At 57.5% G+C, this 114,357-nt stretch carries 107 protein-coding genes (1 of these 107 only partly in view); 78 read left to right on the top strand and 29 right to left on the bottom strand.

Going from position 1 to position 114,357, the window contains the following annotated elements; all coding sequences use genetic code 11:
- The 3 genes from metZ to J7382_RS18545 form a co-directional block, all read left to right on the top strand.
- On the top strand, window positions 1-156 hold the 3' portion of the coding sequence (gene metZ, locus J7382_RS18555) for an O-succinylhomoserine sulfhydrylase (protein ID WP_209070469.1). 1,032 nt of this gene lie to the left of the window's left edge; 156 of the gene's 1,188 nt are visible here — the last part of the coding sequence; the start codon falls outside the window, past its left edge; it ends in the stop codon at window positions 154-156.
- Between the two features lie 168 nt (window positions 157-324).
- Window positions 325-1,425 (top strand): GTP cyclohydrolase FolE2, encoded by a 1,101-nt coding sequence (gene folE2 / locus J7382_RS18550; protein ID WP_058239754.1) that lies wholly within the window; start codon window positions 325-327, stop codon window positions 1,423-1,425.
- Window positions 1,426-1,525: 100 nt separating this feature from the next.
- Entirely contained in the window at window positions 1,526-2,974 is a 1,449-nt protein-coding gene (locus J7382_RS18545; RefSeq protein WP_209070468.1) for a TrkH family potassium uptake protein, read from the top strand.
- A gap of 207 nt (window positions 2,975-3,181) precedes the next feature.
- Here the strand turns inward: J7382_RS18545 and J7382_RS18540 are convergent, their stop codons facing one another.
- On the bottom strand, window positions 3,182-4,993 hold the full coding sequence (locus J7382_RS18540; protein WP_209070467.1) for a serine protease: 1,812 nt from the start codon (window positions 4,991-4,993) through the stop codon (window positions 3,182-3,184).
- A gap of 154 nt (window positions 4,994-5,147) precedes the next feature.
- Here J7382_RS18540 and J7382_RS18535 point away from each other — a divergent pair, with 154 nt between their 5' ends.
- The 9 genes from J7382_RS18535 (at window position 5,148) to glmM (ending at window position 17,114) form a co-directional block, all read left to right on the top strand.
- Complete coding sequence (locus J7382_RS18535; RefSeq protein ID WP_209070466.1) at window positions 5,148-6,077, top strand: glycine--tRNA ligase subunit alpha; 930 nt, start codon at window positions 5,148-5,150, stop codon at window positions 6,075-6,077.
- 231 nt (window positions 6,078-6,308) lie between these two features.
- Window positions 6,309-6,836, top strand: a complete 528-nt coding sequence (locus tag J7382_RS18530) for a DUF6446 family protein (RefSeq protein ID WP_209070465.1) — start codon at window positions 6,309-6,311, stop codon at window positions 6,834-6,836.
- 6 nt (window positions 6,837-6,842) lie between these two features.
- Complete coding sequence (gltS, locus tag J7382_RS18525) at window positions 6,843-8,054, top strand: sodium/glutamate symporter (protein ID WP_209070464.1); 1,212 nt, start codon at window positions 6,843-6,845, stop codon at window positions 8,052-8,054.
- A 9-nt stretch (window positions 8,055-8,063) separates the two neighbouring features.
- Window positions 8,064-10,226: a glycine--tRNA ligase subunit beta gene (gene glyS, locus J7382_RS18520; protein ID WP_209070463.1), complete on the top strand. Its 2,163-nt coding sequence runs from the start codon at window positions 8,064-8,066 to the stop codon at window positions 10,224-10,226.
- Between the two features lie 144 nt (window positions 10,227-10,370).
- On the top strand, window positions 10,371-12,863 hold the full coding sequence (locus tag J7382_RS18515) for a putative PEP-binding protein (protein ID WP_209070489.1): 2,493 nt from the start codon (window positions 10,371-10,373) through the stop codon (window positions 12,861-12,863).
- Window positions 12,864-13,010: 147 nt separating this feature from the next.
- Window positions 13,011-13,655, top strand: a complete 645-nt coding sequence (locus J7382_RS18510; RefSeq protein ID WP_209070462.1) for a cell wall hydrolase — start codon at window positions 13,011-13,013, stop codon at window positions 13,653-13,655.
- Window positions 13,656-13,780: 125 nt separating this feature from the next.
- Entirely contained in the window at window positions 13,781-14,719 is a 939-nt protein-coding gene (locus J7382_RS18505) for a dihydroneopterin aldolase (RefSeq protein WP_209070461.1), read from the top strand.
- Window positions 14,720-14,758: 39 nt separating this feature from the next.
- A complete protein-coding gene (gene folP, locus J7382_RS18500; protein WP_209070460.1) occupies window positions 14,759-15,778 on the top strand; it encodes a dihydropteroate synthase in 1,020 nt (339 codons plus the stop codon).
- Window positions 15,768-17,114 carry a phosphoglucosamine mutase gene (glmM, locus tag J7382_RS18495; RefSeq protein ID WP_209070459.1) on the top strand — a complete coding sequence of 449 codons (1,347 nt, stop codon included), beginning with the start codon at window positions 15,768-15,770 and terminating at the stop codon, window positions 17,112-17,114. Before folP ends, glmM begins: the two co-directional genes overlap by 11 nt.
- A 39-nt stretch (window positions 17,115-17,153) precedes the next feature.
- Here the strand turns inward: glmM and J7382_RS18490 are convergent, their stop codons facing one another.
- From J7382_RS18490 to ilvC, 3 genes are all read right to left on the bottom strand, one after another.
- Window positions 17,154-18,071 carry a DMT family transporter gene (locus tag J7382_RS18490; RefSeq protein WP_209070458.1) on the bottom strand — a complete coding sequence of 306 codons (918 nt, stop codon included), beginning with the start codon at window positions 18,069-18,071 and terminating at the stop codon, window positions 17,154-17,156.
- Window positions 18,072-18,079: 8 nt separating this feature from the next.
- Complete coding sequence (locus tag J7382_RS18485) at window positions 18,080-18,415, bottom strand: hypothetical protein (RefSeq protein WP_209070457.1); 336 nt, start codon at window positions 18,413-18,415, stop codon at window positions 18,080-18,082.
- A 130-nt stretch (window positions 18,416-18,545) separates the two neighbouring features.
- On the bottom strand, window positions 18,546-19,568 hold the full coding sequence (ilvC, locus tag J7382_RS18480) for a ketol-acid reductoisomerase (RefSeq protein ID WP_209070456.1): 1,023 nt from the start codon (window positions 19,566-19,568) through the stop codon (window positions 18,546-18,548).
- 131 nt (window positions 19,569-19,699) lie between these two features.
- Between ilvC and J7382_RS18475 the strand changes: the two genes are divergently transcribed.
- From J7382_RS18475 to J7382_RS18465, 3 genes are all read left to right on the top strand, one after another.
- Window positions 19,700-20,155, top strand: coding sequence for an Lrp/AsnC family transcriptional regulator (locus J7382_RS18475; protein WP_209070488.1), 456 nt, complete (start codon window positions 19,700-19,702; stop codon window positions 20,153-20,155).
- Window positions 20,152-20,607 carry an Lrp/AsnC family transcriptional regulator gene (locus J7382_RS18470; RefSeq protein WP_209070455.1) on the top strand — a complete coding sequence of 152 codons (456 nt, stop codon included), beginning with the start codon at window positions 20,152-20,154 and terminating at the stop codon, window positions 20,605-20,607. Before J7382_RS18475 ends, J7382_RS18470 begins: the two co-directional genes overlap by 4 nt.
- 89 nt (window positions 20,608-20,696) lie before the next feature.
- Window positions 20,697-21,818 (top strand): aminotransferase class V-fold PLP-dependent enzyme, encoded by a 1,122-nt coding sequence (locus J7382_RS18465; protein WP_209070454.1) that lies wholly within the window; start codon window positions 20,697-20,699, stop codon window positions 21,816-21,818.
- A gap of 353 nt (window positions 21,819-22,171) precedes the next feature.
- On the opposite strand, the gene J7382_RS18460 is transcribed toward J7382_RS18465, so the two are convergent.
- The 3 genes from J7382_RS18460 to J7382_RS18450 form a co-directional block, all read right to left on the bottom strand.
- Complete coding sequence (locus tag J7382_RS18460) at window positions 22,172-23,374, bottom strand: UbiH/UbiF family hydroxylase (RefSeq protein ID WP_209070453.1); 1,203 nt, start codon at window positions 23,372-23,374, stop codon at window positions 22,172-22,174.
- A 62-nt stretch (window positions 23,375-23,436) separates the two neighbouring features.
- Window positions 23,437-23,667 (bottom strand): hypothetical protein, encoded by a 231-nt coding sequence (locus tag J7382_RS18455; RefSeq protein WP_058239770.1) that lies wholly within the window; start codon window positions 23,665-23,667, stop codon window positions 23,437-23,439.
- 228 nt (window positions 23,668-23,895) lie between these two features.
- Window positions 23,896-24,543: a pyrimidine 5'-nucleotidase gene (locus J7382_RS18450; RefSeq protein WP_209070452.1), complete on the bottom strand. Its 648-nt coding sequence runs from the start codon at window positions 24,541-24,543 to the stop codon at window positions 23,896-23,898.
- A 115-nt stretch (window positions 24,544-24,658) separates the two neighbouring features.
- On the opposite strand from J7382_RS18450, the gene J7382_RS18445 reads away from it, so the two are divergent.
- Entirely contained in the window at window positions 24,659-25,297 is a 639-nt protein-coding gene (locus tag J7382_RS18445; protein WP_058239772.1) for a GntR family transcriptional regulator, read from the top strand.
- Here J7382_RS18445 and J7382_RS18440 read toward each other — a convergent pair whose 3' ends face one another.
- Window positions 25,298-27,280 carry a glycosyltransferase gene (locus J7382_RS18440; protein WP_209070451.1) on the bottom strand — a complete coding sequence of 661 codons (1,983 nt, stop codon included), beginning with the start codon at window positions 27,278-27,280 and terminating at the stop codon, window positions 25,298-25,300.
- 140 nt (window positions 27,281-27,420) lie between these two features.
- The gene (gene carA, locus J7382_RS18435) at window positions 27,421-28,575 is read right to left on the bottom strand and encodes a glutamine-hydrolyzing carbamoyl-phosphate synthase small subunit (protein WP_209070450.1); all 1,155 of its coding nucleotides are present in this window, start codon (window positions 28,573-28,575) and stop codon (window positions 27,421-27,423) included.
- A 182-nt stretch (window positions 28,576-28,757) separates the two neighbouring features.
- On the opposite strand from carA, the gene J7382_RS18430 reads away from it, so the two are divergent.
- Both J7382_RS18430 and J7382_RS18425 read left to right on the top strand, forming a co-directional pair.
- Window positions 28,758-29,225, top strand: coding sequence for a GatB/YqeY domain-containing protein (locus J7382_RS18430; protein ID WP_058239775.1), 468 nt, complete (start codon window positions 28,758-28,760; stop codon window positions 29,223-29,225).
- Window positions 29,226-29,344: 119 nt separating this feature from the next.
- A complete protein-coding gene (locus tag J7382_RS18425) occupies window positions 29,345-30,247 on the top strand; it encodes a heparin lyase I family protein (RefSeq protein WP_209070449.1) in 903 nt (300 codons plus the stop codon).
- 41 nt (window positions 30,248-30,288) lie between these two features.
- Here J7382_RS18425 and J7382_RS18420 read toward each other — a convergent pair whose 3' ends face one another.
- The 5 genes from J7382_RS18420 to J7382_RS18400 form a co-directional block, all read right to left on the bottom strand.
- Window positions 30,289-30,828: a hypothetical protein gene (locus tag J7382_RS18420; RefSeq protein WP_209070448.1), complete on the bottom strand. Its 540-nt coding sequence runs from the start codon at window positions 30,826-30,828 to the stop codon at window positions 30,289-30,291.
- A 44-nt stretch (window positions 30,829-30,872) separates the two neighbouring features.
- The gene (locus tag J7382_RS18415; RefSeq protein WP_209070447.1) at window positions 30,873-31,427 is read right to left on the bottom strand and encodes a hypothetical protein; all 555 of its coding nucleotides are present in this window, start codon (window positions 31,425-31,427) and stop codon (window positions 30,873-30,875) included.
- A gap of 84 nt (window positions 31,428-31,511) precedes the next feature.
- Window positions 31,512-32,312, bottom strand: a complete 801-nt coding sequence (locus tag J7382_RS18410) for a phytanoyl-CoA dioxygenase family protein (RefSeq protein WP_209070446.1) — start codon at window positions 32,310-32,312, stop codon at window positions 31,512-31,514.
- Between the two features lie 65 nt (window positions 32,313-32,377).
- Entirely contained in the window at window positions 32,378-33,202 is an 825-nt protein-coding gene (locus J7382_RS18405) for an IclR family transcriptional regulator (RefSeq protein WP_209070445.1), read from the bottom strand.
- A gap of 40 nt (window positions 33,203-33,242) precedes the next feature.
- Window positions 33,243-34,895 carry a long-chain-fatty-acid--CoA ligase gene (locus tag J7382_RS18400; RefSeq protein WP_209070444.1) on the bottom strand — a complete coding sequence of 551 codons (1,653 nt, stop codon included), beginning with the start codon at window positions 34,893-34,895 and terminating at the stop codon, window positions 33,243-33,245.
- Window positions 34,896-35,093: 198 nt separating this feature from the next.
- Here J7382_RS18400 and J7382_RS18395 point away from each other — a divergent pair, with 198 nt between their 5' ends.
- Genes J7382_RS18395 through J7382_RS18385 form a run of 3 tightly spaced genes read left to right on the top strand, consistent with a single transcriptional unit; the run spans window position 35,094 to window position 39,444 of the window.
- A complete protein-coding gene (locus J7382_RS18395; RefSeq protein ID WP_209070443.1) occupies window positions 35,094-37,178 on the top strand; it encodes a 3-hydroxyacyl-CoA dehydrogenase NAD-binding domain-containing protein in 2,085 nt (694 codons plus the stop codon).
- A 4-nt stretch (window positions 37,179-37,182) separates the two neighbouring features.
- Window positions 37,183-38,370: an acyl-CoA dehydrogenase family protein gene (locus J7382_RS18390; RefSeq protein WP_209070442.1), complete on the top strand. Its 1,188-nt coding sequence runs from the start codon at window positions 37,183-37,185 to the stop codon at window positions 38,368-38,370.
- Between the two features lie 3 nt (window positions 38,371-38,373).
- Window positions 38,374-39,444, top strand: coding sequence for an acyl-CoA dehydrogenase family protein (locus J7382_RS18385; RefSeq protein ID WP_209070441.1), 1,071 nt, complete (start codon window positions 38,374-38,376; stop codon window positions 39,442-39,444).
- An 82-nt stretch (window positions 39,445-39,526) separates the two neighbouring features.
- Here J7382_RS18385 and J7382_RS18380 read toward each other — a convergent pair whose 3' ends face one another.
- A complete protein-coding gene (locus J7382_RS18380) occupies window positions 39,527-39,982 on the bottom strand; it encodes a YHS domain-containing (seleno)protein (RefSeq protein ID WP_209070440.1) in 456 nt (151 codons plus the stop codon).
- 329 nt (window positions 39,983-40,311) lie between these two features.
- Here J7382_RS18380 and J7382_RS18375 point away from each other — a divergent pair, with 329 nt between their 5' ends.
- Complete coding sequence (locus tag J7382_RS18375; protein WP_209070439.1) at window positions 40,312-41,076, top strand: transporter substrate-binding domain-containing protein; 765 nt, start codon at window positions 40,312-40,314, stop codon at window positions 41,074-41,076.
- Window positions 41,077-41,153: 77 nt separating this feature from the next.
- Here the strand turns inward: J7382_RS18375 and J7382_RS18370 are convergent, their stop codons facing one another.
- Entirely contained in the window at window positions 41,154-42,356 is a 1,203-nt protein-coding gene (locus J7382_RS18370) for an acetyl-CoA C-acyltransferase (protein ID WP_209070438.1), read from the bottom strand.
- A gap of 78 nt (window positions 42,357-42,434) precedes the next feature.
- Window positions 42,435-42,884 carry a MaoC/PaaZ C-terminal domain-containing protein gene (locus tag J7382_RS18365; protein ID WP_209070437.1) on the bottom strand — a complete coding sequence of 150 codons (450 nt, stop codon included), beginning with the start codon at window positions 42,882-42,884 and terminating at the stop codon, window positions 42,435-42,437.
- Between the two features lie 262 nt (window positions 42,885-43,146).
- Between J7382_RS18365 and J7382_RS18360 the strand changes: the two genes are divergently transcribed.
- The 10 genes from J7382_RS18360 to J7382_RS18315 all read left to right on the top strand — a co-directional run bounded on the left by J7382_RS18360 (window position 43,147) and on the right by J7382_RS18315 (window position 52,039).
- Window positions 43,147-43,674 carry a carbon monoxide dehydrogenase subunit G gene (locus J7382_RS18360; RefSeq protein ID WP_209070436.1) on the top strand — a complete coding sequence of 176 codons (528 nt, stop codon included), beginning with the start codon at window positions 43,147-43,149 and terminating at the stop codon, window positions 43,672-43,674.
- Between the two features lie 161 nt (window positions 43,675-43,835).
- Window positions 43,836-44,759, top strand: a complete 924-nt coding sequence (locus J7382_RS18355; protein WP_209070435.1) for an ABC transporter ATP-binding protein — start codon at window positions 43,836-43,838, stop codon at window positions 44,757-44,759.
- Entirely contained in the window at window positions 44,756-45,517 is a 762-nt protein-coding gene (locus tag J7382_RS18350; RefSeq protein WP_209070434.1) for an ABC transporter permease, read from the top strand. Before J7382_RS18355 ends, J7382_RS18350 begins: the two co-directional genes overlap by 4 nt.
- 100 nt (window positions 45,518-45,617) lie before the next feature.
- Entirely contained in the window at window positions 45,618-46,415 is a 798-nt protein-coding gene (locus J7382_RS18345; protein WP_209070433.1) for a S49 family peptidase, read from the top strand.
- Window positions 46,416-46,593: 178 nt separating this feature from the next.
- On the top strand, window positions 46,594-47,565 hold the full coding sequence (locus tag J7382_RS18340; RefSeq protein ID WP_209070432.1) for a calcium/sodium antiporter: 972 nt from the start codon (window positions 46,594-46,596) through the stop codon (window positions 47,563-47,565).
- Between the two features lie 17 nt (window positions 47,566-47,582).
- Window positions 47,583-48,362, top strand: coding sequence for an SDR family oxidoreductase (locus J7382_RS18335; protein WP_209070431.1), 780 nt, complete (start codon window positions 47,583-47,585; stop codon window positions 48,360-48,362).
- Window positions 48,363-48,705: 343 nt separating this feature from the next.
- Window positions 48,706-50,580, top strand: coding sequence for an excinuclease ABC subunit UvrC (uvrC, locus tag J7382_RS18330; protein WP_209070430.1), 1,875 nt, complete (start codon window positions 48,706-48,708; stop codon window positions 50,578-50,580).
- 94 nt (window positions 50,581-50,674) lie between these two features.
- Window positions 50,675-51,334 carry a CDP-diacylglycerol--glycerol-3-phosphate 3-phosphatidyltransferase gene (pgsA, locus tag J7382_RS18325; protein ID WP_209070429.1) on the top strand — a complete coding sequence of 220 codons (660 nt, stop codon included), beginning with the start codon at window positions 50,675-50,677 and terminating at the stop codon, window positions 51,332-51,334.
- Between the two features lie 5 nt (window positions 51,335-51,339).
- A complete protein-coding gene (gene moaD / locus J7382_RS18320; protein WP_209070428.1) occupies window positions 51,340-51,585 on the top strand; it encodes a molybdopterin converting factor subunit 1 in 246 nt (81 codons plus the stop codon).
- 10 nt (window positions 51,586-51,595) lie between these two features.
- On the top strand, window positions 51,596-52,039 hold the full coding sequence (locus J7382_RS18315; RefSeq protein ID WP_209070427.1) for a molybdenum cofactor biosynthesis protein MoaE: 444 nt from the start codon (window positions 51,596-51,598) through the stop codon (window positions 52,037-52,039).
- 109 nt (window positions 52,040-52,148) lie between these two features.
- Here the strand turns inward: J7382_RS18315 and J7382_RS18310 are convergent, their stop codons facing one another.
- The 5 genes from J7382_RS18310 to ubiA all read right to left on the bottom strand — a co-directional run bounded on the left by J7382_RS18310 (window position 52,149) and on the right by ubiA (window position 57,597).
- Window positions 52,149-53,192 carry a glycosyltransferase family 2 protein gene (locus tag J7382_RS18310; protein WP_209070426.1) on the bottom strand — a complete coding sequence of 348 codons (1,044 nt, stop codon included), beginning with the start codon at window positions 53,190-53,192 and terminating at the stop codon, window positions 52,149-52,151.
- Between the two features lie 33 nt (window positions 53,193-53,225).
- Window positions 53,226-54,227, bottom strand: coding sequence for a hypothetical protein (locus tag J7382_RS18305; protein ID WP_209070425.1), 1,002 nt, complete (start codon window positions 54,225-54,227; stop codon window positions 53,226-53,228).
- 86 nt (window positions 54,228-54,313) lie between these two features.
- The gene (locus J7382_RS18300) at window positions 54,314-54,628 is read right to left on the bottom strand and encodes a hypothetical protein (protein WP_209070424.1); all 315 of its coding nucleotides are present in this window, start codon (window positions 54,626-54,628) and stop codon (window positions 54,314-54,316) included.
- Window positions 54,625-56,571 (bottom strand): OmpA family protein, encoded by a 1,947-nt coding sequence (locus tag J7382_RS18295; protein ID WP_209070423.1) that lies wholly within the window; start codon window positions 56,569-56,571, stop codon window positions 54,625-54,627. Before J7382_RS18295 ends, J7382_RS18300 begins: the two co-directional genes overlap by 4 nt.
- A gap of 60 nt (window positions 56,572-56,631) precedes the next feature.
- Window positions 56,632-57,597, bottom strand: coding sequence for a 4-hydroxybenzoate octaprenyltransferase (gene ubiA / locus J7382_RS18290; protein WP_247745111.1), 966 nt, complete (start codon window positions 57,595-57,597; stop codon window positions 56,632-56,634).
- Between the two features lie 12 nt (window positions 57,598-57,609).
- Here ubiA and J7382_RS18285 point away from each other — a divergent pair, with 12 nt between their 5' ends.
- From J7382_RS18285 to J7382_RS18265, 5 genes are all read left to right on the top strand, one after another.
- Window positions 57,610-58,335 carry a 16S rRNA (uracil(1498)-N(3))-methyltransferase gene (locus J7382_RS18285; protein WP_209070421.1) on the top strand — a complete coding sequence of 242 codons (726 nt, stop codon included), beginning with the start codon at window positions 57,610-57,612 and terminating at the stop codon, window positions 58,333-58,335.
- Window positions 58,336-58,378: 43 nt separating this feature from the next.
- Window positions 58,379-59,320, top strand: a complete 942-nt coding sequence (locus J7382_RS18280; protein ID WP_209070420.1) for a phosphotransferase — start codon at window positions 58,379-58,381, stop codon at window positions 59,318-59,320.
- Window positions 59,321-59,335: 15 nt separating this feature from the next.
- On the top strand, window positions 59,336-60,184 hold the full coding sequence (locus J7382_RS18275; RefSeq protein WP_247745110.1) for a GNAT family N-acetyltransferase: 849 nt from the start codon (window positions 59,336-59,338) through the stop codon (window positions 60,182-60,184).
- Window positions 60,181-60,705 carry a hypothetical protein gene (locus J7382_RS18270; protein ID WP_209070419.1) on the top strand — a complete coding sequence of 175 codons (525 nt, stop codon included), beginning with the start codon at window positions 60,181-60,183 and terminating at the stop codon, window positions 60,703-60,705. Before J7382_RS18275 ends, J7382_RS18270 begins: the two co-directional genes overlap by 4 nt.
- Before the next feature lie 63 nt (window positions 60,706-60,768).
- On the top strand, window positions 60,769-62,139 hold the full coding sequence (locus J7382_RS18265; protein WP_209070418.1) for a glutamate--cysteine ligase: 1,371 nt from the start codon (window positions 60,769-60,771) through the stop codon (window positions 62,137-62,139).
- A gap of 34 nt (window positions 62,140-62,173) precedes the next feature.
- Here J7382_RS18265 and J7382_RS18260 read toward each other — a convergent pair whose 3' ends face one another.
- Window positions 62,174-62,614, bottom strand: a complete 441-nt coding sequence (locus J7382_RS18260; RefSeq protein WP_209070417.1) for a hypothetical protein — start codon at window positions 62,612-62,614, stop codon at window positions 62,174-62,176.
- Between the two features lie 130 nt (window positions 62,615-62,744).
- Entirely contained in the window at window positions 62,745-63,209 is a 465-nt protein-coding gene (locus tag J7382_RS18255) for a hypothetical protein (RefSeq protein WP_058239807.1), read from the bottom strand.
- A 587-nt stretch (window positions 63,210-63,796) separates the two neighbouring features.
- Between J7382_RS18255 and uxaC the strand changes: the two genes are divergently transcribed.
- From uxaC to dctP, 6 genes are all read left to right on the top strand, one after another.
- Window positions 63,797-65,212: a glucuronate isomerase gene (uxaC, locus tag J7382_RS18250; RefSeq protein ID WP_209070416.1), complete on the top strand. Its 1,416-nt coding sequence runs from the start codon at window positions 63,797-63,799 to the stop codon at window positions 65,210-65,212.
- A gap of 63 nt (window positions 65,213-65,275) precedes the next feature.
- Window positions 65,276-65,866 (top strand): hypothetical protein, encoded by a 591-nt coding sequence (locus J7382_RS18245; RefSeq protein WP_209070415.1) that lies wholly within the window; start codon window positions 65,276-65,278, stop codon window positions 65,864-65,866.
- Window positions 65,867-66,043: 177 nt separating this feature from the next.
- Window positions 66,044-66,817, top strand: coding sequence for a DeoR/GlpR family DNA-binding transcription regulator (locus J7382_RS18240; RefSeq protein WP_209070414.1), 774 nt, complete (start codon window positions 66,044-66,046; stop codon window positions 66,815-66,817).
- Between the two features lie 110 nt (window positions 66,818-66,927).
- A complete protein-coding gene (locus tag J7382_RS18235; RefSeq protein ID WP_209070413.1) occupies window positions 66,928-67,515 on the top strand; it encodes a TRAP transporter small permease subunit in 588 nt (195 codons plus the stop codon).
- On the top strand, window positions 67,515-69,011 hold the full coding sequence (locus tag J7382_RS18230; protein ID WP_209070412.1) for a TRAP transporter large permease: 1,497 nt from the start codon (window positions 67,515-67,517) through the stop codon (window positions 69,009-69,011). Before J7382_RS18235 ends, J7382_RS18230 begins: the two co-directional genes overlap by 1 nt.
- Window positions 69,012-69,046: 35 nt before the next feature.
- Window positions 69,047-70,105, top strand: coding sequence for a TRAP transporter substrate-binding protein DctP (dctP, locus tag J7382_RS18225; protein ID WP_209070411.1), 1,059 nt, complete (start codon window positions 69,047-69,049; stop codon window positions 70,103-70,105).
- Window positions 70,106-70,160: 55 nt separating this feature from the next.
- Here the strand turns inward: dctP and J7382_RS18220 are convergent, their stop codons facing one another.
- Window positions 70,161-70,634, bottom strand: coding sequence for a tetratricopeptide repeat protein (locus tag J7382_RS18220; RefSeq protein WP_209070410.1), 474 nt, complete (start codon window positions 70,632-70,634; stop codon window positions 70,161-70,163).
- Window positions 70,635-70,706: 72 nt separating this feature from the next.
- Between J7382_RS18220 and J7382_RS18215 the strand changes: the two genes are divergently transcribed.
- From J7382_RS18215 to nusG, 15 genes are all read left to right on the top strand, one after another.
- Complete coding sequence (locus J7382_RS18215) at window positions 70,707-71,954, top strand: cytochrome c peroxidase (protein ID WP_247745109.1); 1,248 nt, start codon at window positions 70,707-70,709, stop codon at window positions 71,952-71,954.
- Window positions 71,951-72,838, top strand: a complete 888-nt coding sequence (locus J7382_RS18210; protein ID WP_209070409.1) for a PfkB family carbohydrate kinase — start codon at window positions 71,951-71,953, stop codon at window positions 72,836-72,838. Before J7382_RS18215 ends, J7382_RS18210 begins: the two co-directional genes overlap by 4 nt.
- A complete protein-coding gene (locus tag J7382_RS18205) occupies window positions 72,835-73,863 on the top strand; it encodes a tagatose 1,6-diphosphate aldolase (RefSeq protein ID WP_209070408.1) in 1,029 nt (342 codons plus the stop codon). The genes J7382_RS18210 and J7382_RS18205 overlap by 4 nt, the downstream gene beginning before the upstream one ends.
- A 12-nt stretch (window positions 73,864-73,875) precedes the next feature.
- Window positions 73,876-75,258, top strand: coding sequence for a hypothetical protein (locus J7382_RS18200; protein WP_209070407.1), 1,383 nt, complete (start codon window positions 73,876-73,878; stop codon window positions 75,256-75,258).
- A gap of 1 nt (window position 75,259) precedes the next feature.
- A complete protein-coding gene (locus J7382_RS18195) occupies window positions 75,260-76,345 on the top strand; it encodes a Gfo/Idh/MocA family oxidoreductase (protein ID WP_209070406.1) in 1,086 nt (361 codons plus the stop codon).
- Window positions 76,342-77,340, top strand: coding sequence for an aldose epimerase family protein (locus tag J7382_RS18190; RefSeq protein ID WP_348540051.1), 999 nt, complete (start codon window positions 76,342-76,344; stop codon window positions 77,338-77,340). Before J7382_RS18195 ends, J7382_RS18190 begins: the two co-directional genes overlap by 4 nt.
- A complete protein-coding gene (locus tag J7382_RS18185) occupies window positions 77,337-78,785 on the top strand; it encodes an NAD-dependent succinate-semialdehyde dehydrogenase (RefSeq protein WP_209070405.1) in 1,449 nt (482 codons plus the stop codon). The genes J7382_RS18190 and J7382_RS18185 overlap by 4 nt, the downstream gene beginning before the upstream one ends.
- A gap of 35 nt (window positions 78,786-78,820) precedes the next feature.
- A complete protein-coding gene (locus tag J7382_RS18180; protein WP_209070404.1) occupies window positions 78,821-79,738 on the top strand; it encodes a hydroxyacid dehydrogenase in 918 nt (305 codons plus the stop codon).
- Window positions 79,739-79,758: 20 nt separating this feature from the next.
- Window positions 79,759-80,265: a sulfopyruvate decarboxylase subunit alpha gene (gene comD, locus J7382_RS18175; protein WP_247745108.1), complete on the top strand. Its 507-nt coding sequence runs from the start codon at window positions 79,759-79,761 to the stop codon at window positions 80,263-80,265.
- Complete coding sequence (gene comE, locus J7382_RS18170; RefSeq protein ID WP_209070403.1) at window positions 80,262-80,816, top strand: sulfopyruvate decarboxylase subunit beta; 555 nt, start codon at window positions 80,262-80,264, stop codon at window positions 80,814-80,816. The genes comD and comE overlap by 4 nt, the downstream gene beginning before the upstream one ends.
- A 170-nt stretch (window positions 80,817-80,986) precedes the next feature.
- The gene (locus tag J7382_RS18165; RefSeq protein WP_209070402.1) at window positions 80,987-82,567 is read left to right on the top strand and encodes an ABC transporter substrate-binding protein; all 1,581 of its coding nucleotides are present in this window, start codon (window positions 80,987-80,989) and stop codon (window positions 82,565-82,567) included.
- Window positions 82,568-82,779: 212 nt separating this feature from the next.
- Window positions 82,780-83,262, top strand: coding sequence for a hypothetical protein (locus tag J7382_RS18160; RefSeq protein WP_209070401.1), 483 nt, complete (start codon window positions 82,780-82,782; stop codon window positions 83,260-83,262).
- A 133-nt stretch (window positions 83,263-83,395) separates the two neighbouring features.
- Window positions 83,396-84,094 (top strand): hypothetical protein, encoded by a 699-nt coding sequence (locus J7382_RS18155; RefSeq protein WP_209070400.1) that lies wholly within the window; start codon window positions 83,396-83,398, stop codon window positions 84,092-84,094.
- A 63-nt stretch (window positions 84,095-84,157) separates the two neighbouring features.
- Window positions 84,158-84,355, top strand: a complete 198-nt coding sequence (secE, locus tag J7382_RS18150) for a preprotein translocase subunit SecE (protein WP_209070399.1) — start codon at window positions 84,158-84,160, stop codon at window positions 84,353-84,355.
- 182 nt (window positions 84,356-84,537) lie between these two features.
- The gene (gene nusG / locus J7382_RS18145; protein ID WP_058239818.1) at window positions 84,538-85,074 is read left to right on the top strand and encodes a transcription termination/antitermination protein NusG; all 537 of its coding nucleotides are present in this window, start codon (window positions 84,538-84,540) and stop codon (window positions 85,072-85,074) included.
- Between the two features lie 105 nt (window positions 85,075-85,179).
- Here nusG and J7382_RS18140 read toward each other — a convergent pair whose 3' ends face one another.
- A complete protein-coding gene (locus J7382_RS18140) occupies window positions 85,180-85,758 on the bottom strand; it encodes a TetR/AcrR family transcriptional regulator (protein WP_209070398.1) in 579 nt (192 codons plus the stop codon).
- A gap of 132 nt (window positions 85,759-85,890) precedes the next feature.
- Here J7382_RS18140 and J7382_RS18135 point away from each other — a divergent pair, with 132 nt between their 5' ends.
- The 8 genes from J7382_RS18135 (at window position 85,891) to J7382_RS18105 (ending at window position 94,620) form a co-directional block, all read left to right on the top strand.
- Complete coding sequence (locus tag J7382_RS18135) at window positions 85,891-86,454, top strand: carboxymuconolactone decarboxylase family protein (RefSeq protein WP_209070397.1); 564 nt, start codon at window positions 85,891-85,893, stop codon at window positions 86,452-86,454.
- 290 nt (window positions 86,455-86,744) lie between these two features.
- The gene (locus J7382_RS18130; RefSeq protein WP_058239822.1) at window positions 86,745-87,893 is read left to right on the top strand and encodes an alpha-hydroxy acid oxidase; all 1,149 of its coding nucleotides are present in this window, start codon (window positions 86,745-86,747) and stop codon (window positions 87,891-87,893) included.
- A gap of 116 nt (window positions 87,894-88,009) precedes the next feature.
- Complete coding sequence (locus tag J7382_RS20015; RefSeq protein ID WP_247745107.1) at window positions 88,010-88,297, top strand: hypothetical protein; 288 nt, start codon at window positions 88,010-88,012, stop codon at window positions 88,295-88,297.
- Window positions 88,294-89,184 (top strand): MFS transporter, encoded by an 891-nt coding sequence (locus J7382_RS18125; RefSeq protein WP_348540052.1) that lies wholly within the window; start codon window positions 88,294-88,296, stop codon window positions 89,182-89,184. The genes J7382_RS20015 and J7382_RS18125 overlap by 4 nt, the downstream gene beginning before the upstream one ends.
- Before the next feature lie 190 nt (window positions 89,185-89,374).
- A complete protein-coding gene (rplK, locus tag J7382_RS18120; protein WP_058239823.1) occupies window positions 89,375-89,800 on the top strand; it encodes a 50S ribosomal protein L11 in 426 nt (141 codons plus the stop codon).
- Window positions 89,800-90,495, top strand: a complete 696-nt coding sequence (gene rplA / locus J7382_RS18115; RefSeq protein WP_209070396.1) for a 50S ribosomal protein L1 — start codon at window positions 89,800-89,802, stop codon at window positions 90,493-90,495. Before rplK ends, rplA begins: the two co-directional genes overlap by 1 nt.
- Window positions 90,496-90,801: 306 nt before the next feature.
- A complete protein-coding gene (locus J7382_RS18110) occupies window positions 90,802-93,174 on the top strand; it encodes a methyl-accepting chemotaxis protein (RefSeq protein ID WP_209070395.1) in 2,373 nt (790 codons plus the stop codon).
- A 243-nt stretch (window positions 93,175-93,417) separates the two neighbouring features.
- On the top strand, window positions 93,418-94,620 hold the full coding sequence (locus J7382_RS18105; RefSeq protein ID WP_209070394.1) for a tetratricopeptide repeat protein: 1,203 nt from the start codon (window positions 93,418-93,420) through the stop codon (window positions 94,618-94,620).
- A gap of 14 nt (window positions 94,621-94,634) precedes the next feature.
- On the opposite strand, the gene J7382_RS18100 is transcribed toward J7382_RS18105, so the two are convergent.
- A complete protein-coding gene (locus tag J7382_RS18100; RefSeq protein WP_209070393.1) occupies window positions 94,635-95,282 on the bottom strand; it encodes a hypothetical protein in 648 nt (215 codons plus the stop codon).
- A gap of 175 nt (window positions 95,283-95,457) precedes the next feature.
- On the opposite strand from J7382_RS18100, the gene J7382_RS18095 reads away from it, so the two are divergent.
- Window positions 95,458-95,691 carry a hypothetical protein gene (locus J7382_RS18095; RefSeq protein WP_209070392.1) on the top strand — a complete coding sequence of 78 codons (234 nt, stop codon included), beginning with the start codon at window positions 95,458-95,460 and terminating at the stop codon, window positions 95,689-95,691.
- A 35-nt stretch (window positions 95,692-95,726) separates the two neighbouring features.
- On the opposite strand, the gene J7382_RS18090 is transcribed toward J7382_RS18095, so the two are convergent.
- Window positions 95,727-96,599, bottom strand: coding sequence for an aldose 1-epimerase family protein (locus tag J7382_RS18090; protein ID WP_209070391.1), 873 nt, complete (start codon window positions 96,597-96,599; stop codon window positions 95,727-95,729).
- A gap of 387 nt (window positions 96,600-96,986) precedes the next feature.
- Here J7382_RS18090 and rplJ point away from each other — a divergent pair, with 387 nt between their 5' ends.
- From rplJ to J7382_RS18060, 6 genes are all read left to right on the top strand, one after another.
- A complete protein-coding gene (gene rplJ / locus J7382_RS18085) occupies window positions 96,987-97,505 on the top strand; it encodes a 50S ribosomal protein L10 (protein ID WP_058239829.1) in 519 nt (172 codons plus the stop codon).
- Window positions 97,506-97,576: 71 nt separating this feature from the next.
- The gene (rplL, locus tag J7382_RS18080; protein WP_058239830.1) at window positions 97,577-97,957 is read left to right on the top strand and encodes a 50S ribosomal protein L7/L12; all 381 of its coding nucleotides are present in this window, start codon (window positions 97,577-97,579) and stop codon (window positions 97,955-97,957) included.
- A 232-nt stretch (window positions 97,958-98,189) separates the two neighbouring features.
- Window positions 98,190-99,506: a hypothetical protein gene (locus J7382_RS18075; protein ID WP_209070390.1), complete on the top strand. Its 1,317-nt coding sequence runs from the start codon at window positions 98,190-98,192 to the stop codon at window positions 99,504-99,506.
- Window positions 99,507-100,075: 569 nt separating this feature from the next.
- On the top strand, window positions 100,076-104,212 hold the full coding sequence (gene rpoB / locus J7382_RS18070) for a DNA-directed RNA polymerase subunit beta (protein WP_209070389.1): 4,137 nt from the start codon (window positions 100,076-100,078) through the stop codon (window positions 104,210-104,212).
- Window positions 104,213-104,264: 52 nt separating this feature from the next.
- Complete coding sequence (rpoC, locus tag J7382_RS18065) at window positions 104,265-108,512, top strand: DNA-directed RNA polymerase subunit beta' (protein ID WP_209070388.1); 4,248 nt, start codon at window positions 104,265-104,267, stop codon at window positions 108,510-108,512.
- Between the two features lie 165 nt (window positions 108,513-108,677).
- Window positions 108,678-109,568: a DMT family transporter gene (locus tag J7382_RS18060; protein WP_209070387.1), complete on the top strand. Its 891-nt coding sequence runs from the start codon at window positions 108,678-108,680 to the stop codon at window positions 109,566-109,568.
- On the opposite strand, the gene J7382_RS18055 is transcribed toward J7382_RS18060, so the two are convergent.
- The gene (locus J7382_RS18055; protein WP_209070483.1) at window positions 109,544-110,344 is read right to left on the bottom strand and encodes a putative rhamnosyl transferase; all 801 of its coding nucleotides are present in this window, start codon (window positions 110,342-110,344) and stop codon (window positions 109,544-109,546) included. The genes J7382_RS18060 and J7382_RS18055 overlap by 25 nt on opposite strands.
- Before the next feature lie 343 nt (window positions 110,345-110,687).
- Between J7382_RS18055 and rpsL the strand changes: the two genes are divergently transcribed.
- The 5 genes from rpsL to J7382_RS18030 form a co-directional block, all read left to right on the top strand.
- Complete coding sequence (gene rpsL, locus J7382_RS18050; RefSeq protein WP_054000841.1) at window positions 110,688-111,059, top strand: 30S ribosomal protein S12; 372 nt, start codon at window positions 110,688-110,690, stop codon at window positions 111,057-111,059.
- A gap of 15 nt (window positions 111,060-111,074) precedes the next feature.
- Window positions 111,075-111,545: a 30S ribosomal protein S7 gene (gene rpsG, locus J7382_RS18045; protein ID WP_058239837.1), complete on the top strand. Its 471-nt coding sequence runs from the start codon at window positions 111,075-111,077 to the stop codon at window positions 111,543-111,545.
- Between the two features lie 21 nt (window positions 111,546-111,566).
- The gene (gene fusA, locus J7382_RS18040) at window positions 111,567-113,684 is read left to right on the top strand and encodes an elongation factor G (RefSeq protein ID WP_209070386.1); all 2,118 of its coding nucleotides are present in this window, start codon (window positions 111,567-111,569) and stop codon (window positions 113,682-113,684) included.
- Window positions 113,681-114,190, top strand: coding sequence for a hypothetical protein (locus J7382_RS18035; protein ID WP_209070385.1), 510 nt, complete (start codon window positions 113,681-113,683; stop codon window positions 114,188-114,190). The genes fusA and J7382_RS18035 overlap by 4 nt, the downstream gene beginning before the upstream one ends.
- A gap of 40 nt (window positions 114,191-114,230) precedes the next feature.
- On the top strand, window positions 114,231-114,357 hold a 127-nt coding region (locus J7382_RS18030; RefSeq protein WP_229802302.1), incomplete at its 3' end, for a GTP-binding protein.

The following is a 114,357-nucleotide window of genomic DNA, read 5'->3' as shown; positions in this document are numbered from 1 at the left end:
ACCCATCCTGCAACCACCACGCATCAACGCTTGCCTGACGACCAGAAAAAAGATCTGGGCATTACGCCCGGGCTTGTGCGCTTTTCTGTTGGTCTGGAAGACACACAGGATCTTATCGACGATATCACGCGTGCTCTGGCTATTGCTGAGTCGTGAGATGCTTTTCACCGCGGCCTCGTTTCCCTGACGCGTCGCCGCGGTGACCTAAAGTTGGTCATCTGATGAACCAATAGGTCGTTTTCCGCGTATAGTTTATCGAAATTAGCAATTTGACGCCAGACCGACTAAGTTAGGCTGGCGACAGGACGCAAGGGCGCATGGCTTATGAACATTCAGACTTCTGCCTCAAACGGTAATGTTACGCGCGATGACGCTGAAGAGGCGCTCGCGCAGCTGCGCGCCTGGGCAAAAACGGCGTCGGTCACTGAGATTGCAGAGCTTGATCCTGCGATTTCACGCCTGCTTCCGGATCAGCCGTTGGCCAATTACCCGTCTTTGTCGCGGGACTATCCGACTGATTTTGAGGCGACACCGGAGTATCGGGCGACGCTGCCTGATCTACAGAATGGCCCTTCGAGCCTGATTAAAGGTGAGAAGCAGCAAATTCAGCATGTGGGTATTTCCAATTTCCGCCTGCCCATCCGGTTTCACACGCGTGACAATGGCGACATCACGCTGGAAACCAGCGTCACCGGTACGGTGAGCCTTGAGGCCGACAAAAAGGGCATCAACATGTCCCGGATCATGCGCTCTTTCTACAAACATGCCGAAAAGACATTCAGCTTCAGTGTCATGGAAGCCGCGCTGGCGGACTACATTACGGATCTCGAAAGCTTCGATGCACGCCTGCAGATGCGCTTTTCTTATCCTATGAAAATCCAGTCATTGCGCTCTGGACTGGAAGGCTATCAGTATTACGACATCGCGCTTGAAAAGGTTCAGCAGGGCGGTGTGATGCATAAAATCATGCATCTGGACTATGTGTATTCCTCAACCTGCCCATGCTCTTTGGAGCTGAGCGAACATGCGCGGATGGCCCGCGGACAGTTGGCAACGCCACATTCACAGCGCTCTGTGGCGCGGATCTCCGTTCAGGTGGTAGATCGCCCGAAGCTGTGGTTTGAAGATTTGATTGATCTCGCACGGGCTGCGGTGCCTACGGAAACGCAGGTTATGGTCAAGCGCGAGGATGAACAGGCCTTTGCTGAACTCAATGCGGCAAACCCGATCTTTGTAGAAGACGCGGCGCGCTTGTTCTGTGAACAGTTGAAAGCGGATGATCGGATTGGGGATTTCCGTGTGATCGCGAGCCATCAGGAAAGCCTGCACAGCCATGATGCGGTCTCGGTTCTGACAGATGGGACGCTTTTTGCATCCGACAGCCTTGATCCAAAGCTGTTTACGACGCTTTTCCACGTCGGGTGAGACGCGGCGTTCACTGTTGCGTCACCTGTAGGCAGTCGAGGGGCTCGACGTGTTCGGTTAGTCGCTTGACTCCGGCTTCGGCACGCGCCAACGCTGCAGCATGTTTGATTTCAGACCCGTTGGATATGTGATCGGCCTGCTTGTGGCTATGTTGGGAGCAACGATGGTGTTCCCGATGTTTGTGGACATCGTAGAGGGAAACGGCCACTGGGGGGCGTTCTTTATCAGCGCGGTTATCACCAGCCTAACGGGGGGGCTCGTCGCATTGTCTTGCCACAACCGTCGTGGCGAAGGGCTGTCGCTCCAACAGACCTTTCTTTTGACAACGTCTGTCTGGCTCGCCCTGCCGATTTTCGGAGCTTTGCCGTTTGTCTTGGGCGCAACAGAAGCGCGCGCCGTTGATGCGGTATTTGAGGCGATGAGCGGCTTGACGACGACGGGAAGCACAGTTTTTTCAGGGTTGGATGACATGCCGCGGGGCATGCTGTTGTGGCGCGGATTGCTTCAGTGGCTTGGGGGAATTGGTATCATTGTTGTGGCGATGGTTTTCCTGCCGGAACTGCGCGTTGGGGGGATGCAGATCTTCCGCTCTGAAGGATTTGACACTTTCGGTAAAATTCTTCCGCGGGCCACGGAAATCAGTAGCCGTATTTCGGTGATCTATGTGTCACTTACTGTGGCCTGCGCCTTGGCCTATGTCATCACGGGGATGACTGCGTTTGATGCTGTGGTGCATGCAATGACCACGATCGCGACAGGCGGGTTCGCCAACTATGATGCCTCTTTTGGGGCGTTTTCGGTTGGCACAGAGTATGTGGCTGTCATCTTTATGATGTTGGCCGCATTGCCCTTTGTCCGCTTCGTACAGTTGACCGCAGGTACGGCGCGGCCCTTGTTGCAGGATTCTCAAATCCGCGTTTTTCTCATGACGATTGCCGTTATCGTGATCATGCTGACGTTCTGGCAAGTCCTCAGCAGGGGGCTTGGGAGCGAGGCTGGATTTCGGAAGGTGCTGTTTAACACAACATCGATTGTCACCGGGACAGGCTATGCCAGTGCTGATTACATGCAGTGGGGCGGCTTTCCTGTGTCTGTGCTGTTTTTTGCAGGATTGATTGGCGGATGCGCTGGCTCTACGGCCTGCTCGATTAAGATCTTTCGCTATCAGCTGCTCTTTGCTGCCATCAAATCGCAAATTCGCAAGCTTCAGCACCCTAGTGGCGTTTTTGCCCCCACCTACCAAGGGCGCAAAATTGACGACGATGTGCTGAGTTCGGTGATGAGCTTTTTTGTGTTCTTCACGGTTACGCTTGGCGCGCTTTCGGTGTTGTTGGGTCTGACAGGACTTGATTTCACAACTGCTTTGTCCGGTGCAGCGGCTGCGTTGGCGAATATTGGCCCGGGTTTGGGAGATATTATTGGGCCCGCAGGGAATTTTTCGACGCTCAATGACAGTGCTAAATGGATATTGGTGATCGGCATGTTGATTGGGCGCCTTGAGCTTTTGGCTGTTTATGTCCTGTTTACAGTGCAATTCTGGAGAGCTTGATAGCAACGGATCAAGATGCGCTTAGACAGGATGTGTCATGCCGCGTTTGATCTTATGCCTGTCGGAGCTGTCGAGTTTACGACCAAACAAGCGTGCAGTCATGCGCTCTAAGTCTGGGTCAGCAAGGGCGTGTGTTTTGGTGCCACTGCAAAGCCAAGGGGCGATGCCATGGCATCGCCCCTTGGTGTTTCGGAGATGCTGATAGCTCTACCAGCAGCTTACCAGAACGGTCATATTGCCAGCTTGTTTGGTCAGATCCTCAGGAGCAATCGCATCGCCTGTGCTGGCTTGCGCGGCTTGGATGCCTTCTTGCGCCAATAGCGCGCGGAGCGCATCTGCGTTCACTGCAAAGTTGACTTCTGTTGGGAGTTGCTGAGTGGACTGTGCATCGCGTGGCAGCAACATGCCAAAGACTGCACCGCCAGCATCAAAGACGGGTCCCCCCCAATCACCGGGCTCAACACGCATCGCCAGACGTGCCAGTTCCTGTTCGCCGCGTAGGCCTTTGACATCAGAAAGGGTGCCAAAGGTCACTGTGGGCGCCCCCAAAGCGCCTTCAAACGAGTATCCGGCAACGGCGACATCGGATTGAAGACGTGGCGCACCGGAGCGAAGGGCGGCAGTGGCCATGGGGGCCAGAGAGGTTTTGGGAGAAAGAATGGCAACGCCAAGCGCCTCGTCAATGACAGAGACTTGGGCCTCATATTCGCCTTCGATGGTGACTTGTGTGCAGGCGCGGACGGCTTCTGCTGAGGTGACCACATGTCCTTTGGTGTCAATGAAGAAGCCAGACCGTGCCCGCTGTGGTTTGCGCACTTGCAGGCCGGATATCAGGTCGATGTCCTGAGTAACGTCTGCCCCGGCAGCTGGATCAAGTGTGCCGCCAACCGAGGCAAAGCTTGCCTGCATTTCACGCAGCACACGCTTACGGCGTTCCTCATCACCGGCAGGCCAGATCAGCGTAAAGCCTTTGATTTGGCCATCTTTGAGTGTGACTTCCGTATGGCTGCTGATGCGCCCATCTTCCCCTGTGAGAACAAAGCTGTTTTTCTTGCGTTCGCGGGGGCCGTTCAGTGGCACGATCTCCAGTGTCTGCATGATGTCATAAAGACCAAAGAGCGTGTTTTGATCGCCAGCTTGGCTGATGAGCATCACTTGGGCAGGCACATCTCCAGTCGCCTCATAGCGCACAAAGGGATATTCGGTCGCTGATTTTGCAACCACGCCCAAAGGCACAACCATCTCGATGCCAGCCTGCGTGTCGGTCACGCGCTGAAGGTCCAGCCCTTCCAGCACCGCATAATACTGCCCACGCAATGTGGCGCGCTGCAACGTGGTCAGCACACCGGTTGGATCAAACCCATTATCTGCTTGCCAGGCGGACATGGAACCACGGGTGCCGCGACCAAAAGCACCGTCGATGGCGGCATTGTAGTAGCCAGCCCATTTCAGCCACTCTTGCAGCTGCATTTTCTCGGAACGCGTAAGGCGCGCTTCGCTTGCGCGTGCTTCGCGTACTGTCTCATCGGGTTGGGAAATGGGGGGCGTGAGCGTGGCCGGCTGCTCCGGCGTCTCCACGATGACCACTTCTGTGTCGTCTGGGGCGGTTTCAAGAGGTTGTGATGCTGTCGCTCCGGACGGGGAGGTGCCATTTAGGGCTGCCTCCGGATTTGCAAGCTGGTTGGCACCCACTGGCCAAAACTGGCTGCGATACTCCCGCGCCGTGGCGAGGTAGCTATCAATTGGTACCAAACCTTCAGAGCGATAGACGCGCAGCACGTTTTCAGCATCCTCACGGCGATAGGGGCCCAATGCAACGGCATACCATCCGCCGCCCAAAGAGAAGCCGTTCACGTCAGACATGCGCTGTGCATAACCGCGAATGTTCTCGGTAGCTTCCGCAAGACTTGGCCGCGCTTCCAGCTGCACCCAGACAATATCATCTCGTGTGGATTGTGCCGAAGCGAGTGTGGCGCTTAGGAGAATGGTGGCAAAAAGCGACAGAAGTGTGCGCAACATATTGATTGTTGTCCCTGAAACTCGTGACGGGTGAATTTATTGGCTCTGTTTATCAGGTTCGCGCTATCTTGCACGTCTATTTTGCGGCTGCCTGCAATTGACCCCGTGCGGCGTTGCGCTTAAGCAAGACCCGCGTTTCCAGAGGGCAATGAGCATGGCACACAGCGATAGTAAACCGCGTAGCTTCCAAGAGATCATTTTGCGGCTTCAGACTTATTGGGCTGAAAAAGGCTGCGCGATCATGCAGCCTTACGATATGGAAGTCGGAGCCGGTACATTCCACCCCGCCACTACGTTGCGGTCTTTGGGGAGCAAAGCCTGGGCCGCTGCCTATGTACAACCGTCGCGCCGCCCGACGGATGGTCGATATGGTGAAAACCCAAACCGTCTACAGCACTACTATCAATATCAGGTTCTGATCAAACCGAGCCCGCCCAACTTGCAAGAGCTCTATCTGGGCAGCCTTCAGGCCATTGGCATCGATATGGAGATGCACGATATCCGTTTTGTGGAAGACGATTGGGAGAGCCCAACGCTTGGGGCTTGGGGGCTTGGCTGGGAAGTCTGGTGTGATGGCATGGAAGTGAGCCAGTTCACCTATTTTCAGCAAGTGGGTGGCCATGACTGCCATCCGGTTTCTGGCGAACTGACATACGGGCTCGAGCGCCTGGCGATGTATGTGCTTGGTGTTGATCACGTGATGGACATGCCGTTCAATGATCCTGATGCGCCTATCGCGCTTAAGTATGGGGATGTATTTAAGCAAACCGAGCAGGAATACAGCCGTTGGAACTTTGATGTGGCCAACACCGATGTTCTCCTAAAGCAGTTTGAAGAAGCCGAAGCAGAATGTGCGAAGATTCTGGCGCAAGAGCATTTGGATCCCAAAACCGGCAAGCGTATCATCATGGCGCATCCGGCCTATGATCAGTGCATCAAGGCTTCACATTTATTTAACCTGCTCGATGCGCGTGGCGTGATTTCGGTCACCGAGCGCCAAGCCTATATCGGGCGTGTGCGCGCGCTGGCGAAGCAATGTGCCGATGCATTTGTGTTGACCGAAGCCGGGGGCTTTGCTGCGTGAACACCATGAGGCGCAAGGTTTAGTTGCAGCGATGCCGAGCCTTGCGGCCTTGCCGGTAAAATGGCAGTGGGTTCAAGACGGTAAGGTGCTTGCTACAGGCTGAAAATACAAGGCCTGCCGAGCAGGTTGGCCACCGACACGCATCCTATAATTTGCTCTGCGACTGGTCATTTTGAAGGCAGCGCACGTATTGTGTAACAACTGCGACATGGAAAAACGCGAGGCATCCGCATGACTGGGAAATTCTTGGGAGGGCTTATTGTGCTCACTGCTTTGGTTGGCGGAGCCGCCATGTACTGGTTGCAGGTGTATGGCTACTATGAGCCTGTGCCTGCTTCCAGCAATAATGACGACGTCAAATTGACACTTCTCGTTGATGAAGCGTCTGAGCCTATTCTCTATCAAAACTTTCGGGCCATCGACAGTGAGAGCAGCCCGATCCGGTATCGGGCCTGCTTTGAGACTTCTATGAGCGCAGCGCTTTTGACCGAAACCTATGTCATGTTGGAGAAGGCAGAGCCGCGCAATGCGCCAGGTTGGTTTGACTGCTTTGATGCCAAAGAAATTGGCGCAGCCCTCGAAGCCGAGGAAGCCATTGCGTTTTTAGGGCAAAAAGACGTGCATTATGGCATTGATCGTATTGTAGTGATCCTGCCTGATGGTCGAGGCTTTGCATGGAATGAGATCAATGAGTGCGGTGAGATTGCCTTTGATGGAAAGCATCTTCCAGAGCATTGTCCGCCGCGTCCTATAGAGTGATTGGAAATGTCGCAGATCCTTGTCGTTCCTGAAATGTTGACCGCGACTTTGGGATTTGCGGTCTATCTGCTTGGTGCTCAGCTGACGCGTAAAGTGGCTGTGTTGCGGGAGTTCAACATTCCAGAGCCAGTTACGGGCGGGTTGCTGGCCGCAGCGGCCTTCGGAGTTTATTCCGTCGTTTTTGGGACACAGTTCCAATTTGAAATGGGCGCCCGGGACTATTTTTTGGTCCTGTTTTTTGCGGGGATCGGGTTGAATGCGCGCTTGTCTGACTTGCTGTCTGGCGGGCGGCTGCTTGGTCTATTGCTCCTTCTCACGCTGGCCACAATCATTATTCAAAACATCGTTGGGGTTCTGAGCGCTGGTGTTTTCGGCTTGCCGATGAAAACAGGGGTGTTGTTAGGGTCAGCGTCTCTGATTGGCGGGCATGGTACCGCCATTGCCTGGGCGCCAAACGTTGCACAAGCTACGGAATTTGACAGTGCGACGGAGCTCGGCGTGGCGATGGCAACCCTTGGCCTCATTGCGGCATCTCTCGTAGGCGGGCCAATCGCGAAGTATCTGATCGCGCGCAATGCGCTTACTTCGGCACATGGCGATGGCGAAGACGTGGTCGGTGTCTCGTTTTCAGATGAGCATGAGGTGACGGAGATCAGTCATGTCACGCTGATGCGGGTGATGTTGACGCTGCATGTCGCTATTATTCTAGGGTATATATTGCACGGTCTCCTTTCGGAGCTTGGTCTGAAGTTACCGTTGTTTGTACCCTGTCTGATTGTTGGCATTTTGCTTGGCAATTTGCGCAGTTTTCTGGTGCCACATGCGCCTCCGGTGGCGCGCACACCAACGCTTGCTGTTGTCTCAGAATTTGCCCTTGGCGTGTTTTTGGCTGTCTCGCTGATGACATTGGATTTTTCCACCTTGAGCGGAACGGGCCTCGCCATCCTCGCTACTGTCGGAGCACAGACACTGGCGACGGTAGTGTTGGTGTTGTTCGTGCTGTTCTATATCTTGGGGCGCACCTATGACGCGGCGGTTTTGGCATCGGGGTTTGCTGGGTTTTCCCTTGGGGCAACGCCCACCGCCATCGCCAATATGACTGCCGTGACCAAGAGATATGGCCCCGCTCCGATCGCTTTTGTCGTTTTGCCCTTGGTTTCGGCGTTTTTCGTCGATATTGCCAACGCGGTAGTTATTCAGACCATCGTGAACTTCTAAGGATCCGTCATGCCTGATCTCTTGATCGAACTCTTTTCTGAGGAAATCCCCGCCCGTATGCAGGCGCGGGCCGCTGAAGACCTGAAAAAGAAAGTGACGGATGGTTTGGTCGAGGCCGGTTTGACCTATGCCCACGCACGTGCCTATTCCACGCCGCGCCGCTTGACGCTCGCGCTGGAAGGTCTGCTGGCCGAAAGCCCGACCGTGAATGAAGAGCGTAAAGGCCCGAAAGTTGGCGCGCCTGACAAAGCCATCGAGGGCTTCTTGCGTGGCGCAGGTGTGGCGCGCGAAGATCTGGAAGAGCGTGAGACACCGAAAGGTGCGGTCTACTTTGCCACCATCACCAAGCCCGGCCGTCCGGCGGCAGAGATCGTGGCTGAGGTGCTCGAAGACACCATTCGCAATTTCCCCTGGCCCAAATCCATGCGCTGGGGCGCAGGCAGCCTGCGTTGGGTGCGCCCGCTGCATTCGATCCTGTGCATTCTGTCCGCAGAGGACGGCCACAGCATTGTGCCGCTCGACATCGACGGGATCACCTCCGGTGACACCACCGAAGGCCACCGCTTCATGAGCGAGGGCCGTTTTGCCGTGACCAGCTTTGAGGACTATGAGGTCAAGCTCAAGCGCAGCAAAGTGGTGCTGAACGCCGAAGAGCGCGCCGAAACCATCTGGAACGACGCCACCAACATGGCCTTTGCCCAAGGTCTCGAAGTGGTGGAAGACAAAGGCCTTCTGGCCGAAGTTGCCGGTCTGGTTGAATGGCCGGTTGTGCTGATGGGGGACATTGCAGAGGATTTCCTTGGCTTGCCGCCGGAAGTGTTGCAGACCTCGATGAAAGAGCATCAGAAGTTCTTCTCGGTGAAGAACCCTAAGACTGGCCGCATTGAGAAATTTGTGACCGTTGCCAACCGTGCAACCAAAGATGATGGTGCGACCATTTTGGCGGGCAATCAGAAGGTTCTGTTCGCGCGCCTGAGCGATGCGAAATTCTTCTGGGAAAACGACGTGCGCATGGTTCAGGACCAAGGCTTTGAGCCTTGGGTGGAGAAGCTCGATAATGTGACCTTCCATGCACAGATCGGCAGCCAAGGCGCGCGTGTGATGCGCATTGCGCATTTGGCCACCGTGCTGGCACCGTCGGTCAATGCCGAGCCTATGTTGGCACAGATGGCAGCACAGGCCTGTAAGGCGGATCTGAGCTCTGAGATGGTCTATGAATTCCCTGAACTGCAGGGGCTTATGGGGCGCTATTATGCGCAGGCTGCCGAGCTTCCCGCCGAAGTGGGGCAGGCCAGTGAAGAGCATTACTCCCCACTTGGCCCGTCTGACGATGTGCCAACCGCGCCGGTCTCTGTGGCTGTGGCCATGGCGGACAAGCTCGACACTTTGTCAGGTTTCTGGGCGATTGATGAAAAGCCTACGGGATCGAAAGATCCCTACGCGCTGCGCCGGGCCGCGCTTGGCGTTATTCGTCTTGTTCTGGAGAATGGGTTGCGCATCAACTTGCTGGAAATCACGCAAAAGGCTGTCGCCGCTCTGCTGAAAGTCGATGAATGGGATGCAGCCGCCCAGGATGCAGAAGGGCATGACGCAAAGCACATGGCAATGCAGGCTGCGCAGGCGCGTGGTATCGTTGAAACTGCGCCAGGTGACTTGTTGAGCTTTTTCCATGACCGCCTCAAGGTCTACTTGCGTGACCAAGGCATCCGTCATGATGTGATTGACGCCTGTATCGCGATGCCAGGCAACGATGATCTCGCATTGCTTGTGGCACGAGCCCGCGCGTTGCAGGACTTCATGTCCACCGAAGATGGCGAAAACCTCTTGCAGGGGTTCAAGCGGGCCAACAACATTCTGAGCCAAGCCGAAGAAAAAGACGGCGTAGAGTACTCTTATGGCGCGGATGTGAAATTTGCCGAAGATGACAGCGAAAAAGCGTTGTTTGCAGTTCTTGATCAGGCGGAAGGCGCGATCTCTTCGGCCATCGAGGCCGAAGATTTCGCCTCGGCCATGGGCACCATGGCCTCGCTGCGCGCTCCAATTGACGCTTTCTTTGAAGCGGTGCAGGTCAACAGCGACAACGACGTTGTGCGTCGTAATCGCCTCAACCTGCTGTCACGCATTCGCACGATTTGTCTGCAGGCTGCAGATTTGACGCGCGTTGAAGGCTAAGACGTAGTACTACGGTGCCATGGGGCGCGGGGCAGCTAAGGCTTGCCTCGCGCCCCATGCGCTTTATGCTGCCCACGGCAAAGTAAAGGTGCCGCAGTGCAGCAGAATGATCCGCATATTACCCTGATAACTCCAACCGCGCCCATGTCGCCCGCAACGCATGGTGGGCGGGCTAAGTGCTTGCAGCGCCTTGTCCGCTTGGAATTGCCCGTGCCTTTGACGGTTGCATTGTCCTTTGATGCGGTGCATGGGCTGGCCGCCGGAGATTGGCTGGACATGGAGCAGATGCTGACACCTTTTGGGCAAGATCAGCTGCTTTGTGTGCGTCCAAGCTCGGAAGACCCTGATTGGGGCGGCCCGGGGGCGATTTTGAATATTGGCATGAATGACGTCCAGTTGTCGCGGTTAAGCGCAGAGATTGGTGCCGAAGCTGCCAGCAAACTCTATTTGAAGTTCATTCAGTCATATTCGACGCATGTTGCACGTCTGGATCCGGATATTTTTGATGATCTGGACACAAAAGATGCTGATGCGGTGTCGGACTTCTTAGAGGCCTACGAAAGTGAGGCCGAAGAACCCTTCCCACAGTCGCGCAGCGAGCAATTGATTGGCGTTTTGCGCTCTATGGCGCGCGCTTGGGAGGGCACGACGGCGAGGTTGCTTCGCCAAGCCAAAGGGGCGCCTGCGGATGCTGGACTGGGACTTGTTATTCAGGCGATGGCTCTGGGCGTGGGGCACGGAGAAAGCGGCAGTGGTGTTTTGCAGTTGGTTGATGGAGGCACGGGTGTCCCTCAGATCACCGGCCGATACATGAGCCAGAGCCAGGGCCGCGATGCGCTCAAGTCTGGAGCGGCGGCCATGTTTTTGCAAAACGATGCAAGAGGGCCATCGCTTGAGGAAAAACTGCCAGACGCCTTCGCAAAGCTGACAGAGCATGCAGCGTTGATGCGTGCGAAGTTGCGTGAGGAAATGCAGTGTGAATTCACGCTAGAAAACGGTGAAATCCGCATTCTGGATGGTGTACGCGTTCAGCGCAGTGCGCGCGCAGCCGTGCGCATTGCTGTTGCATTGGCAGAAGATAAGATCATTTCCCGTGAAGAGGCCGTGATGCGGGTTGAGCCCCGTGCGCTCAATGAATTGTTGCACCGGCAGGTGGACAGCACTGCTGAGAGAGATGTGATCGGGACTGGTATTGCGGCAAGCCCGGGGGCGGCCACCGGGAAAATCGTATTTACCGCTGCAGAGGCCCAGGCCTGCGACGCACGGGGAGAAGCCTGTATTCTGGTGCGCCGGGAGACAAACCCGGAAGATATTCGTGGTATGCATGCTGCGGTTGCCGCTTTGACGGAGCGTGGCGGGATGACCAGCCATGCTGCGGTTATCGGTCGTGGGCTGGGTTTGCCTTGCGTGGTTGGCGCAACGTCCATGCGCTTTCAGATCAACAAACGCCGTATCGTTGCGCCGGATGGGCGTGTGTTTCACGAAGGAGATGTGATCACGGTGGATGGCACCAATGGTCAGGTGCTTGCAGGACAGCCGAAGATGATGGAGGCCGCGCTAGACGATGCGTTTCAGGTGCTGATGTCATGGGCGGATGAGAGCCGCGATATTGGCGTGCGCGCTAATGCGGATACATCGGCGGATGCACGAACTGCTTTGACGTTTCAGGCGGAAGGCATAGGTTTGTGCCGCACGGAACATATGTTCTTTGAAGCGGACCAGCTGATCGCGATGCGTGAGGTGATTTTTGCCAATGCGCCTGCCGATCGCAGTGTGGCTCTTCAGGCGCTTCTTCCCATGCAGCGTGACATGTTCGTCGATCTCTTTGAGATTATGCAGGGACGTCCCGTTTGCATTCGGTTGTTTGATCCGCCACTTCACGAATTTTTGCCAACAGACCGAGCAGGTCTTCGAGATTTGGCCGAGTCGCTGAATCTCCCATTGTCTGATGTGACGCGGCGGGTGCAGGCGCTGGGGGAATATAACCCAATGCTGGGTCTGCGCGGCGTGCGTTTGGGCATCACGGTCCCGGAAATACTCGATATGCAGGCGCGTGCCATTTTCGAGGCTACACTGGATGCCAGCAAGACCTCTGATCCGGTGGTGCCGGAAATTATGATCCCATTGGTATCAGCCAAGAGAGAAGTCGAACTGGTAAAGACACGGATTGACGCGGTGGCCGCCGCGGTGCGCACAGAGCGAGGTCGTGACTTTGACTACCGGCTTGGCGTCATGGTGGAGACACCTAGGGCTGCTTTGAGGGCGGAGGATATCGCCCCTCATTGTTCGTTTTTTAGCTTTGGTACCAATGACCTGACCCAGATGACATACGGCTTGTCACGAGATGACGCCGGTCGCTTCATGAGTACTTATGTCCAGCAAGGTGTCTTTCCTGAAGATCCGTTCCATACTTTGGATCAAGAGGGCGTAGGAGAGCTGTTGCGTGTCGGGGCTGAGCGAGGACGTAGTGCGCAGCCCAAGCTGACACTCTCGGTTTGTGGTGAGCATGGCGGCAGCCCCGAATCGATTGCCTTCTGTCGGGAGATTGGACTCGATTATGTCTCTTGTTCACCATTTCGCGTGCCAGTTGCTAGATTGGCTGCCGCACAGTTAGCTATTCGCGACAAAATCCAATAAAATAAGGAATATTTCTTGACTTGTGTGTGGTGTTCATCACGGTGAAAGGGCTGTGACATGTGCGTTGGTGGACGACTCGTTAAATTTTCGTTAAGAACACCGCGTTTGAAAGCTGTCGGGTCATAGTTTCCCCAAAGAGGTCACATCATGCGTAGTGTTATTGTATCCGTTTTTGCGGCGGTCGTTTGCGCGAGCGCAAGTTTCGCTGAGACAACGCCTGCGACATCTAAGCAGGAGGCCAAACCGCGACAGTTGGTGCTGTTTGACGGCAAAACTTTGCGCGACATTTTCACCAGCAAGAAAGAAGACAAGCCAACAGAGATCGCCTATAGCCGCGCTTTCATTGATAGCTTGCCGAAGGTGACTGAGGAACAGCGCACGGCAGAATGGCAGTGCCTGTCTGAGGCCCTTTATTTCGAAGCGCGGGGCGAAAGCGTCAAAGGCCAGTTTGCCGTGGCGGAAGTGATTTTGAACCGCAAGGATCATTCATCTTTTCCACAAAGCGTCTGCGGCGTGATCAATCAAGGCACGGCCAGTGGGCGCAAGTACCAGTGCCAGTTCACGTATAACTGTGACGGTATTAGTGACAAGATCCATGAGAAGACTGCCTATGAGCGTGTAGGCAAGGTGGCGCATCTCGTTTTGGATGGGTCTCCTAAGACCCTGACTGATGGCGCGACACATTATCATACCAAAGCTGTGAGCCCGCGCTGGTCGCGCACATTTGAGCGGACGGCGACAATCGGGGTGCATCATTTCTACCGGATGACCACCCGTCTTTCCCGGAAATGAGGCCCCCATTTATTCGGTTTAGGCGTCAAACATGACGTCTTTGCGCTATGGTGAAAGGCTCTGCTGGCTGATAAAGGCGGCGAAATCAGAATCTAGTCACCAGACTTAAGCGCTTGGAAGCCAAAATGAGCAATGAAATTCGGTTGGCCTTCGCACATCCTTCGGAACGTGCCGAGGCTACATCCTCCAGTGATCCTTTGGACCGCATTTCATTGCGTGATCACATCGTTGAAGTTGAAATTGGTGCGTTTCAGGCAGAACGTGGCACGACGCAGCGGATTTGCTTCAATGTGGTGGTTGAGGTGCTCCCGATCACGGTGTCTGTCGAAGACGATGTGGATCGTATTCTATCGTATGACAAGGTCACAGAAGCCATTGCCTTTGAGCTCGCAGCGGAGCGTCTGAATCTTTTGGAGACATTGGCCGCCCGTGTGGCGGATCGGGTTTTGCTGGAGCCACAGGCGCAGCGCGTTTTTGTGCGCATTGAGAAACTGGATCGGGGACCGGGGGCTCTGGGGGTTGAGATTGTGCGCAGCCGTGTGACCAATCTGGCGCCAGTGGAGGAGCTGCAGGACGAAGAGCCGCCACAGCCACGCGTGGTTTTTCTCTCCAATGAGGCCCAGAAATCTCCGCACCTTGGGATCTGGATCGATCAATTATTGGCGAAGGGCCAGCCGTTGATCTTCTGTGTGGATGCCCCGGAAGAGACGGTTTTGAGAACCGGCCATGCTATGACGCAGCGCCGTGTGGATCTGCTGGCGATTGAGCAAAATGCCTGGCTTCTGGCCGCGCGCGATGCGCGATGCGTGGTGGTGGATACGCGTACCGAGCTGGATTGGGCCATGAAAAATGGGCAAACTTGCGTTTGGGCCCCGTCCAAAATTGTCTTGGATGCCGTTGATGGGCCTTCTGCCGCCCCCAGCGAAACACTCGATCTGGCGCTTTGGTTTGCGCAGGAAATGAATGCGATTGAGATTTTGGCGTTCACAGCTGCGACTGCAACTGAAAATTTGGGCGGTGAAATCCCTGTGCATGTTGGGTCTGTTTTGCAAGCTGATTTGTAAACGCTTGCCTTTTGAAGCTGTTTTGCGCATGCAGCGATCATGACAGTTTACTATCGCGCTCTTCCGCAGACCGATGCGGCACGCCCCGATGACGCATATGTTCTGGCAGGGGGATGGTGTTGGTTCTCACATGTTGAATGTCTTCAGCGTGGCGAGCCTGCCAAAGTGGTGGCTGCAAGGATGCTTCCGCCAGAGGTGTTGGGGCGTATCACATCCCCACGCAGTGCGGTGGCGGGCCTTTCGATGGCGCGCCCCAATATTATGGGCATTTTGAATGTGACCCCGGATAGTTTTTCTGATGGCGGTGCATTCGAAGGCGCACAGGCCGCCCTGGCGCATGCGGGCGTGATGGTGGAGGCCGGCGCGGACATGATCGATGTCGGTGGTGAATCCACGCGCCCCGGAGCCGACTTCGTGCCGGAAGATGTGGAGATCACGCGCACTGCGCCCGCGATAAAGGCGATCTCCGAAGCTCTGAATGTTCCCATGAGCATCGACACACGAAAGTCGCAAGTTGCCCGCGAAGCTTTGGGCGCAGGTGCTGGATTGGTCAATGACGTGTCGGGGTTTACATTTGACGCGGAACTGGCGCCGATGGCTGTTCAGCGGAATGTGCCTGTCTGTGTGATGCATGCACAGGGCGATCCGGCCACGATGCAGACCGATCCGCGCTACGATAACGTACTGTTGGATGTGTATGACTTTCTTGAAACACAAGTTGAGTATCTTGAAAGCCTAGGTTTGCCGCGGGATCAGATCGTGGTGGACCCGGGTATTGGATTTGGCAAGACGCAGGCGCACAACCTTGCGCTGTTGGCTCGTTTGAGCCTGTTTCACAGTTTGGGGTGTCCGGTTTTGTTAGGAGCCTCACGGAAGAAGTTCATTGGCACGATCGGCAATGCTCCGCTTGCGCAGGATCGGGCGCCGGGCTCTCTTGCTGTTGCCCTTGAAGCTGTGGCGCAGGGCGCGCAAATTGTGCGTGTTCATGATGTGGCGGAGACCCGTCAGGCAATAAATCTGTGGCAAGCAGTGACGACAGGAGTGACCGATGACGCGTAAATTCTTTGGAACCGATGGTGTGCGTGGCACGGCCAACACCTATCCGATGACCGCAGAGATGGCATTGCGCATTGGTGCCGCTGTCGGTCGGTATTTTCGCAACGATGGCACCAATCAGCATCGTGTTGTCATCGGAAAAGACACGCGTTTGTCCGGCTATATGTTTGAAAATGCTTTGACCGCTGGACTGACGTCGACGGGAATGAACGTTTTTCTGCTGGGGCCGGTGCCAACACCGGCAGTGGGTTTGTTGACCACATCCATGCGTGCTGATTTGGGCGTGATGATCTCTGCCAGTCACAACCCGGCCGAAGACAATGGCATCAAGTTTTTCGGACCAGATGGTTTCAAGCTTTCCGATGATGCGGAAATGGAAATTGAAAAGCTCATCGAAGCGGGGGTGGAGTCCGCTCAGGCTCAGAATATTGGGCGCGCACAGCGCATTGACGATGGGCGGTTCCGCTACATTGAACGGGTCAAAAGCTCCTTGCCGCGTGACCTGCCTCTGCGGGGTGTAAAGGTTGTGATAGATTGCGCCAATGGCGCAGCCTATCGCGCGGCACCCGAGGCACTTTGGGAGCTGGGTGCAGATGTGATCGCTGTTGGTGTGGTGCCAAATGGGTATAACATCAACCAAAACTGCGGTTCGACCAGCACGCGCACAGCGCAGGAGGCTGTCGTGGCCCATGGCGCAGACGTTGGCATCTGTCTGGATGGTGATGCGGACCGGGTGATGATCATTGATGAAAACGGCCACGTGGCAGATGGTGATCAGATCATGGGGCTTCTGGCATCGCGTTGGGCGCAAAGCGGCCAACTGAAAGGTGGCGCGCTGGTGTCGACCGTGATGTCTAATCTGGGGCTTGAGCGATATCTGGGCGCACAGGGCCTGCGGCTTGAGCGCACGGCGGTTGGCGATAGATATGTTGTCGAAGCCATGCGGCGGGGTGGCTTCAATCTTGGCGGCGAACAATCCGGCCATATTGTCATGACGGATTATGCCACCACCGGTGACGGGTTGATGGCCGGTCTGCAGTTCCTGGCAGCAATGGTGCAAAGCGGTAAGCCTGCCAGTGCATTGGCAAATGTCTTTGAGACTGTGCCTCAGCTTTTGAAAAATGTGCGTTATGGTGCAGGGCAGGCACCTTTGGAGGCTGAAAGCGTGAAGGCGGCCATTGCCCATGCGGAGCGTAGTCTTGCCGGTCAAGGGCGTCTTTTGATCCGTAAATCAGGTACAGAGCCGTTGGTAAGGGTCATGGCAGAGAGCGAAGACGCGGTTTTGTTGGAAAAAGCTGTGGACAGCGTTGTAGAGGCGGTTCAGGCGGCAGTGGCCTGACCAGCGGCCTGATCCCCTGGCCAGTTATGTTCACACAGCTCAGCCTTGTTGTGTGAACAGTCGCCGCAGCGCGCCGTATTGGCTCAAGCCAACACCTGATAGAATCAATAATGCAGCCCAGATCAGTGAGCCGGGTACTGGTTCTCCCATCAACGTGACGCCGAATACAACAGACCACAAAGGCACTTGATAGTTGGTTAGGCTCATGAAGACGGGACCCGCTGTGCGTATGACAAGGATCCGCAAAAGCCCGGCTGCCGCTGTTGGGATCAGGCCCAGTATGGCAACGATCGCCATACCTTCTGGTGCAGGCATTGGCGGCATGCCTTCTTTGATCAGTGCCAATGGCACGACGAGTACTGCACCAAACATAAGGGTCGCGGCCGATAGCCCAATGGGATCAATTGGTGGCAGACGGCGCATCAGAATGGATGACACAGCATAGCAGGATGCTGCGGTAAGGCAGGCCAGTTGGCCGAGGCTTTCCAGTGCCGCGCCGCTGCTGGCAAAGGCTGCGGGGCCGATAAGAAGTAAAACGCCAGAAAAACCAATGAGAAAGCCAAAGGTGCGCCGCAGAGTCATCCGTTCACCGGGCACAAAAAAATGTGCGAGCGGCAGAACAATCAACGCCACCGCAGCCATTGAAACGCCGGTAAATGCGGAGCTTACATGTTGCTGTGCCCAGGCAAGAAACATGAAGGGAATGGCTGCGCTGAGCATGGATACCCAGATCAGCCGGGGCCAGTCGGTTACCTGCGTGGTAAACATGCCCCCGCCGCGCAGGCGCCAAATAAAGGCGGTGATCAGGGCTGCGAAGCTGATCCTACCTGCCGCAACCCACATTGGTGCCATATGGTCGAGCGCGAGTTTTTGCACCATAAACGTGCCACCCCAGACCAAGCCAAGTGTGCCGACCATCAGCCAGCTGCCAGCGGTGATTTCTGGATCACGTGTCATGGTACCGATTACCAGAGGGCCGAGGTGAGCGTGGCAAAAAGGGCGGCATTGCCCAAAGTGACGAGAATGCCGGCTATCTTCCAACCTGTCGGTGTCGGGACATTAGGTTGGGCGCGCGCAACGGCCACTGAAAGAACCAGTTGATACACGGTCAGCAGCGCTGTGAGTAATCCGGGTAGTATCGAGGGGAGCGGAAGCACCAGCATAACAGCGAGAATTGGCTGATGAAACAATGCGGTGCCATAGTTGCCAACCCAGAAGGTCTCTCCGGCTGGACGCTGTCCTTTGAGTAGAGCGGCGAGCCACTTGGGGGTGAACAGTGATGGGGTATCCGGATCAGACATATGCGCTCCTACAGGTTGTTTGGACCATGATCCCTGATGCCGGGAAGGTCAAACAGGTGCCTCGGTGGGCAAATGAAAAACGCCCCACATAATCTGCGGGGCGTCCAGTGTTTCAAGGGGGAAAGAAGGATCAGTTCTTTTCTTTGTCGACCATTTTGCCAGCAGAGATCCAAGGCATCATGCCGCGCAGTTTTGCGCCGGTCTCTTCGATCATGTGCTCGTCGTTGGCACGACGGGACGCTTTGATGGTTGGCTGACCAACCGCGTTTTCCAGCATGAAGTCGCGCACGAATTTGCCCTGCTGGATGTCTTCCAGAACCGCTTTCATGCGCGCTTTGGTTTCGTCGTACTTCAGGATACGTGGGCCGGTGACGTACTGGCCGTATTCTGCGGTGTTGGAGATGGAGTAATCCATGTTCGCGATGCCGCCTTCGTAGATCAGGTCCACGATCAGCTTCACTTCGTGCAGACACTCAAAGTACGCCATTTCAGGGGCATAGCCTGCTTCCACCAGAGTTTCAAAACCACAGCGGATCAGCTCTACCAGACCGCCGCAGAGAACAGCTTGTTCGCCGAATAGGTCGGTTTCGCATTCTTCGCGGAAGTTGGTTTCGATGATGCCGGAGCGGCCGCCACCGATGGCGGAGCAGTAGGACAGGCCGATTTCCAGCGCGCGGCCGGTTGCGTCGGTGTCAACGGCTACGAGGCATGGCACGCCGCCGCCTTTGGTGTATTCGCCACGCACGGTGTGACCTGGGCCTTTGGGCGCCATCATGATCACGTCCACGCCTTCTTTTGGCTCAATCAGGCCAAAGTGCACGTTCAGGCCGTGGGCAAACGCAATCGCGGAGCCTGGCTTGATGTTGTCGTGAACGTATTTCTTGTAGGTTTCTGCCTGAAGTTCATCGGGCATGGTGAACATGATCACGTCACACCATGCTGCGGCTTCGGCAATGCCCATCACCTGCAGGCCTTCGCCTTCGGCTTTCTTCGCGGAAGGGGAGCCTTCGCGCAGCGCCACAACCACGTTCTTCGCGCCGGAATCACGCAGGTTCAGCGCGTGTGCGTGGCCTTGGGAACCGTAGCCCAGGATAGCCACTTTCATGTCTTTGATCAGGTTGATGTCGCAATCGCGATCGTAATAAACGCGCATGATGAACGCTCCTCTGTTTGATGTTGCGGCTACAATAGGCATTCCTTTGCGGAAAGAGAGTGTTGTGAGGGGTGAAACTTGGGTCTAATTCGAGGTTTCTATTCTTGATTGGATGATTTATCGTGGATTTCATGCTTGATGATCTCGATAGGCGCATACTGCGCCACCTTCAGGGCAATCCGAGTCAGTCCCTACCGGAACTGGCTGACCGTCTCGGCCTCACCACCTCCCGCCTGTCGCGCAAAATCGATAAGCTGCGCGAAGGGGGCATTCTGCGCGGTCAGCGGGCTGTTATTGACTGGCAGGCCTTGGGCTATGCGGTTGAGGTCAGCCTGCGGGTGACGCTTGATAAGACCCAATCCCGTGCCTTTGATGATTTTCTGGAAGCCGCGCGAGAGATTCCTGAAGTCATTGAAATACAGACGTTTCTGGGGCAGGTGGATGTGCGCCTGTCGGTGATCGCTAAAGATATGACCCATTATCAGGAAATCTACCGCCGCCGTATCCTCACACTGCCTCATATCGCAGATATTGAGGCGCTCATGCATGTGGCGCGGATCAAATCTGATGAGAGCCTGCCGATATGATGGATCTGGATGATATTGACCGCGCGCTGCTAAAGGCGCTGGCGGAGGATGCCACACAGAATGCCGGCGCGCTTGGGCGTCGATTTGGCATGTCACAGCCTGCAACTTGGCGTCGAATCAAGCGCTTACAGGACAGCGGTGCGATTTCGGGCCGCAAACTGGATCTGGATCGTGAGAAGCTCGGTTTTGGGGTGACCGTTTTTCTTGGCATCAAATTGGCCACCAAGGGACGCGTCAGCCTCGAAGATTTTGAACGCGCCGTGACGGCAATTCCTGAGGTGCAGACCGTTGAACATGTGCTGGGCATGTATGACTATCGCCTGCGTGTCACCGCGCGGGATATCTCTGATTTTGAACGGGTTTTGCGCCGCCGGGTGATGACATTGCCCGGCGTTGGCAATGTGGAGGCCAATGTTTTGCTCAGCGAAGAGCGGCGACCTGGGCCTTTGTAAGTCAGAGAAGAAACTGTTTCCTGTGCATGCGGCTTTGATTTTGCATGGTTGCGGGCTAAACGCGACTGAGCAGAGATAGGAGAGTGCAGATGGCACATGACGTCGATCCCGGTGGTCTGAGCGAGTTTTCCGTTGTCTTTACGGACCGGTCTTTGAACCATATGTCCAAGAAATTTCAAAAGGTTATGCGTGATATATCCGACCTTCTCAAAGAGGTCTATCATGCGGATGCTGTGGCCCTGGTGCCCGGAGGCGGCACCTATGGGATGGAGGCTGTTGCGCGTCAGTTTGCTTCTGGCCAAAAGACCCTTGTGGTGCGCAATGGCTGGTTCTCTTACCGGTGGAGCCAGATTTTTGAGGTTGGTGGCTTTGCCGCTGAGAGCACAGTGATGCTGGCCCGGCAGGCGGGAGATGAAGCCACTGCGCCCTTTGCGCCAGCCCCAATCGAAGAGGTTGTGGCGAAAATTCATGAGGAAAAACCGCAGGTTGTCTTCGCACCCCATGTGGAAACCAGCGCCGGTGTGATCCTGCCGGATGCCTATATCGCCGCCATGGCCAGTGCCGCCCATGAGGTTGGTGCGCTGATGGTGCTGGATTGTATCGCCTCTGGCTGTGTCTGGGTGGACATGAAGGCTCTGGGGGTTGATGTGCTGTGCTCTGCGCCACAGAAAGGGTGGAGCGCGTCGCCTTCCGCAGGCTTGGTGATGCTGTCAGATAAGGCGCTGGAAAGATTGAAGAATACGCAATCCGACAGCTTTGCGCTCGATTTGAAGAAGTGGCGTGACATCATGGTAGCTTATGAAAACGGTGGCCATGCCTATCACGCGACCATGCCGACAGATGCGTTGTGCGCGTTCCGTGATACCATGGTGGAAACCCGCGACTACGGTTTTGACAAGCTGCGCGATGCACAGTGGGCGTTGGGCGATGCGGTGCGTAATCTTCTGAAAAGAAAGGGCATTACGTCGGTTGCTGCCAAAGGGTTTGGCGCCCCCGGGGTTGTGGTGAGCTATACATCTGATCCCGCCATTCAGAATGGTAGCAAGTTTGCAGCGGAAGGGATGCAGATTGCAGCCGGTGTGCCGCTGGCCTGTGATGAGCCAGAGGGCTTCATGACCTTCCGTCTTGGGCTTTTTGGTCTTGATAAACTCTACGATGTTGAGGGCACTGTTGCGCGTCTGGAGGGTGTGTTGGAGCGTGTGTTAACCTAAAAACGGGGCATATGCATTGCGTCTGTATCCCGTCGGTAACGCGGCGGTGTCATTTTCACCCGACAAAACCGGGTTAACCTCGGCTTTTCACTTTATGGCTGCGGCGTGCGGCTGGTGTTGCCATGTCGGATGGCATTCTCGGGACAATCTTGTCGCGAGAAGACACAGGCCAAACGCGAAACACTCTAGCAGATGGCGTTTGACCGTTGCGGATTTGAGCGGTGGAGCCGGGGCTTGGCCCCGGCCGGGCCCAACCCTGCCAGCGTGCCGCAAGGCGCGCGCAGCAGGGGCGGGAGCATGTGCCTCATTTGCGGCGCGCGTCGCGGGCGTGTTGCCGCGCGACACCTGTAATTTTACCGAACGCCGAGGCCCATCTGCATCAGTGTTTTGCGTACTGGGGCCATGGAATAGAGCGCGTTGAGCCCCATGGCGCGGACATCGCGCAGGGGCTGCGCTGTGGCCATGCTGGCGCGGTTGAGCATGTCGATGCCCTGCACCCTGAGTTTGACCTCGGCAAAGCGCTTGCGGTGGTATTGCTCCAGCATCCGAGCATCACCAAGGCTGCCTGGATCGGCTTTTGCCAGTTCCAGCAGCACCCGCATGTCCCCAAGGCTCATGTTGAGCCCCTGCGCTCCGATGGGAGGCACCACATGGGCGGCTTCTGCCACCAAGGCCAGCCTCTGGCCATAAAGACGCTCCGCAGATTGGGAAATGATTGGCCAGATGGTGCGGTTGGAGGCCAGCGTCAATGGGCCATAAAGCGCACAGCTGCGTTCGGTCATTGCCGCCTCAAAGCTGGCAGTGTCCATCTCAAACAGCTCTTGGGCGCGCGGGCCCCGTTCCATCCAGACCAGCGCCGAAGAGGGCAGGCCCTCATGGTCTGGCAGCGGCACCAATGTGAAAGGACCGCCGGAGCGGTGAATTTCGGTGGAGACATTGCCATGCGGGATGGGGTGTGTGACCGCCAGAGCCAGCGCCTTTTGGCCGTAGCGCAGGGTTTTGACACCAATGTCTGCCGCGGTGCGCATGGGCGAGTTGCGCCCATCCGCAGCAATCACCAGTCTGGCGCGGGTCTGTGTGCCATCGCTGAGCCCCACGCGGGCTTCCTGCGTGCGGGTGAAGAGCGTGGTTGTGCCACAGCCCAGTCGCAGGTCCACATTGGGCAGCTCTTGCAGACGGGCGATCATTTCGCGGCGCAGCAGCCAGTTGGGCAGGTTCCAGCCAAAGGGCTGTTCGGAAATGTCTGAGGCGTTGAAGTCTTTGACGATGCGCGGCTCTGCAATCTCGCCACCCGCATCCACGATGCGCATGATCTGCAGCGGCGCGGCATGGGGCTCAAGACGCGCCCAGAGACCGGCCTCCTCCAAAAGCTGGCGGGCCGGTTGCAGAAAGGCTGTGGTGCGCATGTCGGCACCGGCGGCATCCCGCTCGGTGACCGGCGGTGTCGGATCCACGCATTGCACGGAAAATCCGGCTGTCGCAAAGGCGGCAGCGGCGGTCAGCCCGGCGATGCCGCCGCCGGAAATCAGGATGTCCACTTGGGTTGTCTCAGTCATGGCTTGTGCCTCCTGCTTGGCAGTTTACGCCTGTGGCTGAGGGGTTCCAAGAGGAAGGATTGTCACCCTCTGGAGATCACCACCAGAGCAAGGAATACCACGGGCACAAGGGCCACGGCAGGCATGTAGAGGCCGGGAATGCCAAACATGGCCACAGAGGTTGCCCAGAGCGCGGCAATCAGCGCAATGGCGCTCCAGACCGTGATCACTTCTTTACGTGAGGGCAGGTCATCATGGTGGGCATCGGTGTCTACGGCGGAAGATGTGAAATCAGTCGCGTCTGCAAGGCTCATGAAAGCGTCCTAGAAAATGTGCCAGAGATTCTGGCTTGGAGGAGGAAGGGGCAAGTGCTATGCCCCATGTTGCGCCCCAGCTGTGGTGCTGGGCACGTCAGAAGTGGCAGAGCGCCGCATGGCAGAGCGGTGTCTGTGAGCTGTCCTGTCGCAGGGCCTAAATATGCAAAGTGCGCGCATGTTTAAGCTGGGCAGAGTGTCGCATCCCGTGCCTGCGCAAAGAGGTGCTCAATCGCGCAGTTTGGACAGGAAAGTCGGCAGGTCGTCGGTGTGGAAATGGATGTGATCTGCATCATGCGGATCAGGGGCCACATGTACGGTGCGCATGCCCATCTCATGAGGGGCATGCAGATTGCGGGGATCATCCTCAAACATCGCTGCGGTCTCTGTGTTGACGCCATCTTGGGCAAAGATTGTTTCAAAAGCGGCGCGTTCGGGCTTGGGCAGGAAATTTGCGTGTTCCACACCATAGATCGCGTCAAACGCGCCTTCCAGTCCACGCGCGGCCAGCACCCGTTCGGCATAGGGCGCGGTGCCGTTGGTATAGACAATGCGGCGCCCCGGCAGGCTTTTGATATGGCTGGCCAGAAGGCCGTCTGCTTCCAGATGGTCAAGCGAAATGTCATGCACGTCTTTGAGGTAAGGTGCGGGATCAAGGTCATGTTCACGCATCAGCCCGGTGAGCGTGGTGCCATAGCGCGCCCAGTAGTCCTGGCGCAGGTGATCGGCCTGTGGGCGATCCACCCCCAGTGCGGTCATCACATAGTTGGTCATGCGTACTTCGATCTGATCAAAGAGGCGTGCCTGTGGCGGATAAAGCGTGTTGTCGAGATCAAACACCCAGGTGGTGATATGTGAGAAAGACTGTTTTGGCATGCTCTTGTGATACGTGTGAATGCCGCATTCTGCAATGCAATGCGCCGCTTGTGGGGTTGCATCGGGGGCTGGGCGGCGTAGTCTGGCCGGCAACGCAAAACAGGGAAGTTGCACGATGGCGCAGAACACTCGCCCTAACAAAGATGCCTATACGCTGATTTTGGAGGCGATTGACGTTGGGGTGTACAAGCCCGGAGATCGGCTTGTGGAGAGCGATCTGGCCGAGAAATTCGGCATGTCGCGCACGCCTATTCGTGAGGCATTGCAACGCCTGGAGACACAGTCGCTGCTGGCGCGCGACGGGCGCAGCCTGATTGTGAACTCGCTGGATCACAATCAGATGGCAGAGCTTTATGTGGTGCGCAGTGAGCTAGAAGGGCTGGCCGCGCGTTTGGCTGCACGCCATGCGACCGCAGAAGAGGTGCGGGTATTGCAGGATATGGTGCTTGCGGATGCGGATCTGGTGGACGATCCTTCTGCGCTGGCGCGTTCCAACCGGCGGTTTCACAAGCAGATTCATCTGGCGAGCCACAATCGCTATCTGGTGCAGCAGTTGGATCTTGTGCACCGCTCCATGGCGCTTATGGCGACCACCTCCATTGCGGTGGAGGGACGTGGTGAAGACACATTGGTGGAGCATCAGGCCATTGTGGATGCGATCACCGCGCGGAATGAAGACGGGGCCGATGAGGCGCTGCGCAAGCATATTTCCACCGCCTTTGTGACCCGGTTGAAGCAGGAAAATGAAGGCTGATCAGCGCGGTTGCGCGACAGGCTGGGCCGTTTCTTGAGATGGGAGGTTGTGCTGCGTGGCCTCTGTGGTTTTGCCATGGCTGGTTTTGTCCCAGTAAAAGGGCGCGACAATCATTTCGATGAGACCTTTGTAGGCGGCAGCCGTGGCGAGCGGGAAATAGAGGGCCATGGTCAGGCTCCAGACCCACAGGCGGGGTCTTTGGCAGCGATGTGCGGCGCAGATCCAGACCAATCCATTTGTCAGCCCGGCCAAGAGCAGCAGGGCGGCGATGCCGCTGAGCGCGCTGGCGGGGAAGGTCTCTGCCAGAAGATGGGGCGCGCCAAAGAGGGCCAGCCAGAAACTCCAGAACAGCGGCGCGATCAGGAATTGGCTGATGGTGCAGAGAAAGAGAATCTGAAATCCCAGAAATTGGCGCAGGCCCAGTTCGGCGAGCAGCTTGCGGGGCGCGCGCATGTGGACGAGGTAGGTGGCCATATAGCCCTTGAGCCAGCGTGAGCGTTGCCGGATCCATGCGATCGGGCGGCAATTGGCTTCTTCACGGGTGGTGGAGGCGAGCATGATGGCGCGATAGCCGTGGCGCGCCAGCCGTATGCCCAGGTCCGCATCTTCGGTGACATTGTGGCTGTCCCAGCCGCCAACTGCTTCTAGCACGTTGCGTCGCAAGAACACTGTGGTGCCGCCCAGAGGAATGGCAAAGCCCATCTTGGAAAGCGCAGGCAGAATGAGGCGAAACCACGCGGCATATTCCAGCGTGAAACAGCGGGACATCCAATTGGTGTAGGGATTGTAAAAGTCCAGCACGCCCTGCACACAGGCGACCTCTGGCGGGGCATGGGCAAAGGCGGCGGCGACCTGTTCCAGTTGATCGGGGGCAGGGGCGTCTTCGGCATCCCAGATGCCGATGATGCGCCCCTTGCAAAACGGCAGCGCATAGTTGAGTGCCCGGGGTTTGGTGGTGATGCCTGATCCGGCAGGCACTTCGACAACGCGCATCCAGCTGGGCAGGCGCGTGTGCGCAATGGTGGCGCGGGTCAGCCTGTCTTTTTCCTCAAGCACCAAGATCACATCCAGAAGCGCGCGCGGATAGGTGAGCTGCGTCAGGCGCCTTATGAGCGCCGTTGCGATTTCTGTTTCGTGAAAAAGGGGCACCAAGACCGAAATTTTAGGGAGTTTTTCCACGCTGCCACGCTCTGCGCCGGACAGGATGGGCGGCGTTGGCATTGTGTCGTCTGGCCTGGGAGGGAAAGCTGGCAAGATCGGTGGCCCCGCAGAGAGGGGGCGCAGGTAATGTGCAAGCGCCATCACGCGCAGTGAGATGGCACCGCCCAAGGTCAGCAGTCCCAAAATTGTGAGGCTGATCAGCAAGAGTTTGGGCAACACCAGATATAGGCCCAACAAGAAGAACAGGGCCAGCAAGAGGGAGGGTGTCCGCTGTCTGCTCTCTGGGGCAAAGCCACGGCAGCTTTGCTCATCGACTACAGAGGTTTCTGCTTCATGGGTTAATTTACGTCGTTGATGCAGGAGAATGTGGGTTTCGATGTCCTGAGGCGGGGCGGAGGCAAAAAGCGCGTTCTTCAGAGCGGGGGGCAAGTGCTGTTGCAGTCTTTCGGTCGTGTGGGGGCGTCCGGTGGCGAGGATTGGCGTTGTCCCAAGCTTCGCCCAAGGGAGGATATTGTGCTGGAGGCAGAACTTTGGCGGCAAGAGATCCGCGACGGCGGGGGCTGGGGGGGTGCGTGACAGATCAATCTGACGCAAGCCGTAGCGGTGGGCCATCACTGCGCGCAGTGTTTCCGGTCGTATCCAGCGCTGTGCGATCAGGATTTCCTGTAGCGAGCTGTCCCAAAGGGATTGGCAATGCATCGCGTAGAAGAGTTGCCAAGGTGCCAGAAGATCCTGCTCAATCAAAATACGCGCCAGCGGCAGGTGGCCACGGGCGGGGGGCAGTCTTGGAAGTGCTTCTCGTTGGGGCTGCGTTTTACGCATGGAGCTCACTTGCCTAATGACACTGAGGTCAAAGCTGTGAGCGAGTGATTAACGGATTGTTAACCACGAATTCAGGTGGCGCTAACCCTCAGGGTTTCCCGACCTCACCGGTGTGAAGTCGGGAAGATAACGCGTTTTTATTAGGCGCGGGCGGCCATTGCGGCAGCAAAATTCTCAAAGAGATAGAAGCTGTCTTGTGGGCCGGGGGAGGCTTCTGGGTGGTGTTGCACCGAAAAGACCGGCTTGTCGGCCAGACGGATGCCGCAGTTAGACCCGTCAAAGAGCGACACATGGCTTTCCACCACACCCTCTGGCAGAGTCTGTGCGTCGACAGCAAAGCCGTGGTTCATGGAGGTGATTTCCACCTTGCCGGTGTCATGATCTTTGACCGGGTGGTTGGCGCCATGGTGACCGTGGTTCATTTTCACGGTTTTTGCGCCCAGAGCCAAGGCCAGCATCTGGTGACCCAGGCAGATGCCAAAGATGGGCAGGTCTGCTTTGAGCACGTCCTTGATCATTGGCACAGCATATTCCCCGGTTGCGGCGGGATCGCCGGGACCGTTGGAGAGGAAAACACCATCGGGTTTGTGTGCCAGTACCTCTTCCGCGGTTGCGGTGGCGGGCAGGACGGTGACGTCGCAGCCGACAGAGGCGAGGCAGCGCAGAATGTTGCGTTTTGCACCGAAGTCCACGGCAACCACTTTGTGCTTGGGGGCTGTCTGAGTCGGGTAGCCATCAGGCCATGCCCAGCGCATCTCATCCCAGCGGTAGCTTTGGGCGCAGGTCACTTCTTTGGCCAGATCCAGACCTTCGAGGCCAGAGAAAGCCCGTGCCTTGGCCACCAGTGCTTCGGTGTCAAACACGCCATCCGGGTTATGGGCCAGCGCCACATGCGGCGCGCCCTGCTGACGGATGGCGCGGGTGAGGCGACGCGTGTCGATGCCACCAATGGCGATACGACCGCGCGAGGCGAGCCAGTCTGACAGGGTGTTCACAGAGCGCCAGTTGGATGGGGTGGTTGGATCCCATTTCACCACCATGCCTTCTGCCACCGGATCAGCGGTTTCGTCATCTTCCGGCGTCACGCCGGTGTTGCCGATGTGGGGGAAGGTGAAGGTGACAACCTGACCGGCATAAGAGGGATCCGTCATGATTTCCTGATAGCCGGTCATGGCGGTGTTGAAGCAGAGCTCCGCGACGGTCTCGCCGGTGGCACCAAAGCCACGTCCATAGAACAGGGTGCCGTCGGCAAGGGCGAGGCAGGCGGTCGGGTGATCGGGGGTCGATGCGGTCATGGGCGAGTCTCCGGCTGGCAAATTGGCCGATGCATATGTCGGCACAGAGCGGGCGTCAAGCGGTTCTGCACCTTAGGTGGACCCTTGTTTTAAAGGCCCAGTTCAAAAAACGTCGCTGTTGCGAGTCGCAGTTGGATTATATATTGTCCGGTGCTTGTGTTTGACAGCAATTGGCGAAGTGAATGGCACTTAGAGAAGACATCAACAGCGCATTGAAACAAGCAATGCGTGACCGGGCCGCTGATCGGCTCTCGACTTTGCGTCTGATTATGGCAGCGATCAAAGATCGTGACATTGCGGCGCGCGGCGCGGGGGAAGAAACAAGCGGTGTAGAGGACGATGACATCCTTGCCATTTTGGCCAAGATGGTAAAGCAGCGGCAGGAAAGCGCGCGCACCTATGAAGAGGGGGGGCGGCTGGACCTGGCGGAGCGCGAATTGAGCGAGATCACCGTCATCGAAGAGTTCCTGCCCAAGCAGTTGAGCGACGATGAAATCGTCGAAGCCGTGAAAGCGGCTGTGACGGAAGTGGGCGCTGATTCCATCCGTGATATGGGCAAGGTGATGGGCGCGTTGAAAGCCAAGTACACTGGCCAGATGGATTTTGGCAAAGTTGGCCCGATGGTGAAAGACCAGCTGGCGAACGGCTAATCCGCCTATGTGAGATCTGAAGCGGCCTCGCCAGATTTGGCAGGGCCGTTTTGTGTTTGAGACCCTTGTTTTTGAAACATACCAAGCTAGCCTGTGTCGGATTAGACAGAGGTGATTTTATGAAACGCATTTTTTCTGCTGTGCTTTGCGGCGTACTGATTTTGGCAGGCGGTGTTTCTGCCAAAGAAAAGCCTTTGCGCAATTCCATTGAGAAAAAAGTGAAGCTCGAAGATTTGTCCTTTCGGGGCAAATATCGCTTTGGGCATGTGGCCCAACCTACGCGCCGAGGTGCTAAGGCCCAGAGATTTGAAATCCGTCACGGGGATTGCGGTAAAACAAGTGGCTGGAATGACTGCACCACCGACCGCCAACGTGTTGAGATGAAAGAGCGGCCGAAAAACAGCATGTCCAAGCCCGGGAAAGGGGTTTGGTATGGATATTCAGTATTTATCCCCTCAGATTTTGTCAGTCTTGGGAAAGCCAATACCACATTGGGGCAGGTCAAAGCGGAGGGTTGGTCGACTCCCATGTGGTGGTTGACCTTCAACGATCGCCCCTACATCAAATTTGCGGATGGGCGTACATGCTCTCTTGGTGCATTGGGATCGTGGAAAGGGCGTTGGAATGATCTGGTCGTTTTTGCCCATTATGGGCACAGTGGACAGCCGGTCTATTTTCAGCTGTTTAAGGACGACAAGCTGCTGTGTCAGTTGAAATCGCCCTTCATGCCGGCGGAGTTTGCGCGCAAGACGCCGAAGCTTGGGTTGAAATACGGCATCTATAACAGTTTTGTCAGTCGGTATCTCGCCCAGAAGGGCCGCATCCCGCCAGAGGTTACAGCCTATGCGCAAACGCATGAGGGAGGGAAGTCGCGTAGCCCCTCTCCGACGCCATTTGAGTATGATTGGGGCGTTCGGTTGCCAACCCATGTGGTTTATTACGATGAGATGCGGTTTGGCAGCCGCCGAGAAGATGTTGACGTGCGGCTGTTGGAGAAACGCGGTGTGCCGCCGGTGGATTGAAGGGCGCAGCGTCAGGTGAAGGCAGCCGGTGACTATGTATTCTAGTTCACAACGCCACTTCCGGAATGGCCACAGGCATCCATGGCTTTCACATAAGCGGCGGTGAAGCCGCTGAGATTGACATGGGTGTAGGGTACGCCATCAAGATAGACGGACATCATCTGTCCGGTGCGCATGGCGCGCATCGTGGCGAGGCTGTCGGGGTCGCTGATACCGGCGTAGGCCTGCAGAATGCCATCATTGTCGTAGTAGTTGTAAGCATGGGCATAAAAATCGCGACGGTCATCGATCACCAATGCGACGGTGTGGCCCTGTTGCATATTGGTGGCATAGCCGCGCGGGGCGTTTTCCTGCACATAGACCGTTGGGTAATTTGCGGGTGGGCCCACCTCTGAGTTGGTGATGGAAATCCGCACCAGGGGATCTCCATTGCCGCCGGAGTAAGCGGTGCAGCTGAGATGCAGGTAATTTCCGGCGCTGACGGTTTCGGTGTAGACCTGCCAAGCGTCGAAAGTCCAATGGCCATTGGCATAGGCCGGTGCTGCGATCAGGGCCAGAGCGGCCGCAGTTGAAAATCTCATGTTAAAATATCCTGTCTGGCTATGAAAATATGCGGGCCCTTGTGTCAGTCCACCACGCCTGCGCCTGAGAAACCGCATTGTTCCATCGCTTTGACATAGGCGGCGGTGAAGCCATCCAGAAAGAAAGTGGCAAAGGGCTGATGGGCGACCACGGCATCGAGCTGGTGGTTTCTGCGCATGGCCAGCAACACCCATTGGCTGTCTGGGTGATCAAAGCGAAAATAGGCCTGCGCAAAGCCGTCTTCGTCCAGATACCCGTGCACAGTGGCGTCCATGCTGTCTTCGTCATCAAAGCGGATGTAGAGCGGCTGGCTGTCCTGCATGCGGGTTGGATACCCCCGGATGGCGCTTTCTCTGACTTCAACACTGGGGAAGGTGTGGGGCGGGCCGCCGTCGCCGTTGGAAATTTCAACGCTCAGTGTGGGGGCGCCATCGCCGCCGGTCAGGGCGGTACAGGTGCGGCGCAGGTCTTCGCCGGTATCAATGGTTTCAGCCACAACGCGCCAAGAGCCGTATTCCCAGAAATCGGTCTGGGGGTGGGGCGTGGATGGGCCAGCATTGGCTGTGAAGGCCACAAGGCCCAGTGCGGAAAATAGCACGTCTCTGTCTCCTGATCGAAATTTCCGCCAAGGTTGCAGAGACGTGCTGATATTCTATTGCGAAAGCCGCAACAATTGTTGGGATCAGGCGGCAGGATGGGGCCAGAGCATCGGGAACCAGTCCTCACGCAGCTTCTGACCGGCGGTCATGTCATGACCGGGGAAGGGCGGCGAGGTGCGGCCGGGGCGCTCCACATAGCGGGCGTCATCGCCCAGCAGCCGCAGGGAAAAGGCGCGGCGGCGCGAGGTGGCTGTATTGCCGCGTGCGCCATGCAGGATGTGGTAGTTGAACGCCACGGCGTCCCCCGGTTCCATTTCCCATTCCAGAACGCGCATGCCTTCTGCATCCGGATCCGGGATTGGCATGTAGTCCTCCTCATTGGGGAAGAAGCTTTCTTCAGAGACCCAACGGGTTGGCAATACGGGCTTTTCCCATTTGTGGCTGCCTGCCACCATGCGCAATGTGGCGTCTTTGACGGGATCGAGCGGCGACCAAAAGCTGATGGTTTGCTGACCTTCGACAAAGTAGTAGGGGCCATCCGTGTGCCACGGCGTGGCCATCGAGGTGCCGGGCTCTTTGACAAGCACATGATCGTGGAACATCTGCACGGTGTCAGATTTCATCAGCGCGGCAGCCACTTCAGCGGCGTCAGAGGTTTCGATCACCTCCTGAAATTCGGGGATGCGCTGCCAGTTGCAATAGTCATCAAAAAAGCGACCGGTTTCGCCAGATTTTTCGTTGTTGGAGGCAAAAGGGCCGGGCGCTTCCATATTGCGGGCCACACCGGCGCGCAGTTTTTCGACGTGATCTGCGAATAGGCCGCGGATCAGAACAACGCCGTCTTCCTGATAGGTTTTGACGTCTTCAGATGTGATGGTGACCATAATGTCTTTCCCCAAAGTAGTGCGGCGGCGAAGGTGATCTGTGCGGGCAGTAACGTCAAGCGGTTTTAGATTTGGGTTGTGTGCAACCGTAGGGCATTGGCCATCTCCAGCAGGCGCGGGCCAAGATCGTTTTCCATCCGCTCTCTGGTCAGAGAATGGGCGGGGCCACCGAGGTTGAGCGCCATATCCGGATTGGCATCGCTGGAAGTGGGAAACGGCACGGCGACGGAGTGCACGCCGGGATGCCAATGGCCGTAGTTCACATAAAAGCCTTTTTGCGCGATATCCTCCGCGGCGGCATTGATGCCCTCAAGAATGGCAGGCCAGCGTTCTGGTCCGTGATGCAGCGCCAGCGCCTCCAGTATTTCGGCGCGCTCCTCAGCTTTGCATCCCGCGATATAGGCGCGCCCCATGGCAGAACGGGCCAGAGAGATCCGCGAGCCGACGCCGAGTTGCAAAGACATCATACCGATTTCGGCACGGGCGCAGGCGAGATAGGTCACGGTGTGGTCATCGCGTGCGCCCAGAGCCACTTGAACACCATCGCCTGCATAGTCTGCCAGGCGTTGCATATGTTCTTTGGCGGCATCGCGGATTGGCATGCTGCCGAGGCAGGCAAAACCAAGACTGAGGGCAGGCACGCCGATGCGGTAGCGACCGGTCTGATCATCATAGAGCAGATAGCCGGTTTGCAGCAGCGTGTAGGTCAGCCGTGAAATGGTGGAGTTGGGCAGGCCTGTGCGCGCGGCGATGTCGCGATTGGAGAGGCCTGCACGGTCGCGTGGCCGGAAGCAGCGCAAGACATCCAGTCCACGCGACAGGGCAGTGACAAACTGACGGTCGGTTTCAGGGGCGGGTGTTTCGCCAGATTGGGGCGCGCGTTTTCTCATTGGGTTGGTGCCTATTTCCGCATGGTGGAATTTCTATGCGTCATGTGAGTGTTTTCCACAAGACTTTCCCCACGCCGGATTTCGGCAGCGCATCGGTAAAAACTACGATGCTCGGACATTTATAGGCGCTCATCTGCGTTTTGCACCATTTGATCACCTCCGCTTCGGTCAGGCTGGCGCGGGCGTCGGGCTGGGGCACGACAAAGGCTTTGACACATTCGCCGCGGCGCGGATCCTGCGCGCCAATCACGCAGCATTCCGCAATGTCAGGGTGATGCAGCATGAGCATTTCGATTTCAGCTGGCCAGACTTTGAAACCTGCGGCATTGACCATGCGTTTGACCCGATCGACCATGAAGAAATAACCGGCGGCGTCGCGGTATCCAATGTCGCCTGACCGAAAGAAGGGTACGCCATCGAGTGTGACAAAGGCCTCCTTGGTGGCCTCTGGGCGTTGCCAGTAGCCCAGAAAGTTCTGAGGGGCGTGCATGACAATCTCGCCGACCTCTCCATGGGGCAGCTCTTTGGTGCCGCCAATTTCCAGCACGCGGCTGTCGACCTCATAGATCGGTTGGCCCAGACACTGACGCTTGGGGGCAGAGGTGGGGTTGACGTGGGTGGCAGCCATGGTTTCAGACAGGCCATAGCCTTCCAGATAATCCAGCCCTGTCATATCTTTGAGTCTGGTTGCTATGGCTTCAGGCATGGCAGCGCCACCGCCGCCGATCATTTTCAAAGAGGACAGGTCATAGCTGTCAAAGTCAGGATCGTTCACCAGATCGATCGCCATGGTTGCAATCGAACGCCAGCGGGAGATGCCGTAGCGCGCAATCAGCCCCGCCGCGAGTTTGGAGGACCAGCGCGGCAAGATCACATTGCGCCCGCCGGTGAGCACCGGGGCACACATGCCACCGACCATGCCGGTGACATGGAAGAAGGGCAGCGCGGCGAGATGCACCGTGGTCTCATCGGGAGGATTCCAGCGCACGCTGGCATGAAGGGAGGCCATGAAGGTGCGGTGGCTGTGCACGCAGCCTTTGGGTTGGCCGGTGGTGCCAGAGCTATAGGGAATGACGGCGATATCATCACTCGTGGTGCTGCGCGGCGCCGGTACATATCCGGCCTCTAGCGCAGTTTGAAATCCGACGATGTCGAGGGCCTCTGCCTCTGGTTCGGACATGGCGGGTACTGGGTTTTCTGGGATCAGATCAAATCCGGGCCGTCCCATGTCGGCCATACGGGTGCCGATCACGGTTGTGAGGTCGCCCTGTCTGTGCGCGGGCAGGATGTTGTCGGCCAGTTCCAGGGCGCAGATGGCGATTTTGGCACCTGTATCTTGGACAAGATAGTCCACTTCGGCGCGTTTGTTCATCGGATTGACAGGCACCACGGCGCCGCCAGCACGCAAAATCGCATAGAAACTGATGATATATTGCGGACAATTCTGCGTGTAGAGCAGCACCCGGTCGCCTTTGCGCAGGCCAGCGTGCTGTAGATATCCGGCCAGAGCCAAGACACGCTCCGCGAGGTCGTCATAGGTATAGTCTGCACCATTGTAGGTGATGGCGATGCTGCTGCCGCGTTGGGCCACCGTATGGTCCAGATCCGCATCAATCGGATGATCCGGGCGTGGAAACGTCCAGTCGCTGTCTTTGGGCCAGAAGTCGGGAATGCGGGCATTCGGGTGTGGCATGTGGGTCTTTCTTACTCGGCAGGGCCGCACATCTGAGGGGACGCGGGTAGGTTAGCCTACCGCTCCGGCTTGTTTCGTCATGCGAAATTTCCGGAAAGTGTCGTCGCGTCGTTTTTGCGCGGCTTTTGGTGAAACGGATTTTCGCAATGCGGTTTGCCTCCTAGGGTATTGGGCAAGACTGTTGCGAGGGAGGTCAGGATGAGCGACAAGAAAGTGCGTGTGGAAATTGTCGAAGAAGTAGCGTTGATCTGCATCGACAATCCACCAGTCAATGCCAGTGGTCTGGCTGTACGGCAGGGCATTGTCGCGGCACTGGAAGAGATCTCGGCAGTCGGGTCTATACGTGCAGTTGGGCTTTATTGCGCAGGTCGGACCTTCATCGCAGGGGCGGATATCACGGAATTTGGCAAGCCTTTGCAGGAGCCGGGTTTGCCCGGGGTTTGCGATACGCTGGAGAATTTTGACACGCCGATCGTGGCAGTGATCCATGGCACTGCGCTGGGCGGTGGGCTGGAAACCGCGATGGGCTGTCATGCGCGGGTGGCGTTGCCCTCGGCGAAAGTGGGTCTGCCCGAAGTGCTGCTTGGCATTCTGCCGGGGGCCGGGGGCACGCAGCGTGCGCCGCGTCTGGCTGGCATTCCCAATGCTCTGGACTTGATCCTGTCCGGGCGGCATGTGGCGGCGCAAGAGGCGCTTGAAATGGGGGTGATTGACCGCATCATGGAGGGCACGCCGCGTGACGTCGCACTGGCAGCTGCACGGGAGGTTGTGGCTGGAACACTTGCGACCCGGCGCACCGGGACGTTGCAAACGGCCCCCGATGATGCGGCGATTGCGACGACCCTGGCCCATGTGCAGCAAAAACACCCGCAGTTGATCTCACCGCAGAAATGCGTGGAGTGTGTGGCGGCCTCAACCGGGGATTTGCAAGAAGGGCTGGCCTTTGAGCGCGCAGCCTTTATGGAGTGTCTGGCTTCGCCCCAGTCCAAAGCGTTGATCCATGCTTTCTTCGGGGAGCGTGCGGTGGCCAATATCCCAGAAAAAACGGCGCAGGCCCGCGACATTGGCAGCCTTGGTGTGATTGGCGGTGGCACCATGGGGTCAGGCATTTCGACGTCGGCGCTGATGGCCGGGCTGCCTGTGACGCTGATTGAGGTGACACAGGAGGCCTTAGCGCGCGGGGTCGCGACGATCACAGCCAATCTGGAGGGCGCTGTCAAACGTGGCAAGATGGGCGCAGCGGCGCGCGACGCGGCGCTTGCGAGGCTGACAGCGTCTACCGAGATGCAGAGCCTGTCCGAGGTGGATCTGGTGATTGAAGCTGTGTTTGAAAACATGGAGATCAAGAAGGAGATCTTCGGAAAGCTTGATGGCATCTGCAAAGAGGGTGCGGTGCTGGCCTCCAATACCTCTTATCTGGACATCAATGAGATTGCAGCGATGACAGGGCGGCCTCAGGATGTGCTGGGCCTGCACTTCTTCTCGCCGGCGCATATCATGAAGCTGCTTGAGGTGGTGGTGGGCGAGAACACTGCGCCTGAGGTGGTGGCAACGGGTTTCTCGTTGGCCAAGAAACTGCGCAAGGTTGCCGTGCGGGCCGGCGTTTGTGACGGGTTCATCGGAAACCGCATACTGGGGCATTATCTGAAAGCGGCGAGTTATCTGGTGCTGGATGGGGCGCATCCGGATCAGGTTGACCGGGCGTTGGAAGGTTTTGGCTTTGCCATGGGGCCGCACCGGGTGGGTGATCTGGCCGGACTTGATATTGGCTATATGACGCGCAAGCGGCTGGCGGCGACCCGGCCGCCAGAAGAACGATATAGCGGTGCGATTGCCGACCAGCTCAGCGAAAATGGCTGGAACGGGCGCAAGAGTGGCAAGGGCTATTTTGTCTATGACGGGCGCGAGACGCTGGAGAACCCGGATCTGAACGCAATTATCGCAGAGGCGCGCGCCAAGGCGGGGATCACACCCCGAGACTTCAGCGTGGCGGAGATTGTGGAGCGTTACATGACCGCGATGATCTCTGAGGCTGCGCGGGTGGTTGAGGATGGCATTGCGCTGCGGCCTGTGGATGTCGATGTCGTCTTTTTGATGGGCTACGGCTTTCCACGGTTCCGGGGCGGGCCACTGCATTACGCCGATACCATTGGCGCAGCGGAGCTGGTGCGGCGGATTGAGGCCTATGCAGAAGAGGATGCGCATTACTGGCAGGTGCCGGATCTGTTGCGCAAAATGGCCGCGGACGGCACCACATTTGCAGATTTGAACAAGGGGAAATGAGCCCATGGACCTGAGTTATTCCAAGGACGATCTGGCCTTTCGGGACGAGGTGCGTGCCTTTCTTGCCGAGAAGCTCCCGAAAGACATTTCTGACGCGGTGCGGTCGGGGGGCGAGCTGACCAAGGCGATGACGGAAGAGTGGCACGCCATTTTGAACGCACGCGGCTGGCTGGCGACGATCTGGCCCAAAGAGTTTGGTGGACCGGGGTGGAGCCCGGTGCAAAAGCACATTTTTGAGGAAGAATGCTGTCGGGCCTATGCGCCGCGCATCGTGCCCTTTGGTCTGAATATGCTGGGGCCTGTGTTGCAGAAGTTTGGCTCCAAAGCGCAGCAGGATCACTATCTGCCGCGCATTCTGGATGGCACCGACTGGTGGTGCCAGGGCTATTCGGAACCGGGGGCCGGGTCTGATCTGGCCTCGCTGAAAACCCGCGCGGATCGTGACGGCGACCATTGGGTGATCAATGGGCAGAAGACATGGACCACGCTGGGGCAGCATGCGGATTGGATCTTTTGCCTGTGCCGGACAGATCCTGATGCCAAGAAACAGGAGGGCATCAGCTTCATTCTGGTGGATATGGCGACGCCGGGCGTGGAGGTGCGCCCGATCCGGCTGATTGAGGGCGGTCATGAGGTCAATGAGGTCTTCTTTACCGATGTACGGGTGCCGATTGGCAATCTGGTCGGCGAAGAGAACAAGGGCTGGACCATCGCCAAATATCTGCTGACCCATGAGCGCACCGGGATCGCGGGGGTGGGGTTCTCCATTCAGGCGCTAGAAGAGGTGAAAGCACTTGCGCGCAAAACACGGCGCGGTGGCAGGCCGTTGATTGAGGATCCGCTTTTTGCAGCGCGGATTGCACAGGCGGAAATTGATCTGGAAGCCATGAAAATCACCAACCTGCGGATGTTGTTTAAGGCGCAGGAGCAGGGCGCACCGGGGCCAGAAACCTCGTTGCTCAAGATCAAAGGCACGGTGATCCATCAAGAGCTCAAAGATCTGGCGCGCCGCGCGCTGGGCCCGGTGGCTGCGCCGTTCCCCGGACATGTGAGTGAAGGCAATCTGATGTTTGGCCCAGAAGATACGGCACACAACGCCGCGCGTTATTTTAACAATCGCAAGACTTCGATCTTTGGCGGATCCAATGAGATTCAGCGCAATATTGTCACCAAAACCATGCTGGAGCTCTGAGAGATGGATTTTAATCTGACGGACGATCGCCAGATGCTGGCGGATACGCTAAACCGGTTTTTGACAGAGCAATATCCGGTCGAGCATCGGGTCAATGTGGCCTATGAGGCGCCGTTTCATGACGCGGCCTTGTGGGATCAGATGGTTGAACTTGGCGCGCTTTATGCTCTGGCACCGGAGCAGGCAGGCGGCATGGGCGGCAGCGGATTTGATATTGCGGTTGTGTTTGAAGCGCTGGGACGTACGCTCTGCCCGGAGCCTGTTTTGGGAGCGCTGATGGCCTCACGGTTGCTCGCGGCGGCGGGGGCAGATCAGGAGCCGCTTCTGACCGGGGCCTGTAAATACGCCGTAGGCATCAGCGAGATTGATGCGGCTTATGAGCTTGATCAGGTTGCCACGGTTGCCACCGGGGCAGGGGATGCGATCACGCTGTCTGGGCGCAAGTCGACGGTCTATGGCGGGCAGGTTGCGGATGTGATCCTTGTGGCCGCCAAACAGGACGACAGGCTTGGTGTTTACGCGGTGCAGGCGGCGCAGGCCAATATCACGGGCTATGGTATGATGGATGGTGGCGGCGCGGCGGAGGTGTTGCTGGATAACACGCCGGCGAGCTTGCTGATTGCGGATGCGCAAGAGGCCCTGCAGGACGCCATCAACGCGGGTATTCTGGCGCTTTGTGCCGAAGCGGTTGGAGTGATGGATGTCACCCATACGATGACCGTAGATTACCTTAAACAGCGCAAGCAGTTTGGCATTCCGATTGGCAAGTTTCAGGTGCTGCAGCATCGGGCGGTGGATATGCTGACCGAGATAGAACAGGCGCGGTCGATCACCATCAAGGCGGCCGCAGAGCTTGGCGGCGTGGAGGCCAGCAAATATGCCTCAATGGCCAAGAATATGATCGGTCGTGCGGCACGACTGATCGGGGAAGAGAGCATTCAGATGCATGGCGGCATCGCCATGACATGGGAATATGCGGTGAGCCACTATGCCAAGCGGTTGATCATGCTGGACGCGCAGCTGGGGGACACGGATTATCATCTTTCGCAGGTGATGAAGACCTATGTCGCCTGACATAAAGTGATGCGATAGCTCAGAACGCCAGACAGGCGCATCCCATATACGGATGCGCCTGTCTGTGTTGTTTGGGCTGGGTTTATCCCAGAATGCCTGGCCAGTTTGCCAGCCCAGCTTTGATGTTGCCGGGGATATCCTGCCGCCAGAGCTCCATCGCGCGCAGATTAGCGTTCAGGTAAAGTTTGCCCTCATGGATGGTCCAGGCTTCGGGCACCGTTGGGGCGAGATAGCCTTTGGAGGCAGCGAAGGCGCAGTAGCCGCCAAAGACCGGAGCGTAGGCCTCGGGATTGGCTTCAAATTTCGAAGCATTCTTGGCGGAAGAGAAATGCCAGGTGGCGCCGTTCCAATCCACGCGGTGTTTTTCTTTGCCTTTGACGGGCTTTTTCTTGGTGAAATAGGCCACGGGATCGATTGCGTTGATGGCGATCGGGTTCTGGAACACCTGTGGCTCTGCGGCCAGAGCGGCTTTGGGTGCCAGAGCAAGAGCCAGCGGGGTTGCAGCAAAGAGGCCAAGAGCGGCGCGGCGAGTCAGCATGTCGTTTCTCCTTTTGGTTGGGACAAACATAAACGCGGGGCGCGGTCTGGGCAGGTGGGGTCACCGTGCTGTGAACAGGCGTGAATCAGGGGGTGAAATCCAGAGGTGTTTGAGTTTTGCGAGATGCTCGCAAGGAGTGTGCTTGGTCGGTGGGAGGACTTTCTCCGGATCGAGGTTTATTGACAGTTTTATCAGTGCGTTAGGGTGGGTGTGGATAATTTTCCGAAACTCCCCTTTTTGTCCGATGCGCCCGGTTACACAAAATTAAGCTGTGTGACCGAACGTTTCAGCGAGTTCGTCAATCACGCAAATTCATGGGGAAACTTGCAATGTTCACTCGTCTTTTCAGCGCAGCAGCGCTGGCCTGTGCCACAGCGGCCACTACTTTGTCGGCTGCGCCTATCAAATTGGTTCAGGATGAAGCCTATGCGCCTTACATGGGGCTCGAAAACGGCACAGCCACCGGAATCTGGGCAGATTTTATCGCCGAAGCCATGACCCGCATTGAAGGTGATTTTGAGGTGGTTGTGGAGGCGGTGCCATGGTCGCGCGCGGTCAACCTTGTGGAAAGCGGACAGGCGCATGGGTTGATTGGCACCTATTATCGTCCAGATGCACGCCCCTGGATCGGGACCTATTCAACCTCTCCGGTGACGGAAAAAGTGTCCGTCTATTGCCGTGAGGGTGTTGCACAGTCGGACTGGTCCTATCCAGAGGATTTCAAAGGGTTGACTTTTGGCAACAACGCGGGTTTTGGGACGCCGGGCAAAGCCTTCTTTGACATGGTGGCAGGTGGTTTGGTGACCCTGCAGGAGGCGCAGACCACCAAGCAGAACCTGATGAAGCTCGAGAAAGGGCGTATCGACTGCTACGTTCAGGAGCAGCTGGCGGCGGAGATTGTGATCAACGAAAACAACTTCTCCAATGTTGTACGCGTGCTGGATGCCTCTGCGGAGACCGCGCATATTGGTTTCCGTGCAGATTGGCAGGATGACGAATCTCAGAAGTTCATTGAAGCTTTCAACGCTGCGCTGCAATCCATGATGGATGACGGCACCGTGGAGAAGATCGTAGCGCGCACCATCGGTGGCTGACGTCCAGAAAACTATGAAAGAGACCACAGCGCTTGGATGAGCGCTGTGGTTTTAATTAGGCCTGTCAGAGCGTTGAGTTACAGAACCTCAAACAGACCCGCAGCCCCCATGCCGCCACCTACGCACATGGTGCAGACAACATATTTGACACCCCGACGTTTGCCTTCGATCAGCGCATGCCCCACCATCCGGGCGCCAGACATGCCATAGGGGTGACCGATGGAGATGGCCCCACCATTGACGTTAAGGATGTCGTTGGGGATGCCAAGTACGCGGGCGGAGTGCAGAACCTGACAGGCGAAGGCTTCATTGAGCTCCCAAAGGCCGATGTCGTCCATCTTCAACCCATGAGCGGCCAGCAGTTTGGGAACTGCGTGAATGGGGCCAATGCCCATTTCGTCTGGCTCCAGACCTGCAGCCATCACGCCGACATACCGGCCCAGCGGCGTCAGCCCCCGCTTTTCGGCTGTTTTGGCTTCCATGATCACAGAGGCAGAGGCCCCGTCTGAGAGTTGTGAGGCATTGCCTGCGGTGATGAACTTACCTTCTTTGATGGTCTGCCCATCTTTGAACACGGGGGAGAGGTTTTGCAGGTTTTCAAGCGTGGTTGAGGGGCGGTTGCCCTCGTCTTTGTCCAGCGTCACATCTCGAAAAGAGATCTCTTTGGTCTCTTTGTCCATCACTCCCATGGAGGAGGGCATGGGCACGATCTCATCGTCAAATTTGCCAGCTGCCTGCGCGGCTGCAGTGCGCTGCTGAGACTGAAGCGCGTAGGCATCCTGATCCTCGCGGCTCACGCCGTATCGGGCAGCCACGATCTCGGCAGTTTCGAGCATGGACATGTAGAGGGCGGGTTTTTGGGCCTTGATCCATGGGTCGCGGGCACGGTCGAGGCGCATTTTGTCGTTTTGCACCAGCGAGATGGATTCAACCCCACCGCCAACAGCAACATCCATGCCGTCGTGGAGCACCTGTTTGGCGGCCGTCGCAATCGCCATCATGCCAGAGGCACATTGGCGATCCAGGGACATGCCTGCGACCGATACGGGAAGGCCCGCGCGAATAGCGGCTTGACGCCCGATGTTACCGCCGCTTGAGCCCTGTTGCAGTGCTGCACCGATCACGCAATCCTGTACTTCGGATCCCTCAAGTCCGGCGCGGGACACGGCATGAGACACGGCGTGGCCAATGAGTTCCTGCGCCTGTGTGTTGTTAAATGCGCCGCGATAGGCTTTGCCAATGGGCGTGCGGGCGGTGGAAACAATGAGAGCGTCGCGCATGAAGGGTCCTCATGTGATGAACAGAGTGTGTGCTTTGGTCAGACCAGTTCCAGTTTAAGGGGGGCGTGGCCGCCTTGATCAGCTGGCCTGTGCCAGTGTGGCGGTGTCCTTTTCAAAGCGCAGGTTCTTCCATTGTGCGACCAGCGCGGGCTTTTCTTCACCTTTGATTTCAACCGTCACATTCCATTGTGTTTCGATCACGCCGGGCTGTGGCTCCGCATATTTTGCAAGGGTGAAGCGGCCCCGAATTTCCGCGCCGGCTTTGACTGGGGCGACAAAGCGTACACGGTCAAAGCCATAATTGATGCCAGTGCTTTCGGCCTCTGTGCGCGGCACGGCATCAGCGATCATTTGGGACAGCAAAGAAAGTGTGAGGAAGCTGGGAGCCACATCGGGTGCTGAGCTTTCTGGCTGCTCACCTGTTGCCTGCGCAAAAGCGGTGATCATGGATTGCTCAATTTGCACCCACTTGGAGAGGCCAAACTCACAACCCACACCATCTTCCAGCTTCAGAATTCGAGAAATCATTGTCGCGGCCTCCCAACCTCATCTGTGTAAATATGTATATTCCGCAATGCGAAAAATCATTTCACTTATCATCTAACTGACGGGATTCGGAGCTGTCTGTCAATATGTGGAATGATATTCCGCTATGCGGAATAGTATAAAATGGCTACGTTTTGCCGACGTTTCACTGGATGTAAGATGCAGGGCATTTACGACCTTGGTGCGCTTGCGGGCGCGCTCTGCGCCTCATAGGTTGGCGCAGCATCAGCCGGAGGACCCAGATATGCAGATGAGTGATCAAAGAGAAATTGCCGCCCCTGTGTCAGAGGTCTGGGCTGCTTTGCTGAGTGCTGAGACTCTTCTTGAGTGTGTGCCTGGTGCGAAAGAGGTGACGGGTAATGCAGAAGATGGGTTTGAAGCCACCGTGGTTCAGAAGGTGGGACCTGTGAAGGCGACCTTCAAAGGGCAGGTGGTGCTGTCCAATTTGGTGGTGGGTCAGAGCCTGACTTTGACCGGAGAGGGCAAAGGTGGGGCCGCAGGCTTTGCCAAGGGCGGTGCCAATGTCACGCTTGCAGAAAGCGCCGGAGGCACGTTGCTGAGCTATGATGTTGAAGCCAAAGTGGGCGGCAAGCTCGCGCAATTGGGTAGCCGCTTGATTGACGGGTTCGCCAAGAAAATGGCGGATCAGTTTTTCAGCAATTTCCAATCCGCGGTCGAAGGTCCTGCAGAGGACACGGCGACAGAGGCGGTGGGCGAGACTGAGGATGGCGGCGGCAAAAAGGGCCTGCTGAAGCGTTTGACGGGCGGCTGAACAGAGCCGAGCCTTCAATAGGGTGTTGTCATAAATCTCACGGCGTCTTGTCAGATCGTGTTTTTATGCACATGTCCCTCTGAAAATTTGTGCAATTGGCGCGGGCTTGTCAGGTGATAAGCTGCGCGGTTCCAGTTGTGGACGGCAGGAGGGAGCCGGCGGTGATCGTTGATATTCAGAATTTGCGCAAAACCTACAAAGGTGGGTTTGAGGCGCTCAAAGGTGTGAATCTGAGCATTGAAGAAGGCGAGATCCTCGCGCTTCTGGGGCCCAATGGCGCGGGGAAGACCACGTTGATTTCCACCATATGCGGCATCACCAACCCGAGCGCGGGCACGGTGCATGTGGGGGGGCATGACGTGGTGGCTGATTATCGTGCGGCGCGCGCGATGATTGGGCTGGTGCCGCAGGAGATCAATCTGGAGCCGTTCAACAAGGTGATTGACGTGGTCACCTATTCGCGGGGGCTGTTTGGTAAGCCGCGCAATCCGGCAAAGATTGAAGAGATCCTCAAGCAGCTGTCGTTGTGGGACAAGCGCAATGCGCGCGTGATGGAGTTGTCGGGTGGCATGAAGCGGCGGGTGCTGATTGCCAAGGCCCTGAGCCATGAGCCCAAGGTGCTGTTTCTGGATGAACCCACCGCCGGTGTGGATGTGGAACTGCGCAAGGACATGTGGGATGTGGTCGCCCAGCTCAAGGCGCAGGGCGTGACCATCATTCTGACCACGCATTACATCGAAGAAGCCGAGGCAATTGCCGATCGTGTGGGGGTGATCAATGGCGGGGCTTTGCTTCTGTTGGAGGAAAAGGCGGCGCTGATGGCGCGGCTGGGACAAAAAACGCTGATTGTTGAGTTGCAGGAGACCCTCACGGAAGTGCCCGAAGGGCTTGCGGCCTATGATCTCGAGCTTGTGCAGGGCGGGCAGGGACTGCGCTATACCTATGACACGCGGGGAGAAGGCACGGGCATCACCCGGCTGCTGCGTGACGTTGCCGAAGTGGGGCTGACCATGAAGGATCTGCAAACCAAACAATCCAGCCTTGAAGAGATTTTCGTGGGTCTTGTTTCGGAGGGCGCGGCATGAACTGGACAGCGGTTTGGGCGATTTACACCTCTGAAATGGTGCGGTTTTTCCGCACGATTGCGCAGAGTTTCATTTCTCCGGTGATTTCGACATCGCTCTATTTTGTGGTGTTTGGGGCCGCGATTGGCAGCCGGATTGATCAGGTGGAGGGCGTGAGCTATGGCGCGTTTATTGTGCCCGGTCTGATCATGCTGTCGGTGATGACGCAGGCCCTCTCTAATGCCTCGTTCGGGATATATTTTCCCAAGTTCATTGGCACGATCTATGAGCTTTTGAGTGCGCCCATCAGTTTTCTGGAGATTGTGCTGGGCTATGTGGGCGCGGCGGCCACCAAAGCGTTGTTCATCGGGGTGGTGATCCTCGCAACAGCGTCGCTGTTTGTGGATGTGCCAATCGCGCATCCCGGTGCGATGGTGCTGTTTCTGGTGCTGACCTGTCTGAGCTTTTCATTGTTTGGCTTCATCATTGGCATCTGGGCAGGCAACTTTGAGCAGTTGCAACTGATCCCGTTGCTGGTGGTGACACCTTTGGTGTTTTTGGGCGGATCTTTTTATTCGATCTCGATGCTGCCGCCAGTCTGGCAGAAGATCACGCTGTTCAACCCTGTTGTTTATCTGATTTCGGGATTCCGCTGGTCGTTCTTTGGCACCGCGGATGTGCCGATTGGCCTGAGTCTCTTAGCGATTGGCGGTTTTACGGCGCTGTGCCTTGGGGCGATCTGGTGGATCTTTAAGACCGGCTGGCGCATCCGCAGCTGATGGGGGCTGTGTAGGGTGCGCGTGATTTTTTGGTCTCAAAAACCGCTTTCATGGGGTGCTTGCCTTGTGAAATGCCCTAGCGCGTTCTACATCCGGTCTCATGAAACGCTTAAACCCATTTACCAAAAAAACGCCCGTGGTCGCTGTAGTGCGCCTTCAGGGTATGATTGCTGCGGGCAATCGCGGCCAGCTCAATGATGCCAGCCTCGCGCCGGTGCTTGAGCGTGCTTTTGCCAAGGGCAAGCCTGCGGCGGTGGCGTTGCAGATCAATTCCCCAGGGGGCAGCCCGGTACAAAGCTCTTTGATTGGTAGCCGAATTCGCCGGCTGGCGGCAGAGAAGGGCATTCCGGTGCTTGCATTTGTGGAAGACGTCGCCGCCTCTGGTGGCTATTGGCTTGCCACAGCAGCGGATGAGATCTACGCCGATGAGAGCTCCGTTGTGGGCTCTATTGGTGTGATTTCCGCAGGGTTTGGCGCAAATGTGCTCCTGTCGCGGCAGGGGGTGGAGCGGCGCGTCTATACGGCGGGAGAGAGCAAATCCATGCTGGATCCGTTTAAACCGGAGAACCCGGAGGATGTGGCGCGGCTCAAGCGGATGCTGACCCAGATCCATGAAACATTCATCACACATGTGAAGAGCCGCCGTGCCGGCAAGCTCCAAGAGGATCCTGAACTGTTCAGCGGAGAAATCTGGATTGGGGCCAAGGCCAAAGAGGTGGGGCTGATCGACGAGATCGGTCACCTTGTGCCTGTGCTGAAAGACCGGTTTGGCGAGAAGGTCAAATTCCGTCGCTACGGCGTGAAACGCTCCATGTGGCAGCGGTTTGGCGCAAGCTTTGCGCAGGACGCATTGGCTGGTGTCGAAGAACGTGCGCTCTATGCGCGGTTTGGCTTGTGAGATGCTGGTAAAAATCGTTTCTCTTTTCCTTGTTGGAATGGCTGTGTTGGCCATGTTCGGCAAGTTGAAGCTGCGCCTGCCGGGGCAGAAACGATTGCAATCCAAAAAATGTCCGAAATGCGGGCGCTTTCAAATAGGTAAGGGGCCGTGTCCTTGCCAAAAGACTACGGGGTAGCGCATGGAATGGTTGCTGGTATCACTTGGGCTCGTGATCCTTTTGTTGGCGGGCGACGCTCTGGTGCGTGGGGCGGTGAACCTGTCGCTGCGCATTGGTATTCCAGCGCTGATTGTCTCATTGACCATCGTGGCCTTTGGCACCTCGGCGCCTGAGCTTCTGATTTCCATTCAGGCGGCTTTGAAGAATGCTCCGGGCATTGCGATCGGCAATGTGGTGGGCTCCAATATCGCCAATATCCTTTTGGTGCTGGGGGTGCCTGCGTTGCTGGCGCCGATTCATACCAGTCACTGCAACTCCAAGCGCAACTACATGTTGATGCTGGCCGCCTCTGTGTTGTTCATCGCGTTGGCGGCTGACGGCTTCTTCCGGCTTGGCAATGGCCTGGTGCTTTTGACGGCGCTGACCTTTGTTTTGGGCAGTGCGGTCTATCAGGCACGTTGTCACAAGAAAGCGGAAGCTGCCGCTGATGCGGCCATGGCAGAGACCGCCATGGAGGAGGAAGAGGTCGAGGGCGCAGATCCCGATATGCCGTGGTGGCGCATCATTGTGTTCCTGCTGCTTGGTCTTGTGGGACTGCCGCTGGGTGCGGATCTGATGGTGGACAATGCCGAGATTATCGCCCGCCGCTATGGGGTGAGTGACACGGTGATCGGCCTGACGCTGATTGCGCTGGGCACGTCTTTGCCGGAACTCGCCACAACGGTGATGGCGGCGCTGCGCCGTCAGGCAGATGTGGCGCTGGGCAATGTGATTGGCTCCAACATGTTCAATCTGCTGGCAATCATTGGGGTGACAGCAGTTATTCATCCGATCCGTGTGGATCCGGACTTTTTTGAGTTCGATTTCTGGGTGATGCTGGCTGCGTCTTTGATGCTGATCCCATTTGTTTTCTTCCGTCGCGACATTACACGCATCTGGGGCGCGGTTTTGACCGTATTGTATGTAACTTACATCTTGATCACCCTGACCTAATCCAACTGGAGACTGATATGGCGCGGGCATTGGTAACTGGCGCCGGACAGCGGCTTGGACAGGCAATGGCAATTTACTTGGCGCAGCGCGGCTTTGATGTGGCCGTGCATTATGCCAGTTCCGATGCGGGGGCAGAGGCCACATGTGCCGCGATCAGCGCGGCCGGTGGCGTGGCTGTGCCACTACAGGCGGATCTTTTGCAGGAGGCAGAGACGCAAGCGCTTTTGCCGCGCAGCGCAGAGGCCTTGGGTGGGCCGATCACTTGTCTTGTGAACAATGCCTCAATTTTTGAGCCGGACGCTCTGCAAACCGCAACTCGGAACAGTTGGGACCGTCATATCGAAAGCAATCTGCGGGCGCCTTTTGTGCTGATGCAAGCAATGGCTTCGCAGGGGCTCTCAGCGCGGGCGGATGCCTCAGGAGAGCCGGTGGCCAGCGGGCTGGTGGTCAATATGCTGGATCAGCGTGTGCGCAAGCTTACGCCGGAGTTCTCATCGTATACGCTGGCCAAAATGGGGCTCTGGGCGTTGACGCAGACCGGCGCGCAGTCGCTGGCGCCCCATCTGCGGGTGAATGCCATCGGGCCGGGGCCGACTCTGCAGGGGGCCCGCCAGACGCCGCAGGATTTTGCAGAGCAGCGCGCGAGTACGATTTTGGGGCGGGGGGCCAATCTAGACGACATCACAGCGGCGCTGGGATACCTGCTGGATGCGCAGGCGGTGACCGGACAATTGATCTGTGTCGACGGGGGGCAGAGCCTTGCCTGGCAGACGCCGGACACCTTCGGCGCGGAGTGATTTGGCCGGGCTTGCGGCAGAGCGTTTGACCTATGAGATACGGGGTAAAAAACGCATGTGCGCCGCAAGTTTTGCACCGTTCACAGTTCTGTCACGAAATCTTTATTTTTTCTTAATGTTTTCAATAATTTGAAAGCGGCATAAAAAAATATCATTTAAATTCAGGCACTTGAGAAATTGCCTATTTTTTAGTCAGATTGAGGTTTTGGGTGAAAAATAACGGAAATTCCGCTGTCTGAAAAAGTTGTCTCCAGACTTATCCACAGTTTCGGTGGATTTGTTTTGACTTGCGCAACAGGGCTCAAGATTGCAGCCGAGGCGAAAGAATCATATCTGGTAAGTCATGGCATCTGAAAACGACACCGACCCCACTGGCCCGACCGGGCATGCGTGTATCCAAGCGTACTTAAAAACGCTTGATGGCTCGCCCGGAGTCTATCGGATGTTGGATGCGCAGGCGCGGGTTCTTTACGTTGGAAAAGCGCGCAATCTGCGGGCGCGCGTGTCCAATTATGCGCGACCCAGCGGGCATTCGGGGCGGATTGCCCGGATGATCTCGGAAACCGCGTCGATGATGTTTTTGACCACGAAAACGGAAACCGAGGCGCTGCTGCTGGAGCAGAACCTGATTAAGCAGCTCAAGCCGAAGTACAACGTGCTGTTGCGCGATGACAAAAGCTTTCCGAATATTCTGGTGTCCCGCAGCCATGGGTTTCCGCAGATCAAGAAGCATCGTGGTGCCAAGAAAGAAAAGGGCCACTACTATGGCCCCTTTGCCAATGCAGGCGCGGTGACGCGCACGCTCAGTCAGCTTCAGAAGGTTTTTCTGTTGCGTAATTGTTCGGATGCGCAGTTTGAAAGCCGCACGCGCCCCTGTCTGCTCTATCAGATCAAACGTTGTTCCGGCCCCTGTGTGGGCAAGATCTCTGAGGCGGATTACGCGGAGAGTGTGAAGGACGCGGAGCGCTTTCTGTCCGGGCGTTCCACGCAGGTGCAGGAAACGCTGGCAGAGCAGATGATGGCGGCCTCTGAGGCGATGGAGTTTGAGAAGGCCGCTGCGCTGCGTGATCGTATTCGAGCGCTGACCTCTGTGCAGACCGCACAGGGCATCAATCCCCGCGGTGTGGCGGAGGCTGATGTGGTGGCCTTGCATCTGGAGCAGGGGCAGGCCTGTGTGCAGGTGTTTTTTATCCGGGCTCATCAGAATTGGGGCAATCAGGATTACTACCCACGTGTGGGCGTGGATGTGGAAGCGGCCGAGGTGTTGGAAGCCTTTGTAGGGCAGTTTTATGATGGCAAAGAGCCGCCGCGCCAGGTGATCCTGTCCCACCCGATTGAAAACGCAGAGCTTATGGCGGAGGCGCTGGGGTCTAAGGCGGGGCGCAAGGTTGAGGTCAGCGTGCCCCAGCGCGGGGAGAAGGCGGAGCTTGTGGCGGGCGCGGCACGGAATGCGCGGGAAAGTCTCGCCCGAAAGATGAGTGAGACCGCCACGCAGGCTAAGCTTTTGCGCGGGGTTGCTGAGGCCTTTGATCTGGACGGGCCGCCGCAGCGGATCGAAGTCTATGACAACAGCCACATTCAGGGCACCAATGCGGTGGGCGGCATGATTGTGGCCGGGCCGGAAGGCTTCATGAAAAACAGCTATCGCAAGTTCAACATCAAAGGGGATGATCTGACCCCCGGAGATGACTTTGGCATGATGAAAGAGGTGCTGACCCGGCGGTTCAAACGTTTGCTGAAAGAAGATCCGGATCGCGACAAGGGGCTGTGGCCGGACCTTCTGTTGATTGACGGTGGCGCGGGGCAGGTGAGCGCCGTGCGTGAGATTATGGAAGACTTTGGCGTGGAGGATGTGCCCATGGTGGGCGTGGCCAAAGGGGTGGACCGCGATCACGGCAAAGAGGAATTTCACCGTGTGGGGCAGGCGGTTATGGCCTTGCGGCGCAATGATCCCGTGCTCTATTTTATCCAGCGTTTGCGGGATGAAGCCCATAGATTTGCCATTGGCACGCATCGGGCCAAACGTGCCAAGGCCATAGGCGCTACGCCGCTTGACGATGTGCCCGGGGTTGGTGCGACACGTAAGCGCGCACTTCTGGCGCATTTTGGCAGCGCCAAGGCGGTGAGCCGGGCCAATCTGGCGGATCTGAAGGCTGTGGATGGAGTTTCTGACAAATTGGCAGAAGTGATCTACGATTTTTTTCATGATGGGGGCTAGCTCTGGCCTTTGGGGTGTTGCCGGAGAAGGCTGTGCCAATAGAAAGCGGCGCTCTGGGCTTCCTGTTGGGCGCAAAACCGCTTAGGAACGTCTCATGACCTGGACCATTCCCAATATTCTCTCTGTGCTTCGCCTGATTGCCGCGCCCATGATTGCGGTGATGTTCCTCTATTTCGAACGTCCCTACGCGGATTGGTTTGCCTTGATGCTGTTTATGGTGGCCTCAATCACCGATTGGTTTGACGGCTATCTGGCGCGGGCCTGGGGGCAGGAAACCCGTTTGGGGGCGATGATCGATCCGATCGCGGACAAAGCTATGGTGGTGATCGCGCTGATGGTGATCGTGGGCTATTCCTCTATGTCGCCTTGGCTGGTGCTGCCGGCGACGGTGATCCTGTTTCGGGAAGTCTTTGTCTCTGGCCTGCGCGAATTTCTTGGCGAAGTGGCGGGTACACTGAAAGTGACCAAGCTCGCAAAATGGAAAACGGCGACGCAAATGGTTGCGATTGCTTTCCTATTTGGACAGGGCGTGTTCGAGCACTATCTTGGTATGTCGGCCTGGGGGATGGATCAGGCGCTGGTTGATCAGGTGATGCTGGGGCAGGTTGAGGACCTTCAGGGCCTGCGTTGGAAACATAGCGGGATGGTCTGGTCCGGCTGGATAGGACTTTGGTTGCTCTGGTTGGCGGCGGCGCTGACGGCTATCACGGGCGTCGACTATTTCAACAAGGCCAAGCCGCATCTGAAGGATTGATCGCGATGGATGTTCTCTACTTTGCCTGGGTGCGCGAACGCATTGGCATTCCTAAGGAAACACTGACGACCGAAGCCAAGACCGTGAAGGACCTGGTGGAGGAGTTGAAGCTGCGGGAGGAGCGCTATGTGGTGGCTTTCAGCGATTTGAGTGCGCTGCGTGTGGCGGTGGATCAGGAGCTGACGGATTTTGACGCCGCGCTGGACGGTGTGCGGGAAGTGGCATTTTTCCCACCAATGACAGGCGGTTAAGGAGAGCGCCATGCGTGTTCTTGTGCAGGAAGAGGCCTTTGATTTTGGTCGCGAGGCGCAAGCCTTTGCCAGCGGTCACAGCAATATGGGCGCGATTGTCACCTTCACCGGTGTGGTGCGGGACAGTGACAAGGGCGGCATGGAGCGGATGGTGATCGAGCACTATCCGGGCATGACGCAGAAAGCCTTGGAAACCATCGCCAAAGACGCCGTAAGCCGTTGGGATCTGGGCGATGTTCTGGTCATTCACCGCCATGGAGAGCTGCGCCCGGGTGACATGATCATGATGGTCGCAACCGCCGCGCGCCATAGGGTCAACGCCTTTGAAGCGGCTGAGTTCCTGATGGATTACCTGAAATCCCGTGCGCCCTTTTGGAAGAAGGAATATGGCGCAGATGGCGCGGAATGGGTGGCCGCCAAAGATGAGGATGAGGACGCACTGAGCCGCTGGTGATGACGGCGTGTTCATCTTTTAAAGCGGCCTGAAACAGCGTTGGTATCGCGTCTGTATTCCAACGGTAACGCGTTGGTGCCGAGCACCCTGCGTGCGAGACTGAGATGTGTTATTCTGCAGACCGCTGCCTTGAGATGCCAAAAGTATTTCCGGTGCGCTCAAAGTCTTGATATCCGGTGAAGCGTACTGATTTGCGATAAAGAAAGCTGGGATTTCCCGTGCGCATCGCTTCTAGGAGTTTACCCAGATCATTGTATTCCCGTCCTCCGTTGGTGTTACCACCGGTTGTCTGGGCGCGGATGATACGTTCAGCGACAGAGCCGTTAAACTTGTAGTGGCGCAGCGGCAATAGCACGTCTTTGGAGGTCGGTAGGCTGACCTCATGAGCGTTGTAAAAGCGATCTCCTATAGACCAGTGAAACAGAATGGGTTTGCGAATGTTATTGTAGCGCTTCGGGGGAAGTTGGAGCAGTCGGCGAATTTTGCCGCTGCTGCCTTTGCTTTTTGCATTCAGGCCATGTTGATCCAACAGCCGCGCCCGACTCCCCGGATGTCTCAGTTTTGGAGGCTTCGCCTGTCTGAGGCGCATATGTGGCTGGCCATCAAAGAACCAAGGTTTGGTTTGATCTAACGTCTCATCTAGGGCCATCTTTTGGAGATCAGAAACGGTTGCGGGGTACATATCCAACATGGCTGACCAAATTGCCCGGCCTTTGTTCGGATTCAAAAGGCCGGCTAACTCGGAAAGCTGCATGTTTCCCGGCAGATCAAGAAACTCATCTGCGTCCAGATGCAGAGACCATGTGCCTGTATTGTATTGTTCCAGCAAAGCCATGCGCCAGAGCAGTTCTACCCTTTGGTGTGGCAGGGAAAGTGCCGCTGCTTCCTCAGGGGGTATCTTATCCCCATACTTGTACGAGCTCTTTACCACCATAACGTCAGATTGCGCTGCCAGATACTCCGTGGTGCCGTCCGTTGAGCGGTCATCCACAAAGATAAAGCGTTTCACGCCTAACGCTCTGTAGTGGGCCAAAAAAGGCGGTAAGAAGTACATCTCATTGTGCACCAAGCCCGTCAGGGTAAAGCCGTTCACATGTGACAGATCATTGGATACGACTTTGAAGTCCGCATATTTTTGAAGAATAGGATGCATGCTGATTTGGCGACTTTGGGGGTTGCTGAACGATCAATGCGTGTGTTGCGTGAGCGAGAGTTTGTCGGTGCACCAGTTCGAGAATGTTTTTGCTGCGATTTGCGCGTAGTGATCAGGATCCGCAAAGTTCTCGAGAAAAGGAAGGTCTTTCAGGATCGGCGCCAGATGCGCCCTTTCGGTGGTGTTGTCAAACTTGAAGCCGGTTTCACACACGAAGATTTCGCCGGTGTTATGTGCGATCACTATGTCATGGCCTGAAAAGCAAGGACCAGTTGCATGGAATACGCGCTTGGCAATTTCTTTAAGTTCTTCTTGGTTCTGTTCGACAAGCTCTTGGTAGAGATGTTCAAGAAGTTTTGGATTGAGCACGTTTGTGACGCCACGTGCGACCGGGCTGCCCATGTTCGTGGGGTATGCGCGTACAAGCGTTACAAGTATTTCGTCTGCAACGCAGGCGAGTCGTACGGATGTATAAAAGGCAGTTGCGTTGTAATACCGCGTGGTGTCGACAAAGGCGCGGTTATAACGTTCCGCATCCAGACCAGTTGATGCCTTTAGCAATTCCACGCCACTGGAATTGCACCCAAATCGCGTATTACTGAACACCTGTTCATCTTGGGCTGGTGGTGGCGGCATGGGCACACCGAACCGTGTGAGATGATCCAGAGCCTTTTGTTTATCTGAAATCAAAGCACCGGTTTTGGCGCTGTTGAAAACGATCGCCGCCTGTTGCTCTGCCTCCCGCATCGCAGGGGTGTCAATGTTGTGATGGTCTTCGCCATAGAGATTGATCAAAACACTGTTTTGGTAGCGCGCGAGAGTCCGTTTGATCTGAGCTATGGACGTGCAAAAATGCGTTGCCCAGCCAAGTCTGCGCAGTGTGCGACAAAACACCGGCAGGAAGTCTTTGGATCCCTTGCCATTGGCGTTAATGCAACCGGATGTGATGCATCCAATGACAACATGTCCGATGGGCGTGCTTGGCTGAGGAACTCCGCCCAAAGAGACCTTTGAAAGGCTGCGTCTGAATTCCATAGCCTTTAATTCACGTCGTATTCTACCCATTATGGACGATCCCTTTTACTGGTTGTTTGATGAATAGTTGCACAGGTTTTCAAGGGTTAACGTTCAATTTGGGCGCGCAGTTCTTCGGTTTCTTGGCGCGCGTCGCGCAGGCCGTCCATGGCGGCGCGCAGCTCTGCTTCGGTCTGGGTCAACTGGTTGGTCAGCTCGGCTTCGCGTTGTTGCAGGTAGGTGATCGCCTGATCGCGAGTCTCTTCGGCTTCGTGCAGTTCTTGGCTCATACGCTCCAGCTGATCCACATCGGATTGTGCCACGCGGGTGAAGCGATGCACCAGCCAATTGGCAAACCAGCCCATGCAGAAGGCCACAAATAGGATCACGGCTGTGGTCAGAATGAACTCGATGCGTGTCATTGGTCTTGGGCCTCCTCGCCGTCTTCCTGCGCGGCGTTGTCTGTGGATGGTGTGGCGGGTGCTGCCTCAGCTGCCGGGGTGTCTGTCGTTCCCGCATTTTCTGCTTCTGCTGGCGGGGGCGTTTCACCCTCTGGCAGCAGGCGGATAAATTCGATGCGGCGGTTGGCTTCGCGGCCTGCTTCGGTGCCGTTGTCCGCAATCGGCTGGCTTTCGCCATAGCCCGTGGCTTGGAAGCCTTTTGTCAACACTCGGCGATCCTGCAGTGCCGTCAGGACGGCCTGAGCGCGGGTTTGTGACAGGGCGAGGTTCATGCTCTCGCGGCCCTGGCTGTCGGTGTGTCCCTGAATTTCCAGACGCAGATCCGGGCAGAGATCAAGCTGTTCGGCCAGCTGTGCAATGATGGCATCGGCGCTGGCGTCCAGCGTGCCTTTGCCGGGTTCAAAGGCAATCTTGGTCTCATCCTGCAGGCTCTGAATGGCGGCCATGCATTCTTCTGCGGTGGGCAGCGCGGCAAGTGGGTCAAGCGCCTCTTCATAGGTGACGTTGATTGCAAAGTGATCGGTCTGGCTGAGCTTGTCGGCGAGGATCTGCGCGATGCGGGCATTGGCCTCTGTGTTGCCGGTGCGGCCGGTGACTGCCACGGAGTCCGGTGTTACGGTCAGCACACCATTGTGCAGGAAGGAGAGCGCATCGAGCCCGGCCATGACACGGAAGGGCCATGAGGCGGGCAGGGTTTCATCCAGACGGGTGGCCATATGCACCGTGTCTGTGCCAAAGCGGGCACGGGCGTAGCTGTCTGTGGTGTCACGCGCGATGTCATTGGGCAGGCGGCCCCGCAGTTGTAGCAGGCCTTCGGGGCTGAGTGTGGCGGTGAACTCCTGAACCACGGTGGCCCCGTCTTCTGTTTCCGGTGTGGGGGGCAGGATGGCCAGCAGGGCGAAGGCCTCTGGCAGACGGCCTTCCAGTTCGCCAACGATGCGATCAAACAGGGCCTGATCTGTGCCCATGGGGGCCGTGAGTGTGATGTCGGCATCTGAGAAGGTGATGCTGCCGCCGCCGATCTCGCTCAGGCTTTCGATGGACATCGCAACCGCATCGGACCAGCGTGTGGAGGGTACGCCAAGGCCGATAATGCACTTGGCATTCTGTGCGGCACCCGCCGCGCGGGCGGCGGTGAGAATACGGGCGCGGGCCTTGTCTGTGTCTGCGGAGCAGGCATCAAACCGCGCACCGGTCTCATCAATCAGAAAGCGCAGGGTGAAGGGCGTGATCACTGGGCGTGGGGCAGAAATTGCCAGATCGACTTCCAGACCGGGAGGGGCATTGCGCAGCAGGTCGTTTTCCAGAATGGCGCGGTCTTCGGCGCTGTCGGCCATGGCGGTGATTTGCACGCGTTGTGCCTGCACCGAAATTTTGGAGCGGGGCAGTTCCTCAAGAGCGGAGAGGGCGTAGGCGGTGGCGCGGCCCCAGCCCCGCGGTGCGGTGTAATCGGCGGTTTCCAGCAGGTCTGCCACATTGGCGGTGCCTGCGATGGCTTCCAAATCTTGCAGCATGCGGGCGCGATCGGCGCTTTGTGGGATCAGGCCAATCAGGGAGATGCCCGCGTCATTGCGCAGAATTTCCACGGAAAAGCGTGGTGGAGCAATCGCAGCAGTGGCGGGGACCTGCATATTGTCGATCACGCGGGCCGCATCAACGATGCTCCCGGCGGCAGAGATCGCGCGGAAACGGTCCGCTTCAGAAGGGGCGACCCCTGCGAGGAAGATTTGCAGACCTTCGGCATGCACTTCGGCCCAGTCCATGCCTTTCATGGTGAGGCCTCGCTCTACCGCGGAGCGGGAGGTGTCTTCGATCAGATCAGCAGAGAGGCTTGCGGCCACCAGCGACAACAGCCCGGCTGTTGCAAAGGTGGAGAAGAGGATCAGGAGTGAGGAAAGTCGCATTCAGAAGTGAGGCCCGGACAGTGGTGCGAGGTTGATACGCCCTCAGAGCCCGCCTTGCAATCACAGGAAAAAGGCGCCGGCGAAAAACAGCAGAGGAATAAGGCCCGTGTCACGGTTGGCGCGGAACAGGCGCAGCAGGCTGGCGGTGTCGTTTGTGTCGAGCTGGCGGAGTTGCCATTGCATATGCCAGCCCATGGCAAGCGGCCCCATGAGCGCGACGGCCATGGAGGCGGGGCTGCGGGTGATGGTGACCATCAGCACGGCGAGACCGAAGAGCATGATGGTGAGCATCAGAAAGCCCTGTAGCCATTGGGCAGAGGCGTCGCCAAACAGCCGCGCGGTGGATTTTACGCCGATCAGCGCGTCATCTTCGGTGTCCTGATGGGCGTAGATGGTGTCATAAAACAAGGTCCAGGCGATGCCTGCCCCATAGAGGATCACGGCGGGGGTGGTAAGACTGCCGGTGTGGGCGGTCCATGCCAAGAGAGCGCCCCAGTTGAAGGCGAGGCCGAGGAAGACCTGGGGCCACCAGGTGAAGCGTTTGGCAAAGGGGTAGATCGCCACGGGGATCAGGGAGGCCAGACCCAGCAGGATTGCGGCAGAATTGAAGCTCAGCAGGATGGCGGCAGAGACGGCGGTTTGCAGCGCCATCCACAGCAGGGCTCGCTTTGGGGTGACTTGGCCTGAGGGCAGGGGGCGGGAGCGGGTGCGCGCCACCTGTGCGTCGATCTTGCGGTCGGTGAAGTCATTCCACGTACAACCTGCGCCGCGCATTAGGAAGGCCCCCAAGGCGCAGCCCACTGCGATCCAGAGATCGGAAAGACGGGCCTGCCCATCACTCAGCATCGCCAGGGCCAGACCCATCCAGCACGGCAGCAGCAGGAGCCATGTGCCAATGGGGCGATCCGCGCGGGACAGGCGCAGATAGGGGCGGGACCACGCGGGGGCGCGGTGATCGACCCAATTGCCTGTAACAGCGTCAGAAACCTGACCCTTTGGTTCTTCCTTTGCGGGCGTGTCGGCCATATGTAGGTTCCCATGAAACAGGCAAAAGTCAGATTGTATGTAGAGCAGGGCTTGGGGGAAGGGCAAACCATTCCTCTGACCAAAGAGCAGGCGCATTATCTTTTTGGGGTGATGCGGATGGCGGTGGATGATCCGGTGCTGCTGTTTAATGGGCGCGACGGGGAGTGGCGCTGTGTGGTGACGGTGGCCAATAAGCGCAACGGGGAATTGATGTGCGAGGCGCAGACGAAGCCGTTGCAGATGCCTCCGGACCTGTGGCTGTGCTTTGCGCCAATCAAAAAGGCGCGTACGGATTTTATCGTCGAAAAAGCCGCCGAAATGGGGGCTGCGCGGATTGTGCCGGTGAACACGGATTTCACCAATAGCGAGCGCATCCGGCAGGATCGTTTGCAGGCCCATGCGGTGGAAGCGGCAGAGCAATGCGGTGGCACCTATGTGCCCGAGGTGGCCGAGCTGACCAAGCTGGAACGGCTCTTGGCCGATTGGCCTGACGGGCGGCAGTTGATGTTTTGTGATGAGGCTGAGGTGGGCAGTGCAAAGCGCCTCGCGGCCTCAGAAGGCGGGCCATGGGCCATTCTGATTGGGCCGGAAGGCGGTTTTAGTGAGGCGGAACGGGCGAAGCTCAAGGTGCTGCCCTTTGCCCATGTGGTGAGCCTTGGGCCGCGCATTTTGCGGGCGGATACAGCGGCGGTGGCGGCGATGACGCTGTGGCAGCAGGCGCTTGGAGATTGGCAGTGACGTCTGCAAAACTGTGCCAGACTAAGGGGGCAGAAGCCTCCCGATGAGCGCGCGATCCCTGCACATGGCCTTGGAACTGGCGGAAGCCGGTGCGCGGGTGCAGGCGCAGCTTGACGATGCCTTGGGGCCGGGGCGGTCCTCTGTGGAGGCGGTGATCAAACAGGATGCACGTGCCTTGGTGGCGCGTGGTGTTTTTGAGGGCGCGCCGGTCTTTTTCAAACAAATGCGGGGTGCGCAGTCGGTGCGGGATGCGAAGCGGGCCGCCGCAGAGCTGCGCTTTCTTCAAGCGCATCTCGCAGAGGGGCCACATCGTGTGATGCCGTTGCGCGCCGCGCTGGAGGCACCTGCGATCCTGATCACTGGCGCGGTGCCGGGCCGTTCCGTGGCGGATGTTTTGCAAGAGACGTCTGATGATCGTGAGCGCGCCACACTTTTGGGGCAGGCATCGGAGTGGCTTGGGGCCGTGGCGGCCCTGCGGCCGGGGCAGCAGGAACTGCAAGCGGCGCAGCGCTTGGCAAAACTCAAGCCGCCTGTGACCAAGGCAACTCCCGACGTACGGCAGGCCTTGCAGGCCCTGCATCAGGATTTGTGCAAAATGGTCGAGGACATGGGGCCGCAACCCGTAGGACATGGGCCAGCGCATGCGGATTTTACGCAGAAAAACCTGATCTGGGATGGGGCCCAGCTCTGGGGCATTGATATTCAGGGCGCGCACCCGGCCCCCCTGTTGCACATGCTGGCGCGGTTTTCTCTGGGACAGAATGTGTGGCGCAGGCCACAGGATCTGGCGGCATTGCATCCGGCGCGGTTTTCGGCTGGCGCAGATTTTGCACAGGTGTTTCGCTTTGCCTTGGGCTGGGAGATGTACCGCCGTTACAGTGGGCGGGCCTATGCCAAACAGACTGCGTTGGTTTGCGATGACATTGCATTTTTCCTGTCGGGGTGGATGCCCTCGGCAGCGGTGGCCAGCAAAGCCGCGACATAGCAAAGGGTGAGGCACATGGTGTGGCGCGAGGTGACAGAGAGTGATTTGACCTGGATGGAGGATTTCCTGCGGGACCACATGCAGAGTTCGATGTTTTTTCTCAGTAACCTGCGGGAGTATGGCCTGCAGGGGGCAGAGGATCGTGCCATGCGTATCTGGGCGCTTGAGGATGGGCGCAAAGGGCTTTTTGCGCTGTCCAATGGCGGTATGATCCTGATGCAGGCGCCGGAGGCGTCTGAGGCCGACTGGCGCGCGGCTGCAGAGCTATGCAAGGAGCGTGCGTTGATTGGCTGCCTTGGGGAAGGCGCTCAGGTGGCGGCATTTATGCCGCTGGCCGGCTTGGATCAGCGGAAGATGTCTCTCAATGAGCGGGAGCCGGGCTATCGTTTGGATCTGGGTCAGATGCGGGTGCCCGATTGCAGCGGTTTCACGCTGGCCCCGCTGGATGCGCAATATCGGGATTTGGCCATCGCGTGGCGCAGTGTCTATCATGGCGAGGTGCTCGGCACCCCGGCAGAGGCATGCAAAGAGGCTGCAACACGTGACATTGACGGATGTCTGGAAAGAGACAGCCATCGCATGCTGCTTAAAGACGGTGTGGCCGTGAGCATGACCGGGTTCAACGCCACATTGCCGGATACTGTGCAGATTGGTGGTGTCTATACGCCACCTGAGCTGCGCGGGCAGGGTCTGGCGCGGCGGGCTGTTGCGCTGCATTTGATTGAGGCGCGCGCCAACGGCGTGGCGCAGGCCATTCTGTTTGCCGCCAATGAGGCCGCGGCGCGGGCTTATGAAGCGATTGGATTTGAACGCAACGGGACTTTTTCCCTGATGCTGTTTCATCCAGAAGAGGAGACGGCATGAGTTTTATCCGACCAGAAGCCCGCGCGGCGGCGGTGCAGTGGCGTGAAGCGTTGATTGGGGCGGCTGTTTTGCTGCTTGGTCTTTGGGGGGCGAGCGGCTTTGGCCTTGTGAAGTGGCTGGGCGTGGCCTTGGTGGCGCTGGGGGCTGTGCTGATTGTCAGCGGTGTGCAACGCGGGCGGTTTCGCACCGGAAGTGGCGGCCCCGGCGTGGTGCAGGTGGATGAGGGGCAGGTGGCCTATTTTGGTCCGCTCAATGGCGGCAGCGTGGCGGTGCGTAGTCTCAGTCGCGTGGTTTTGGATGGGCGCAGCCGCCCCGCCGTCTGGGCGCTTTACCAGCCGGGGCAGGCACCGCTTCACATTCCCGTCAATGCCGCAGGGGCGGAGGCACTGTTTGATGCCTTTGCCAGCCTAGATGGCATGCGCACGGAACATATGTTGCAACAACTTAAGGCTGTGTCGGATCAACCGGTTGTGATCTGGACAAAAGGGGATCGCGACAGTCAGGGGCGCAGGCTGCATTGACACCGCTGTGAAATCAGATCACCACTGATTTTCAAAATTGTCTTCAGGAGCAGAGCAAACGCTATGTCCATTCCTCAGTCCGGTGGTGGCCCGATCGAACATCACGATCAGTTGGCCGAATATCTCAGCTCTGGTTGCAAGCCCAAAGAAGACTGGCGCATTGGCACGGAGCACGAGAAGTTCGGCTATTGCAAAGACAGCCTGAAGCCCCTGCCATATGAGGGCGAGCGCTCTATTCTGGCGGTGCTGGAAGGGCTGCGCGATGGCCATGGCTGGACCCCTCTGGAAGAGGGTGGCAAGCTGATCGGTCTGGAAAAAGACGGGGCCAATGTGAGCCTTGAGCCCGGGGGGCAGCTGGAACTGTCTGGCGCGCCGCTGGAGAACATTCACCAGACTTGTGACGAGGTGAATCAGCACCTCAAGGATGTGAAAGACATCGCCGACAAGATCGGCGTGGGCTTCATTGGGTTGGGATCGGCCCCGATCTGGAGCCATGACGAGATGCCGGTGATGCCCAAAGGGCGTTACAAGCTGATGACCGATTACATGGACCGCGTGGGCACCATGGGTAAGGTCATGATGTACCGGACATGTACGGTGCAGGTGAACCTCGACTTTTCAAGCGAAGCCGACATGGTGCAGAAGCTGCGCGTGGCGCTGGCGTTGCAGCCGGTGGCCAATGCGCTGTTTGCCAATTCACCGTTTCTGGATGGCAAGCCCAATGGCGTGAAATCGACCCGTGGGCTGGTGTGGCGCAATCTGGATGAAGACCGCACCGGCATGTTGCCCTTCGTGTTTGACGAGGGCTTTGGCTTTGAGCGCTGGGTGCAATATGCGTTGGATGTGCCGATGTACTTTGTCTACCGCGACGGGAAATATATCGATGCGCTGGGCATGAGCTTCCGTGATTTCCTCAAGGGCGAACTGCCTGCCCTACCCGGTGAAATGCCCACCCTGAGCGATTGGGCGGATCATCTGACCACGGCCTTCCCGGAGGCGCGGATCAAGAAATTCATGGAGATGCGTGGGGCCGATGGTGGCCCGTGGCGGCGTCTCTGTGCGCTGCCGGCCTTCTGGGTTGGCCTGATGTATGATCAGTCTTCGCTCGATGCGGCCTGGGATCTGGTCAAGGGCTGGGATGCGGAGACCCGTGAGGCGTTGCGTGTGGCCGCCAGTGAACAGGCGCTTCAGGCGCAGGTCGGCAAGATCAACATGCATGAGTTGGCGCGCGAAGTGCTGGCGATTTCTGAAGCCGGTCTGAAGGCGCGCGGCATGGCCGGGGCCGGTGGGCTGGTGCCGGATGAGACCCATTTCCTCAACGCGCTGAAAGAAAGTGTGGAGAGTGGACAAGTGCCTGCGGATGAGCTGTTGGCACGGTATCATGGCGATTGGGACGGCGATCTGACCAAGATCTACGGGGCTTATAGTTACTGATCCAGAGGGTCACCGATTGAGATGAGGCCAAGATCTAAATCAGATAGGCCTCATCGCGACACTCTGGTGGAAAGCTGGCGAGGCTTTCGGCGGGCAAATCCAAATGAGCGAGCGCTTCTGGAAAGCCGGTGACGATGTCGATGGTGACGAGATCGTCTTCCAGCATGGTGAGCGCCTGAAACATTTTGGCCAGATGCCCGGTGAGTGTATCTTTGCAGACGATACAGATATGTACCTGTTCGCCGCGAATGCGATAACGCTCGTGGGTCAGCGCGGCAAATGTGCGCATCTCCCGGAAGCCGATGTCGGCGTCTGTCACATCCTGAAGATTCACAACCTGCGGCATGCCGGGCTTGTATAGTGGATCAGAGTGCATGCATTCTGACGAACCGGAAAGATCCGCCATTGTGATCGCACCGGTGAACCGTCGATAGGCCACGCCGGTCGGTTTCAGTATGGACGTGTGAATCGGCATTCAAATTCCAAAACATGAATTTTTCAAAATCAAATTGGACTGGTTGGTTCAATAAAACAACAAAGATTTCAGTCGGATGATCTAAATGGTGTCCAAAAGGTCAATTATCTAGCGCCCGTGCCGACGCGTGTTAGGTGTCGTCTTGAGTGCGCTGGTCGATGAGGTGGGCTTCTGTCAGGCAGCCCTCAGGGAGAAGAGGCAGCAGATCTGCGGGCAAGTCCAGAAGTGCGAAGACTTCAGGGTAACCTGCGAGTACATGAACATGACCAGACTCTCCACTGAGGTCGATGAAGGTTTGGTACATCTCGATCGCATCTAAAACTGGGTTCTTGGACAAGATCATGATGTGTTCAGTCGCACCACCACGGGCGTTGTTATAGGCCTGCACATCCAATGCGAAGGTTTTCATTTCGTCAAAGCCGATGTCCACCGCGGTTATGTCCAAGTGGTCTTCGACTTCATTCATGCTGGGACGGTAGTCCGGGTGTGCGTGCGCCTTTGCAACGGCCTGTCTGATTTCTGCCATTGTGATCTTGCCGGAATAACGGCGCAGCACCAGCGAAAGCTCTGGAAGAATATGCGTTGAGATTGGCATGATCAGGCTCCCTGAAGTGCTGTGTAAGACGTCGGCGGGGGAGTAAAGGTGTTTGGAACTGAATTCAATTTGGTACGATCTAAGAATGGGGCGTCAGTGATACGATGAAATTCTTAACAAGGTGCAATTGTGCTTTTGTTTGTGCATTTGCGATCAATCATCGCCTCTTATGTGGGCGTTAGGCAAAGTTTTTTTCGCCCAAGGCCGCTTTTTTATCGACCGGTGCGTTGGCAAAATATGCGACGTACATGGGGTGGTCATGCAACCCATCGATGTGGGCTTTCGCGTTTGTCGGAGTTTTAGGCCTTATTTAAAGCGTGCTGGGAAGAGGTGGCGGGGGCGGGTTTTCACATGGAAATCTTGGGCGCACGCGGAGCGTGTTTCTTCTTTGAATAAAGTGGTTATCTGACGTGAGCGTCAAAGGTTCTGACGTGGCACGGCTGCCTGCGCGTTAGCAGATCATCAATCAATCTATGTGCATTTAAAGCAATGAGTTTGGAAGAAACGTGACTGTGTCCTCTGGCATCGGCTGCGTTTCGTGGCGGGCGCCTGTGTGGTGACCGTCGCCAGAATGGAGAGTTTGAGTGATGACCCCCGCCTTCAGCAATTTGATCGGAACCGGCACGCCGATTTTGACGCTGTCAGATGCCGCACAGGACATTTATGACAGTGTGCGTGATCTGCCGATTGTGTCGCCGCATGGTCATTGTGATCCACGTTGGTTTGCTGAAAACACCCCTTTTGCGGATCCGGTGGAGGTCTTGATCCATCCCGATCAGGGCGTGTTGCGCATGCTTTACAGTCAAGGTGTCTCTCTGGAGGATTTGGGTGTTGGTGTGGCCGCGCATCAGAGAGAGGGGCGGGCGATATTCAGAACCTTTGCACGCCATTTTCATAAGTTCCGGGGCACGCCTACGGACCTTTGGATGGCGACCACATTGGCGCGGATTTTTGGGATCACGGCCCCTTTGAATGCGGATAACGCCGATGCGGTCTATGATAAGATCGATGCGGAGATCAAATCCACTCAGATGTACCCGCATGCATTGCTTGCGAGCTTCAACATTGAGGTTTTGGCGACGACGGACAGTGCGCTGGATGACTTGGCCCATCACAAGGCCGCGCGGAAGCATAAATTGCGTGGCAAGGTCGTGCCTACTTTTTGTCCCGATGCGGTGCTGGACCCACGCCGGGGGGATTTTAAAGCGAATGTGGTCAAACTGGCGGAGATCACCGATCAGGACACCTCTTCGTTTGAGGGGTATCTAGAAGCCCTGCGGGACCGCCGGGCCTATTTCATGGCATATGGGGCGACCGCAACGGTGCACAGCCTGCCGGAGCTTGGCACCTGTTACATGACGGAGCGACGCGCGGCGACGCTTTTTGCCAAAGCAATGGGCGGCAAGATTGCTCCAAAGGAGGCGCAGAGCCTCTATGGGCATATGCTCACGGAAATGGCGCAAATGTCGGCTGAGGATGGTCTGGTGATGCAGATCCATGCGGGCACGCGTGTGAATACCAATAAAGAAATGTTTGAGCGGTTTGGGCCCAACACCGGCGCGGATGTTCCGCAGTCTGTAAACTTTATTGACGGTCTGGATGCGTTGTTAAACCGTGTTGGGCATTCACGCGACATCAACATTGTTGTGTTCACACCGGATGCGTCAGCTTGTGAGCGTGAGCTGGCTCCGATGGCCGGGCATTGGCCGGCGCTGCGGCTGGGATCGCCGTGGCGGTTCCGTCATGGTGTTAATGGTATTGCCCGGTATCTGGACCATGTGGTGGAAAGCACTGGCTATTGGAACCTCGCCGGTTTCAACGATGACACGCGCGCTTTCATGTCCATTCCTGCACGCCACGATCTTTGGCGGCGGGGTGTCAGCCTGCATTTGGCGCAGCAGCGTCAACGGGGTGTTCTTGGGCGTGGTGATGTGGATGAGATCGCACAGATGCTGTGCCGGGATCTGGCCATTGATGCCTATAAATTTAGCTCCTTCGTGTGATGATCAACTGTTTAGCGGTGCGCCATCTGCACTAGGTGTGCGCCTTTCGGGAGCGTTGCGTAAGTGAGCCGCGCCGTAATGATCTATGGTGCTGAGAGCGCTCTGGGTCTTGCTCTGGCGCGTCGCTATGCGCGGCATATGGGGCCAGAGGACGCACTGGTGCTGATTGCGCCCTGTTCTAAAGCCTTTGAGGAAGCTGTCGCCGAGGTGGACACGCTTGCACGCTGTCGTCTGTTGCCAATGGCGCTTGATGGGAGTGCCGCTGTTTGGCGGGCAAAGCTGTGCGATGGGTTGATGCAGGCCTGGTTACTGCCATGTTGTCTGGTTGTACCTGTGACGGCAAGGGGAGAGGTGCTCGACGACGTGGTCGCGCTCGTGAAGCAGCTTCACCCGCCGCAGGTGGCTCTGGTCGGAGAGGGCTGTGCGGTGCGGCGTGTGGCGGCGGAACTGCGCAGGGATGTTACGACGGAGGCGGTGGACATCCATGCGCAAAGTGCTGAAGCCTGTGCGAAATCTAGCGCCGCCGAACTTCCAGCGCTGCTGCCATCCGTATCGCGGGGGAATGCACGTGGGGATTTGGCGGATGTGGTTGCAATGATGTCATCTCCGCTTGGTCGGCGGCTTTGGCGGCGCAATCTTGTGGCGCGCCGCTGAGCTGCATGGGCGTGGGCCACAGGTCAGGCGAACGACTTACCATATTAGATTGGCAAGTTGCGCTCCAATTGCTTTCATTTTGTGGATAAAACACGCGTTTCGTTTCTTGGATCTGATGAGGGTCTTGGCGTTTCTTTCGTTTCTAAGTATTAATCGAAAGAAATACGGGAGGGGGATATGAAGACACGTGCAAAGACGCGCGCCCGCCAGGATGAAATTCTCAAACTGTTGAAGCAGGCAGGCAGGGCGATGGTCGAGGATCTGGCAGAGCGGCTGGACACTACGCCGCAAACCATCCGCAAAGACCTCACGGCGCTGGCCGAAGACAATCAGATCATACGCTTTCATGGGGGCGCGACGCTGGCGGCGGGTACGGAATATGCGGGCTTTGATGTGCGCAAGGAGATCATGCGCGATGAGAAAGAGGCGATTGGGGCCACCATTGCTGCGCAGATCCCCAACCATGCCACTGTGATCCTGAATGGCGGCACAACCACGATGGCAGTTGCGCGTCATTTGGTCCATCATGTGGGGCTGAGTGTTTTGGTGGATTCCGTCAATGTGGCCAATGTTTTAAGGAGTTTCCCCGGCGTTCAGGTGGTGGTGCCGGCAGGCAGTGTGCGTGGGGCGGATGGGGCTATTTTAGGCTCTGTTGCTGTGGATTTTATTCGCCGGTTTCGCGCCGATATTGCCGTTGTGGGGGCGGCCGCTATGGGGCGGGACGGTGATCTTGTGGACTATGATCTGGAGGAAAGCGCGGTGAGTGCGGCCATTATGGCGAGTGCGCGCACGGTGATACTGGCGCTTGATAGTTCCAAGTTTGGTAGTTTTGCTCCGGTCTCTTTCGGGGCGCTACATGAGGTGACATTCTTGGTAACAGACGCACAGTTTGATCCCGCAATGAAGGCCTTGGCTGCGGACAGTGGTGTGGGCTTTCTCGCGGCGGGGTGAGTCAAAACCCTTGACGAAAGCATTCGGTTTGTGAGGTAATCGAAAAAAACGAAATCGCTTTTGATATTTTTGGCGACTTCACTGCGATATTCGGGGAGGATGTATCGCATATGATGGTGGTCTTACGGCCTTTGGCCTGGATGAACACGCATGTCCTGCGTTTGGGGAGGCGGCTGGGGGCGGTGGCGCTTGCGTTGATGGTGATTGTGATCCTGACGCAGGTGTTTTGTCGCTATGTGCTCAACAATGCGCTGGCCTGGCCGGATGAAGCGGCACGGTTCCTTATGCTCTGGCTGGTGGCTTTTATGGCGCCCTCCGCGATGCGCTGGGGCGGGTTTGTGGCGATTGACACGCTGCCCAATATGTTGAGCCGGGTGCCGGGGTTGGTTTTGCATCTGGTGTTGTTGTGTTGCGCACTTATGGTGCTGCTGATCGCGCTTCAACATGGCTATGCCCACACATTTGGCTTTGGTGGGAGATTTGACAGCTCCAGCCTGCGGGTGCCGCTGGAATGGTTCGGGGGCGAGGGATTCAAGATCAAGCTGCGCTATATGTATGGGGCGCTGCTGTTTTGTGTGGCCATGCTGTTTGTCGTGACCGTGGAGCTGATCCTGCGCACGTTTATGACGCTGATCAGCCCGGCGACAGAGCTTCCTGATACCGATGAATTTGCCGTAGCCATGGGGGCGGGGGACTGATGCTGGCGTTTTTCCTTCCGCTTTTCCTGATCTTCCTGATGATTGGCCTGCCGGTGTTTTTTGCACTGCTGCTGTCACCCGGTCTGCTGCTGTGGCTCAACGGGCAGGAGCGAGACATCGCGCTGCTTTATCGTAATGTTTACAATGGGATGGATAGCTTTCCGTTGATGGCGCTGCCGTTCTTTGTTCTCGCGGGTGAGCTGATGAACCGGGGTGGGATCACCACGCGGCTGGTGGAGTTTTCCCAAGCGCTGATGGGGCATCTGCGTGGCGGGCTGGCACATGTGAATATCCTCTCGTCGATCCTGTTTGCAGGGCTGTCCGGATCGGCTGTGGCGGACACCTCGGCGCTGGGGTCCACGCTTATTCCGGCGATGGAAAAGAACGGCTACTCGCGCAAATTTGCGGCGGCGATCACGGCGGCGAGCTCGGTGATCGGACCCATCATTCCGCCTTCGGGCATCATGATCATCTATGCCTATGTGATGGGGGAAAGCGTGGCCGCGCTGTTTTTGGCGGGGATCGTGCCGGGCGTGTTGGTGGGCGTGGGCCTGATGGTGATGGTTCGCCTGATGGCGGACAAATACGATTTGCCCAAAGCGGAGCGGATTGTGACCGAAGGCCAGAGTATCAGCAAGACCGAAGCCGGGTTCAGCTTTGTGTTGCTGCGGATCAACTTTGCTGGCCTGCTGTTTGGAATGTATGCAGCGATTGCCGCTATTTTGGCGGCAAACGGCGTGGATGTGGCGCTCAACGGTTGGCTGGTCTTTCTGGTGTTTTTGCCGATTGCCCATGTGATCCTGCTGCGCATTCGCAAAACGGTGAGCCCGGATTTCCGTATCATTTGCAAAAAGGCTGTGGTGCCGCTGCAGACGCCGATCATCATTCTGGGTGGCATTCTGGTGGGGGTGTTTACACCGACCGAAGCTTCGGCGGTGGCGGTAGGCTATGCCCTGATTGTGGGGCTGTTTATTCTACGCCTTCTGAAGTTGCGTGACTTGCCTGCGGTTCTGATGCGTGCAGGTCTGGCGAGTGCCACGGTGCTTTTGCTGGTGGGCGCGGCGGTCGCGTTCAAAACAGTGGTGTCTCTGAGCCATGCGCCGGAAACCATGGCGGGCTTCATCCTTGGCCTGTCAGAAAATCCACTTGTGCTGCTCTTTCTTATAAACGTGCTGCTGTTTGCGGTGGGCATGTTCCTGGATGCGGGGCCAGCGATCATCATTCTCGGCCCGATTCTGGGGCCAATCTTTGTCGATCTGGGTGTGCATCCGGTGCATTTCGCCATCATTATGAGCGTCAACCTGACTGTGGGGTTGGCGACGCCGCCAATGGGGCTTGTGCTGTTTGTGGCCAGTTCGGTTTCCGGGGAGCGGGTAGAGACGATTGCCAAGGCGATCCTACCGTTTCTCGCAGTGGAGGTCTTTGTGATCTTTCTCATCACCTATGTGCCTGCCATTTCCATGACAATACCAAGACTAACAGGATTTGTGCAGTGACATCAATCGCTTGAACGACATCAGGGAGGATAGACATGTTCAGCAAAACCTTTAAGGCAGTGGCGACAGCCGCGCTGGTCGCGAGCAGCGCAATCGCTGCGCAGGCGGCGGATTACACGATCCGAGCGACCGCAAACTCCAATGAAAATGACGAAGACTATGACGGCCTTGTGGTCTTCAAGAACTTTGTGGAAAGCGCCTCCAACGGGGCGATTGAGGTAGAACTGTTCATTGGCACGCAGCTGTGCGCGAAGGGGGCGGAATGTCTGCAGGGTGTGGCGGATGGCACGATTGATGTATATATCTCCACTTCCGGTGGCGCCTCGGGCATTTTCCCTTACGTGCAGGTGCTGGACTTGCCGTATCTGATGGCCAATGATCGTATTGCCGAAGCTGTTCTGGCGGGGGATTTTACTCGCAAAATGCGGGAGATGGCGCTCGCGGATTCAGGAGATGCCATCCGTTTGATGACCATCGGCAATACTGGTGGCTGGCGCAACTTTGCCAATACAAAACGTCGTGTGGCCTCCCCCTCTGACATGGAAGGTCTGAAGATCCGCACTGTGGTAGCGGATCTGCCGCAGGAGCTTGTGCGGGCACTTGGCGCTTCCCCAACGCCGATCCCATGGCCGGAGCTGTTTACATCTTTCCAGACCGGTGTGGTGGAAGGCTCCAAAAATGGCATCACCGACATCATGGGGATGAAATTCCCGGATGCGGGGCTGCAATATGTGACGCTGGATGGGCACGCCTACATGGGGGCGCTGTGGTGGATGAACAATGCCAAGTTCCAATCCATGCCAGAAGATATGCGTCGGGTGATTGTGGATGGGTTTGCGGCCTTGCAACAAGCCACTTTTGCCTCGCCCAAGCGCAAGTCGATCAAAGCCTATGAAGATTTTGTGGCCGGAGGCGGCGATCTCTATGTGCCGACACCTGCGGAAAAGGCGGCTTTCAAAGAGGCTGCAGCACCAGTTTATGACTGGTTCAAAGGCAATGTGAAGGGCGGTGCAGAGATTTTTGATGCGCTGACAGCGGCGGTGGCCGAGGCGGAAGCAGAGCTTGAAGCCGGAATGGCCAAGGATCTGAACTGATTCAGCGATCAACGTGATGAAAAAGGAAGGGGCCGCAAGGCCCTTTCCGTGAACATCACCGGAATGGGTAGAGCCAGGTCCGGTAGTCATCCACCAGAATATGGGCTTGTTGAATTTGCGCTTGCGTCATCTTTTTCACCACTTCCTCAAGGGAAATGGCCGCATCCGGATCGCCTCCGATTGCGGAAAGCGTGTACCACATGTAGGCGCGCACGAGATCGGGCGCGGGCAGGCCCCGGCCAACCTCGTAGTACCAGCCGATGCCGCTTTGTGCGCCCGCGTGGCCCTTGAGCGCGGCGCGCAGATACCACTCAAAGGCACGGGTGTCATCACGCTCTACACCCAGACCAAGCGCGTACATCACACCAATCAATTCTTCGGCTTCGGCATTGCCGCTGTTGGCGGCGGGCAGAAGCTCCTGCATCGCTTTGGTGTACTCTTTGGCATCCATGTAATCCCGGCCGGTTTCGATCTCGGCCAAAACGGGTGTCGTGCTGGCCAAAAGTGCAGCAAAAACAAAGCGTTTCATTCTCTCTCCCTCATCGTAGTTCTTGGCGCTCTCACGTGTGCGCCCGCGTATGGGAGCCCGCTTCCGCAGCCGTTGCAAGAGGATGATTTCATCCAGTTTGATCCGCGTCAGGCCAAGATCGGGCAGCTGCTGTTTTTCGATCCGATCCTGTCTGGCAACCGCAACATTGCCTGCGCCACCTGCCACCATCCGGAGCTTGGCTCTGGCGACGGGCTGAGCCTTGGGATTGGCGAGGGTGGCGACGGGCTTGGGCGGGAGCGCACGCCGGGCACAGGGGACAGCCGGATTGTGAAGCGCATCCCGCGCAATGCACCGGCGCTGTGGAATTTGGGGGCGAAAGAGATCGACATCCTGTTTCACGATGGCCGCCTGTCGGTGAGCGATATTTACGAGACCGGATTTGACAGCCCGGCGCAGGAATGGCTGCCGGATGGACTCAATTCGATCCTTGCGGCGCAGGCGCTGTTTCCGATGACCGCCGAGTTTGAGATGGCGGGCAATCCGAAGGAAAACCAGATCGCAGGGGCGGTCTATGACCGGATCGACAATGTCTGGCCGATTGTGGCCAAACGGGTGCGGATCATCCCAGAATATGCGGAGATGTTCATTGCCGCCTATGACGATGTAGATCAGCCTCTCGACATCAATATCACCCATATTGTCAACGCTTTGGCGGCCTTTGAGGGCACGGAGTTCAAGAGCTATGACAGCCCGTTTGATGCCTATCTGAACGGCTACGAAACGGCGCTGAATGCCGCACAAAAGGCCGGTATGGATCTGTTTTATGGCAAGGCGATGTGCAGCAGTTGTCATGCGGGGCCGCTGATGACCGATCAGAAGTTTCACGCGCTGATGCTGCCGCATTTTGGGCCCGGAAAAACGCGCCAATGGGATCCGATTGTGCGCGATGTTGGGCGCATGGGGGCGTCGGATCGGTTGGCGGATGCCTATCGCTTCCGCACGCCCGCGCTGCGCAATGTGGCGTTGACGGCGCCTTATGGGCACAACGGGGCCTACGACAGTCTTGAGGGTATGGTGCGCCATCACATGGACCCGCGTGGCGCCTTTGCGGCCTGGGAAAAGGACAATGCGGTGCTGCCCAAGGTGCCGTGGCTGGCGAAAGTGGATTTTCTGGCCTTTTCGGACACGCGGGAGCGGGCGCGCTTGGCCTCGCGCACCGACATTGAACGGATTGAGCTGGATGATGCAGAGGTGGCGCAGATCGTGGCGTTTCTGCATGCGCTGACGGGGACGGAGAGCCTCAAGGGGCGGCTTGGTGTGCCGGAGAGCGTGCCAAGCGGGCTGGAGGTGCCGAAATGAGCAGGATCCTGTGCGTCGGCGCGGCGGTGGTGGATTTTGTCTTTCACCTGCCAGCCTTGCCCCATCGGGCGGAGAAATACGGCACCGAAGAGGCGGATATCGTGGGCGGCGGCTGTGCCGCCAATGCGGCTGTGGCGATTGCGCGGATGGGCGGCGCGGCTGTGTTGGGCGCGCGGCTGGGGGAAGACAGCATCGGCGATATGATCGTGGCCGATCTGGCGCGCGAAGGCGTGGATGTCTCCCATGTGACGCGCACGGCGGGGGCGCAGAGTTCCTATTCCTCGGTGCTGATTGATGCGCAGGGCGAACGCCAGATTGTGAATTTTCGCGGGGCGGGGCTGGTGCTGAAAACCGACTGGTTTGACGGCCTGACCGATCTGGGTGCGGTGCTGACGGACACGCGGCGGGTGGATGCGGCGTTGGCGGCGTTGCAGCTGGCTCGTGCGCGCGGCATTCCCGGTATTCTGGACGGCGAAGCGCCGATTGATCCGGCGCTGATGGGGGCGGCGAGCCATGTGGCGCTTTCCATGCAGGGGCTGCGTGCGCTTTATCCAGAAGCCGCTATCGAAGACGCGCTTTTGCAGATCGCGGAGGACCACGGCTGTTGGGCTTGTGTGACCGACGGCGCGGATGGCGTTTGGTTTACTGAGGCGGATGTGGTGCGCCATGTGGCGGCTTTCCCGATCACGCCAATAGACACGCTGGGCGCGGGGGATGTGTGGCACGGGGTGTTTGCGCTGATGCTCGCAGAGGGCATGGATGAGGTCGAGGCCATCCAGCATGCAAACGGCGCGGCGGCCCTGAAATGTTTGACAAAAGGCGGGCGGACGGGCGCACCAAGCCGCGCTTTGCTCCATGATTTCCTGAAGGAGAAGACGGTATGATTTCCCTGACACCCGGCAAGCTGAGCGGGATGCGCCGCATGGCCGATGAGAACGGCATTTACAAGATGACCGCCGTGGATCAGCGCCCGCCGATCAAGGGCCCGATTGCGCAACATCTGGGGGTAGAGCAGGCTCCGTGGGAGGAGGTCGCAAAGTTCAAAGGCATGCTGGTGGAGACGCTTCAGGCGCATTCCACCGCGATGCTGCTCGACCCGCATTATGCCATTCCCTACAGCTTTGATGCGCTGTTGCCCCACAAGGGGCTGGTGGTCACGCTGGAGGACAGCCTGTTCAAAGAGACCCCCGGTGGGCGGCTCTCTGACAGCATCGACAACTGGTCGGTGGGCAAGATCAAGCGCATTGGTGGCGACGCGGTGAAGGTGCTGGCCTGGTATCGGCCAGATGCCTCAGACGCGGTCAATCAGGCACAGAAAGATTATGTGAAGCAGGTGGGCGAAGCCTGTGCGAAATATGACATTCCGTTTCTGTTTGAGCTGCTGGTTTATCCGCTGGCCGCAGACGCCCATCAGACCAAGGACTATGTGGAGATGAAGGGCAAGAAGGCCGATGACGTTCTGAAATCGGTCGAGGAATTTGCCAAGGCGGATTATGGCGTGGATGTGTTCAAGCTGGAAAGCCCGGTGAATGCGGCGGATGCGGATGGATCGGCCGAGGTGCAGGCGGTGTTTGACGAGATGGGTCGGCTTGCCGGGCGGCCCTGGGTGATGCTGTCGGCAGGGGCGGGCAAGGCGGAGTTCCGCAATGTGCTTGCTCATGCGTTTAAGGCAGGGGCGAGCGGCTTTCTGGCGGGCCGCGCGATCTGGCTTGATGCGTTTAACGCCTATCCGGATTGGGACGCGGTGCGCGCCGGGCTTGAGGGCGATGCGGTGGATTACATGAAAGACATCTCTGCTTTGGCGGATGCGCAGGCGGCCAATTGGGCGCAGCACAGCTGTTATGGCGCAGGCGGCGCGCGGCTGGCGGCAGAGGGTGCCAGCTTCCGCAACAGTTACGCAGATATCTGAGGGCTTAAGCGCATGAAACTCGGCATTCTTCCCTTGGGGCGTCCCACCTTTGACGTGCCCTTTGCAGAGGAAAACCTCACCGCGATGCTGGCGGCGTTGGAGGCAACCGGTCATGAGATCGTGGGCCCTCGGGGGCTGCTGTTTGATGAGGCGGCAACCAAAGCGGGCATTGCGGCACTGAAGGCTGCAGAGGTGGATCAGGTGATGATCCTGCAGGTGACCTTTACGGATGCGTCGATGACCGTGGCGATTGGCGCGGCCTTTGAACAGCCGCTGTCGATCTGGGCGATCCCGGAGCCTCGTGTGGGCGGGCGGCTGCGGCTGAACTCTTTCTGTGGTCTCAATCTGGCGAGCCATGCTTTGGGGCTGAATGGCCGCGCCTTTGGCTGGCTCTATGCCAGTCCGGCGGGCTATGTGGCGGCGGATCTGGCGGAAATGCTTGATGGTGCGCGACCCTCAGGCAAGCTGGCGCTGGGCGCGGTGCCGGAGGCGACGGACGTGGGGCGCGCGATTGCCAAAGCGGTGAACGGGCAGCGGATTGCGCGGATTGGCGAGCATCCGGCGGGGTTTGACACCTGTGCCTATGACAAGGCGGATATGAAGGCGCTGTCCGGTGTTGAGGTGTATGAACTGGCGCTGGAGGATCTGTTTGATCTGGCCCGCGCGGTGCCTGCCGAGGCCGCCGCCGAGGTGCGCAAACAGGCGGGTGCGGAGCTGTCGGGGCTGGATGAGGTGGACCCGGAAGAGCTGGACCGTTCACTGCGCCTGAAAGTGGGGCTGGATACGCTCAAGGAAAAAGGCGGCTACGGGGCCTTTGCCATTCGGTGTTGGCCGGAGACCTTCACTGAGTATGGCGGCGCGGTCTGTGGCCCGGTGTCGATGATGGGCGAGGCGCGGGTGCCCTGCGCCTGTGAGGCGGATGTATACGGCGCGCTCACGCAGATGGTTCTGGCGGCGGCGGCGGATGCGCCGGTGTTTCTGACCGATCTGGTGGATATGGACGCGGATGATGACACCGGCGTGATCTGGCATTGCGGGCAGGCCCCGATCTCGATGATCGAACCGGAGGCGCAGGCTGAGGCGACCATTCACACCAACCGCAAGCAGCCGCTGCTTTATCAGTTTCCCTTGAAGGCGGGGGAGGTCACCCTGATGCGGATCAGTCAGGCGCATGGGCGGCCCCATATGGTGTTGAGCCACGCTATGATGCTGAAACGGCCGATGACCTTTACCGGCACCTCCGGGGTCTTGCGCTTTGGGCGCGGGGCGGGTGATGTGCTGAGCGATATTATTGCCAGCGGATTGGAGCACCATATGGCGCTGGCCTACGGGGATCACCGCGCGGCGTTGCGCGGTGCGGCTGGCGCGATGGGTCTGCCGCTTTTGGAGATATAGAATGGCGATACGTTATGGTCTGATTGGCTCTGGCATGATGGGGCAGGAGCATATCCGCAACCTGACGCTCTTGGAGGGATGCGAGGTGACGGCGGTGAGTGATCCGGATGCGGGAATGCGCCAGCGCTCGGTGGAGACATCGGAGGGGCAGGCGCAGGCGTTTGCGGATTACAAGGAGATGCTTGGGTCGGGGCTGGTGGATGCGCTGTTGATTGCCGCGCCCAATGACACGCACCACGAAATCCTGCTGGATGTGCTTGATACGCCTTATCCGATTTTGGTGGAGAAGCCGCTGTGCACCACATCGGCGCATTGTTCCGAGGTGCTGGCCAAGGCAGAGGGGCGGAAGGCACCGGTTTGGGTGGCGATGGAGTATCGTTATATGCCCCCCGTTCAGCGCCTGCTGAAGGAATTGAACGATGGCACCCTGGGCACACCGCGCATGATGGCGATCCGCGAGCACCGCTTTCCGTTTTTGGAAAAGGTTGGTGACTGGAACCGGTTCAATGCGCGCACAGGGGGCACTTTGGTGGAGAAATGCTGCCATTTCTGGGATCTGATGCGGCTGACACTGCAGAGCGATCCGGTGCGGGTTTATGCCAGCGCTGGTGTGGATGTGAACCATCTGGATGAGGCGTATGACGGGCGCACGCCGGATATTCTGGACAATGCTTTTGTCACCGTTGAGTTTGCCAATGGCGCGCGCGGGATGCTGGATCTGTGCATGTTTGCAGAAGGCTCTTACTGGCAGGAGACTATTGCCGTGACCGGCGAAAAGGCGCGGGTGGAGGCCAAAGTGCCGGGGCCGGCGCGCTTCACCCATGATGGCAAAGAACGCCGCAGCGAGGTGGAGATCAGCCATCGGGCTAGCAAAGAGGTGGTGCGCGAAGAGATCGAGGTGGACGAAGCGGTGCTGCAGGCGGGCGATCACCATGGCTCCACCTATTTTCAGCACGCGCGCTTCCGCGATCTGGTGCAGAGCGGGCAAGGTGACCCCGAAGTGAGCCTTGAGGATGGGCTCTGGTCGGTGCGCGTGGGCGAAGCAGCCGAAGAAAGCGCGCGCAGCGGGCAGGCGGTGACCCTGTGAGTGAGATTTGGGGCCATATGCCGGATGGCAGCGCGGTGCATAGGATCACACTCACGGGTGGCGGGCTGACTGCCCATCTGCTGACCTATGGCGCGGTGTTGCAGGATCTGCGGCTGGCGGGGCATGACGCGCCTTTGGTGTTGGGCTTTCCTGAATTTGCGCCCTATCTGACCCATTCGCCTTATTTTGGGGCCACGGCGGGGCGGTTTGCCAATCGCATTCGGGACGGGCATTTGGAGATTGATGGGCAGTCCTATCAGCTGGATCGCAATTTCATAGGGAAGCACACGCTGCACGGTGGGGCGGACAGCATGGGCAAGTGTCTGTGGGAGATCGCGGAGGAGGCAGCAGACAGCGCCACGTTGCAGATCACGCTGCCGGATGGGCATATGGGCTTTCCCGGTACATTGACGGCGCGGGTGACATTTACGTTGTTGGAAGGTGGCGTGTTAGACATTCATATGGAGGCGGAGACGGATCAGACCACACTCTGTAGTCTGGCACATCACAGCTATTTCACGCTTGATGATGCGGAGACGATTTCAGACCACCGTCTGCAAATTGCTGCGGAGGCCTATTTGCCTGTGGATGCGGAGTTGATCCCCACAGGGGAACAGGCTGATGTTGGCGCGACGCGATTTGATTTTCGCAAGGCAGCCCCTGTGGCACAGGCCCATCCGGTGGACCACAACTTCTGTCTGTCAGCACAACGGCAGGCTTTGCGCGCTGTGGCCGTGTTGAAATCCGCGGCATCGGGGGTCACCATGCGCTGTCTCACCACCGAGCCGGGCTTGCAGGTTTATGATGGGGAAAATATCAACATCGCACAGCCCGGTTTGGACGGGCGCGTGATGGGGGCCTATGCGGGGCTCGCCATGGAGCCTCAGGTCTGGCCGGATGCCCATCACCACGAAGATTTTCCGCAGGCCGTTTTGCGGCCCGCAGAGCGCTATCACCAACAAACACAATTTGTCTTTTCGAAAGGGCAGAGATGAGCAACTTCAACGGATATCTGCTGGAAGCCAACCTGATTGGCGGTCAGTGGGTGGGGGCCGACAGCGGCGCGACAACCGAGATCACCAACCCGGCCACCGGTGCCGTTCTGGGCACGGTGCCCGAAGTGGGCGGCGCAGAGACAGAGCGCGCCATCGCCGCAGCAGGTGCGGCCTTCAAGAGCTGGTCCAAGACCAATCTGATGGAGCGCGTGGGGCTGCTGCACAAGCTGCATGACGCCTTGATGGACAATCAGGAAGACCTCGCGCAACTGTTGACCGCCGAGCAGGGCAAGCCGCTGTTTGAGGCGCGCGGCGAGATCGCGATTGGCGCGGCCTATGTGCGTTGGTTTGCCGAGGAAATCCGACGCACCAAAGGCGAAATCATTCCGGCTCCAAGCAATGACAAGCGCCTGCTGGTGACCCACCATCCGGTGGGCGTGGTTGGCATGATCACCCCGTGGAACTTCCCAAGCTCCATGCTGGCGCGCAAGATTGCACCGGCGCTGGCGGCGGGCTGTACCGTGGTGGCCAAACCTGCGCCACAGACGCCTTATAGCGGTCTGGCCTGGGGCAAGCTGTGTCAGGATGTGGGCTTCCCGGATGGGGTGGTGAACATCGTCACCGGGGATGCGCCTGCGATTGGCGGCGCGATCATGAGCAACAAAGAGGTGCGCAAAGTGACCTTCACCGGCTCCACCGGCGTGGGCAAACTGTTGCTGCGTCAGGCGGCGGATCAGGTGAAGAAGGTCTCTATGGAGCTGGGCGGCAACGCGCCGTTCATCGTGTTTGACGATGCGGATCTGGATGCCGCCGTGGAAGGCGCGATGATCGCAAAGTTCCGCAACATGGGGCAGACCTGTGTCTGTACCAACCGCTTCTATGTGCAGGCGGGCATTCACGATGCTTTTGTGGCCAAGCTGAAAGAGGCGATTGCCGCGATGAAGGTGGGGGATGGCACCGAGGATGGCGTCGTGCAGGGGCCGCTGATTGATGAAAACGCGGTGAAGAAGGTTGAGGGCATGATTGCCGACGCCAAGGCCAAAGGCGGCGAGATCGTGCTGGGCGGCGGACGCCATGCGCTGGGCCAGACCTTCTTTGAGCCAACCCTGATCACCGGCGCGACATCTGAGATGTCTTTCTCAACCGATGAGATCTTTGGCCCGCTGGCGGCGATATACAAGTTTGAGGAAGAGGAGGATGCCGTGGTGGCGGCCAATGCCACCGATTACGGCCTCGCGGCCTATGCCTACACTAAAGATCTCGCCCGTGCGTTCCGCATGAATGAGACGCTGGAATACGGCATGGTTGGGGTGAACTCCGGTTTGATCACCACCGTGGAAGCCCCCTTTGGTGGCGTGAAAGAAAGCGGCATGGGCAAAGAAGGCGGCAGCCAGGGTTTGGATGATTATCTGATCACCAAATACACCTGCGTGGCTGGTCTGTAAGCCGATCAAAGGCGGATCAAAGAAGGAGACCTGTGATGATTTTGATCACAGAGTTCATGGATGAAACGGCGGTTGGGCGGCTCAAAGCGGCCCACGCCACCACCTATGCGCCTGAGCTGGCTGATGCGCAGGAGGATATTCCTGCGCAGATGGCCGGGGTGCAGGCGCTGATCGTGCGCAACCGCACGCAGGTCACCGCTGCGTTGCTCGATGCGTCGCCAGATTTGAAATGCGTCGGGCGCTTGGGTGTGGGGCTCGACAATATTGACGTTGTGGCCTGTGAGGCGCGGGGCGTGGAGGTCATGCCTGCGCTTGGTGCCAACACGCTGTCGGTGGCGGAATATGTGGTGACCAATGCGCTGGTGCTGTTGCGGGATGCCTATCACGCGAAACATGCGATGCTGGCGGGCGACTGGCCACGCGCGCAGTGTTCAGGCCGTGAGGCGGGCGGGCGTGTGTTAGGCCTCTTGGGGTTTGGTGCCAATGCGCAGGAAACCGGCCGATTGGCGCGGGCGATGGGGATGACGCTGATCGCTTATGATCCGTTTTTGCCTGCGGACCACCCGGCCTGGCAGAGTGCCGAGCGTGGAGAAATTGCGGATGTGCTGGCCAAGGCGGATGTGGTGAGCCTGCATGTGCCGTTGACGGATCAGACGCGCCATATGATGAATGCCGGAGCCTTTGCGCAGATGAAACCGGGCGCGGTGGTGATTAATGCGGCGCGGGGCGGCGTTTTGGATGAGGTGGCTTTGGTAGCGGCCCTGAAGGCGGGCCAGATTGGCGGCGCGGCATTGGATGTCTTTGAGACGGAGCCTCTGACCAAAGAGGCAGCAGAGAAATTTAAAGGGGTCGGCAATCTGATCCTGACCCCGCATATCGCGGGGGTCACGCAGGATAGCAATGTCCGGGTGAGTGAGATGATTGCCGATTTGGTGCTGAAACGATTGGGGTAAGCTTGGCTTAGGGAGGAACAATGGCCACAGAAATGGATCATCAGATCGTCCGAGATCTGAAGGTAGCGGGGATCGACTATGTCACCTCGGTGCCCTGCAAACAACTCGCCGGGGTGCTTGAGGTGCTCGATGATGAGGCAAGTATCCTGCATATGCCGTCCAACAAAGAAGATGAGGGCATGGGGCTTTGCGCCGGGGCCTATATGGGCGGTATGCGGCCTTGTATTGTGATGCAGAACACCGCGCTGGGCGTGGTGGTGAACACGCTGGCAACACTCATTCAGTTCTATCAGATCCCGCTGCCGATGCTGATTTCTTATCGCGGCGAAGTGGGCGAGCCGGTGGCCTGTCAGGTGGAGATGGCGCTGCACACCAAGGCGATCCTGAACCAGCTGCACATCCCGACCTATCACTTTCACAAGCCGGAGGATGCCGCCGAGCTGCCCGGCATTCTGGAATATGCGCAGATGGCCTCTAAGCCGGTCGCCATTTTGTGTGACGCTTCTTTCTGGAGGGCTTCTGCATGATCCGTAATGACGTATTTCAGACGCTGAAACCGATCATCCGCGAGCATCTTGTGGTTTGTAACATCGGTGCGCCGAGCCAAGAGTTACATGCGATGGATGATCAGCCGTCCAATTTCTACATGTTGGGCACCATGGGGCTGGCGTCTTCGATTGGTCTGGGGCTGGCCGCGGCGCAGGATAAACCGGTGATCGCGATTGACGGGGATGGTTCTGTGCTCACCAATATGGGCACGTTGGCCACCATCGGGAACAATGCGCAGGGCAACTTCACGCTTCTGATCATCGACAATGGCTCTTATGGCTCGACCGGGGATCAGCCGACCTATGCGGGGATGAAAACCGATCTGGCGGCCGTGGCGCGGGCCTGTGGCGCGGAAAACGTGCAGACCGTTTCTGCGCAAGACACAGCCGCAGCGGTCAAGGCCGCGATTGAAACTGATGAGATGACGATCATCGTGTCCAAATGTGAGAGTGGTAATGTGAAGGTGCCGGTGATCAAGACCAATCCGATTGTGATCCGGGAACGCTTTATGGAGGAAGTGCGGCGGTAAGATTATCCTTTAGGGGGATTTTCTCAAAAGGGTGCCGGCAGCGGTGCCCTTTTTTTACTTGTTAAGTACCTGTGAGGGGTGTGGAGGCGGCAAAAGGCCGACGAGAGGCTTGCCAATCGCGGCTAGCGGGTCAATCATCACCGCACCAACTTTATCAGGGAGTGAAAGTGATGAAGTTCAAAACAATGATGCTGGCCACCGTTGCCGTTGCGGCGATGCCGATGCTGGCACAAGCAGAAACCCTGCGCTGGGCCCGTGCCGGGGATGCGCTGACGCTGGACCCACATGCGCAAAACGAAGGGCCGACCTCGGCTCTTGCGCACCAGATCATGGAAACGCTGGTGATGCGAGACCATTCCGGGGCCATGGTGCCCTCACTGGCCACCGAATGGGGCCCCTCTGCGGACAATCCCAATGTTTGGGTGTTCAAGCTGCGTGAAGGTGTGACCTTCCATGACGGCGCAAGTTTTGACAGCGAAGATGTCAAATTCTCGCTTGATCGCGCGATGACCGAAGACTCGGATTACAAAGAGTTGCTGGCCTCTGTGAAGGAAGTGCGCGCCACCGATGCCTACACGATCGAGATTGAGACCAACGGTCCCAACCCGATCATGGCCAACAACCTGACCAATATGTTCATCATGGACAAGGACTGGGCAGAGGCCAACAACGCCACCAAGGTGCAGGACTTTGAAGGCGGCGAAGACACCTTTGCAGCCAAGAACGCCAATGGCACCGGCCCTTATAAGCTGGTCAGCCGCGAGCCGGACGTGAAGACCGTTCTGACGATCAACGAGACCTACTGGGGCAAAGATGAATTCCCACTTCAGGTGACCGAGATCATCTACACCCCGATCCAGAACGCAGCGACCCGTGTGGCGGCGCTTCTGTCCGGTGAGGTGGACTTTATTCAGGACGTGCCAGTGCAGGATCTGGGCCGTGTGGACAGCACCGCTGGTCTGGACGTGCGCACAGCCCCACAGAACCGCGTAATCTTCTTCGGGATGAACCAGGCGGCAGAAGACATTGCCAATGATGATGTGGACGGTGTGAACCCCATGTCTGACGTGCGCGTGCGCAAGGCGATGTCCATGGCGATTGATCGCAACGCGATCATGAAGGTTGTGATGCGCGGCCAATCCGCCCCTGCGGGCATGATCGCGCCGCCGTTTGTGAACGGCTGGAACACAGAGATGGACAGCTCTTCCAAGACAGACATTGAGGCGGCCAAAGCTTTGATGGCGGAAGCGGGCTATGCGGATGGCTTTGGCATCACGCTGAACTGCCCGAATGACCGCTATGTCAACGACGAGAAGATCTGTCAGGCGGCTGTGGGTATGCTCGCAAAAATTGGCGTGAAGGTGAACCTGGACGCGAAGCCCAAGGCACAGCACTTCCCGCTGCTGAGCAATCTGGAAACAGATTTCTACATGCTGGGCTGGGGTGTTCCGACCTATGACTCCGAATATATCTTCAACTTCCTCGCCCACTCCAAAGGCGAGAAGTATGGCTCCTGGAACGCGACCCGCTTTGCGGATGCGGATCTGGATGCGAAAATCGAAGCGCTGGCCGGGGAAACTGATCTGGAGAAGCGCAACGGCATGATCAATGAGATCTGGCAGGTCGTGCAGGATCAGCAGCTTTACATCCCGATCCACCATCAGGTGCTGAACTGGGGCATGAAGACCAATGTGGGTACCATTGTGGAGCCTGAGGATTCGCCAAAGTTCAAGTATTTCACCATGAACTAAGATCTCAGACGGCCCTTTGCCGCTCTTCAACCCCCGTAGCCTGATCGCTACGGGGGTTTTTCTTTGCGGGGTTTGGCTCTGAAGGGGGGCGCAAAAAGGCCACAATCTGTGCCGGAGTCCGGCCACATTCATCCTTCATTAACCATGATAGAGGGCTCCCGCCGATGGGTGGGGCTGCCGCAAAATGGGGGCGGCAATGTGAGGCATGATCGATGCGACATGGATTCCGACTCGGTGATTTTGAAACGCCTGTTTCGCAGGCTGAGACGGCGCGTGAGCGCAGGCGGGACGACCGTAGATTGATGCGTGAGGTCAACCGGCGGATGCGCCGGGCCATGGCGCGCGCGACCGCTGCGGATCATATGTCTGCGGTGGAACGCGTGATGGCGCGCAATGCCCGACAGCTTGAACAGCAGCGCGAAGAGGCGCGGTTGCGGCGTGATATCGTGATGGCGCGGCGCTGGCCACGCCCGCGGCTGCTGGCGTTGATTGTGGTGATCACACTGGCGGCGGTGGTGCCGTCGGTGACGTTGCGCCTTATGATCTGGATGGTGATTTTGCTGCTGCTGACAGCTGTGATGCTCGGGCCGGAGCGGGCGCGGGATGGGATGTTGATCGCATGGCGTCATGTGACAGGTGTTTGGGGCAGCGACTGGCATGTGCTGCGCCGTATGATTGGCGTGGGAGAGCGGTGAGGGTCGCCACAGTTTTTCCATGATTTGACCGCAGATTTGCCTCCGTGCCCCCGGAGGATTTTTCGCCAAAGCGCGGATCTGTGGGGGCGGTGGTGCAAAAGGGTTTGTAAGGCGACGTAGAACGAGTGGTGATATGACCGATGGTTTGATGGTCGCAGATGCCCCCAAAGGGTCATCAGGCGACGAGGACATGCAAGCGAAAGAGATCAGCGCCGGTGGCGAAGGTTTTAGTGATGCCACGCTGGAGACCATCCGGGCCCTTTTGGCGGAAGCGGATCCGGTGCCGGAGCCCAAGCCCTTGCGTGCAGCCCCGTTTGCGCGGATGCGCCGTGTGGATGGCGCGCAGGTCAGCTCGCATACCGGTTCTGGTGACGCAGGGGCCAGGGATCTGGCTGCCCCGGTAACTTCCCAAGTTTCAGAAGATGACCCGGAGGTTGCCTTTGCACCGCGCAGTTGGCGCAGGATTGAAGTGGTTGAAGGGCGAGCTGGGCGCAATCTGCGCCGGTTTCTGATGTCGCCCCGGATGGTCTCTTTGGCGTTTCTCTGTGGCGTGGTGATCTGGCAGCCGTGGTTTATCCCCATGCTGGCTTTGCTGATTGTGTCGACGTTGCTTTTGATTGGGGCACTGATTGGACAGGACCGCATGGCGCGCATCGTGCTTTATGTACTGAAGCGTTTTGTCTGGGCCGACCCGGCGCTGGGGCGGTTCCTGCAAAAGATCTTGCCGTACCGCTGGCACGGGGTGTTGCACCGTCCGGCCAGTGAGGAAGATGTCTGGGATGGGCCGATTGATCCGAGTTTTGCGGATCGGATTGCGCGACTGCGTAGCTAGGCCCTTGAATTTGGCGCGCAGCCCAAGTATGTCAGCCCCTGATCAAGGCAAAGAAGAAGCGTCATGGCGAAAACCAATCCGATCACATTCATTCAGCAAGTCCGCGCGGAAGTCTCCAAAGTGGTCTGGCCGACCCGTCGCGAAGTGCTGCTGACCACCGTGATGGTGTTCATCATGGCCGCGCTGACGGCGGCGTTTTTCTCGCTGGTGGATATCCTTATCCGCTCTGGTCTTCAGGGCGTTCTTTCGCTGTTCGGCTGAGGGCTGACCATGTGGTTGTGCCTTGAAACCAAGGCACAACGGGGGTAGTCACTGGCACATAAGATGCTTGGCGTGTGACGAATCGAGTTGCACGCCGATTTTTTGTTCCTGATAGTCTGATTTGAGACACTGGACATAAACGAGAGTCCGGCTGGTGCCGGCAAGGACGGGAAGAACAACACATGGCGAAACGGTGGTATTCGGTCAGCGTGCTTTCGAACTTCGAAAAGAAGGTCGCCGAGACAATTCGCACATCGGTCGAAGAGCAGGGGCTTGAGGATCAGATTGACGAAGTGCTGGTCCCGACCGAGGAAGTGATTGAGGTGCGTCGCGGCAAGAAAGTGACCAGCGAGCGCCGCTTTATGCCGGGCTACGTGCTGGTGCATATGGAAATGTCCGACCAAGGCTATCACCTGATCAACTCCATCAACCGCGTCACCGGCTTCTTGGGTCCACAGGGTCGTCCGATGCCGATGCGCGATGCGGAAGTTCAGGGTATCCTGGGCCGCGTGGAAGAGGGTGAAGCCGCGACACCGAAGTTGATGATCAGCTTTGAAGTGGGTGAGAAGGTCAAAGTCAACGACGGTCCGTTTGAGGATTTCGACGGTATGGTCGAGGAAGTGGACGAAGAGAACCAGCGCCTGAAGGTGACGGTCTCCATTTTTGGCCGCGAGACTCCGGTCGAGCTGGAATACACGCAGGTGACCAAGCAGATGTAAGTCTGCGATATAAGTTTTCAGGAAACCCCGATGCCTTGGCATTGGGGTTTTTTGTTTTTGGAGGCTGGCGGTGCGGTGCGCAGTGAATGCGCACCCTACGGGGTGTCAGTGGTGCAGGCGATGGGCGAGGTCGGAGACCATTTCTTTGATCACCGCAGGGTCGTCTGCCCTCAGCGCGTAAAAACACAGACCCGCCAGATCTGCGCTTAACTGACGGGCGCGTTTATGGGGGGCGGTGTTGGCGGGCAGTTCCCCTGCGTCGATGGCCTGCTGAAAGATGTCTTCAAAGACGGCGTCATTTTTGGTGAGCAGCTCTGCAATTTTCTCTTCGATCATCTGATTGCCATGGCTGCTTTCCAGCGTGGCCTTCACTAGATAGCAGACCGGCAGAGGGGCCTCCGCATTGGACAGCGGATGTGCCTCTGTGATGAAGGTGGCGAGACCTGCCAGTGGCGAGCTGGCCTTGGCCAAAAGCTCCGCGCGAAGGGTCTGCAGGCGCGTTGCGTAGCGTTCAAGGCTCAGACAGTAGAGTTTCGCCTTGCTGCCAAAGGCGGCGTAGAGCGAGCCGGGGTGCATGCCTGTGGCGCGCTCCAGATCCTTGAGGGACGTGGAGGCATAGCCCTGCTGCCAGAACAGGTCCAGCGCGGCGCCAAGGGCGGCATTTTTATCATGGCTTACATTCATGGGGGCAATCTAATCGGGCTTTCAGATAATGCCAAGGTCACGTTTGAGTGATTGCTCAAGTTGACATATTGAGCAATCACTCAAGTTGCCCATATGAGAGGGACATCGATAAATTGAAAAGGACTTCCTCCCATGACCACCTTCCCCCGTTACACCGCAGAAACCGCCCCGGAAGCCGCCAAGGAGCGTTTGGTTGCCTCCGAAAAGGCCTATGGGTTTCTGCCCGGCCTCTATCAGGTGATGGCCGGTGCGCCGCAGTTGCTTGAAACCTATCAGCGCACCCACGAAGCCTTTGTCAGCACCAGTTTTGACAACACCGAACTGACCGTGGTGTGGCAGACGATCAATGTGGAGCATGAGTGCCACTATTGTGTGCCTGCCCACACCGGCATTGCCCATTCGATGAATGTGGATGCCGGGGTGATTGACGCGCTGCGCAATGAAACGCCGTTGGCCGATCCTAAGCTGGAAGCGCTGCGGACATTCACACTGGCGCTTGTGCGCGGCCGTGGCCATGTGGCGCCAGAGGCCTATGAGGTGTTTTACGCGGCGGGCTATGGCACACAGCAGGTGCTTGAGATCATTCTGGGCCTGTCGCAGAAGATCCTGAGCAATTACACCAACCATGTGGCACAGACGGCTGTGGACCCGGCCTTTGAGCCGTTTGCCTGGAGCAAGGCGGAGAAGGCGGCCTAAGCCTCTTTCGAAATATAGGAGAAGGCCCCGGTGTTTTTATTGGGGCCTTTTCATTTTGAGCGGAATGATCACAGCGAGTCTGTGTCGGCGCTGTCTGGAGACAGGCGTGGTGGGTATGTGGTTCGCGCGAACATGGAGTTATCAATCTGAGCACTAATTTTCGCGGTGTTTGTGACGGCGCGTCGCAAAGAGGGGGGATGAGTGCGCATTTTTCTTGCCAAGGAGAGGGGATCTGCCTATGTCAAAAGTGGTAAATTTATTTTACCAATAGCCGCGAGGGAGGGTGTGCCATGAGATTGAGCGATTGTCATAATTTTCAGGATTTTCGGAAGCTGGCCAAGAAGCGCCTGCCGGGGCCGGTGTTTCATTACATCGACGGGGCCGCGGATGATGAGATCACCTATCGCCGCAATACCACCAGCTTTGACGATGTGGATTTGGTGCCCAATGTCCTGAATGGCGTGGAAAACGTGGACATGTCGGTAGAAGTCATGGGCCAGAAGCTGGACATGCCGATCTACTGCGCGCCGACTGCTTTGCAGCGCCTGTTCCACCATGAAGGGGAGCGCGCGGTTGGGAAGGCGGCGACCAAATATGGCACGATGTTTGGGGTATCCTCGCTGGCGACGGTGACGGTTGAAGAGATCGAGAAGATCGCGCCCGGTCCCAAGATGTTCCAATTCTACTTCCACAAGGATCGTGGCTTGAATGATGCGCTGCTGGAGCGGGCGCGGGCGGCGAATTTCAACGTCATGGCCTTGACGGTGGACACGATCACCGGGGGCAACCGGGAGCGGGACCTGCGCACGGGGTTTACCTCGCCGCCCAAGCTTACGGCGGCCTCGGCGCTGAGCTTTGCCACCCATCCGATGTGGGCCTGGAATTTCTTTACCAAAGAGAAGTTCGACATGCCGCATCTCTCCGGCCACGTGCAGGCGGGCACCAACTTGGCAGTCTCTGTGGGGGAATATTTCTCCACCATGCTGGATCAGTCGATGAACTGGGAAGACGCAGAAAAGCTCTGTGCGCAGTGGAATGGCCAGTTTGCACTCAAGGGGATCATGAGCGTTGAGGACGCCAAGCGGGCGGTGGATATTGGCTGTACCGGGATCATGGTGTCCAACCATGGCGGGCGGCAGCTGGATGGCTCACGTGCGCCGTTTGATCAACTGGCGGAGATCTGTGACGCCGTGGGCGACAAGATTGACGTGATCTGCGAGGGTGGCATTCAGCGGGGCACCCATGTGCTCAAGGCGCTGTCGGTGGGGGCAAAGGCCTGTTCCGGCGGGCGGCTCTATCTCTATGCGCTGGCGGGTGCCGGGCAGGCTGGGGTTGAGCGGGTGCTGGGCAATATGCGCACCGAGATTGAGCGCGACATGAAGCTCATGGGCATCACCAGTTTGGACCAATTGAGCCGGGACAATCTGCGCTGGCGCTAATCGCGCGGAGAAAGTGTATTTCAGGCGTTGATTGACCGTCTGTGAGTGTGGTTTGAGGGCGCGTAGCATAAGGCGCCCTTTTGCTGTCTCAGATGACGGATTCCAAAGGTACGTCCATGTCCAAACCCGTCCTTCCTGCTGCTGTGTGGGGGCTAGGCTTTGTCAGCTTGCTGATGGATGTCTCCTCCGAGATGATCAACACACTCCTGTCGTTGTATCTGGCCGGTGGACTGGGCGCTTCGGCTTTGGCGATTGGGTTTATCGAAAGGCTCTCCGTAGCGGTTGCGACTGGGGGCAAGTTTCTCTCTGGGGTGCTGGCCTATGTTAGCAGCCGGGCCAAGCCGCTGGCGGTGCTGGGCTATGGGCTTGGTGCGCTGTCACGGCTGATTTTTCCTTGGGGGTGACGCTGGATCAGATTGTGCTGGCCAAGGCGCTGGACCGGGTGGGCAAGGGCATTCGCGGGGCGCCACGGGACGCGATCCTCACAGCGGCCAGCCCGCCAGAGCTGCGCGGCGCGAGTTTTGGTCTGCGCAAATCGCTGGACACGGTGGGCGGCTTTCTGGGGCCGCTGATTGCAGTGGGCGCGATGCTGTGGCTGGCAGGCAATATTCAGCAGGTCTTCTGGCTGGCCACCATTCCGGCGGCGCTCTGTATGGCGGTGCTGATCTTCTATGTGAAAGAACCGGCTGGGGAGACCGCGATCAAGCGTAGCAGTTTTCGACTGGCAGAAGCGCTGCGGCTGACGCCAAAGGTCTGGATGGTGATTGGTCTGACCTCCGTCATCATGCTCGCGCGGTTTAGTGAGGCGTTTGTACTGCTCAAAGCATTGGACATTGGGATCAGCGCGACTTGGGTGCCGCTGTCGCTGGTGGTGATGCATGCGGCCTATGGGCTGACGGCTTATCCGGTGGGGCGGCTGTCGGATCGCATTGGCAGTTCGGGGCTGCTGCTGTGCAGTCTGGCGTTTCTGGTGGCCGCGCATCTCACGCTGGCGGTGGCGGGGAGTGTCTGGGGTTATGTGGTGGGCACGGTGCTCTGGGGGCTGCATATGGGCTTTTCCCAAGGGCTGCTGGGCGCGATGATTGCCAGCGCGACGCCGGATCATCTGAAAGGCAGCGCCTTTGGCACGTTCAACCTTGTGACCGGGCTGGTGGTGCTGGTGGGCAATACGGCGGCCGGGGCTTTCTGGCATGGCTTTGGGGCGCAGACGCCGTTTCTGGTGGGGGCGGGGCTGACGGTTCTGGCGATGGGGCTGATTGCGTTCTGGCTGCCGAGGGGGAAGGTGGGGTGAGGTTTGGTTAGATGCGCAGTGAATGCGCACCCTACGGGGTTGCCAAACATCCAAAACAGGCGTAAGTGCCGCCTCTATCGTCTTTGGGCGAGATTCTCTCGTGGGAGGTTGGCGCATCGCGATGCGAAGATCGGACCACGCAACACAAACCGGGCGGAACGCGTTTCGCCTATGTTGAAAGGAAAACCAAATGGCTAAGAAGCTTGCTGGTACAATGAAGCTGCAGGTTCCTGCAGGTCAAGCCAACCCTTCCCCACCCGTCGGTCCGGCGCTGGGTCAGCGCGGCATCAACATCATGGAATTCTGTAAAGCGTTCAACGCTAAGACACAGGACATGGAGCCAGGTGCGCCTTGCCCAACCGTGATCACCTACTATCAGGACAAGTCCTTCACCATGGACATCAAGACGCCACCTGCGTCTTATTACCTGAAGAAGGCTGCCAAGCTGAAATCCGGTGCAAACCTGCCAGGTCGTGAGACCGTGGGTTCCGTGACCGCCGCTCAGGTGAAAGAAATCGCCGAAGCGAAAATGAAAGACCTGAACGCAAATGACATCGATGCTGCAATGCAGATCATCCTTGGCTCCGCGCGTTCCATGGGCATCGAGGTGAAATAATGGCTAAGCTTGGTAAACGTACTGCCGCAGCGCGTGAAGCGTTCGCAGGCAAATCCAACCTGACCGTTGAAGAAGCTGTTGCTCTGGTCAAAGGTTCCGCCTCCGCGAAGTTCGACGAAACTGTTGAAATCGCCGTTCAGCTGGGTGTTGACCCACGTCACGCAGACCAGATGGTTCGTGGTGTTGTTGGTCTGCCAAACGGCACCGGCAAAGACGTGCGCGTTGCGGTATTCGCACGTGGCCCGAAAGCTGAAGAAGCACAGGCAGCAGGCGCGGACATCGTTGGCGCAGAAGATCTGATGGAAACCGTTCAGGGCGGCACCATCGACTTTGATCGCTGCATCGCGACTCCTGACATGATGCCGGTTGTTGGCCGTCTGGGTAAAGTTCTTGGTCCACGTAACCTGATGCCAAACCCAAAAGTTGGCACGGTGACCATGGATGTTGCTGAAGCTGTGAAAAACGCCAAAGGCGGCGAAGTGCAGTTTAAAGTCGAAAAAGCCGGTGTTGTACACGCGGGCGTTGGCAAAGTGTCTTTTGACGAAGGCAAGCTGGTTGAGAACGTGAAAGCGTTCATGGACGCAGTTCTGAAAGCCAAGCCTGCTGGTGCCAAAGGTGCATACGTGAAGAAGATCGCTCTGTCCTCCACCATGGGCCCAGGCGTGACCATCTCCGTGGACAGCGCTTCCGCATAAGATCTCCGGATCTGAGAGATTTGAAGGCGTCCCTTTGGGGCGCCTTTTTCGATTCGCGCGCGTCTGGGCGTGACGGATGTGCGCAGGCCAGATGTGCGCATGACGTGCTTGAAGAATTTGGCGCTTTGGTTCCGAGTTGCACGCTTCGCAAGTTCAGTAATTTTTATTGCTACCCCATTAACGCGAAACTCCCTTTATTTCAGCACCTTCCTTCATTGGTTTGGAAACCTAACCAATCTGTTTGGGTTATGTAAACTTTTCCCGCTGAGGTTCCCAAGTTCGCGCGCTCTATGAAGGAAGAAAACAATGCGAAACCTCCTGTCGATGCGGCTTTCAAAAAAGCTGCCTTTGTCGATTGTTGTGTTCTGTACGCTCTCTGCGGCGGCCATCAGTGTTGCGAGTTTGTTGGGTTTGAGAAGCTATGCTTTCACGGCTGTTGAGCAGCAGATGGAGGCCATGGTGTCCGATCGGCGCAGTGCCGTGGTGCAAATGATGCTGGGTATTGAGGCGGATGTGATGACGCTTGCTGCCTCTCCGGCGACTGGGGATGCCTTGCAGAAGTTTGGTCAGTCCTGGCGTGAACTTGGTGGCGCGGCTCAGGCGGATCTGACGGCGGCCTATGTTGCAGATAATCCCAACCCGGTTGGATCAAAGCACCTTTTGGAACGTGGTGCAGGGGATGCTTGGTATCACGTCAATCACGCGACATATCATCCCGCGCTACGTGTGATGATTGAAACCAAAGGGTACTATGATGCCTTTTTGATTGGGGCGCAGGGCGACATCGTTTATTCGGTGTTCAAGGAGGCAGATTTTGCCACCAACCTTTTCAAGGGCGCCTATCACGACAGCGGACTTGCGGAGGTGTTCCTTGCCGCGCTGGATGGGGAGCCGGGGCAGGTTTATTTCTCAGATATGCGCGCCTATGCGCCTAGCAACGGTGCGGCTGCGGCCTTTGTGGCCTCTCAGGTTGTTGATCTGGGCGGTGCGCCGTTGGGGGTTGTGGCTTTGCAGATCCCGGTCGCCCTATTGGGGGATATTGTGAACAATCCGCAGGGGCTTGGGGGCACCACACAAATTTATCTCGTTGGCGATGACGGTCTGGCACGCACCACGGCGCGTTTTGATGGCGGTTATTCGGTGTTGCAGGAGATGCGCAACCTGCCGCATGTGGATGCGGCACTGGCGGGGGCGCAGACATTTGAGAAGAACGCTGTCGGAGTCGGCGGGCAGGATGTGGTGACCTATGCGGCACCGGTTGGCCTCACGCATGCCAATTGGGCCATTGCGGCGGAGCAAGATCTTTCTGAGACCATGGCACCTGTGCAGCGCACAACTCAGATTTTTATTTTGATCAGCTGCGTTGTGGCGGCGATCATGTCGGGACTGGGCTGGGTGATGGCGCGTGTCATAACTGTGCCGCTCAACAGCATTTGCGGAGATATGGACCGGATTTCAGCTGGCGAGTATGATGCCGAAGTTGTGGCGGCGCAGCGCGGTGACGAAATTGGGGATCTGGGCAAGACGCTGTTGTCGATGCGATCGGATCTGAAGAAAGCCAGAGCACTGGAAGAGGCCCGTGCGCAGGCAGCAGAAGCGCAGGCCTGTGTGGTTGAGAGCCTGAGCGCGGGGCTGGTGCAGCTGTCAGAGGGAGATTTCTCTCGTACGATTGATGAGGCATTCGACCCGGATCATGAAATGCTGCGAAGCCATTTTAATACCACTGTCTCCCGTTTGAATGACACGGTATCGCGGGTCGTGACTGCTGCTTCCAGCATCCAGCAGGGCTCCGCAGAAATCAGTCAGTCCTCGCTGGATCTTGCTGGCAGGACCGAAAATCAAGCTGCGACGCTTGAGGAAACAGCGGCGGCGCTGGAGGAAATGACCTCCAATGTAAAAGCGGCGGCGGATGGCGCGCGTACGGTGGAGCAGGTGGTGACAGATGCCAAGCGCGAAGCCGAGCAGAGCGATGAAGTGGTGCGAGAAGCGGTTTCTGCGATGACGGAGATCGAACAGAGTTCTCAGCAGATTGCGCAGATCATCACGGTGATTGAAGACATCGCCTTTCAGACCAATCTGCTTGCTCTGAACGCCGGGGTAGAGGCCGCACGCGCGGGCAGCGCCGGGCGTGGTTTTGCTGTGGTGGCATCAGAAGTCCGTGCGCTGGCACATCGGTCTTCGGATGCGGTGATGGAAATTCGGGATTTGATTGGCAACAGTTCCAAACAGGTTGAGAATGGCGTGCTGCTGGTGGATCGGGCAGGGGACTCCCTGAGCAATATTGCAGAGCGGGTTGGGCATATTTCCAAATTGGTGAGTGAGATCGCGCAAAGTGCGTCTGATCAATCTTCTGGTCTGGTGGAGATCAACACCAACGTGGTGCAGCTTGATCAAGTGACACAGGCCAATGCGGCGATGGTGGAGGAGTGTTCTGCCGCTGGGCAAATGCTCAGCCAAGATGCCAATGAGCTCAATAATATGGTGGCGCAATTCAAGGTGGCAGAGCCTGCCGGGCGTAAGAAGAGTCCAGTCACGAAGGCGGGCCAGTCACATCCTGCCAGCACCGCACAGGCGCCGGTTGCCGCACCAAAAGAAGCGTCTGCGCCTCTTGCCACACGGGCGCAGGACGCTGCGATGGCTGAGGGCAATGCTGCTGTCAATCTCTGGCAGGACTTTTGATTGCGCGCTTCGTGTTGAGCTGCGGTGGCTGTCCTATCAGCGGACGTTTGCGACACCTGAGAACACCCGCTTTGACTGCGGGTGTTTTTCGTTTTCCAGAGAGGCTGCGCTGGTTCTGCACAGGTGTGTGTTGACGCTTGGCGGCTGGCTTTTTTCTGGACATATGCGACTTCGGGTGATGTGTTTGAAGCCATTAAAACACTCGGCAGCCTGTACTGTCCGAAGAGACTTTGGGGTGGGATTTTGAAACGCATTTTGACCGTAGTAGGCCTTTGGATGGCCAGCGCCGAATTGGCGGCAGCTGAGTGTTCCGAAGCGCGTGAAATTTGGGGGGACGTGAAAGCGAGCGGCTCCGTACAGGTGGTTGAGGAGTATCTTTCGGTCTTTGGGGATTGTGCGATTTACTCCGGATTGGCACGGGAAAGGCTGGCGGTGTTGCAGGGAGGGCAGGCTGCGACACAAACACAAGCTCCCAAGCAAAAAGCGGCTGGGGAAGAGGCCGCGCAGGTTGAACCGAGCCTGAATGCCGATGAGCGCGCGTGTTTGCGAAAGGCCATGCCTCCATTGCACGTAGCGAGCATACCCGGTGTTTCATGGGCAAATATGTCAGTGCAGGAGGCGCTGGTTGCGTGTGCGCCGGTTGCTGAGCTTGAAAACCCGGATGCAGATGCGCTTGCAGCCTATGGCCGTGTTCTGATGAAGGCAAAAAATTATAGCCAAGCTTTCACTGTGAGCCAGCGGGCGACTGAGTTGGGCAGCGGACTGGGGGCCAATAATATGGGCCGGATTTTCGCGAAGGGACGCGGTGTTGATGTTGATCCGGAAAGAGCCATTCAATTTTATAAGCTTGCTGCCGAAAGGGGATCCCCGCTTGGATATAACAATCTCGGGGATGCGTATCATAAGGGCAAGGGCGTTGAGGTGGATGGCCAGCGTGCGCTTACATACCTGAAAGTGGCAGCGTCTCATGGCTACGCTGTCGCCTATTCGGGTATTGGGCATATTTATCGCAATGGGACCACCGTGCCACAGGACATTCCGAAGGCGCTCGAGGCGTATCAGGAAGCCTTTGAACTGGGTGACTACGAGAGCGGGGCGTTCATTGGCTACATTCTGGAAACGGGAGAGGGTGGGTATCCGCAAGATGAAAGCCAGGCGCTTGATTGGTATGCTCATGTTGCTCTGAAAGGAGAGTACGTGGATTGGGCCGCGTTTCGGGCCGGCAATATGGTCAGAGACGGACGTGGTGTCCCCGCGGATGAGGATAAGGCCGCCAATTGGTATCGGCTGGGGGAGGAGAACGATCATGCGCCAAGCAGGCGTGAGCTGGGCAAGCTGTATTATAGCTGGGGGTACCGTGATGAGGCCCAAAACGTGCTTGGGCTGGCGGCAGCGGGCGGGGATGACGAGGCTCTGGAGCTCCTGATACGCTGGTTTGGCGAGTGAGGCAGCTGCCGGGGTCAGCGTAGCGCCCGCCGGCTGCGCAGTGGTTCTGAACTGATGGCCTGTTTTTGCACAAATTTCAGATGCCCCAACACGGGTTTGAAAGCCTCGCGGTGGGCATCGCGCGCCATGTAATCCAGGATCCGGTAGATGTTGATTGGCTGTTGCTGAATGAGGCCAATGATACGGTCCTGCGCCTCTTCTGGGGCGTAGTTGTCGATCAACTGGCAGGCGCTTTGTGTCGGGGTGAGGATGTAGAAATCCTGAGGGCGGCGTGAGGTGAATCGGATGGCATCAAACGGGGATTCCCCGAGCGCGCGGAATTTTGGCATGATCAGGCGCATGTCTGCGGCGTGATGTTCGATGATGTGCCCCGTGCGCTGGCGAAATTCCAGAGGCTGCAGCTTTTGCAGGATATGGGTGCGCATGGGGCCTGCGAGCGTGTCCACATCAGCGCGGTCGTAACGCAGATCATCAAAAACGGAGATCAGTTGCAGATCCCAATCCACCACATGGAGGTAGGGATCTTTGTCTAATGTGCGCAGGCTGTCTTTGAGAGTTTCCAGACTGGGGGCTGCATCCGCCGCCGCGCCGGTTTTCGCAGGCGTTTGTGCGAAGCCGGAAAAGGTGGTGGTGATCCGTTGCAGAAGGCTGCGCATGGCCATGGGGTCTCCTCGGACAGGGTTTCTTTACCTGTTACGCGCGGGCGGTGCAGCGGGTTCAGTCAAATTTGATCGGGAACGTGGGGGCGCATGTAGAGGTTGCCTTTGCGGTCATCTGTTGATCTGGATGCCCCGTAATAACATCTGAAGAGAAGGGCTTGCCTCAGGAGGATGAGAGATGTTGCAGGAGAAACGCAAGGATCTGGACTCAGAGAAGCAGAAGAAGCTGCTGCAGCGGATGGTGGCGGAACTGAGCCATCTGTATCCTGACCTCTACTATCAACCGACCAGCGAGGTCGCTGATCTGATCAGGCGTCATGTGGCCTCTGAGGCCAAGCTCAATGCCGAAGAGCATGCGCTGCTTAAGGCTTTGAGCAAGCGCGACATTGAAGTTTTGCTCAGCTTGCACTGAGCTTTGTCTTTGACGGCTTGGTCTGTGTGACCGGTTCAGAGCGCGACGGTCAGGCTGTAGCCAAAGGTTTCCTGAGCGCCAGGCTGCAAGGTGGTGCTGTTGGGGCGGTCTGCGATTTGTGGACCTGAGCCATGCAGGGCGGCCGTGCCATGCCAAGGTTCGATACAAAGGAAGGGGGCCTGCTTTGGTTTCCACAGGGCAATGTCTGGCAGATTGTCGAAGGTGAAGGAGAGGTTTGGCCCATCTTTCGGCCCATAGCGCAGGAAGTTGGGCGTGCCATCCGGGAAAACCAATGCGCCCTCCTCAAAGAGCGCTTCTGACAATGGGAGGGTGCCTGCCTGAAACGGGCCTGGCACCAAATGTGGCTCTAGCAGCCCATCAGGGCGCAGCGGGCGTTGCTTGGGGGTGGCCGTGGCAGGCAAGTCTATCATGTGGGTCTGATCTGTGGCACCGGGCAGGGGCCAGAGGAACGCGGGGTGAAAGCCAAAACCAAAAGGCATTGGCTGATCTGAGAGATTTTCCACCTCTGCCGTGACCGACACTGTGCGGCCGGAGAGCGCATGGGTGAGGCGCAGCGCAAACTCAAAAGGGTAGACAGCGCGTGTAGCGGCATCCGCGCGCAGCACATGACGGCACATCGTTGTGGTTTGCGCCTCAATAGCGAAGGTGCTCCGGCGGGCGAAACCGTGCTGCGGCATGTTTGCGCGATGCGCGCCCACAGCAATGGTGTCGTCTGGCGCACGCCCGACAATGGGGAACAGAACCGGTGCGCGCCCCGTCCAGAAGGTCGCGTCGCCATGCCAGAGCAGGTCGCGCCCATCAGCCGTGCGCAGAAACTGCATCTCTGCGCCGATGGTGGCGACGGACAGGCTCAGGTGGTCGTTAGACAGAATGCAATCAGAGGTCATAAAGGCGCCTTTGTTGGATAGGATGGGCTGGTGTGCCCACTTTAGCCGCGCGCCGGCGGATTGAAATGATGCAATTGGTAGGGGATGCCTTTGATGAAGGGCGCAAATGGTGGCTTGCAAAGTGATTGTAGCAGCGTTAAGAGGCCACTGCCCACCCCAAGGCAGCGTTTATGCGATTCTTTGAGGTGGCCTGTCCAAGACGGAGGGTTCCGGCATATGCCTGAATAATTCCTTCCCGAGATGGGGTAAGAGACAAGAATTCTAAGAAGGCCCTTTCCGGGTGCTTCGGCGATCTTGGTTCCCAACCCTTTGTTTGGACCTAAACGCATGCCCCTTGGGGTGTGCAAAACTGAGCCGGGGCGCAAGCCCCATATTTGGAGTAAAACTGTGGATAGAGCACAAAAAGAGAAGGTGGTCGAGGAACTCGGCCAGATCTTTGAAAGCTCTGGCGTTGTAGTGGTTGCCCACTACGCGGGTCTCACGGTTGCTGACATGCAAGACCTGCGCGCACGTGCGCGTGACGCGGGTGGTGCAGTACGTGTCGCCAAGAACAGGCTCGCCAAGATCGCCCTGGAAGGCAAACCATGCGAAAGCATGGGTGACCTTCTGTCGGGTATGACCGTTCTGACCTATTCCGAGGACCCTGTGGCAGCCGCCAAAGTGGCCGAGGACTTCGCCAAGACGAACAAGAAGTTCGAAATCCTTGGCGGTGCAATGGGCGAGAACGCTCTGGACCGTGCCGGTGTTGAAGCCGTGTCGAAAATGCCTTCCCGCGACGAGCTTATCGCTCAGATCGCTGGCATGCTCGGCGCACCTGCTTCCAGCATCGCCGGTGCAATTGGCGCACCTGCTTCGAACATCGCATCCATCCTGTCTACCATCGAGGAAAAGGCAGAGGCTGCGTAAGCAACTTTTTGAGCCGCGTAGGGTGAATGCCCAACGTTGGAACACATATCTGATAACGGAAAGAGTCTAAAATGGCTGATCTGAAAGCACTCGCAGAAAGCATCGTGGGTCTGACCCTGCTGGAAGCACAAGAACTGAAAACCATCCTCAAAGACGAGTATGGCATCGAACCAGCCGCCGGTGGCGCGGTTGTCATGGCAGCAGCTGGCGGCGACGCCGGTGGCGCAGCTGAAGAAGAGAAGACTGAATTCGACGTGATCCTGAAATCCGCAGGCGCATCGAAAATCAACGTCATCAAAGAAGTTCGCGGCATCACAGGCCTGGGCCTGAAAGAAGCCAAAGAGCTGGTTGAAGCTGGTGGCAAAGCCGTCAAAGAAGGCGTGTCCAAGGACGAAGCCGAAGAGATCAAAGGCAAGCTGGAAGCAGCTGGCGCCGAGGTCGAAGTTAAGTAATTCGGATTTTTTCCGATTTGCTGCAGGCGTCCCATTTGGGGCGCCTGTTTTCATTTCAGCACCTGTTGCGATTGCCCAGCAGACTCGGGTAAACCCCTTGTTTTGGTGATCTAGCGGTTGCCATCAGGCGCACAATGGGCAATCACAGGGACGAGAGCGCCTGCGGACGTCAGCGCCAAGCAGCAAACCTGGCCCCGGTCTTTGGGTGCGGGCCACAGATAAGAAGTCGACTATGAAACACTCCATTCCCCTGACGGCACTTCCTGAGAATACAGTTTTTGGCGCAGGCGATGTTTTCGTCCTGTTTGGTGAGCTTTTCGGACGTGGTTATGCGACCGGTCTGATTGACGCGGCAAAGGCGGCGGGCATGACTCTTGTAGGCATCACCGTGGGGCGTCGCGAAGATGATGGCGCGCTGCGTGCGCTGACCGATGAAGAGCTGGCGGCTGCAGAGGATAACCTTGGTGGCAAGATCATCAATATTCCGATGATGGCGGGCTTTGATATGGATGCGCCGGAAGGCGGCGCGACGCCAACCGACATGCTCTCTGACATGACGCTGGACAACTGGCAGGATTACAAGCTGGATTGGGACAAGGTGGATGCGTGCCGCGAGATTGGCACGGCGCGCTTTGTGCAGTCGCTTGAAAAAGTCATGGCAGAGCTTGAGGGGCTGATCCCTGCGGGCAAGAATGTGTTCTTTGCCCATACCATGGCAGGGGGCATTCCACGCGCGAAAGCCTTTCTGGCGATTGCCAACCGCATCTACAAAGGTCGTGGCGCGCGCCACATGCCGTCGCAGGCGCTGATGGACAGTGATCTGGGCAAGCTGATCCTGCAGAACTTTGACGAGGTGACCGCAAACAGCTTTGGTCATCTGCTGGAGCACAGTGCTGCGCTGCGCGGCAAGATCGAAGCAGGCGGCGGGCAGGTGCGTTACACAGCCTATGGCTATCACGGCACCCGTGTTCTGATTGATGGCGCCTATCAGTGGCAAACCTACACCAGCTACACGCAGGGCTATGCCAAGATGAAGCTGGAAGGCTTTGCGCAACAGGCTTGGGAGCAGGGCGTGAAAGCGACCGTGTTCAACTGCCCGGAAATCCGCACCAACTCCTCTGACGTGTTTGCGGGGATCGAGCTGTCACTGGTGCCGCTGCTGGAGGCCTATCGCAAAGAAGGTGGTGGTGACTGGGTGCAGGGCGTTTGGGACGAATGTCAGGCGCTGCTTAAAGAAGGCGAAACGCTGGAAGGTATTCTGGAGACCGTTGGTGCCTATCAGCAGAACCCGGTGATGCAGTCTTTCTACAACTTTGAAGCCTGGCCGATGCAGAATAGCCCTGAGCAGGTGGAGATGACCGTCGGCACCTCGGCAGATATCGTGGCGCTGCACAAGAACCGCAAAGAGCTGGTGAGTGATGTGCTGAGTGCGCATGTGGTGAGCGCAACCGGCGCGCTGATCTTTGGCGCGTCCAGCGATGCGGATGGTCCGGTTCTGTGGCTGGACCATGATCTGGTGGCGCAGCAGTTGATTGCAGCGAATGGCTAAGGCGATTGTTGCCTTGGGTTTTGATGTCTTGGACCAGGTGCCCTTTGGGCACCTGTTTTCGTTCGTAGGCTGCGATTGAGGGGGTGGTAACTTTCCTCTTTTCGGCGAAATCCGGCCAAAGGATGTGCCGAGTTGCGCGCTGAGGTCCGGTGGTTGTGCTCAGAAAGTAAGCGTGGTGGGTTTTGTCAAATGTCAAGCCCAAAGGGGTTGCCAAATAAGGCTTGATTCAATATTCGGTAATCTCTTGCGGTTTCGAGCGATTCGGGACCGCTTTTTGTCCTTCGTGGATTTGATAGATAGGCGGCGCGCAGTGGGTGGCGGATTCCACCCGATCGAAATTAGATAAATATCAGAAAATAAAAGAAAAATTTGGTTTGCCCCGGCTTGGCAAGCCTCTTGGGTGGCGCAGAGCGCGCGGTCAGGAGGCTTTCCAAGGCAGGGTTTGGAACGGGAGGCCCCCTTTGGGACGGGGGCCGGGAATTGTCCAGATCTTGACCCTCTCGTATGGGCGCAGTGCCGAGGACCCGACGGCACTTGTGTTCGGTGAGAAATGAAAGGTGACGATAGTCATGGCTCAAAGCTTTCTTGGCCAGAAACGTTTGCGCAAATACTACGGCAAGATCCGCGAAGTGCTGGAGATGCCGAACCTGATCGAGGTTCAGAAATCCTCATATGATCTTTTCCTGAAATCTGGTGATGCACCGCAGCCAACCGCTGGCGAAGGCATCATGGGCGTGTTCCAATCGGTGTTCCCGATCAAGGATTTCAATGAGACTTCCATTCTGGAATTCGTCAACTACGAGCTGGAGAAGCCGAAGTACGATGTAGAAGAATGTCAGCAGCGTGACATGACCTACAGCGCGCCTTTGAAGGTGACTTTGCGTCTCATCGTATTTGATGTGGACGAAGACACCGGCGCGAAGTCTGTGAAAGACATCAAAGAACAAGACGTGTTCATGGGCGATATGCCGCTGATGACACAGAACGGCACCTTTGTGGTGAACGGCACCGAGCGCGTGATCGTGTCTCAGATGCACCGTTCTCCGGGCGTGTTCTTTGATCATGACAAAGGCAAAACCCACTCCTCCGGCAAACTGCTGTTTGCCTGCCGCATCATTCCCTACCGCGGCAGCTGGCTGGACTTTGAGTTTGACGCCAAAGACATCGTTTTCGCGCGGATCGACCGCCGTCGTAAACTGCCTGTGACCACCCTGCTGTATGCGCTGGGTCTGGACCAGGAAGGCATCATGGATGCCTATTACGACACTGTGAACTACACGCTGGACAAGAGCAAAGGTTGGGTCACCAAGTTCTTCCCTGAGCGTGTGCGCGGCACCCGCCCGACACAGGATCTGATCGACGCGGCCACCGGCGAAGTGATTGCGGAAGCTGGCAAGAAGGTCACGCCACGTGCGGTGAAGAAGATCATCGACGAAGGCAAGATCACCGACCTGCTGGTGCCGTTTGAGCACATCGTAGGCAAGTTTGTTGCGCAGGACCTCATCAATGAGGAAACCGGTGCAATCTACGTGGAAGCCGGTGATGAGCTGACACTGGAATATGACAAAGATGGCGACCTGATCGGCGGCACCGTGAAAGACCTGATTGATGCAGGCTTCACCGAGATCCCGGTTCTGGACATCGACAACGTCAATGTCGGCCCTTACATGCGCAACACCATGGCGCAGGATAAGAACATGTCCCGCGATACCGCGCTGATGGACATCTATCGGGTGATGCGTCCGGGTGAGCCACCCACCGTTGAAGCGGCCAGCGCGCTGTTTGACACACTGTTCTTTGACAGTGAGCGTTATGACCTGTCTGCGGTTGGCCGTGTAAAGATGAACATGCGTCTGGCTCTGGATGCGGAAGACACACAGCGGACCCTGCGCAAGGAAGACATCATCTCCTGCATCAAGGCGCTGGTAGACCTGCGTGACGGCCGTGGCGACGTGGACGACATCGACCACCTCGGCAACCGTCGTGTGCGCTCCGTTGGCGAGCTGATGGAGAACCAGTACCGTGTTGGCCTGCTGCGCATGGAACGTGCGATCAAAGAGCGTATGAGCTCTGTTGAGATCGACACGGTGATGCCGCAAGACCTGATCAACGCCAAGCCAGCCGCGGCGGCTGTGCGTGAATTCTTCGGCTCCTCGCAGCTGTCGCAGTTCATGGACCAGACGAACCCGCTGTCTGAAGTGACGCACAAGCGTCGTCTCTCCGCGTTGGGCCCAGGCGGTCTGACCCGTGAGCGTGCAGGCTTTGAGGTGCGCGACGTGCACGCGACCCACTACGGTCGTATGTGCCCGATTGAGACACCTGAAGGTCCAAACATTGGTCTGATCAACTCGCTGGCGACTTTTGCCCGCGTGAACAAATACGGCTTCATCGAAACACCGTATCGTAAGGTTGAGAACGGCGTGGTCTCCGATGAGGTGAACTACATGTCCGCAACCGAAGAGCAGCGTCACACCGTTGCTCAGGCGAACGCGGCGCTGGATGAAAACGGCAAGTTCGTAAATGAGTTCGTCAACACCCGTCAGGCGGGTGAATATACGCTGGCGTCTTCGGAAAATGTCGATCTGATCGACGTGAGCCCGAAACAGCTGGTGTCTGTGGCGGCCTCGCTCATCCCATTCCTTGAAAACGACGACGCCAACCGCGCTCTGATGGGCTCGAACATGCAACGTCAGGCGGTTCCACTGCTGCGTGCTGAGGCACCGCTGGTGGGGACCGGTATTGAGGAAAAAGTGGCGATCGACTCCGGCGCGGCCATTCAGGCCAAGCGTGCGGGCATCATCGACCAAGTGGATGCACAGCGTATCGTGATCCGCGCCACCTCCGATCTGGAGCTGGGCGACGCGGGTGTGGATATCTATCGTCTGCGCAAGTTCCAGCGTTCCAACCAGAACACCTGCATCAACCAGCGTCCGCTGGTGAAAGTGGGTGACACGGTGTCCAAAGGTGAGGTGATTGCCGATGGTCCGTCCACCGATATCGGTGAACTGGCGCTTGGTAAAAACGTGGTTGTCGCGTTTATGCCTTGGAACGGTTACAACTACGAAGACTCCATTCTGATCTCCGAGCGCATCGCGCGTGACGACGTCTTTACTTCGGTTCACATCGAAGAATTCGAAGTTGCCGCACGTGACACCAAGCTTGGCCCAGAAGAGATCACCCGCGACATTCCAAACGTCGGTGAAGAAGCGCTGCGCAACCTCGATGAGGCCGGCATCGTTTACATCGGTGCGGACGTTGAGCCGGGCGACATCCTCGTTGGTAAGATCACACCGAAGGGCGAAAGCCCGATGACACCTGAAGAAAAGCTTCTGCGTGCCATCTTTGGTGAGAAAGCCTCTGACGTGCGTGACACCTCGCTGCGCGTGAAGCCGGGTGACTTCGGGACTGTTGTGGAAGTGCGTGTCTTCAACCGCCATGGTGTGGAAAAAGACGAGCGTGCGCTGCAGATCGAGCGGGAAGAAATCGAACGTCTGGCACGTGACCGTGACGACGAACTCGGCATTCTGGACCGCAACATCTATGCCCGCCTGAAAGGCATGATCCTTGGCAAAGTGGCTGTGAAAGGCCCGAAAGGCGTCAAAGCGAACTCGGAAATCACCGAAGAGCTGCTGGCAAGCCTGAGCCGTGGTCAGTGGTGGCAGCTGGCGCTGGAAGATGAACAGGACGCACAGATCGTTGAGGCTCTGAACGAGCAGTATGAGATCCAGAAACGTGCGCTTGAGCACCGTTTTGAGGACAAGGTCGAGAAAGTCCGTCGCGGCGATGATCTGCCACCGGGTGTGATGAAGATGGTCAAAGTCTTCATCGCTGTGAAGCGTAAGCTTCAGCCAGGCGATAAGATGGCAGGTCGTCACGGGAACAAAGGTGTTATTTCCAAGGTTGTGCCTATGGAAGACATGCCGTTCCTCGCAGACGGTACACCGGTTGACTTCTGTCTGAACCCACTGGGCGTGCCTTCGCGTATGAACGTTGGTCAGATCCTTGAAACCCACATGGGTTGGGCCGCACGTGGCCTTGGTCTGAAGATCGATGACGCGGTGCAGGAATACCGTCGCTCCGGCGATCTGACACCTGTGCGTGAGATGATGCGTCTGGCCTATGGCGAAGATGTCTATGAAGAAGGCATCGCAGGCATGGATGAAGGTCAGCTTCTGGAAGCGGCGGGCAATGTGACCCGTGGTGTTCCAATCGCGACCCCAGTCTTTGACGGCGCCAAAGAAGGTGACGTGAATGACGCGCTGGTGCGTGCTGGCTTCTCGGAAAGCGGTCAGTCGATCCTGTTTGACGGTCGTACCGGTGAACAGTTCGCACGTCCGGTGACTGTGGGTATTAAGTACCTGCTGAAACTGCACCACCTGGTGGATGACAAAATCCACGCGCGTTCGACCGGCCCATACTCCCTCGTCACACAGCAGCCGCTGGGTGGTAAGGCACAGTTTGGTGGTCAGCGTTTCGGGGAGATGGAAGTCTGGGCTCTGGAAGCTTACGGCGCCGCCTACACCCTGCAGGAAATGCTCACCGTTAAGTCGGATGACGTGGCAGGCCGGACCAAGGTCTACGAAAGCATCGTCAAGGGCGAGGACAACTTCGAAGCGGGCGTCCCAGAATCGTTCAACGTTCTGGTGAAAGAAGTCCGTGGTCTCGGCCTGAATATGGAACTCCTGGATTCGGAGGAAGGTGAGTGAGGGCGCGGGCTCTCACTCCATCCACTCTCCCAGCAGAATTTGAGGTATCAAAATGAACCAGGAACTGACGAACAACCCGTTTAACCCGCTGGCCGCACCTAAGGCGTTTGATGAGATCAAAGTGTCTCTCGCGTCTCCGGAGCGGATCCTGTCGTGGTCTTACGGTGAGATCAAAAAACCAGAAACCATCAACTACCGTACGTTCAAGCCTGAGCGTGACGGTCTGTTCTGTGCGCGTATCTTTGGCCCAATCAAAGACTATGAATGTCTCTGCGGCAAATATAAGCGCATGAAGTATCGCGGCGTTGTCTGCGAAAAATGTGGTGTTGAAGTTACCCTTCAGAAAGTGCGCCGCGAGCGCATGGGCCACATCGAGCTGGCCGCGCCTGTCGCCCACATCTGGTTCCTGAAATCGCTGCCATCCCGCATCGGCCTGATGCTGGACATGACACTGCGTGATCTGGAACGTGTGCTGTACTTTGAAAACTACGTTGTTATCGAGCCCGGTCTGACCGATCTGACCTACGGGCAGATGATGACCGAAGAAGAGTATATGGATGCGCAGGACGCATACGGCATGGACGCGTTCACTGCCAATATCGGTGCCGAAGCGATCCGTGAGATGCTGTCCCAGATTGATCTCGAAGCGGAAGCCGAGCAGCTGCGTGCCGATCTGGCTGAAGCGACTGGCGAGCTGAAGCCTAAGAAGATCATCAAGCGTCTGAAAGTTGTGGAAAGCTTCATCGAATCCGGCAACCGTCCGGAGTGGATGATCCTGACCGTGATCCCGGTAATCCCGCCAGAGCTGCGCCCGCTGGTGCCGCTGGATGGTGGCCGCTTTGCGACCTCGGATCTCAACGACCTCTATCGTCGTGTGATCAACCGGAACAACCGTCTGAAGCGCCTGATCGAGCTGCGCGCGCCGGATATCATCGTGCGTAACGAAAAGCGGATGCTGCAGGAATCTGTGGATGCGCTGTTTGACAACGGCCGCCGTGGCCGCGTGATCACCGGTGCCAACAAGCGTCCTCTGAAATCCCTTTCCGATATGCTGAAAGGGAAGCAGGGTCGTTTCCGTCAGAACCTTTTGGGGAAACGTGTTGACTTCTCTGGCCGTTCGGTGATTGTGACCGGTCCGGAACTGAAACTGCATCAGTGTGGTCTTCCCAAGAAGATGGCGTTGGAGCTGTTCAAACCGTTCATCTACTCGCGTCTGGAAGCCAAAGGGCTTTCTTCCACTGTGAAGCAGGCCAAGAAGCTGGTGGAAAAAGAGCGTCCCGAAGTCTGGGATATCCTTGATGAGGTGATCCGCGAACATCCTGTCATGCTGAACCGTGCGCCGACGCTGCACCGTTTGGGCATTCAGGCGTTTGAACCCACCCTGATTGAAGGCAAGGCCATTCAGCTGCACCCGCTGGTCTGTTCTGCGTTTAACGCGGACTTTGACGGTGACCAGATGGCTGTGCACGTGCCGCTCTCGCTGGAAGCTCAGCTGGAAGCGCGCGTGTTGATGATGTCCACCAACAACGTTCTGTCCCCGGCCAACGGTGCCCCGATCATCGTTCCTTCGCAGGATATGATCTTGGGTCTCTACTACACCACCATCATGCGTGAAGGCATGAAGGGTGAGGGCATGGTGTTCTCCTCCATCGAGGAAGTGCAGTATGCGCTGGACGCCGGTGCGGTTCACCTGCACGCCAAAGTGCACGCCCGTATCCCTCAGATCGACGAGAACGGTCTGGAAGTGGTGCAGCGTTTTGAAACCACGCCGGGCCGTGTGCGTCTGGGTGCGCTTCTGCCGCAGAACAACAAGGCACCCTTTGAGCTGGTGAACAAGCTGCTGCGTAAGAAAGACGTGCAGAACGTGATTGACACCGTCTATCGCTACTGTGGCCAGAAAGAGTCCGTCATCTTCTGTGACCAGATCATGACCATGGGCTTCCGTGAAGCGTTCAAGGCGGGCATCTCGTTTGGTAAAGACGACATGGTGATCCCCGACAACAAGTGGACCATCGTGGATGATACCCGTGATCAGGTGAAAGACTTCGAACAGCAGTACATGGACGGCCTGATCACTCAGGGCGAAAAGTACAACAAAGTTGTCGATGCCTGGAGCAAGTGTAACGACAAGGTCACCGATGCGATGATGGGAACCATCTCCGCGACGAAGACCGAAGAGAATGGTGCCGAAGCGGAACCAAACTCGGTTTACATGATGGCGCACTCCGGTGCGCGTGGCTCGGTCACGCAGATGAAGCAGCTGGGCGGGATGCGCGGCCTGATGGCGAAGCCGAACGGCGACATCATCGAGACCCCGATTATCTCGAACTTTAAAGAAGGTCTGACCGTTCTGGAGTACTTCAACTCCACCCACGGTGCCCGTAAGGGTCTGTCTGATACCGCGCTGAAAACTGCGAACTCCGGTTACCTGACGCGTCGTCTGGTGGACGTGGCGCAGGACTGCATCGTGCGTATGCACGACTGTGGCACTGACAACGCGATCAACGCGGAAGCGGCTGTGAACGACGGTGAGGTTGTGTCTTCGCTGGCAGAGCGTGTTCTGGGCCGTGTTGCGGCAGAGGACATCATGAAGCCGGGCACCGATGAGGTGCTGGTGGCGCATGGGCAGCTGATCGACGAGCGTATGGCAGACTCCATCGACGAAGCGGGTGTGCAGAATGCGCGTATCCGCAGCCCGCTGACCTGTGAGGCCGAAGAGGGCGTCTGTGCGATGTGCTATGGTCGTGACTTGGCACGCGGCACGCTGGTGAACACCGGCGAAGCCGTGGGCATCATCGCGGCGCAGTCGATTGGGGAACCTGGGACACAGCTGACGATGCGGACCTTCCACATCGGGGGTGTTGCGCAGGGTGGTCAACAGTCGTTCCTGGAAGCGAGCCAGGAAGGCAAGATCGTCTTTGAAAACGCCAACATCCTGGAGAACGCCAATGGCGAGGCTCTGGTGATGGGCCGTAATATGAAGCTGATCATTCAGGGCGAAAACGGCGACGAGCGTGCCAACCACAAGGTCGGGTATGGCTCCAAGCTGTTTGTCAAAGATGGTCAGACCATTGGCCGCGGCGACAAGCTGTTTGAATGGGACCCATACACTCTGCCAATTCTGGCGGAGAAAGACGGTAAAGCGAAGTTTGTGGACCTCATCACCGGCCTGTCGGTGCGTGACGAAACCGATGACGCAACCGGTATGACCCAGAAGATCGTGTCTGACTGGCGTGCGGCACCAAAGGGCAATGAGCTCAAGCCGGAAGTGATCCTTGTGGACGCGGATGGTGAGCCTGTGCGCAACGATGCTGGCAACCCGGTCCACTACCCAATGTCTGTGGACGCGATTCTGTCGGTCGAAGATCAGCAGGACGTGAAAGCCGGTGACGTTATCGCGCGTATCCCGCGTGAAGGCGCCAAGACCAAGGACATTACCGGTGGTCTGCCACGTGTGGCCGAACTGTTCGAAGCCCGTCGTCCGAAAGATCACGCGATCATCGCCGAAATCGATGGTTACGTGCGCTTTGGCCGCGACTACAAAAACAAGCGCCGTATCGCGATCGAGCCGTCTGATGAGTCCAAGGAGACCGTGGAATACATGGTGCCCAAGGGCAAACATATCCCTGTGCAGGAAGGCGACTTCGTGCAGAAAGGGGATTACATCATGGACGGTAACCCGGCTCCGCATGACATCCTCTCCATCATGGGTGTTGAAGCGCTGGCGGATTACATGATCGACGAAGTGCAGGACGTGTATCGCCTGCAGGGTGTGAAGATCAACGACAAGCACATCGAAGTGATTGTGCGTCAGATGCTTCAGAAGTGGGAAATCTCTGACAGCGGTGAAACCACCCTGCTCAAAGGTGAACACGTCGAGAAGGCTGAGTTTGTTGCCGCCAATGAGAAGGCGCTGGCCGAAGGCCGTCGTCCTGCTCAGGGTGAACCGATCCTGCTTGGTATCACCAAAGCGTCGTTGCAGACCCGTTCCTTCATCTCTGCGGCCTCGTTCCAGGAGACAACCCGCGTTCTTACCGAAGCCTCCGTGCAGGGTAAGAAAGACAAGCTGGTTGGCCTGAAAGAGAATGTCATCGTGGGCCGTCTGATCCCGGCTGGTACGGGCGGTGCGACACAGAAAGTGCGCCGCATTGCTTCTGAGCGTGACAACGTGGTGATCGAAGCGCGTCGTGAGGAGGCCGAAGCGGCCGCCCGTCTGGCCGCTCCGGTGGAAGATGTGAGCGCGGATGACGTGTTTGACAGCGGTCTGGTGGAGACACCTGAGAGCCGCGACTTCGACTAAGACCTCAGACATCTGAAGATTTGAAAGGGCCCCCGGCAAAAAAGCCGAGGGCCCTTTTGCCTTCGGCGAGAGTATTTTGGTCAGAAGAAGTCACAAGAGGTCTGGGCTTGGCAAAGCCGTCAGACGGCCCTAACGTCGCGCGGTTGCAGCTGAGGGGAGAGGGCGATGGCGGCGCTGTCGGACAATACAAAGGGGGCACTTTTGATGATGTGCTCCATGGCGGCCTTTACGTTCAATGATACATTGATCAAGTCGCTGGGGCCGCAGGTGCCGCTGTTTCAGATGCTGTTTCTGCGTGGGGCCATGGCCTCGGTATTGATCTGGCTGCTGGCACGGCGTGTGGGGCGGCTGCGCTGGCGTCTGGCACGCCGAGACTGGGGGCTGATTGGGCTGCGCACCGGTGCAGAAATTGGCGCCGCTTATTTCTTTATCACCGCGCTTTATCACATGCCCATCGCCAATGTGACTGCGATCCTTCAGATCCTTCCACTGACCGTCACTTTGGGCGGGGCCCTGTTTTTTGGAGAAAGCGTGGGCTGGCGTCGGGCCTCAGCGATTGCGGCGGGGTTCTGCGGTATGTTGTTGATTGTCAGACCCGGGGCCGAGGGGTTTGACCACTATACGGTTTACGCCCTGATCGCTGTGGGGTTTGTGACACTGCGGGATCTCGCCACGCGCAAAATGTCAGCAGAGGTGCCCTCAATGACCGTTACCCTGGTGGCGTCACTGGGGGTGATGTCGTTTGCCGGAGTGGCGAGCCTTGGCGCAGACTGGGTGCGCATGGAGCTGGCGCAATGGGCGCTACTTGCCGGGGCCGCCGTATTCATTCTGGGAGGCTATCTGTTTTCCGTCCTTGTCATGCGGGTCGGAGAGGTCAGCTTTGTTGCACCGTTTCGCTACAGTGGGTTGCTGTGGGCCCTGCTGCTGGGATTTCTGGTGTTTGATGACTGGCCGGACCCAATCACGCTTTTGGGCGCGCTGATTGTGGCCAGCGCAGGCGTGTTCACGCTGGTACGTGGACGCCGCCTCAGTCAGGCAAAGACGCTGCGGACCTGATCCACGTCGATTGCAAAGCGGGATTTGAACCGCGCCTCTTCTTCGCTGGTGAGCGGCGTGACGGGTACGGGTTTTACCTTTTTCTGGCGGCTGTCGTTGTAGCCATTGTGGGTGCGCACCCACATGGGCGTGTCGGTGAAGCTCAGCGTGGGCATGAACTGGTTCATAATGCCATGGCGGAAATTCATAATGGTCAGATCACAGCCGCCGCGCACATACATGCCCAGTGACGCCACATAGAGATTGCGCACCGTGTCAGCGGCGGCGATGCCGGCGCTGCTCATTTCCGCGATATAGCCGCGGTTCCAGTCAAAAGCGACGGTGCGGTGTTGGGGCAGGAGCGGTGCTACGTCATCTGCTGCCGCGCGCAGACGCTCGAAAAAATCCACTGAGATGGCATCATCATCGTCATGACGGAACTGCAGGCATGGGGCCTTGGGATCTTTGCGCGCGCCATTGAGCAGCTTTTTCATCAAAGGGCGGTGTGGCTCTGGTGGATGGGCGACGATGGTGATCTGCGGGATATCTGTGGTCAGATCATGCAATCGTTCCACGTGTCGTTTGGGCAGCGTGTCCCCGATCAGCAGGATCATCTCAAAATTTTGATCGGTCTGGGCCTTCAAGCAGGGCAGGGCCACAGTTTCCATCAGTTGAAAGCGCTCTTCCAACCGGTCTTCTTGATAGAGAAAGGCAATGCGGTCTTCGATGGTGTCATGTTCTACTTGAAACCCACCAAGAGCCGGGTATGAAAATCGGCACAGGCCAATCACCTGCATGTCCTTACTGTCGATCATTGCTTGCCTTCCCTGTGTTGACGCCACATTGGCAGGGCGCGGCGGTCAGTGCAACCGGACCGCTGTTGACAAGGGCCGCGACTCCCAATATACGCGCGCTCATCCGGCGATGGGGGAAGTGTATCCTGAGCCGTTTCACACCTGTAGTGGTCAAGTTCCGGTCTGCTTTGAAGGCCGCAACCTCTGAGACTCCACCGCGTCGTTTGCCTCGGAATGGAAACGATTGCGGTTTTTGCGCTTGTGCATGCACAAGGTGCAGAAAACACAGATAACCGCGTCGGGCTTCGGTCTGGCGTATAAATGGAAGCAATAGGAAAGAGACCCTATGCCAACGATTCAGCAGCTGATCCGCAAGCCGCGTCAGCCTAAAATCAAGCGCTCCAAGTCGCAGCACCTGGAGCAGTGCCCTCAGAAGCGCGGCGTGTGCACACGTGTATACACCACCACCCCTAAGAAACCGAACTCCGCTATGCGTAAAGTTGCGAAGGTGCGCCTGACCAACGGTTACGAAGTGATTTCCTACATCCCGGGTGAAAGCCACAACCTTCAGGAACACTCTGTGGTTCTGATCCGTGGCGGTCGTGTAAAAGACCTTCCGGGTGTCCGTTACCACATCCTGCGCGGTGTTCTGGATACCCAAGGCGTTAAAGACCGTAAGCAACGTCGTTCGAAGTACGGCGCGAAGCGTCCTAAGTAAGAAGGAGAGGCTGATATGTCACGTCGTCACGCCGCCGAAAAACGCGAAATTCTGCCTGACGCCAAATTTGGCGATAAGGTTCTGAGCAAATTCATGAACAACCTGATGATCGACGGCAAAAAATCTGTTGCCGAAAAGATCGTTTACAACGCGCTGGACCGCGTTGAAAACAAGGTGAAGCGCGCCCCTGTTGAAGTGTTCCACGAAGCACTCGACAACATCAAACCATCGGTTGAGGTTCGCTCCCGCCGTGTGGGTGGTGCCACCTATCAGGTTCCGGTCGAAGTGCGCCCAGAGCGCCGTGAAGCCCTGGCCATCCGCTGGCTGATCACTGCTTCCCGTGGCCGCAACGAAAACACCATGGAAGAACGCCTGGCCGGTGAACTTCTGGATGCCGTGAACTCCCGCGGTACCGCCGTTAAGAAGCGCGAAGACACTCACAAGATGGCAGAAGCTAACAAAGCCTTCAGCCATTATCGCTGGTAAATCCCATAAAGGCTTAGACCAATGGCACGCGAATATACGCTCGAACATTACCGTAACTTCGGTATCATGGCGCACATCGATGCAGGTAAAACCACCTGCTCCGAGCGCATCCTGTATTACACCGGCAAATCCCACAACATCGGTGAGGTGCACGACGGTGCAGCCACCATGGACTGGATGGAGCAGGAGCAGGAACGTGGTATCACCATCACCTCCGCTGCGACGACCACTTTCTGGGAGCGCACCGAAGATGGCCAAACTGCGGACACGCCAAAGCACCGTCTGAACATCATCGACACCCCCGGCCACGTTGACTTCACCATTGAAGTTGAGCGTTCGCTGGCGGTTCTCGATGGTGCTGTCTGTGTTCTGGACGCCAACGCTGGTGTTGAACCTCAGACTGAAACTGTGTGGCGTCAGGCTGACCGCTACAAGGTTCCACGCATGGTGTTCGTCAACAAGATGGACAAAATCGGCGCGGACTTCTTCAACTGTGTGAACATGATTGAAGACCGTACTGGTGCCACCGCTGTTCCAATCGCTTTCCCAATCGGTGCAGAAACCGAGCTGGAAGGTCTGGTTGACCTGGTGACCATGGAAGAATGGCTGTGGCAGGGTGAAGACCTCGGCGCAAGCTGGGTGAAAGCACCGATCCGTGACGAACTCAAAGATCTGGCCGACGAATGGCGCGGCAAGATGATTGAGAACGCCGTCGAGCAAGACGACGACGCCATGGAAGCATACCTGGAAGGCGAAGAGCCTGACGTACCAACCCTGCGCAAACTGCTGCGCAAAGGTACCCTGTCTCTGTCTTTCGTTCCAGTTCTCGGCGGCTCTGCGTTTAAGAACAAAGGTGTTCAGCCTCTGCTCAACGCTGTGATCGACTACCTGCCGTCCCCACTGGACGTTGTTGATTACATGGGCTTCGCACCGGGTGACGAAACCGAAGAGCGTAACATTGCCCGTCGTGCAGACGACGACATGGCGTTCTCCGGCCTGGCGTTCAAAATCATGAACGACCCGTTTGTGGGCTCCCTGACCTTTACCCGGATCTACTCCGGTGTGTTGAACAAGGGCGACACGCTCCTGAACTCTACCAAAGGTCGTAAAGAGCGCATCGGTCGTATGATGATGATGCACTCCAACAACCGCGAAGAAATCACCGAAGCATTTGCGGGTGACATCATCGCGCTGGCAGGTCTGAAAGACACCACAACCGGTGACACGCTCTGCGCGACCAACGATCCGGTGGTTCTGGAAACCATGACCTTCCCGGATCCGGTGATCGAAATCGCTGTTGAGCCAAAGACCAAAGCTGACCAAGAGAAAATGTCTCAGGGTCTTCAGCGTCTGGCAGCCGAAGACCCATCCTTCCGTGTTGAGACCGACCTCGAGTCCGGTCAGACCATCATGAAGGGCATGGGCGAACTTCACCTGGACATCCTCGTGGACCGTCTGAAGCGTGAGTTCAAGGTTGAGGCCAACATCGGTGCACCGCAGGTGGCATACCGTGAAACGATCTCCAAGGCGATCGAGCACACCTACACCCACAAGAAACAGTCTGGTGGTTCCGGTCAGTACGCTGAAGTCAAAATGGAAATCATGCCGACTGAAGCGGGCGAGGGCTACTCCTTTGAAAGCCGCATCGTTGGTGGTGCTGTTCCAAAGGAATACATCCCGGGTGTGGAAAAAGGCATCCAGTCCGTCATGGACTCCGGTCCTCTGGCAGGCTTCCCAGTGATCGACTTCAAAGTTGCTCTGATCGACGGTAAGTTCCACGACGTGGACTCCAGCGTTCTGGCCTTTGAAATCGCAGCTCGTATGGCAATGCGCGAAGGCATGAAACTGGCCGGCGCGAAACTGCTTGAGCCGATCATGAAAGTGGAAGTGATCACACCTGAAGAATACACAGGTGGCATCATTGGTGACCTGACCTCCCGTCGTGGTCAGGTGTCCGGTCAGGAACCACGCGGCAACGCGGTTGCAATCGACGCATTTGTGCCACTGGCCAACATGTTCGGTTACATCAACAACCTGCGTTCGATGTCTTCCGGTCGTGCGCAGTTCACCATGCAGTTCGATCACTACGATCCGGTTCCGCAGAACATCTCTGACGAGATCCAAGCGAAATACGCATGATGATGAAGCGCCGTACATTCTCTCTATTGGCCGTTGCTGCTCTGGTGGCTGGCTGCATGCAAACACAGGAAGTCGATAGCAATGTCGCATCTACCTTGTTTGTGCAGGAAGTTGTCGCAACAACTTCGGTCACACGGAAAAATACGGCGCTTCCCAAACAGCAAATCCTCAACACTGTAGAAGCAAAGTCTTTGGCGGTGTTGCAGGCAGCCAACCCCAAAGGGTATCGCCCCGTAAAAGTGAATGTGAACATTGACAATTTTTACATCGCGAACCCAGGGGCCGGCGCGCTGCTTGGAAGCACTATGAGTACTGTACACACGACCGTTGAGGTGGTTGATTTGGAAACTAACTCAACAATCAAGGATGGGTTGTCTGTTATTGGATCAACGGAAGCACGTCCTACGATTTTTGGTGCCGCAGCAATTCAAGAGGCGGCAAAAGAAGTCGATATCATCGCTAGTGATTTGGCTCAGAACCTAAAAATCGCAATTTATGGAGAATGAGCCCGTTATCTAACGGATTCGAAATTCAAAGGAGGCCATTATGGCTAAGGAAAAGTTTGAGCGCAGTAAACCGCACTGCAACATCGGCACCATTGGTCACGTTGACCACGGTAAAACCACACTGACAGCTGCGATCACCAAGCAATTTGGTGACTTCAAAGCCTACG

The sequence above is a fragment of the Shimia sp. R11_0 genome (assembly GCF_017744035.1).
Classification (GTDB): Bacteria; Pseudomonadota; Alphaproteobacteria; order Rhodobacterales; family Rhodobacteraceae; genus Shimia; species Shimia marina.
This window is presented reverse-complemented; position numbering and strand designations above follow the sequence as displayed.

Excerpts from the sequence above, each read along its gene's own strand:
- folE2 (WP_058239754.1), top strand. The coding sequence starts at position 325 with ATGAACATTCAGACTTCTGCCTCAAACGGTAATGTTACGCGCGATGAC.
- J7382_RS18545 (WP_209070468.1), top strand. The coding sequence starts at position 1,526 with ATGTTTGATTTCAGACCCGTTGGATATGTGATCGGCCTGCTTGTGGCT.
- J7382_RS18540 (WP_209070467.1), bottom strand. The coding sequence starts at position 4,993 with ATGTTGCGCACACTTCTGTCGCTTTTTGCCACCATTCTCCTAAGCGCC.
- J7382_RS18535 (WP_209070466.1), top strand. The coding sequence starts at position 5,148 with ATGGCACACAGCGATAGTAAACCGCGTAGCTTCCAAGAGATCATTTTG.
- J7382_RS18530 (WP_209070465.1), top strand. The coding sequence starts at position 6,309 with ATGACTGGGAAATTCTTGGGAGGGCTTATTGTGCTCACTGCTTTGGTT.
- gltS (WP_209070464.1), top strand. The coding sequence starts at position 6,843 with ATGTCGCAGATCCTTGTCGTTCCTGAAATGTTGACCGCGACTTTGGGA.
- glyS (WP_209070463.1), top strand. The coding sequence starts at position 8,064 with ATGCCTGATCTCTTGATCGAACTCTTTTCTGAGGAAATCCCCGCCCGT.
- J7382_RS18515 (WP_209070489.1), top strand. The coding sequence starts at position 10,371 with ATGTCGCCCGCAACGCATGGTGGGCGGGCTAAGTGCTTGCAGCGCCTT.
- J7382_RS18510 (WP_209070462.1), top strand. The coding sequence starts at position 13,011 with ATGCGTAGTGTTATTGTATCCGTTTTTGCGGCGGTCGTTTGCGCGAGC.
- J7382_RS18505 (WP_209070461.1), top strand. The coding sequence starts at position 13,781 with ATGAGCAATGAAATTCGGTTGGCCTTCGCACATCCTTCGGAACGTGCC.
- folP (WP_209070460.1), top strand. The coding sequence starts at position 14,759 with ATGACAGTTTACTATCGCGCTCTTCCGCAGACCGATGCGGCACGCCCC.
- glmM (WP_209070459.1), top strand. The coding sequence starts at position 15,768 with ATGACGCGTAAATTCTTTGGAACCGATGGTGTGCGTGGCACGGCCAAC.
- J7382_RS18490 (WP_209070458.1), bottom strand. The coding sequence starts at position 18,071 with ATGACACGTGATCCAGAAATCACCGCTGGCAGCTGGCTGATGGTCGGC.
- J7382_RS18485 (WP_209070457.1), bottom strand. The coding sequence starts at position 18,415 with ATGTCTGATCCGGATACCCCATCACTGTTCACCCCCAAGTGGCTCGCC.
- ilvC (WP_209070456.1), bottom strand. The coding sequence starts at position 19,568 with ATGCGCGTTTATTACGATCGCGATTGCGACATCAACCTGATCAAAGAC.
- J7382_RS18475 (WP_209070488.1), top strand. The coding sequence starts at position 19,700 with ATGCTTGATGATCTCGATAGGCGCATACTGCGCCACCTTCAGGGCAAT.
- J7382_RS18470 (WP_209070455.1), top strand. The coding sequence starts at position 20,152 with ATGATGGATCTGGATGATATTGACCGCGCGCTGCTAAAGGCGCTGGCG.
- J7382_RS18465 (WP_209070454.1), top strand. The coding sequence starts at position 20,697 with ATGGCACATGACGTCGATCCCGGTGGTCTGAGCGAGTTTTCCGTTGTC.
- J7382_RS18460 (WP_209070453.1), bottom strand. The coding sequence starts at position 23,374 with ATGACTGAGACAACCCAAGTGGACATCCTGATTTCCGGCGGCGGCATC.
- J7382_RS18455 (WP_058239770.1), bottom strand. The coding sequence starts at position 23,667 with ATGAGCCTTGCAGACGCGACTGATTTCACATCTTCCGCCGTAGACACC.
- J7382_RS18450 (WP_209070452.1), bottom strand. The coding sequence starts at position 24,543 with ATGCCAAAACAGTCTTTCTCACATATCACCACCTGGGTGTTTGATCTC.
- J7382_RS18445 (WP_058239772.1), top strand. The coding sequence starts at position 24,659 with ATGGCGCAGAACACTCGCCCTAACAAAGATGCCTATACGCTGATTTTG.
- J7382_RS18440 (WP_209070451.1), bottom strand. The coding sequence starts at position 27,280 with ATGCGTAAAACGCAGCCCCAACGAGAAGCACTTCCAAGACTGCCCCCC.
- carA (WP_209070450.1), bottom strand. The coding sequence starts at position 28,575 with ATGACCGCATCGACCCCCGATCACCCGACCGCCTGCCTCGCCCTTGCC.
- J7382_RS18430 (WP_058239775.1), top strand. The coding sequence starts at position 28,758 with ATGGCACTTAGAGAAGACATCAACAGCGCATTGAAACAAGCAATGCGT.
- J7382_RS18425 (WP_209070449.1), top strand. The coding sequence starts at position 29,345 with ATGAAACGCATTTTTTCTGCTGTGCTTTGCGGCGTACTGATTTTGGCA.
- J7382_RS18420 (WP_209070448.1), bottom strand. The coding sequence starts at position 30,828 with ATGAGATTTTCAACTGCGGCCGCTCTGGCCCTGATCGCAGCACCGGCC.
- J7382_RS18410 (WP_209070446.1), bottom strand. The coding sequence starts at position 32,312 with ATGGTCACCATCACATCTGAAGACGTCAAAACCTATCAGGAAGACGGC.
- J7382_RS18405 (WP_209070445.1), bottom strand. The coding sequence starts at position 33,202 with ATGAGAAAACGCGCGCCCCAATCTGGCGAAACACCCGCCCCTGAAACC.
- J7382_RS18400 (WP_209070444.1), bottom strand. The coding sequence starts at position 34,895 with ATGCCACACCCGAATGCCCGCATTCCCGACTTCTGGCCCAAAGACAGC.
- J7382_RS18395 (WP_209070443.1), top strand. The coding sequence starts at position 35,094 with ATGAGCGACAAGAAAGTGCGTGTGGAAATTGTCGAAGAAGTAGCGTTG.
- J7382_RS18390 (WP_209070442.1), top strand. The coding sequence starts at position 37,183 with ATGGACCTGAGTTATTCCAAGGACGATCTGGCCTTTCGGGACGAGGTG.
- J7382_RS18385 (WP_209070441.1), top strand. The coding sequence starts at position 38,374 with ATGGATTTTAATCTGACGGACGATCGCCAGATGCTGGCGGATACGCTA.
- J7382_RS18380 (WP_209070440.1), bottom strand. The coding sequence starts at position 39,982 with ATGCTGACTCGCCGCGCCGCTCTTGGCCTCTTTGCTGCAACCCCGCTG.
- J7382_RS18375 (WP_209070439.1), top strand. The coding sequence starts at position 40,312 with ATGTTCACTCGTCTTTTCAGCGCAGCAGCGCTGGCCTGTGCCACAGCG.
- J7382_RS18370 (WP_209070438.1), bottom strand. The coding sequence starts at position 42,356 with ATGCGCGACGCTCTCATTGTTTCCACCGCCCGCACGCCCATTGGCAAA.
- J7382_RS18365 (WP_209070437.1), bottom strand. The coding sequence starts at position 42,884 with ATGATTTCTCGAATTCTGAAGCTGGAAGATGGTGTGGGTTGTGAGTTT.
- J7382_RS18360 (WP_209070436.1), top strand. The coding sequence starts at position 43,147 with ATGCAGATGAGTGATCAAAGAGAAATTGCCGCCCCTGTGTCAGAGGTC.
- J7382_RS18350 (WP_209070434.1), top strand. The coding sequence starts at position 44,756 with ATGAACTGGACAGCGGTTTGGGCGATTTACACCTCTGAAATGGTGCGG.
- J7382_RS18345 (WP_209070433.1), top strand. The coding sequence starts at position 45,618 with ATGAAACGCTTAAACCCATTTACCAAAAAAACGCCCGTGGTCGCTGTA.
- J7382_RS18340 (WP_209070432.1), top strand. The coding sequence starts at position 46,594 with ATGGAATGGTTGCTGGTATCACTTGGGCTCGTGATCCTTTTGTTGGCG.
- J7382_RS18335 (WP_209070431.1), top strand. The coding sequence starts at position 47,583 with ATGGCGCGGGCATTGGTAACTGGCGCCGGACAGCGGCTTGGACAGGCA.
- uvrC (WP_209070430.1), top strand. The coding sequence starts at position 48,706 with ATGGCATCTGAAAACGACACCGACCCCACTGGCCCGACCGGGCATGCG.
- pgsA (WP_209070429.1), top strand. The coding sequence starts at position 50,675 with ATGACCTGGACCATTCCCAATATTCTCTCTGTGCTTCGCCTGATTGCC.
- moaD (WP_209070428.1), top strand. The coding sequence starts at position 51,340 with ATGGATGTTCTCTACTTTGCCTGGGTGCGCGAACGCATTGGCATTCCT.
- J7382_RS18315 (WP_209070427.1), top strand. The coding sequence starts at position 51,596 with ATGCGTGTTCTTGTGCAGGAAGAGGCCTTTGATTTTGGTCGCGAGGCG.
- J7382_RS18310 (WP_209070426.1), bottom strand. The coding sequence starts at position 53,192 with ATGCATCCTATTCTTCAAAAATATGCGGACTTCAAAGTCGTATCCAAT.
- J7382_RS18305 (WP_209070425.1), bottom strand. The coding sequence starts at position 54,227 with ATGGAATTCAGACGCAGCCTTTCAAAGGTCTCTTTGGGCGGAGTTCCT.
- J7382_RS18300 (WP_209070424.1), bottom strand. The coding sequence starts at position 54,628 with ATGACACGCATCGAGTTCATTCTGACCACAGCCGTGATCCTATTTGTG.
- J7382_RS18295 (WP_209070423.1), bottom strand. The coding sequence starts at position 56,571 with ATGCGACTTTCCTCACTCCTGATCCTCTTCTCCACCTTTGCAACAGCC.
- ubiA (WP_247745111.1), bottom strand. The coding sequence starts at position 57,597 with ATGGCCGACACGCCCGCAAAGGAAGAACCAAAGGGTCAGGTTTCTGAC.
- J7382_RS18285 (WP_209070421.1), top strand. The coding sequence starts at position 57,610 with ATGAAACAGGCAAAAGTCAGATTGTATGTAGAGCAGGGCTTGGGGGAA.
- J7382_RS18280 (WP_209070420.1), top strand. The coding sequence starts at position 58,379 with ATGAGCGCGCGATCCCTGCACATGGCCTTGGAACTGGCGGAAGCCGGT.
- J7382_RS18275 (WP_247745110.1), top strand. The coding sequence starts at position 59,336 with ATGGTGTGGCGCGAGGTGACAGAGAGTGATTTGACCTGGATGGAGGAT.
- J7382_RS18270 (WP_209070419.1), top strand. The coding sequence starts at position 60,181 with ATGAGTTTTATCCGACCAGAAGCCCGCGCGGCGGCGGTGCAGTGGCGT.
- J7382_RS18265 (WP_209070418.1), top strand. The coding sequence starts at position 60,769 with ATGTCCATTCCTCAGTCCGGTGGTGGCCCGATCGAACATCACGATCAG.
- J7382_RS18260 (WP_209070417.1), bottom strand. The coding sequence starts at position 62,614 with ATGCCGATTCACACGTCCATACTGAAACCGACCGGCGTGGCCTATCGA.
- J7382_RS18255 (WP_058239807.1), bottom strand. The coding sequence starts at position 63,209 with ATGCCAATCTCAACGCATATTCTTCCAGAGCTTTCGCTGGTGCTGCGC.
- uxaC (WP_209070416.1), top strand. The coding sequence starts at position 63,797 with ATGACCCCCGCCTTCAGCAATTTGATCGGAACCGGCACGCCGATTTTG.
- J7382_RS18240 (WP_209070414.1), top strand. The coding sequence starts at position 66,044 with ATGAAGACACGTGCAAAGACGCGCGCCCGCCAGGATGAAATTCTCAAA.
- J7382_RS18235 (WP_209070413.1), top strand. The coding sequence starts at position 66,928 with ATGATGGTGGTCTTACGGCCTTTGGCCTGGATGAACACGCATGTCCTG.
- J7382_RS18230 (WP_209070412.1), top strand. The coding sequence starts at position 67,515 with ATGCTGGCGTTTTTCCTTCCGCTTTTCCTGATCTTCCTGATGATTGGC.
- dctP (WP_209070411.1), top strand. The coding sequence starts at position 69,047 with ATGTTCAGCAAAACCTTTAAGGCAGTGGCGACAGCCGCGCTGGTCGCG.
- J7382_RS18220 (WP_209070410.1), bottom strand. The coding sequence starts at position 70,634 with ATGAAACGCTTTGTTTTTGCTGCACTTTTGGCCAGCACGACACCCGTT.
- J7382_RS18210 (WP_209070409.1), top strand. The coding sequence starts at position 71,951 with ATGAGCAGGATCCTGTGCGTCGGCGCGGCGGTGGTGGATTTTGTCTTT.
- J7382_RS18205 (WP_209070408.1), top strand. The coding sequence starts at position 72,835 with ATGATTTCCCTGACACCCGGCAAGCTGAGCGGGATGCGCCGCATGGCC.
- J7382_RS18200 (WP_209070407.1), top strand. The coding sequence starts at position 73,876 with ATGAAACTCGGCATTCTTCCCTTGGGGCGTCCCACCTTTGACGTGCCC.
- J7382_RS18195 (WP_209070406.1), top strand. The coding sequence starts at position 75,260 with ATGGCGATACGTTATGGTCTGATTGGCTCTGGCATGATGGGGCAGGAG.
- J7382_RS18185 (WP_209070405.1), top strand. The coding sequence starts at position 77,337 with ATGAGCAACTTCAACGGATATCTGCTGGAAGCCAACCTGATTGGCGGT.
- J7382_RS18180 (WP_209070404.1), top strand. The coding sequence starts at position 78,821 with ATGATTTTGATCACAGAGTTCATGGATGAAACGGCGGTTGGGCGGCTC.
- comD (WP_247745108.1), top strand. The coding sequence starts at position 79,759 with ATGGCCACAGAAATGGATCATCAGATCGTCCGAGATCTGAAGGTAGCG.
- comE (WP_209070403.1), top strand. The coding sequence starts at position 80,262 with ATGATCCGTAATGACGTATTTCAGACGCTGAAACCGATCATCCGCGAG.
- J7382_RS18165 (WP_209070402.1), top strand. The coding sequence starts at position 80,987 with ATGAAGTTCAAAACAATGATGCTGGCCACCGTTGCCGTTGCGGCGATG.
- J7382_RS18160 (WP_209070401.1), top strand. The coding sequence starts at position 82,780 with ATGCGACATGGATTCCGACTCGGTGATTTTGAAACGCCTGTTTCGCAG.
- J7382_RS18155 (WP_209070400.1), top strand. The coding sequence starts at position 83,396 with ATGACCGATGGTTTGATGGTCGCAGATGCCCCCAAAGGGTCATCAGGC.
- secE (WP_209070399.1), top strand. The coding sequence starts at position 84,158 with ATGGCGAAAACCAATCCGATCACATTCATTCAGCAAGTCCGCGCGGAA.
- nusG (WP_058239818.1), top strand. The coding sequence starts at position 84,538 with ATGGCGAAACGGTGGTATTCGGTCAGCGTGCTTTCGAACTTCGAAAAG.
- J7382_RS18140 (WP_209070398.1), bottom strand. The coding sequence starts at position 85,758 with ATGAATGTAAGCCATGATAAAAATGCCGCCCTTGGCGCCGCGCTGGAC.
- J7382_RS18135 (WP_209070397.1), top strand. The coding sequence starts at position 85,891 with ATGACCACCTTCCCCCGTTACACCGCAGAAACCGCCCCGGAAGCCGCC.
- J7382_RS18130 (WP_058239822.1), top strand. The coding sequence starts at position 86,745 with ATGAGATTGAGCGATTGTCATAATTTTCAGGATTTTCGGAAGCTGGCC.
- J7382_RS20015 (WP_247745107.1), top strand. The coding sequence starts at position 88,010 with ATGTCCAAACCCGTCCTTCCTGCTGCTGTGTGGGGGCTAGGCTTTGTC.
- rplK (WP_058239823.1), top strand. The coding sequence starts at position 89,375 with ATGGCTAAGAAGCTTGCTGGTACAATGAAGCTGCAGGTTCCTGCAGGT.
- rplA (WP_209070396.1), top strand. The coding sequence starts at position 89,800 with ATGGCTAAGCTTGGTAAACGTACTGCCGCAGCGCGTGAAGCGTTCGCA.
- J7382_RS18110 (WP_209070395.1), top strand. The coding sequence starts at position 90,802 with ATGCGAAACCTCCTGTCGATGCGGCTTTCAAAAAAGCTGCCTTTGTCG.
- J7382_RS18100 (WP_209070393.1), bottom strand. The coding sequence starts at position 95,282 with ATGGCCATGCGCAGCCTTCTGCAACGGATCACCACCACCTTTTCCGGC.
- J7382_RS18095 (WP_209070392.1), top strand. The coding sequence starts at position 95,458 with ATGTTGCAGGAGAAACGCAAGGATCTGGACTCAGAGAAGCAGAAGAAG.
- J7382_RS18090 (WP_209070391.1), bottom strand. The coding sequence starts at position 96,599 with ATGACCTCTGATTGCATTCTGTCTAACGACCACCTGAGCCTGTCCGTC.
- rplL (WP_058239830.1), top strand. The coding sequence starts at position 97,577 with ATGGCTGATCTGAAAGCACTCGCAGAAAGCATCGTGGGTCTGACCCTG.
- J7382_RS18075 (WP_209070390.1), top strand. The coding sequence starts at position 98,190 with ATGAAACACTCCATTCCCCTGACGGCACTTCCTGAGAATACAGTTTTT.
- rpoB (WP_209070389.1), top strand. The coding sequence starts at position 100,076 with ATGGCTCAAAGCTTTCTTGGCCAGAAACGTTTGCGCAAATACTACGGC.
- rpoC (WP_209070388.1), top strand. The coding sequence starts at position 104,265 with ATGAACCAGGAACTGACGAACAACCCGTTTAACCCGCTGGCCGCACCT.
- J7382_RS18060 (WP_209070387.1), top strand. The coding sequence starts at position 108,678 with ATGGCGGCGCTGTCGGACAATACAAAGGGGGCACTTTTGATGATGTGC.
- J7382_RS18055 (WP_209070483.1), bottom strand. The coding sequence starts at position 110,344 with ATGCAGGTGATTGGCCTGTGCCGATTTTCATACCCGGCTCTTGGTGGG.
- rpsL (WP_054000841.1), top strand. The coding sequence starts at position 110,688 with ATGCCAACGATTCAGCAGCTGATCCGCAAGCCGCGTCAGCCTAAAATC.
- rpsG (WP_058239837.1), top strand. The coding sequence starts at position 111,075 with ATGTCACGTCGTCACGCCGCCGAAAAACGCGAAATTCTGCCTGACGCC.
- fusA (WP_209070386.1), top strand. The coding sequence starts at position 111,567 with ATGGCACGCGAATATACGCTCGAACATTACCGTAACTTCGGTATCATG.
- J7382_RS18035 (WP_209070385.1), top strand. The coding sequence starts at position 113,681 with ATGATGATGAAGCGCCGTACATTCTCTCTATTGGCCGTTGCTGCTCTG.